A 115,343-nucleotide genomic window follows, 5' to 3' on the forward strand; every position below is an offset into this window, starting at 1 on the left:
CCTCAAACACCCGAGTTCGCCACCGGGGAACGTGAAACCCATCCAGAGTGAAGGATTGGGCACAATTCGCCGAATGTTCGTTCCCCACCGGCGAACAAAATGGAGTGTGACGCCGATCTCGTGCGGTCAATCTCGGGGATATAGTCGCTCAACTGCCGGAAGTGAGGGTGTATCGCGATTGTTGTGGGTCGGTAGTCCGGTGAGACACGAACGGATCAGTGAGACGTGGAAATGTCTCAACAGCGGAGTGAGGGAACCGCGAGGCGGCGAAGAATGGGTGGGACGCTTCCGACGGATGTCGTCGAGCGGCGTCAGACAGGTGTGGTGAGCGTGGTCAGTCGGTGTCGGTGCGGTCGGAGCCGTCGGTTCGTGCTCCGGTCGCAGTCGTCGGTTCAGTCGATGACGCGGGCGATGCCGTCGTCGAGTTCCTCGTACAGTTCCTCGGCGCGGCGCTCGTCGCCGGCCGACAGCGGGCGGATCGGCTCGCGGACGTTCCCCCCGTGCAGGCCGGCCAGTTCGAGCCCCTTCTTCACCACCGGGACGCTTATCGCGCCGGGGAGGTCGTTGTCCTGGCCCGTCTCGCCGCGGAGGTCTTGGAACGGAAGCGTCAGGTCGCGAATCTCGCGGGCGAGCGCCCAGTTCTCCTCGGAGAGCGCCTCGAACAGCGCGAGACCGATTTCCGGGCGGAAGTTACTGACGCCCGCGGAGAATCCCTCGATACCCTCGTTCCAGAACGAGACGGCGAAGGGCTCCGCGAGGCCGTCCACCCAGACCACGTCGTCGTCCGCGGCGGCGACGGCGGAGCCGAGTTTGACCGGGTCCTCGATGGCGTACTTGACGCCGACGACGCCCTCGATGCGCGAGAGGTCGCGGAGGAAAGAGACCGAGGGGTCGAAGCCGCGGACGTAGGGAACGAGCGGCGTGTCGGTCGCGGCGTCGAGTTTCTCGTAGTAGCGGAGTAGTCCGCGCTCGTGGACGTAGGTGTGGTCCGGCGGCATGACCATCATCGCGTCCACGCCGATGCGGTCGTAAGCTTCCATCAGGTCGGTCGCAGCCTTCGTCGACCCGCCGACGCCGGCGAGGACGCAGGCGCTGTCGGGGAGTGCTTCGACGCTCGTCTCCGTCACGTCGACGCGCTCCTGTTGGGACAGCGAGTGATATTCGCTGATGTTCGCGGCCGCGAGGAACGACGAGATACCGTCGCCGGAAAGCGACTTCGCGTTGGCTTCGAGTTTGTCGTGTTCTATCTCCAGGTCGTCGTCGAACGGCGTAAGCAAGCCGACGGCGACGCCACGGAGACGACTACGTACACGGTCGTCTGCGAGTGGCATGGTAGAGTCAATCTTGGTCAACCCTGATAAAGCCATCGTCAGTCCCGAATCCGGTGTTCGCGGGCGAGATCGCCCGTGAGTTACGTCATTGGGACACAGTAGTCAGGCTTCGCGACCGGACGACGGGGACGACACGGAGGGGGTTCACCGCGGGCGGGGACTCGGCGCGAAGTCGGATTTCGCGGTCACCCATCAATTTATTACGATTTGGTCAGAGTGGATTCGTATGGACGTCTTGATGACCGGCGTCTATGGCCGGTGCGGCACCGCAGTCATAGACCACCTGCACGACGACGACGCCTACGACTTCACGTACTTCAACCGCTCCGACCGCCCCGACGACCACCCCTACGGCGGCTACGACACCGTCGTCGGTGACGTGTCCGACTACGACGCACTCAACGACGCCGCGGAGGGACAGGACGCCATGATTCACATGGCGGCGTACCCCTACACCGACGGCACGTGGGAGGACATCTTCGAGCCCAACATCATCGGGATGTACAACGCCCTCGAAGTCGCCCGCGAGAACGAGATCGAATCGTTCGTCTTCCTCTCGACCAACCACGTCATGGGCGGCTACGAGGACGAGTTCTCCCCCGAGATTTACGAACCGGGACACGGACTCGTCATCGGCCACGACGACCCCGTCCGCCCCGACTCGTTCTACGGCGCGTCGAAGGCCTACGGCGAGGACATGGGCCGGTACTACGTCGAGAACTACGAATACCCCAAGCAGTTCTACGCCCTCCGGGTGTGCAGCGTCCGGATGCCGGAGTACGACCACCCCTACGGCGACGCCGAGCAGGCCGTCGAGAACGGCGAGTTCGAGCGCGGGAGCGCCGAGTATGAAGAGACCGTCGGGCGCATGAAGGCGATGTGGCAGTCCCGCCGCGACTTTGCCCACGAAATCGACTGCTGTCTGCAGGACGACGACGTCGAGTTCGGCATCTTCAGCGGCGTGAGCGACAACCAGCGCCGGTGGTACGACCTCGAACACGCCCGCTCGCAGATCGGCTACCACCCGCAGGACGACGGCGAGGAGTGGGACAGCCCGCCGAAGTAGTCCCGAAGTCCGAGCCACGTCCCGCTGTCTGTCCCGTCTGTTCCGTTTTCGATTCTTCCGTCGACGCGTCGTCGCTGACGCAAGCGAATCTGATTCTGCAATTAAATTTATGTACGTTTGTTAAAAACGGATTCGTGGGTATGAAAGACACACCCACAGCTAGCGATTCGAACGGAGCCTCGCTCACCAGACGAACTGCGCTCGCGCTCCTCGGCGGCACCGGCGTCGCGGCGCTGTCCGGCACCGCGGCCGCCCAGTCCGATGAGGAACGCGACGGCGACGGCGAAGAGAACCGCGGGGACGGTCCCGGAAACGACGGAAAGCCGTGGAATCGCGACGTCGACGCGAACGGCAACAGTCTGTATAACCTCGCGTCGCTCGACGTGGACCACATCTACACCTCGGCGCGCGACGCCAACGTTATCGTCTGGAAGGACGACGACGGAACGTTCCACGCGGACGGCGCGGACGGCGAAGTCGCGTCGGGCGACAGCGTCGTTCCAGTCGCGCAGGCGGCCGTCGACAGCCTCACCGAGGGGCGGACGTGGAACGAGAAAGTTCTCATCGCCTCGCCCGGCGAGATTACGGGCGGGGACGGCAGCCTTGAACTCCCGAGTTACACGACCCTCGACGCGCCAACCACGCTCTCGATTCCCGACGGGGAGTCGGTGCCACCGGTCGTTCGGGCCGTCGGCGCGGAACACATCGAAGTGGAATCGCTCGTCGTCGAGGGACCGGCGGCGATGGGTATCCGACTTACCAGCTGTTCGAACGTCCGTCTCGGCGACATCCGCATCACGGGCGTGACGAGCGACGGCATCCGCATCGACGGCCGGGGCGACGCGCCCCGGTCGACCGACATCCAGATGGGGCAGATATACGTCGAGGGGAACGGCCACCACGGCGTCGAGACCTACGGGGTCGATCGCATCCAAATCGAGCAGGTCGTCGGCAACGACCCCGCAAGCTGCGTCGTCCTCCTCAACGACACCGTCGACGCGACGGTGAACAGCGTCGTCGGCCTCGAACCGGGCGGTCCCGCGGGCTACGCGACGTTCCGCGTCGCCAACGGTGCACACGACGTGACGGTCGGCGAGGTCGTCAGCCGCGGTGGCAACCGGGGCGTCTTCGGCGTCTCCGAGTGTTACGACATCACCATCGGCCACGTCAACATCGAGGGCGCGGAGGACCAGGGCATTCTCATCCAGAACTGCCGGGACTTCACCGTGCAGGGCGGCGTCGTCAAGAACACGAACGGCGACGGCGTCCGCATCGACTCGCGGAACGACGGCGAACAGCTTCCCGCGGAAGGTATCTCGGTTAGCAACCTCCGCGTCTACGACGACCGCGACGAGCCAAAACAGACGTGGGGAATCCTCGAAACCGGGCCGGCGTGCAACCATAACCGCATCGTCAACAACGACGTGCGAGGCGGCGGGACAACCCGGAACATCGGGATTTTCTCGAACACGACGGTCGTGCGGGACAACGTCGGCGGCGGCTTCGCCGACGGCGAGGTGACGCTGTCGGCCGGCGAATCGCCCGCGGCCCGCGTCGAGGGCGTCAGCGAGTTCCCCGACGTGACCATCCCGGGGAGCGTCGACGAACCGGAGGACTTCGAGGCGTCGGCACTGTCGGTCCGCGCGAAGCCCGCGACGACGGGGTCGTCGGAGACGTACGCGTGGGAGAGCTACGTGGAGTGGAACGGCTCCGCCGGGAGTTGGGACCTCGTCTTCGAGTGGCGCACTGACCCCAACGTCGATGTGACGCTCGACTACGTCGTGGACAAGACGCGCTGAAGCGGCCGTCGCACTCGGCGGCTGCGGGCCGACGGCCGATGTGGGCGACTGCCGACGGCTGATGACGAACGACTGCGCGGGTCGATAAGTCCGAAAAAACGAGGTGACGGTTCAGGCCGTCTCGACGACACTCACTCGGTGTGAAGCGTCACGTAGCCGTCGAAGTTGAGAATCACGAACTGCGCGAGGTCGCCGAACAGCGCCTTCCCGGTCGGCGAGCGGTTCCGGCCGAGGATGAACACGTGGTCCGCGCCCTCCTCTTCTGCGACTTCGATGACCGTCTCGGCGCGCTCTTTCTCACTCGCGATTCGCGGGACGATTTCGTAGGACACCTCGTCGTCGGTCCCGAAGACCGCTCGGGCGACTTCCTCGGCGTCGTTCATCGCACCCTTGAACGCGTCCTGTTCCGTGTACGACGTGTGCTCGACGTCGCCGATGGTGTCGAGGACTTCCTGGGTCTCCTCGAACTCGTCTTCGGTGAGCGTGACGAGGAGGACGAGGTCGGCGTCCGCGCCGAGCGCGTGTTCTCTGGCCTCCCGGAGGAGGTCCGCGTGCGAGTCAGTGTTCTCGATGAGTACTAATCCTCTGTCCATGCACCTGCATTTCGTCTCGTCTTATCTAAGTCTACCGCAGGAACAGACGGCGCGGGCGGGGTTGGCGGGAGTACGAGCCACCGGCCCGTGCACCTTCTCCCCCGCGTGCGACGCTCGACTCGTCGCCTGGTGGAGCAGTTGCCCGGCGGGGCAGTATACTGAAATACACCGCGGTACTCTACGTAGGCATGCCCGAAACGAGTCTCGCCGACGTGCTCCGCGACTACGAGACCCGGATGAAGTTCGTCCTCGTCATCTCGCTGGCCTCTATCGTCCTGTTACTCATCTCGCTTCCGTCTATCGAACCGGGGACGACGACCCACGCGCTCGTCTACCTCCAACTGACGACGTTCGGCGGGTTGGCGGTCGCGATGCTCGGCCTGCTCTTGTGGACGGCCAGAAGCGCGTGAGAGATGTTCATCAAACCCTGACAGTCAGGAATTACAACGAGGATAGTGATTTTCTCTGGCACGGCCAGTATGGACAAATCCAGTATCTATATTAACCGGGAGTATCATGATAGATGATACCGCATGGCTGGAAAACGTTCAACCAACTGGAAGAGACGAGACCTTATCAAATACGGGGCGGTCGCTGGCACAGCGGGACTGGCTGGCTGTTTCGATAGCTCGGGGCAGACGACCGAAGACGGCAGCACCGAAGACGGCACGGACAGCGGTACGAGCACTGAGGGCGGCGCGACCATCGCCGACGACACTCTCGACTACCCCGCGGGCCGACCCGCGACGGACGTGCAGTTCAACCGCTACAGCCTCGGCAACTACGCGCACACCCTGCAGGACCAACTGTTCGAGGAAGTCGCGCGCGGCTACGCCGACGGGACGGTCCGACCCGACCTGCTCGAAGACATGAGCGTCGACGGGCGGACGCTCACGCTGACGTTCCCCGAGGGGTTCAAGTGGTGGAACGGCGACGACCTGACGGCCGAAGACTACTACATCGGCCTCGAAATCGACCGCCTGCAGTCGCCTGAACAGTCGCCCATCGAGAGCAACACGCTCGTGGACGACTACACCATCGAGCGGACGTTCAAGACGGCCGTCTCGCCCAACCTCATGAAGGCGAACGTCGCCGAGACGTTCGTCAACACCCCGCGGTCGGTCTACCGCGAATACCTCACGCGCTACGAGGAAGCATCGAGTGACAGCGAGCGCGAGAGCGTGACGAGCGACCTCCTCGACATGAGCATCACCACCCAACAGCTCATCGACGAGGGGCTCGGCAACGCGCTGTACCGCGTCACCGGCTTCAACTCCTCGGAGACCATCCTCGAGAAGTTCGAAGACCACCCGTACGCGAGCCGCACGGACATTCCGAACGTCCGCATCATCCCCGAAACGACCTCCGACGTGGAGTCGCTGTCGGTGAACGACCAACTCGACATGAACCCCGACGTGCTCATGTCGGAGTCCCAGCAGTCCCGGTACCCGGACAACATCGAGAACGTCTACCGGCTCAACTGGTTCCGTACCCAGAAGTTCACGTTCAACTTCAAGAACGAGCACATCGCGAGGCTCCCCGTCCGACGCGCCATCGTCAACGCGGTGGACTTCGAGTCGATGGTCGCTGCGATGCGACAGGCCGGAACCGTCGGCGCGCCCGCCGAGAACCAGACGGCCCTGCGCTCGACGATTCACGAGGAGTACCTCGGCTCCGACTTCGTCGACCAGCTCATCGACTACCCGGTCGGCAAGGACCTCGAAACCGCGACGCAACTGCTCGAAGACGCCGGCTACACCAAGGAGAACGGCACGTGGGTCGACCCCGACGGCGAGTCCTTCACGTTCACCGTCCTCACGCAGAACAACAACACCCAGGTGCAGGCCACGAAGGTCTTCAACGACCAGCTCAACGCGTTCGGCATCCAGACGAAGATTAGCACGGTCAGCTCGACCGACTACTACCAGCGCCTCCAAACGTACGAGGCGGACATCTTCTGGATATGGCACGTCGCGAAGGCGCTGTGGCACCCGACGGCGTACTTCTCGAACAACTTCTACGGCATCGAGGTCGGCGACCCCTCCAGCGGGAACGAGACCGGCCCGACGGGCAAGCCCTTTACGACGACCATCCCGAGCGAGGTCGGCGCGACCGAGATTTCGGGCAGCGGCAAGGAGATTCAGCCCGCACAGCTGATGAACGACCTGCCGAACTCCGAGTCCGCAGAGCAGGTCAAAGAGCGGACCCGCGACCTCGTCCAGTGGTTCAACTACGCGCTTCCCGACTTCGTCTTCGTCGAGGAAGACTCCGGCTACTGGGGCGACACGCAGGACTTCTCCATGCCGACGGGCGACGACTACGAACTCAACACGAACCGACCGGGCGAGTTCTCGTTCAAGAACGGATGGATTAGCTCGAACTCGGAGTAACGTGAGACGGCACCCCCAACGGGCTTAACCACCACAATTAAGCCCTCTCACGCTAGAAGCCAAACTATTAATAATGACACCAAAGTATTTGTTGAAACGTCTCGGGCAAGCGATACTGACGTTTCTCGTCACGATGACGGTCTCGTTTCTGCTGTACCAAGCCATGCCGGGTGGTCCGACGGAGGCGATGCGGAGCGTGATTCTCTCGCAGAGCGGCGGGAGCGTCGACATCGATCGACTGAACAGGATGATACAGCTCTACACGAACGTGAATCCGGACCAGCCGATGCACGTACAGTATTTCAACTACGCGTCTGACGTGATTCTCCGGCAGGACCTGGGCACTTCGTTCTTCAAAAACGAGAAGGTCACGACGCTCATCATGCAGCGCATCCCGTGGTCGATGTTCATCAGCGTCTACGCACTCGCGCTGGGCTACTCGCTGAGTATCTTCCTCGGCGTGATGACGGCCTACCGCGAGAAGTCGCGGTTCGACTCCACGGTGTCATCTCTCATCATCGGACTCAACTCGATTCCGTACTACATCGTCGGCGTCGTGCTCATCTACTTCCTCGCCATCCAGAACAACTACTTCCCGACGGGCGGCCGCATCGGCTCGGGAATCGCGGCGGGGTACAACCCCGAGTTCATGCTCAGCCTCGTGAAGCACGCGGCGCTCCCGGCGATTTCGATGGGCGCGCTCGCGACCTCCGGGGCGCTCGCCATGCGCGGCAACGCGATTCGCGTCCTCGGTGAGGACTACATCCGCGTGGCACAGCTCCGCGGGCTCCGCGAGACCCGCATCGCCACGCAGTACCTCGGGCACAACTCCATCCTCCCGATGTACACGCAGTTCATGATCGGCATCGCCGGCGTCTTCAGCAGCGCCGTCATCGTCGAAGAGGTCTTCGCGTACCCGGGCATGGGCCTCCTGATGTTCGAGGCGGTCAAGACGCAAGACTACCCGCTGTTGATGGGCACGCTCATCGTGTTCACGGCGATTTCGCTGACCGCCATCTTCATCGCCGACCTCACGTACACGCTCATCGACCCGCGCATCTCGGTGGGTGAGGAGTAACTATGAGCGAAGCACATTCCGACTCGTTCGACCTGAAGGATCTCTACGACGAAGACATCGACCCGGACCCGGAATCGCGGGCCGACCGCGCAAAGCGATTCCTCGAGATGAACGTCGTCGCTCCCGCGCGCATCGCGGTCGACGACTGGCGCGCGCTCGTCGGCGGCGCGATTCTCGCGTTCTTCCTCCTCATGGGAACCGTCGGCGTCTGGCTCGTCGAGCGGCCGACGAGCGGTGACGCTCCCGTTCTCGCCGCGCCGTTCGAATCGCTCGCGTACCCGCTCGGCACCGACGTGTTCGGCCAGCCGATTCACGCCCAGCTCATCCACGCGACGCCGGGCATGTTCAAGATGATCTTCGCGGGCGCGGTCGTGAGCGTCGGTTTCGCCGCCCTCGTGGGCGTCGTCGCCGGCTTCGAACACGGCACGCGCATCGACTCGTTCCTGATGACCATCACCGACGTTGTCATCACGATTCCGGGCCTGCCGCTCATCATCGTCATCACGGCCATCTTCCAGCCCGAGAACCCCTACATCGTCGGTGTGTTCCTCGGTATCGACAACTGGCCGGGACTGGCGCGGACCGTCCGCTCGCAGGTGCTGAGCATCCGCGAGGAGTCCTACGTCGAGGCGTCCGAAATCATGGGCATCCCGCTGTCGTCGATTCTCCGGCGGGACATCCTCTCGCAGCTCATGCCGTACGTGATGATTAACGGGGCGCTCACCTCCCGGCGCATCATCTTCGAATCAGTGGGGCTGTACTTCCTCGGCATCCTGCCGTTCACCACGTTCAACTGGGGCGTGATGATGAACCTCGCGTACGAGGGCAACGCGCTCACCCGACCGGACATGCTCCCGTGGATGGTCGCGCCCATGGTCTGTATCTTCCTGCTGTCGTTCGGGCTCGTCCTCCTGTCGCAGGGGCTCGACAGCCTGTTCAACGTCCGCCTCCGGGCACGCCACGCGAAAACCTCGAAGAAGAAAGGCACCTCGAAGAACAACCAATCGCAGGCGACCGGCGGGGACTGACCCCGTGCCAACACCTATTACCAGACGATGACTACCAACCAAACAATGCGAACGTCGAATCAGAACGACTCGGACCCGGATCAAGACGTCGTGTTCGAAGTCCGCGACCTGGAGGTTACCTTCGGGACCAACCGAGGCGAATCGAGAGTCGTCCGCAACGTCGACTTCGACATCTACCGCAACGAGACGCTCGGTATGGTCGGCGAAAGCGGCAGCGGGAAGTCGATGACGTCCTCTGCGTTGATGAACGCGGTCGTCAGCCCGGGCGAGACCTCCGGCGAGGTCACGTACTACCCGCCCGGTGGCGGCGAGCCGATTTCCGTGCTCGACCTCGACGAAGAGGAGCTTCGGAAGTTCCGCTGGGGCGAAGTCGCCATGGTGTTCCAGGGCGCGATGAGCTCGTTCAACCCCGTCAAGAAGGTCCGCGGCCACTTCAAGGAGACCCTCGAAGACCACAACCGCGACGTGGAAGCGGGGCTCGAGCGCGCCCACCAGATTCTGGGTGACCTCTACTTAGACCCCGACCGCGTCCTCGACTCGTACCCCTACGAGCTCTCGGGCGGGATGAAACAGCGCGCGCTCGTCGCGCTCGCGCTCATCCTCGAACCGGAGGTGCTCGTGATGGACGAGCCGACCGCCGCGCTCGACCTCCTGATGCAGCGCTCTATCGTGTCGCTGCTCAAGGACCTCAAAGAGGAGTACGACCTGACGATTATCTTCATCACGCACGACCTGCCGCTTCTCACCAAGCTCGCCGACCGGCTCGTCGTGATGTACGCGTTCGACATCGTCGAGGTCGGCTCGACCGAGGAGCTTCTCTACGACGCGGCGCACCCGTACACGCGGTCGCTCCTCAACGCGACGCCGGACCTGAACGCGCCCATCGAGGAGATGCAGTCGATTTCGGGCTCGAAGCCCGACCCGGTGACCAACATCCCCGGCTGTTCGTACCGGCCGCGGTGCCCGATGGCCGACGAGTCCTGCGCGGAGGCGGAACCGCCGATGGCGGACCGCGGCAACGGCCACCGAACCGCGTGTTTCTACCACGACGACGTGGCCGACGAGATTCCGATTCCCGCGATGGAAGCGGCCGAAGAGGGCGGTGAAGGCGAATGAGCGTCGATAACTCCATCCTCTCGGTGGACGACGTGTCGGTGCACTTCACCGACAGCAGCGGCTTCCTCGGCCTGTTCGGCGAGCGGCAGACGGTCCGCGCCGTCGACGGCATCTCGCTCGACATCGGCGAGAACGACGTGGTCACGCTCATCGGCGAGTCCGGCTGCGGCAAGTCGACGCTCGGAAAGACCATCATCGGCGCACAAGAGCCGACCCACGGCTCGGTCACCTTCCGCGGACAGGACATCTGGGAGGCGAAAAACAACCGCAATCCGGACATTCCGTTCTCGGAGATTCGGCGGTCGCTCCAGATAATCCACCAGGACCCCGGCAGCGCGCTGAACCCGAACCAGCGCATCCTCACCTCGCTGATGCTCCCGCTGAAGAAGTGGAACCCGAGCCTCGGCGAGGAAGAGCGCCGAAAGCGCATCTACGCGCTCCTCGAACGTGTCGGGCTCACGCCCGCCGAGGACTTCGTCGAGCGGTTCCCCCACCAACTTTCGGGCGGCGAGAAACAGCGCGTCGTACTCGTTCGGTCGCTGTTGTTGAACCCGGACGTCATCCTCGCCGACGAGGCCATCAGCGCCCTCGACGTGAGCCTCCGGGTGGAGATGATGGACCTGATGCTCGAACTGCAGGACCTGTTCAACACCTCCTACGTCTTCATCAGCCACGACCTCTCGAACGCCCGGTACATCGCCGAGAAGTCCGGCGGCCGCATCGCCGTCATGTACCTCGGCCGCATCGTCGAAGTCGGACCGATAGAGCAGGTCATCGGCGACCCACAGCACCCCTACACGCAGGCGCTAAAGTGGGCGACGCCGAACCTCTACGAGGGCGACGAGGACGACGACCTCCCGATTCGGAAAATCGACATCCCCGACCCGACGAACAGGCCCAGCGGCTGTCACTTCCACCCGCGCTGTCCGAAGGCGCGCGAGGTCTGTGAGACGAACGACCCGGGCGCGTTCGAAGACGAGAACGGCCACGCCGCGCGGTGCTTCCGCGCCGACGACACCCACGAGTACTGGGACAGTCCGAGCATCGTCGACGACTGACTCACCGTTCGCGGACGCCGCGACCCGGTTTTCAACGCTCCGTTTTCGCCCCGCAGAGCCGTTCGAGCCGGTCGAACGACGCCCACACGAACAGTATCTATTTGTGTGCGGAGAGCTACCGTGTGAGTACGTATGTCAGTCAACGCATCGCGCGTGCCTTCGCTCCGGAAGGTCGCGTCGTCGAACCGGAACTTCATCATAACCGTGCTCTCCGGCGTCTTCATGGTTCTCCTCGCGCGGTTCGTCCTCGACGGGACGCTCGCGGGGATGTTCGGCGTCTGGGGCATCTCGCTCGTCGGCGTCGGCATCGGCGGCTTCCTGTTGCTCCGACTCTGGGGCTCGTACAATTGACCGCGGAGGTCCGTCACCAGCACCGAACGTCGAACTGAATCACCGACCCGAAAAACAGCGTGCAGCGTTCCGCGAGCGACTGCCGTCGATTCTGTTTCGTAGCGGCCCTCGTCGGTTGTTCCGTACTCGTTTCGCCGCGCGTTCTCGCGCGGTTACTCGACGCGGTTGGCGTCGATGTAGTCCCAGTCGAACGCGTAGCCGAGGCCGGGCGTCTGCGGCAGTTTGACCACGCCGTTCTCGTCGATTTCGTCCGGCGGATGTTCGAGGCCGGGGAAGTACGTCTCGTAGTCGTGTTTCGGGTGCAGGAGGCCGCGCTCGTAGTACCGGCCGGGGAACGCCATCGTCCCGAGCAGTTGGAGATTGGGCGCGTCGCGGCCGTGAATCTCGCACTCGATGTTGAACGACTCACAGAGGCCGACCGCCTTCAGCGCGGGCGTGATGCCGCCCACGTCGTAGACGCCGACGCGGATGATGTCGGCGATGTCCCGCTTTATCCACTCGGCGCGGGTGTGCATCCGACCCTCGGCGGTCTCGGGGCCGACGACGGCGATATCGAGTTCGTTCGAGAGCCACTCGTAGGAGGACATCGAGTGTTCGTCCATCGGCTCCTCGATCCAGCGGAAATCGAGGTCTTCGAGCGCCTTCCCGATTTTCTTGGCCTCGCTTCGGCTGTAGAAGTGGTGGGCGTCGAGCATGAGGTCGATGTCGTCGCCGACGCGCTCGCGGACCGCCCGGCAGGCGGCGATGTCCTGTTCGGGGTCGTCGCCGAACGGCGGCATCCACGTGTGGAGCTTGACGGCCTGATACCCCTCCTCGACGAGTTCCTCGGCGAAGTCGGCGTACGCCTCCGGGGAGCCGAGTCCGTCGGGGTCGTCGTCGCCGACCATCGTACTGCCGTAGGCCGGGACCGAGTCCCGCGCCGCGCCGATGAGTTGGTAGACCGGGAGGCCGGCGTCTTTGCCGGCGATGTCCCAGAGCGCGCAGTCGATGGGCGCGACGCGCTTGTCGGTGAGCGTCCCCTTGTTCAGTCGCTCGGCCCGGCAGAGCAGTTGCCAGAGCTTCTCGCGGTACATCGGATTCTCGCCGACGAGGTGCTTCTTGGCGAACTCGTTGGCCGCCTCGTGGCCGCCGCGGCAGTAGCCGTCGGGGCCGCCGTCGACGACGACGTGTGTGATGGTCCGCGTCGACTCCCTCGGCTCGCCGGGATGGCCGTGGCCCTTCTCGTCGGGGTCGATGTGGGATTCACAGCTGAACCGGATGGTACGGATGTCGCTGATCTCCATTCGTGGTAGTCGGTTACGCGGAACGCTCATAAAAGTACGGCGGGACCGGCGATTTCGGGGGCCGGGCGACGGGGAGAGCGTGGGAGAGAACCCGGCGACGCCGGTCCGTCAGTCCAGCACGTCGGCCGGCTCCTCGGGGTACGGCTCGCGGACGAGCCGACCCATGTCGATTTCCTGGTACGGGGCACGCCGGAGCGTCCCGTTCTCGACGAACTCGTCCGCCCCCGCGTCGGTCAGCTTTGCCGCCAGCGCGTCGCGGAGTTCGGCGACGACCTCGGGGTTATCGGCGGCGCACTCGTCGAGTTCGTTCGGGTCGGCCGCGAGGTCGAACAGCTGTTCGCAGCCGCCGTTGCGCATGAACACGTACTTCCAGCGGCCCTCGCGGACCATCCCGGTGAAGTTCGGCGGGAGCCTCGGCGTCCGGTGGTAGCCGAACAGTCGCTCCCTCGGCTCCGCGTCGCCCCGAATCGTCCCGAGCACGTCGACGCCGTCGCGGAGTTCCTGGTCGCCCGCGGCGGTCGTCGCGATGCCGAACAGGTCGGTCAGCGCCACGAGGTCGTCGCGGCGCTCGCCGGCCGGTAGTTCCGCGGGCCAACTCACGAGGAACGGGACGCGACACGACGACTCGAAGAACGACGACTTCTCCCAGCCGCGGTGGTCGCCGAGGAGTTCGCCGTGGTCCGAGAAGAAACAGATGAGCGTGTTGTCCGCGTCGTCGCGGGCTTCGACCGCGTCGAGCAGGCGACCGATTCGGCGGTCGACCTCCGAAATCATGCCGTAGTAGTACGCCTTGATGACCCGGACGGTGGTGTCGTCGATGCCGCCCTCGCGGGTCGTCCAGAAGTGGTGGTTCTGGGCGGGTATCTTCTCGTCCATGTGGTCAGTGTCGATGTCGCCTTTCACCGGGTTGCCGAGCCGTTCGGGGTCGTACATCCGGTCGAAGGGGGGCGACGGCGCGAACGGCGGGTGCGGCGGTTCGTACGAGACGAGGCCGAAAAACGGCTCGTCGGTGTCGCGACCGATGAGATCGACCGCGCGGTCGGTCATCCACGCCTCGTAGTTGTCGTCCGGTGGGAGCCGGTTCTGTTGGGGGAGGTGGACCATCGCCCCCTGTCGAGCGGTCGTCTTGACCTCGTGGCCGGTCTCCTCGCGGAACGCCTCGAAACTCAGGTGGTGGTCGTAGCCGAGGTCGATGTCGCGCGGGTGGGCGTGGTACTTCCCGACGAGGAAGGTTCGGTAGCCCCGCTCGCGCATGCTTCGGGCGAGGAAGGGGCCGCACCGCTCTTCGAGGTGACGTGCGTCGCGCTTTTCGTTCCCGAGATATCCCGTCGTGATGGCCTCACAGCCGGTCCGAATCGTGTGTCGCGCCGGGATGCAGATCGGGTCCGGCGAGTAGGCGTTGGTGAAGGAGACGCCGCGGTCGACGAGTCGGTCGATGTTCGGGGTGTGGATTCGACTGTTTCCGAGCGCCTGAATCGTGTCCGACCGTTGCTGGTCAGTCATCACGAACAGGACGTTTGGGCGAGCATCATTCACGGCCGAACTCCGACCACCAGTAGTATAAAGATAGGCCACCGCGAGGGTACGCGTACATGCCACCCGCAGCGAGTGCCTTCGACGTGACAGCCTACGCCGACGAGACCGACGACCTCCAGACCGAGGCGTTCCAGACGGCCATCGACGACTGCTCGGAGTCCGGCGGCGGAACCGTCACCGTCCCCAGCGGGACGTACACCGTCGGAACCGTCCATCTCCGAAGTAACGTGACGCTCTATCTGGAAGCTGGCGCGGTCGTCAGCCCCGCGAAAGACGAGTCCGAGTACACGGACAAGTTCATCGGCCCCGACAACGAGCGCATCTTCTTCCTCGCCGAGGACGTGGAGAACGTCACCATCGCCGGCGAGGGCGAGTTCGACGGCCTCGGGACCGAGTTCATGCGGATGGACACGCCCATTCAGGGCCACTCCAACGAGAGCGCGTCGCACCCGCTCATCTCGAACGGCCCCCACGAGGCGCGGCAGGGCGACGCCTACCTCTCGCGGACGAAGGGAACAGACGGCTGGCCGGTCGCGAAACCCGACTTCCGCCCCGGCCCGATGTTCCGGTTCAACAACTGTACGAACGTCCGCATCCGCGACGTGACCATCCGCGACATGCCCGCGTGGACGCTGTCGTTCCACGGGACCGAAGAGGTCGACATCCGCGGCGTCGACATCCTCAACCACCTGCTCATCCCGAACTGCGACGGCATCGCGCTCGGCGACACGAAGAACGTCCACATCTCCGACTGCACCATCCAGTCGTGTGACGACAGCATCACCTTCGGCGCGCGACCCGACGAGCCGGTGACCTGCGAGGGCATCGTCGTGACGAACTGCACGCTCCGGTCGAGCGCCTGCGCCATCAAGTTCGGCTCGGGCACCGACGACACGATTCGCGACTGCCTGTTCCAGAACATCGTCGTGCAGGAGTCGAACCGCGGCCTCGGCATCCAGCACCGCGATTCGGGCGTCGTCGAGAACGTGCTCTTCACCGACATCGTCGTCAATTCCAACATGCTCCCCGGCCCGTGGTGGGGCAAAGGCGAGCCCATCTACGTCACGTCGGTCCCGCGGGACGACGACACCGACCTCGGCGGGATTCGGAACGTGCGCTTCTCGAACATCGTCGCACGCAGCGAGAACGGCGCGCTCGTCTACGGCTCCGAGGACTCCGACATCGAGACAATCGAGTTCGACAACGTCCGAATCGAACTCACCGGAAGCGAACACGCCGACGAGGTGGGCGGTAACTTCGACCTCCAGCCGAGTTCGGTCGTCACGCCCATCTTCGCCAACGACATCGCCGGCGTCCACGTCGAGAACGCCCGCGACGTGACGATGCGCGACGTGACCGTCGAGTGGGACGAAGACGGCGACCTCCCCGACTACTACCGGAGCGGACTGGCCTGCGAGGACGTGGACGGCCTGCTCGTCGACGGGTTCGTCGGTCGACAGGCCCACCGCGACGACGACGCGGCGGCGATTTCGCTCGCCGACACGACGGACATCACGGTTCGGAACTCGCGGGCGACCGAGGGGACGGGGACGTTCCTCTCGCTGTCGAACACGGACAGCGAGCGACTGTTCGTGAACAACGACCTCATCGACGCCGCCGACGCCGGCGACGTGGAGTCGTTCGAGCGGTCGGGGAACGCCCTCCCGCGATAACCCGTACGTTCAAGCCGACGCGACCACGACGGACGAACGCGAAAACACGCAGTCGAGCCCGCGACGTTCGATTCGGTTCGGATAGCCGTATCGCCGTCTGTGGCCGTTCCAGCGGCGTTTCTCCCCGTGAACGGTGGGTTTTTGCTCCGAGCCGCCGACGGTCGAATCGATGGTACAAGAGCTGACGCTAGCCGAAGCCAAGACGATTCTCGACGCGATGGAGGAGAAAGCCGAGGAACTCGGCGTGCCGCTGAACCTCGCGGTGACGAACAGCGAGGGCAACCTTCTCGGCTTCCGCCGGATGGACGGCGCGAAGCTCGTTGCGAGCAACATCGCACAGAACAAGGCCTACACCGCCGCCGCGGTGAAGAAACCCACCCACGAACTGAAGGAAGGAGCCGAACCCGGCGGCGACGTGTATGGTCTCCACACGACCGACAACGGTCGTGTCGTCGTCTTCGGCGGCGGGTTCCCGGTCGAACACGACGGCGTCGTCGTCGGCGCGGTCGGCGCGAGCGGCGGTGCGGTGTCCGAAGACATGGAAGCGTCCCAAGCGGGACTCGAAGCGTTCGAACCGCTCCGCTGAGACGCCCGCGTCGGAGTCGCCGAGTCCGGTTTCAGTTTCGGTTCCGGCGACACCCAATCCAGCGTATCTGTCCTCGCGGTCCCTTTTCGGTCAGAATCGAACGTACGCCGAGCGGTCGGTCTCGGCCGCGTAGAGGCACCCCGTCATGTCCGCGACGTAGAGCGTCGAGCCGTCCGGCCCGCCGAGCGTGCAGTTCGTCGGGCGGTTCTCGGGGAACGGGTGACGTTCGAGCACCTCGCCCGACGGGGAGAAGACGTAAATCGACGGCCCCGGACCGCTTTTTTCCCAGCCGGCGCAGGCGACGATCTCGCCCGACTGCGTGAGCGTCATGCCGTCGATGCCGCGGTGGTCGCCGAAGTCGTGCAGTATCTCGCGGGGGCCGAGCGACCCGTCGTCCCGAATCGGGTAGGCTCGCAGGTCGGTCTCTTGGTCCGGGCCGTAGGTACATTCTGCGACGTACAGTCGCGTCTCGTCCGGCGAGAGGAGGATGCCGTTCGGGCGGTCCATCTCGTCGGTGAGGTGGACGAGTCGCCAGTCGTCGCCCGCGTCCGCATCCACCCGCTCGGCGCGGAAGACGGAGGTGTGGCCGAGCAACCCCCGGTCCTTGTCGTCGGGGTCGGTGAACCAGACGTCGCCGTCGCGGTCGATTTCGAGGTCGTTCGGCCCGTTGAGCGGCGTGCCCTCGAACTCGTCGACGACGACCGCCGCGGGTTCGCCCGGGGCCAGCGCGGCGATGCGGTGGCCCTCGGCCTCGCAGGCGTACAACTCCCCGCCGAGGCCCTCGTGGAGGCCGACCGCGCCGGCGGTCGAGTCTATGTAGACGCCTGTCTCCCCCGTCTCGAGGTCGTATTCGAGGACTTGATGCTCCTTTATTTCCGTGAATCGAACCGCGTCGCCGGTCCAAATTGGCCCTTCGGTCGCCCGGAACGGACCCGCGACTCGTTCGAACTCCCATGCCATCGAGTGGTCGTTCTTTCCACGGGGACTTAAACGTCGTCCGACGGGCTCGAAGTCGGTCGCTCGGTCATGGGTTCCGTTTTGTCAATTCCAATTCCAATATTAGAAACAAGTAGAGGGCAGACTGTCGTCCAACGGAAGCGACGCAGCACTGTCCGGATGCCGAACCCTGCACAGAACAGAACCTTCGATTTAGCATAAGAATCTTTATGTTTTATATGTAATATTCGAAATTAGATATGTTGTTCTTCTTATTTGAATATATGTTAGAAAATTTTGTCCGGATATATACCACAATTGAAGAATATTACACATACTAGAGGCAGATATGGGTTCAAAATACTAGTTTCTCAAAAATCTGTTCTGGTTTAGACACATTTCGTTCAAAAATGTCAATTGGGATTTTAACATAGTATTTTGATAAATATCCGTGAGGTACCAACCGATAACGGTATCCTCGGGAATCGCCACTCTTCGCGGAGACGAGAGACGAACGCGGACTCGCGCGAGAGAGAAAGCAGTCGACGCCCGAGAAACTGAACCGTCGCCCGTAGAGTCGACGTCTTCCTGTAGGGATGGGTGGTGTCGGTCGATTACCACCGCAAATCGAGTGGTGTGATAGAAGACACAGCCACGTTGTTCCATATTGTTCATAGAGCATTCCATATTGAACCGAGAATATTGTTTTAGGTTACTATACGGTACCTTTATGTTCCATTGCACCTCTGTGAGAATGAGTAACGTATGTCGAGAAAGGACATCACACAGACGCGGTCGCAGGTGGGGTCGAAATCGGAGTCAATCCGCGCTCGGTTCGGAGACGCGGCGAGTCGTCGAAACTTCCTCAAGGCCCTCGGGACGGCCGGCATCGCAGGTCTCGCCGGCTGTTCCGGCGGCGGTGAGAGCTACAACGGCGAAGAACAGACCACGGCCACGGGCGGCGACGGCGAGAGCACGGAGACGGAGACGTCGTCCGGCGGCGACTCGGGCAGTTCGACGCTCCGCATGAGTGCGACCCAGCGCTTCGGGACCGTCGACCCCGCGAAGGGGACGGACTACACGCAGGTGCTCGCGTTGGTCAACCTCTACGACCCGCTCGTGTTCCCCGACACGGAGGGGAACCTACAGGGGCACCTCGCCGAGGACTGGACCGTCTCGGACGACAACCGGACCTACACGTTCACGCTCCGCGAGGGCGCGACGTTCCACAGCGGCAACCCCGTCACGGCGGAGGACGTGCAGTTTTCGGCCGAGCGGTTCCTCGATATCAACCAGGGGTACTCGTCGCTGCTCGGGAACGTGCTCTCGAAGGAAAACGTGACCGTCGAGGACGAGCGGACCGTGTCGTTCACACTCGACCGCGTCCACTCGCCGTTCCTCGCGACGCTCGTGTTACTGTTCGTCGTCGACAAGCAGTTGGTCCTCGACAACGCCGAGGACGGCGACTTCGGCGACCGCGGCGACTACGGCCAGTCGTTCCTCAACGACAACGACGCCGGCTCCGGCCCGTACGAACTCGCCGGCTTCGAGCGGCAGGCCCAGATTTCGTTCAGCCGCTACGCGGACTACTGGGGCTCGTTCAAAGACGGCGCGTACGACAACGTCGTCGTCCAGATAATCACCAACGACCCGACGGTTCGCTCGCTGATGAAGACGGGCGAACTCGACATGTCGAGCCAGTACCAGAGCGAGGAGACCTACGAGGCCCTCGCGGCCGAAGACGACATTCGCGTCGAGTCGGTCCCGACGGTGACGACGTTCTACTTCAAAATCAACACCCAGAAGTCCCCGACAGACGACCCCGCCGTCCGCGAGGCGATGGCCTACGGCTTCGACTACGAGACGGCGCGCAACGAAATCGCGCCGGGGTCGCTCCCCGCGCAGGGACCGCTCCCCACCTCGTTCGGCGTCCACAACGACGACATCGTCCAGCCGACCTACGACCCAGAGAAGGCGCGGCAGATTCTCGCCGACGCCGGCTACGAGGAGGGCGACATCACCGTCCAGAACACCTACGTGAAGGACTACGGCCTCGAAGAGAAGATGGGCCTACTGTTCCAGCAGAACATGGACGAAATCGGCATCAACGTCGAGTTGAACCCCCAGACGTGGGGGACGATGACCGAACTCGCGACGAGCGTCGAGGGGACGCCGCACATCAATCAGGTGTTCTACGGGCCGGTGTATCCCTCGCCCGACACGGTGTTCTACAACCAGTACCACTCTGAAGCCGCGTCGACGTGGATGAGCATGGAACACCTCGAAGACGAGAACGTCGACGACCTCATCGACGAGGCGCGCTCGACGGTCGACGCCGACACCCGCGCCGAACTGTACGCCGAGGTCCAAGAGCGCATCGCGAACCAGTACCCCGACCTGTTCATCTTCGTCCAGTCGAAGAAACACGCCTTCGCCGAGGACGTGAAGGGCTACACCTTCCGGCCGTCGATGAGTTTCGACTACTGGTTCCCCGACTTCTATCAAGAATGAAGTACTGGCAGTACCTCGTGCGCCGGCTCGCGGGCATCCTCGTGAGTCTCATCGGCCTGTCGATAATCATCTTCACCACGTCACGAGTGCTTCCCGGGAACCCCGCGCGGATGGCCCTCGGCGCGCTCGCGTCGGAAGAACAGGTGCAGGCGCTCGCCGCCGAGATGGGGCTGAACAAGCCGATTCCACTGCAGTACCTCGACTACATGCGGGGACTGCTCGTCGGCGACCTCGGGACGAGCCTCGAGACGAAGCGCGCGGTCAGCACCGACATCGTCTACTACCTGCCGGCGACGCTCGAACTCATCACGGTGTCGATGTTCCTCACCGTCGTCATCGGGATTCCGCTCGGCGTCGTCGCCGCACAGAACAAAGACGGGCTCACCGACAACGCGACGCGGCTCGTCGCGTTCTTCAGCGTGAGCGTGCCCGGGTTCTTCATCGCAATCATGTTCCAACTGCTGTTCGGCTACCTGCTCGAATGGCTCCCCATCACGGGGCGGCTCGGCTCGGAGTTTGGCTCGGGCGTCTCGCGGTTCACGGGCTTCCTGCTCGTGGACACCCTACTGTCGGGGAACCTCGCGGCTCACGTCGACGCGTGGGCGCACATCATCCTCCCGGCGCTCGCGCTCTCGCTCGCCGGCATCGGACAGGTGATGCGCATCACTCGGTCGAGCATGATTGACGTGAAAGACCAGGACTACGTCGAGGCCGAACGCGGCTTCGGCCTCCCCTCGTGGCTCGTCACGTACAAGTACACGCTCAAGAACGCGTTCATCCCGACGCTCACGATTCTGGGGCTGCTGTACGCCTCGCTGCTTGGGAACGCGTTCCTCATCGAACTCGTCTACTCGTGGCCCGGCCTCGCGTCCTACGGCGTCACCGCGGTGCTGAACAACGACTTCAACGCCGTCGTCGGCGTCACGATGACCATCGGCGTCGCGTTCGTGAGCATCAACTTCCTCGTCGACGTGCTGCTGGGTCGCGTTGACCCCCGCATCAGACTGGCGATGGAGGAGGCGACATGAGCGCCGAGTCAGCGGGCGTCCTCGACCGGTTCGTCTCGGCCGAGCGCCGCGAACTCTGGCAGCGGTCGTGGAAGCGCTTTACGAGCAGGCCGATGAGCGTCATCGGTCTCGGAATCATCATCGCCATTATCTTGCTCGCCGTCTTCGCACCCGTCGTCGCGCCGTACCCCGAACACGCCGGGAAATTCACCGACTTCTCGAACACGCTCCAGCCGCCGAGCCTCGACCACCCGCTGGGGACCGACCACGTCGGCCGCGACGTGCTCTCGCGCATCCTCTTCGGCTACCGGCTGTCGCTCATGCTCGTGGGTGTCGTCCTCGGCTTCGGCGTCCCCGTGGGCGTGCTGCTCGGCCTCGTCGCCGGCTACTACGGCGGCTGGGTCGAGACGATTATCATGCGGGCGACCGACACGGCGCTCGCCTTACCGCCGCTCGTGATGGCGTTGGCAATCACCTCGGCCTTAGAGCCGACGCTGACGAACGCGATGATAGCCATCGCGGCGCTGTGGTGGACGTGGCACGCACGCCTCGTCCAGAGCATCGTCGCCAGCGAGCGCGGCGAGGAGTACGTGCAGGCCGCGAAGCTCGCCGGCGCGAGCACGCCGCACATCCTCTTCCGGGAGATTCTCCCGAACACGCTGTCGCCGATTCTGGTCAAGGTGACCCTCGACGCTGGCTTCGTCATCCTCATCGGCGCTGGCCTGTCGTTCATCGGCGTCGGCGTCCAGCCGCCCCAGCCCGGCCTCGGGACGATGGTCAGCCAAGGAACGTCTTACCTGCCCGACTCGTGGTGGGTGAGCGTCTTCGCCGGGCTCGCCATCTTCGTCCTCGTGATGGGGTTCAACATGCTCGGCGACGGGCTTCGTGACCTCTTCGACGTGGAGGTGAACCGATGAAACTCGACGAGCCGGTCGCCGAGAACCCGCTTTTGACCGTCGAAGACCTCGAAGTCGGCTTCGAGTCGTTCGACGGCTTCGCGGAGGTCATCGACGGCGTCAACCTCTCTATCGGCAAAGGCGAGGTTGTCACCATCGCCGGCGAGACCGGCTGCGGCAAGTCGGTGACGATGAAGTCCATCCTCCGCCTGCTCAACCAGCCGCCCGCCCGCGTGAACGGTGAAATTACGTTCGACGGAACGGAACTGCTCTCGCTCTCGGACCGCGAGTTCGAGCGCGTCAAGGGCCAGCGGATGAGCCTCGTCTTCCAGGACCCGATGTCGAGTCTGAACCCGACGTTCACCATCGGCGAACAGCTCACCGACACCGCACAGTTCGGCGGTGACAGCGACACGGGCGTCGTGGAGTTCTTCCGCCGCCGCTTCAGCGGCGAACGCGACGAGGCGCGCGAGCGCGTCTTGGAGATGCTCCGCGAGGTCCAGATGCCGGACCCCGAAAACATCATGGACTCGTACCCGTCGCAGCTGTCCGGCGGGATGCGCCAGCGCGCCCTCATCGCGCAGGCCCTGCTGAACGAGCCGGACCTGCTCATCGCCGACGAAATCGGCACCGCGCTGGACGTGACGATTCACGACCAGATTCTCGACCTGCTGAAGGACCTCATCGAGAACCACGACCTGAGCGTCCTGATGATTACCCACAACCTCGGCGTCGCTCGACAGGTGAGCGACCGCGTGTACGTCATGTACGGCGGCCGCATCGTCGAGACCGCGCCGACAGACGAGCTGTTCGAGAACCCGAAACACCCCTACACGCAGGGGCTCATCGCGTCGATCCCGCGCCTGACGGGCGACGAAATGGCGACCGGTATCGACGGCTCGATTCCCGAGTACCTCGACCCACCGCCGGGGTGTCGGTTCGCGCCGCGGTGTCCCTACGCCACCGCCGAGTGCGAGCAGGCCCGCCCGGAGATGTACGAACGCGGTCCGCAGACCGGCGTCGAGTGCGTCCTCTACGACGAGGCCGTGCCAGCGTCCGAGCGGCCGACCGTCGAGGAGACCCGGAGTCACATGACCCGGCGACCGGGCAAGCAGACGGGGGATGACTGACGTGTCCGAACCCCTGCTCGAAGTCGACGACCTCGAGAAGTACTTCCCCGTCAAGAGCGGCATCATCAAGCGCACGTCCGACTACGTGAAAGCGGTCGACGGCGTCTCGTTCGACATCGAGCGCGGGGAGACCCTCGCGCTCATCGGCGAATCCGGGTCCGGAAAGAGCACCGTCGCCCGGACGATTATCGGCCTGACCGGCGCGACCGGCGGGACCGTCAGGTTCGACGGCGAGGACATCACGAACGCGACCGACGAGCAACTGGCTCGCCTCCGGTCGCGCGTCCAGATGGTGTTTCAGGACCCCACGTCGAGTCTGAACCCCCGGCGGACCATCGGCAAGTCGCTCGCGGTCCCGCTGAAGGCCCGCGGCGTCCCGAAGTCCGACCTCCGGTCGCGCGTGGTCGACCTGCTCGAACGCGTCGAGTTGAACGACGAGTACTGGAACAAGTACCCCCACGAACTCTCCGGCGGGCAGAAACAGCGGGTGAACATCGCCCGCGCGCTCGCGGTCGAGCCGGAACTGCTCTTGCTCGACGAGCCGACGAGCGCCCTCGACGTGAGCGTGCAGGCGAAGATTATCGCGCTCCTCGAAGACTTACAGGAGGAGTTCGGACTCACCTACCTCTTTATCACCCACGACCTCTCTCTGGTCCGTAACTTCGCCGACGAGACGGCCGTGATGTACCTCGGCGAGATTCAGGAACGCGGCCCCACGGAGGAGGTCTTCCAGCGGCCGCGACACCCCTACTCCCGGGCGCTTCTCTCCGCGATTCCCGTCACGACCGACGAGGAAGAGGCGTACAAGCCGCGGCACGAACCGCTCCGGGGCGAGATTCCCAGCCCGCGGGACGTGCCCTCGGGCTGTCGGTTCCACACGCGGTGTCCCTACGCGACCGACGCGTGTTCGGCCGACGAACCGCAGTTCGTCGCGGTCGACGCCGGCCCCAGCGTCCGGTGTCACATCTACGACGAGGCGTACGCCGACGCGTTCGACGACGTGCCCGAGGTGGCCGTCGCGGCGGTCGCCGACGAGACAGTCGCATCGAACACAAACGAACCATGAAGATAACCACAGACAACATCGACGATTTCGCAACCGGCGCGACTGTCCTCGGGACGGGCGGCGGGGGCGACCCCTACATCGGGAAGCTGATGGCACAGCAGGCGATCGAAGAGCACGGACCCGTCGACCTCATCGACCCGCGAGACGTGCCCGACGACGCGCTCGTCATCCCGAGCGCGATGCTCGGCGCACCGACCGTGATGGTCGAGAAGATGCCGAAGGGGACTGAGGCGCTGTCCGCCTTCGAGGCGCTCGAAACGCACCTCGGACAGGAGGCCTACGCGACGATGAGTATCGAGGCGGGCGGGCTGAACAGCACCGTCCCCATCGCCGTCGCCGCTGCGCTCGGACTCCCCCTCGTCGACGCCGACGGCATGGGCCGGGCGTTCCCCGAGGTGCAGATGGTGACGCTCACGATGGGCGGCGTCAGCGCGACCCCGATGAGCATCGCCGACGAGAAGGGCAACTCGCTTCTCGTGAACACCGTCAGCAACGAGTACGCCGAGGCGTTCGCCCGCGTGACGAGCATCGAGATGGGCGGCGCGTGCATGATAGGCACCTACGCGCTGTCCGGCGCAGAAGTCCGCGAGCACGCGATTCTCGACTCGATGTCACTCGCCCACGATATCGGCGAGGCGATTCGCACCGCCAAGCACCGCTCGCGGGACCCCGTCGACGCGGTCCTCGAACTCACGGACGGCTACGAGCTGTTCGCGGGGAAGATAACCGACGTGGAGCGCCGGACCGAAGGCGGCTTCGCGGTCGGCGAGGCGACCCTCGACGGCATCGACGACTGCGAGGGCCGGACGTTCACCCTCGACTTCCAGAACGAGAACCTCGTCGCCCGCGACTCCGAGCGCGGCGTCGTGGCGAGCACCCCCGACCTGATTACGGTCCTCGACGCCGAGACGGGCGACCCCGTCACCACCGAGCGACTCGCCTACGGCCACCGGGTGCGGGTCATCGGAATGCCGTGTTCGCCGAAGTGGCGAACCGACGAGGGACTCGACCTCGTCGGGCCGGGGTACTTCGACTACAGCATCGACTACGAACCAATCGAAACTCTCCAGCAACCCAAACATGACTGACTACCGAATCGGAATCGACGTCGGCGGCACCAACACGGACGCCGTCGTCATGGACGGCGACGACAACCTCCTCGCGAAGACGAAGACCCCCACGACCGAAGACATCACGTCGGGCATCCTCAACGCCCTCGACGTGGTCCTCGACGACAGCGGCGTCTCCGAGGACGAACTCGACTACGTGATGCTCGGCACGACCCACGCGACGAACGCCATCACGGAGCGCCGCGGCCTCAACGAGGTCGGCGTCATCCGCATCGGCGCGCCCGCGACCCAGAGCATCCGCCCGCTCCTCGAGTGGCCCGACGACCTCGCCGAGGCAATCGGCAACAACGTCGCCATCCTCGACGGCGGTCACGAGTTCGACGGCCGCCTCCTCAACGACCTCGACGAGGAGCAGGTCAGAGCGCAGATTCGCGAGTTCGCCGACGTGGACGCCTTCGCCGTGACGAGCGTCTTCTCGCCCGTCCGCGACGACCACGAGACGCGGGTCGCGGAACTCATCCGCGATGAGGTGGGCGACGACGTGCCCATCTCGGTCTCGAACGAAATCGGGAGCGTCGGCCTGCTCGAACGCGAGAACGCGACGGCGCTCAACGCCGCGCTCACCAGCGTCGCCTCGGAGGCCGCGAACGCCTTCGTGGACGCGATGAACGAACGCGGCATCGACGCGAACCTCTACTTCGGTCAGAACGACGGGACGCTGATGAGCGTCGACTACGCCATCCGCTATCCCATCTTCACGGTCGCCAGCGGACCCTCGAACTCGGTTCGCGGCGCGGCGTACCTCTCTGCGGTCGAAAACGGCATCATCGTCGACGTCGGCGGCACGACGACCGACGTGGGCGCGGTCACCGAAGGTTTCCCCCGCGAGAGCAGCGTCGCCGTCGAAATCGGCGAGGTGAAGACCAACTTCCGCATGCCCGACATCATCGCCATCGGCATCGGCGGCGGCTCCATCGTCTCGACCGACGGCGGCGTCACCGTCGGCCCCCAGAGCGTCGGCTACAAGCTGACCGAGGAAGCGAAGTGTTTCGGCGGGGACACGCTGACCGCGACCGACCTCGAAGTCGCCGCGGGCACCATCGACATCGGCTCCGAGACGCCGGACGTGGACGCGGAAATCGTCGAGGCCGCCCGCGAGTACGTCAGAGAGCGCGTCGAGCGCGAGGTCGACCGCATGAAGACGAGCGCCGAGCCGGTCCCCGTGGTCATCGTCGGCGGCGGGAGCATCCTCGTCCCCGACGACATCGCGGGCGCGAGCGAGGTCCACAAGCCCGACCACTACGAGGTCGCGAACGCCGTCGGTGTCGCCATCGCGCAGGTCTCCGGCGAGGTCGACCGCATCTACAGCCTCGACGAGATGGACCGCGAGGAGGCCATCCAACACGCGAAAGACGAGGCCACCGACAACGCGCTCGCCGCCGGGGCGGACGCCGACAGCGTGGACATCGTCGACGTCGAGGAGGTTCCGCTTTCGTACCTGCCGGGGAACGCGGTGCGAATCAAGGTGAAGGCCGCCGGGGCGCTCGACCACTGATGACGGTCGAAATCGGCGTCGAGGAGATAGAGGACATCGCGCTCGGCGCGACCGTCCTCGGCACCGGCGGCGGGGGCGACCCCCATGTCGGCAAGCTCGTCGCGAAGCAGGCCATCGAGGAGTTCGGCCCCGTCGAACTCCTCCCCCCGAACGAACTAGACGCGGACGACTTCGTCATCCCGACCGCCCAGATGGGCGCGCCGACCGTCTCGGTCGAGAAGCTCCCCAGCGGGCGGGAGGCCGTCACCTCGATGGAGCGCATCGAGCGCGAACTTGGCAAGACCGCCGACGCGACGATGCCGATCGAGTGCGGCGGCATCAACTCGACGTTCCCCTTCGCCGTCGCGGCCCGCCGCGGGCTTCCCGTGGTCGATGCCGACGGCATGGGCCGAGCGTTCCCCGAACTCCAACACGAGACGTTCAACATCTACGGCGTCAGCGGGACGCCCGCGGCCGTCAGCGACGAGCAGGGGAGCACCTGCCTCATCGAGACGGAGGACAACGACCAGTTGGAGTGGCTGGCCCGCGGCGTCACCGTCAGAATGGGCGGCGTCGCCTACGTCTCGGACTACCCGATGACTGGGACGCAGGTCAAAGAGACGGCCATCCCCGGCACGATGTCGCTCGCCCGCGACCTCGGCCGCGCGCTCCGACTCGCCGAGGACGACGCGATGGACGCCATTCGCGAAGTGACCCGCGAGTCGATTTACGGCGAGGCGCGGTCGCTGTTCGAGGGGAAAATCGTGGACGTGCAGCGCCGCACCGAGCGCGGGTTCGTCTTCGGTCACGTCGATATCGACGGCCTCGACTCCGACGAGGGATCGGCGATGCGCATCGAGTTCCAAAACGAGAACCTCGGCGCGGCCGTGGACGGACGCTACGTGGCGACCGTCCCGGACCTCATCACCGTCCTCGACCGCGAGACAGGCGGCCCGATTCCGACCGAAAGCCTCCGGTACGGGGCGCGGGTCCGCGTGCTCGGCATCCGAACGCCCGAGATAATGCGGACGCCCGCCGCGCTCGACGTGTGGGGTCCGGGGTCGTTCGGCCTCGACGCGACCTACGAACCACTCGCGGACCACCCATGAGTTTCGACATCCCACACCTGACGGAGGTAACGCTCGACGACCTCGAAGCGCTCGGCATCGGCGCGGGCATCCTCGGAACCGGCGGCGGCGGCAACCCCCGCCTCGGCCGACTGCGCCTACAGACGCTCCTCGAAGACGACGCCTACCCCGACGCGGTCGAACTGGTCGACCCGCGGGACCTGCCGGCCGACGCCACCGTGGCGAGCGTCGGCGGGATGGGCGCGCCCACCATCAGCGTCGAGAAGTTCGCCGGTGGCGACGAGGAGGTGCAGTCGCTTCGGGCCATCGAAGACCTCTCCGGCGAGACGGTCGACGCGCTCATCCCCGGCGAAATCGGCGGCGCGAACAGCATGGCCCCGCTGTGCGTGGCGGCGATGACCGACCTCCCCGTGGTCGACGCCGACGGCATGGGCCGGGCGTTCCCCGAACTCCAGATGGACACGTTCTTCATCTACGGGACGCCCGTGAACTACGCGGCGACGACCGACGAGCGCGGCAACCAGGTCGTCTACCGGGACATCGACTCGGCCAAGCGCCTCGAGGACCTCGCGCGGGCCATCACCGTCCAGATGGGCGGCCGCTCGGGCTACGCCTTCCCGCTCATGACCGGGGAGTTCGTCTCGGAGTACGCGGTTCCCCACACCGTCTCGCTCGCCACCGAACTCGGTCGGGCGGTCGAACGCGCCCGCGACGCCGGCACCGACCCCGTCGACGCCGGCCGCGAACTCCTCGGCGGCGAGGAACTGTTCGCCGGGAAAATCGTGGACGTGCACCGCCGCAACCGCGACGGCTTCGCGCTCGGGAGCGTCACGCTCTCCGGGTTGGACGAGGACGCGACCCTCGAAATCGAGTTCCAAAACGAGTTTCTCGTCGCGCGGGACGACGACGGCGAGCTGCTCACGACCGTCCCCGACCTCATCTGCCTCGTCGACACCGACACCGGCGCGCCGGTCATGACCGACGCCCTGCGATACGGCCAGCGCGTCCGCGTCCTCGGCGTGCCCGCACCCGAACTGCTCACGACGCCCGAAGCGCTCGACGTCATCGGCCCCGAAGCGTTCGGCTACGACATCCCCTACGACCCGCTTCCGCGGGACGAGACGGGTTGGTGACGCCGCAGTCACCGCAGTCCCACCGCCGGCCTAACCGCAGAATCGCCCTCGAAGCCGCGTTTCGCGCGGCGTCCCGCGACCGAACCAACTCGTACCACCACCTAGTCCCCCGACGCGTGAACTAGCCAATTCGACACAACTTGCGTGTCGTTTTGATTCGTTTGCGCCACCAGCAGTTTCAAATCGAACCCCGCTGATACATCCGACCATGGAAAACCCCGACCTCACGTCCGCCGACGCCCCGTCCGATCCGAACACGCCGGAGGCGGTCCTCGAAAACTACCTCGACGAGCACGACTACGAGATATTCCGCGCGCTCAACGAGAATGGCCGCATCTCAGACACGGAACTCGCCGAGCGGGTCGGCCTCTCTCGGACCGCGGTCCGTCGCCGGCGCGAGAAACTTCAAGAGAGCGACGTGCTCGAAATTCTCGCGGTCATCGTCCTCCAGGAGGCCGACCTCGCCGACGCGCAGGTACTCGTCTCGTTCAACCAGCACGTCTCTTCGGACGTTCGGACCGAGTTCATCACGATGCTCATCGACGAGGGACTCGTCTACAACACGAGTTCCTGTCTCGGCGAGTACGACCTCGTCTTCAGCGCGTGGCACACCGACCTGAACGCGCTGAAAGAGTACGTCTGGGACCTCTTCGACGGCGAGGAAATCGTCGACGACTACACCATTATCCCGCTTCTGAAGACGTGGAAGGCGTGGGACAAAGAGCTGGACCGCCCCTGAATCGGTCGGTAGCGCGGTACGGAGGGCTCTTGTTCAGGCCAGGTCGTCCAACGCGGCGCGGAGCGCGTCGACGGCCTCGCCGAGTTGCGCCTGCGAAATCGTCAGCGGCGGCTGGAAGCGCATGACGTTCTTGTAGTAGCCGCCGACGCCCATGACGACGTTGGACTCCTCACGGAGGTGTTCGCCGACGGCGGCGGCGAGTTCCTTGTCCGGTGCGGGCGCGACGTGTTGTGGGCCCGACTTTTCCGGGTCAACGAGTTCGATGCCCTGCATCAGTCCGAGGCCGCGGGCCTCGCCGACCGCGTCGTAGTCGGATTCGAGCGTGGCGAGTTCGTCGGAGAGCCATTCGCCGTTCTCGTGGGCGTTGTCGATGATACCGTTCTGCAGTTCCTCGATGGTCGCCAGCGCGGCCGCGCAGGCGACGGGGTTGCCGCCGAACGTCGAGAGGTGGTCGCCGGAGCCGAACGCGTCCGCGATGTCCGCGGGGGCCGTGAACGCGCCGAGGGGCAGGCCGTTGGCGATGCCCTTCGCCTGCGTCAGGATGTCGGGTTCGACACCGAAGTGCTCGCTGGCGAACAGTTCGCCGGTGCGACCGTAGCCGGTCTGGACCTCGTCGGCGATGAGGAGCGCGCCGTGGTCGTGGGCGATGTCCCGAACGCGCTTGAGCCACGCCTCCGAGGGGACGACGATGCCGGCCTCGCCCATGACGGGTTCGACGACGACCGCCGCGAGGTCGCCGCTGGTGTGCGAGCCGATGACCCGTTCGAGCGCGTCGGCGCAGTCCGCGCCGCAGATGTCGCCGTCACAGCGGGGACAGCGGTAGGCGTACGGCGGCGCGGTGTGAGCCACGTCGTTAATCGTCGGGGCCATATCCTGCTTGTAGGCCCTGTTGCCGGTAAGCGCGAGGCTACCGAGGGTGCGGCCGTGGAAGCCCATCTCCAGCGAGATGACCTCCTTGGAGCCGGTGTACTTCCGGGCGAGCTTGATGGCACCCTCGACGGCTTCGGTGCCGGAGTTACAGAAGAACGTCTTCTGGAGGTCGCCGGGCGTCACCTCGGCGATGGTCTCCGCGAGGTCGGCCACCGGCCGGTTGGGGTGGACGTACGAACAGCCGTGGACGAACTCCTCTAACTGCTCGGTCGCGGCCTCGACGACGGCCTCGTTGTTGTGCCCGACGTTCGTCACCGAGATGCCGGAGAACACGTCGAGGTACTCGTTGCCGTCGAAATCCTCGAGGGTGCAGCCGGATGCCCGCTCGACCGGGACGTTCAGCGATTTCCAAATCGGCATGAGGTAGTCGTCGTACGCCGCCTCGACCGACGAATTCGTCGTCCGTTCTCTCATGAACACAACTTCTAAACTGAATCCTAATAAATTATACTGTGTGGGACAAAGTTCAAATCATCTCGTCGGTTTCGGTCACGAAACGGTCGCACCGAATTCGAGTGTGGCTGGAGACTCTGTTCTCGACACCGTTCGCCGCTATGGGAAGTGTTGAACACAGTCCGAATAATATACATTCACTGGAACATTTATCAACGTCTGTGGCGAAAATCGGGGCAAGCGGGAGCCGCGAGCGACCGCCGCGCTCCCGAGAGCCGACCATGAAATCCATCAACCCCGCAACCGAGGAAGTCATCGAGACGCACGAGGAACACGACGAGGCGACGGTCGACGCGCGCTTGGACGCCGCGTGGGACCGGTTCGAATCGTGGCGCGAGACGCCGATTTCGCGGCGTGAGAAACTGCTCGCGGCCGCGGCCGACGTGCTGCGCGAGAACAGCGAGGAGTACGCGAGCCTGATGACGGAGGAGATGGGCAAGCCCATAGAGCAGGCAGTCTCCGAGGTCGAAAAGTGCGCGTGGGTCTGCGACTACTACGCCGAGCACGCGTCGGAGTTCCTGCAGGACGAGCACATCGGCACCGTGCCGGGGTCGAAGACCTACGTCTCCTACGAACCCATCGGCCCGGTGCTCGCGGTGATGCCGTGGAACTTCCCGTTCTGGCAGGTGTTCCGGTTCGCGGCCCCGCACATCACCGCCGGCAACGTCGCGGTGCTCAAACACGCGCCGAACGTCTTCGGCTGCGCCGACGCCATCGCCTCCGTCTTCGAGCGGGCGGGCTATCCCGACGACGTGTTCACCTCGCTGCAGGTCCCCGCCGAGCGCGTCGCCGGCGTCATCGAAGACGACCGGATTCGCGGCGTCAGCCTGACGGGGAGCACCCGCGCGGGGCGGGCCGTCGCGGGGACGAGCGGCCGCGAACTCAAGCCGACGGTGCTCGAACTCGGCGGGAGCGACCCGTTCATCGTCCTCGACGACGCGCCGCTCGAAGCGACCGCGAAACAGGCCGCACGGGCGCGGACCCAGAACAACGGCCAATCCTGTATCGCCGCGAAGCGCTTCCTCGTCCACGAGAGTGTCTACGACGAGTTCGTCGAGCGCTTCACCGAGGAGATGCGGTCGCTGACCGTCGGCGACCCCACGGACCCCGAGACCGACGTGGGGCCGCAGGCGCGGGCGGACCTCATGGAGACGCTCCACGAGCAGGTCACGGCGTCCGTCGAGGCCGGCGCAACGCTCCGCCTCGGCGGCGAACCGCTCGACCAACCCGGCCACTACTACCCACCGACGGTGCTGACCGACGTGCCCGACGACGCGCCCGCGAGGACCGAGGAACTGTTCGGCCCCGTCGCCACCGTCATCAGGGTCGAAGACGAGACGGAGGCAGTCCGCGTGGCGAATGACACTCCTTACGGCCTCGGCGCGAGCGTCTGGACGGCCGACGCCGAACGCGGCGAGGCGCTCACGACGAAGCTCACCGCGGGTAACGTCGCCGTCAACCACATCGTCGCGTCGGACCCGCGGGTTCCGTTCAGCGGGACGAAGGACTCGGGCTACGGGACCGAACTCTCCCGGCACGGGATTCGGGAGTTCGTCAACACGAAGACGGTCTGGGTCGAGGACGCGCCAGACGAGTAATCGCTCCGACACCGGCGCGACGCCCGCGGCGACCGCCGGAGGACGTATCGGGCGTTCCCGTCTTTTCTTTCCGCTCGACGAGTTGACTACCATTCGAACCGCCGCCCGTTTGGCGATTTTCAGGTGAATCGTCGCCCGGTTTGTCGTCCCAGACGACGCGTTACTATTGAACTGTGTTCCTAATTCTATCTAAAAATTGAACACAGTAAGATATATAGTGGGTAAGTTAGAATGTGGTGATGTCACTCACAACCATGACAGGAGAACTCTCACGCGTCCTCTCGAAGCGCGACGTGTTCGTGCTCGCGCTTGGGGCAATGATCGGATGGGGTTGGATCGTGCAGACAGGGTACTTTATCGACCAGAGCGGCGTCACCGGCGCTATCTCGGCGTTCGTCCTCGGCGGGTTCATGGTGTTCGTCGTCTCGCTCATCTACGGCGAACTCGCCTCGGCGATGCCCTTCGTCGGCGGCGAACACGTCTACAGCATGCGGGCGTTGGGGCCGGCCGGCTCGTTCGTCTGTACGTGGGCGATAATCTTCGGCTACATCAGCGTCGTCGCGTTCGAGGCGGTGGCGCTCCCGAGCGCCCTCGCGTACATCGTCCCCGGCTTCAACGTGTTCGAACTCTGGACGGTCGCCGGCCAGCCGGTCTACGGCACGTGGGTGGCGACGGGCGTCATCGGCTCCGTGGTTATCACGTACCTCAATTACCGGGGGGTCCGCCCGGCCGCGCAGTTCCAGGCGATTCTCGCGCTCGTCATCACGCTGGCCGGCTTGACGCTCCTCCTCGGCGCGCTGTTCAACGGCACCTCGCCGTCCTCGCCGCCGCTCGCGGGAGCCGGCATCGGCGGCGTGTTTACGGTCGCCATCATGACGCCGTTCATGTTCGTCGGCTTCGACGTGATTCCGCAGGCCGCGGGTGAGGCCGACGTGTCGCCGAAGCTCCTCGGCGGGCTCATCGGCCTCTCGGTCGCCTGCGCCGCCGCGTTCTACATCGCCGTCATCTGGGCCGCCGGACAGGTCGCCACGGGCGCGACGCTCGTCGAGAGTTCGCTCCCCGCGGCGACGGCGATGGAAATCGCGTTCGACAGCGTGACCATCGGCCGCATCATGGCGCTGGCGGGCCTCGCGGGCATCCTCACGAGTTGGAACGGCTTCGTCCTCGGTGCCAGTCGCGCCATCTACGCGATGGCCGACTCGAACATGCTCCCCGAGCGGCTCGCGACGATTCACGACGACCACGACACGCCTTCGACCGCAATCGTGCTCGTCGGCGGCCTCGCGGCGCTCGCGCCCCTGTTCGGCGAGCAGATGCTCGTGTGGGTCGTCAACGCCGGCGGTCTCGGCATGGTGACGGCGTGGCTCCTCGTCGTCGTCTCGTTCCTCGTACTCCGGTACCGCAACCCCGACTTCGACCGGCCGTTCAAGCTCCCCGCGGGATACGCGGTCGGCGCGCTCGGCCTGCTGCTGACGGTGTTCTTCGTCGGCCTGTACCTTCCCGGCTCGCCCTCGGCGCTGGCGTGGCCCTACGAGTGGGCGATGGTCGGCGGCTGGTGTCTGCTCGGCGTCGTCCTACTCGCCGTTGCCGGCGGGCTCCCGACCCGGACGGAGGCCAAAGCGCACCTGAGCGCCCAACAACTCGAAGACTAATCCGCTTCCGGCGGTCGAAGCGCGGTTCGGTTTCGGTAGCGTTCGGGTGCGGCACGGGTGCGAGTCGTCGCGCTCGCGGAGTCGACACGGACCGCGTTACGCCACGTCCGGGAGGAGGGCGTCTTTCAGTTCTTCGAGTTCGTAGTCGTTCAGCGGGTTCGGCTCGTCTTTGATGGTCGTGATGACGAACGTCGAACTCGTCCGCGAAATCTCGTCTATCTCCTCGAACTCGGAGATGAGGTCCTCGACCATCGCGCGCGAGGCGAGGTGCGAAATCAGGACGAAGTCGGTGTCACCGAGCGTGAAGTACACCTGATTGACGCCGGGCACCTCGCCGAGTTTGTCGCCGACCTCTTTGTGGTACTCCGAACCGTACTCCGCCCAGACTTCGGTGATGAGCGTGAGGTTCAGCCCGGCCTTCTCGAAGTTGATATCGAAGATGTCGTTCTTGATGATGCCCTGTTCTTGGAGCCGTTCGAGGCGGTAGTGAACGGTCGACTTCGGGATGCCGGTCTCCTCGGTTATCCGGTCGGGGCTCCCCGATTCGAGCGTCCCGATGGCTTTGAGAATTCGAAGGTCCTTCTCGTCCATGAACCGTAATCAGGAGTGCACCGATATTATTGTTCTGCGTTCAACCCCAGTTTCGCCGAGGGATAACGGCGAGCCGAGAATGGGAAGGAGGGTGAAGCAGTCGCTGGAGGTCGTCGACCCCGCACTCCGCGATCAGCGAGTGGGCTGAACGCCGAGGTTCGACGCGTCTGGACCGAACTCCTCGGCCAACAACGACGGCACGTCGTCGGGGCGAACGTCCGAGTACCACCGGTTCCGCGGGTGGATGGCGACCGCGGCCCCATCGGCGCTACAGAGGCCGAGACAGCTCGTTTCGGCGACCTGAACCCGCGACCAGAAGACGCCACGGTCGCGCAACCACGAGGTCACCGCGTCGTACACCGCGGTGCCGTCGGCCTCGGCGCAGTCGGCGTACTCGGACTCTCGGCTGTTCGTACAGACCAACACGTGGTCCGTGAAGCCGTGCTCGCGGATTTCGTCGGTTCGGTCGCGCATCAGTCGGCCGCAGGAGCCGAGTCCCGGCCTGCGGTCGGAATCGCCGATTCGGACTCGGACTCACTCGACAGCCGGAACCACGCGTGCGCCGCCGCGAGGACGAGCCACAGGAGGACCTGCCCGAACGCGAACAGTCCGGTGAGTCCGGTTTCAAGCGTCGGCGACAGCGCCCCGTGAACCGCGTTTTCGGGGGCGACGACGGCGAGGGCCGCGAGCAGACTGAACGGAACGACCGCGCCGACGATGGCCGCAGGGAGGCCGCTCGACTCGCGCAAGCGGGTGTAGGCGTAACCCGCCGAGAGGCAAGCGAGCGCGCCGGCGAGCATCATCCCGGCGTAGAGCGGGAGCCGCGTCGCCACCGAAAGCGACTGCTCCGCGCCCGGCGCGGCCGGCGGGAGGACCAGCCACGGCGCGCCCGAGACGGTGATGAACCCCGCGAGGCCCATCAGGTAGCTCTTCGCGGCGTCGGGACCCGGAATCGCCGGTTCGAGGAAGAAGAACGCGACCCCGAAGAACGCGCCGCCGAGCACGACGCCCCACAGCCCGCCGGCCGCGACGCTCACGGCCTTCGTGACCGCCATCGACACCGCGGTGTCGTGATGGCCGCCGCCTTCGCCGGCGTGAGAGTCACCGGACCCGTGGCTGTGAGTTCCTTCGGACTCGTGGCTGTGAGTTCCTTCGGACTCGTGGCTGTGGGCGCTCTCCGCCTCGTGGCTGTGACCGCTCTCCTCAACCGTGGCGTGGTTCAGTTCGTCCGCGTAGGCGACGAGAGGGTTGGCGACGACGGCCATGAACAGGCCGAACACCAGTCCGGCGACCAACCCCGCCTTCACCCCCCGCGTCAGGTACTGGGCGAACATGGTTAGTGACAGGCGATACCGGCCGCGTGGCGGAAGTTGTGCAGCGAGTCGTGGACGAGCGGGTCCTGCACGAACAGGAGCGTAAAGCCCAGCGCGGCGATAAAGAGGGCTCCTGCAGCCATCTGCGTGGGGGATAGCTCGGTACGAGCGCGTTCGATTCGACCGTTGACGGTGTTCGCCGTAGCCATGGTAAACTCAGATTGATGAAAACCAAGTCTGCTTGTAAAACTTTCGAAGACAACCAAGATTGCAATTCAACAACTTAGATTTAATAACTCATCGGGGCAGTTTTATGAAAGTTCATTTGCTGTACTCCAAGCACAATTGTTTTCAAACCGCGCCCGGATTGTCGAGTCGAATGTCACAGGTAACGCTCCCGCACGACGCCAAGGCGGGACCCACGAAACCGGAGGTGAGAGCGGTCACGCTCGACAAACTCGGCTTGCGGCCGACGGACCACTTCGTCGACGTCGGCTCCTGTACCGGCTCGGTCACCATCGAGGCGGCCCGCCGGGTCGAGCGCGTGACCGCCGTCGAACGGAAACCGAAGCGACTGGACGTGACGCGAAAGAACCTCGCGGCGAACGAGTACGACGCCGACGTGACGCTCCGCGAGGCGGAGGCTCCCGACGGCCTCCCGGACGACGCCGACGCGATGTTCGTCGGCGGCAGTCGGAACTTCGAGGCCGTGTTGGACCACGCCGTCGAAACCGGCGTTGACCGAATTGTCATGAACGTCTCGCGGGTCGAACCCGCTGGCGACGCCATCGAGGCGTTCCGCGAGCGCGACCTGCTCTCGGAGGTCGTCCAGATGCAGGTGAGCCACGGCTACGAACTCGCCGGCGCGACGAGTTTCCGGTCGAACAACCCGGTGTACGTCGTCGTCGGTCGACGCGACGCGGAGGGACTATGACCGTCTACGGCATCGGCCTCGGCCCCGGCGACGCCGACCTCGTGACCGTCAAGGGGAAACGCCTGCTCGAATCGGCGGCGGTGGTCTACTCGCCCGGCCGACTCTCGCGGACGGTCGCGCTGAACCACGTCCCCGAGGAGCGCATCGGCGATCTCGATTTCCCGATGACGCGCGACCCCGACGAACTCCGCCGCGCGTGGAAGGAGGCCGCCGCCGAGGTGGCCACCCGCGCCGAGTCCGAGGACGTGGCGTTCGTGACGCTCGGCGACCCCAACGTCTACTCGACGTTCGGACACCTCCGCCGCACCCTCGCCGCGTTCCACCCCGAGGTCGACCTCGAAGTCGTCCCCGGCGTGAGCGCGATGACGGCCTTCACGACCGCGCTCGGCGTCGAAATCGAGTCCGGAACCGGACTCGCGCTCCGCGAGGCTGCCAACGGCTCCGCGCCGACCGGTCCCGACCGCATGGTACTGTTCAAGGTCACCGATGCGCCGGCGACCCACGAGAAGCTGACCGAGGCGGGCTACGACGTTCGGTTCGGCCGCCGGCTGTTCATGGAACAAGGCGAGACGGTCGTCACCGACGACCCCGACGAACTCGCGGAGCGCGACTACTACACGCTGGCCTACGCGGAGCGCGAGGGTGTCGAGCGCGACGTGGCGACTGCCGCGTTCGACGGTGTCGAGTCGGGGGGGTCGGCGTGAGCGTCGACGGCGAAGCAGACACCGGCTTCACCGACGACGAGGGAATCCCCTTCGTCGGCGCGGGACCGGGCGACCCGGACCTGCTCACCGTCGCCGGGAGAAAACTCGTCGAGGACGCCGACCTCGTGGTTCACGCGGGGTCGCTCGTCAACAGCGAACTCTTAGACGAGTTCTGCGCCGACGCGGAGCAGGTCAACAGCGTCGGCAAGGACCTCGAAGAGCTGATTCCGCTGATGGCGGACGCCTACGAGTCGGGGCGAACCGTCGTCCGACTCCACAGCGGCGACCCAGCGATTTACGGGGCCGCCTTAGAGCAGATGGACGCGCTGGCCGAGGCGGGCGTTCCGAGCTACCTCGTCCCCGGCGTCACCTCGGCGTTCGCCGCGAGCGCGACGCTCCGAACCCAGTTGACGCTGAACGAGGTCTCGAACCACGTCGTCTTCACCCGGCCGCAGGGCCGGACGCTCTCGGCCGAGGAAGACCACATCAGCGACTTCGTCGGCTTCGGCGACACCACGGTCTGCATCTACCTCGGCACCCACGCCGTCGCCGAGACGATGGACCGGCTGCTGGACGAGGGCCACGACCCCGACACGCCCGTCGCGGTCGTCTACCACGCCTCCTGGCCGGACGAAGACGTCATCGAGGGCACCATCGAGACCATCGGCGAGCGGGTCGAAGACGCGGGCTACCGCGCCTCGGCGCTCGTCATCATCGGCGAGGCGGTGAACGGCTCTGACTACGAGCGGTCGTTCCTCTACGGCGACTGGGCCCGCGGCGGCGACGCACCGAACGACGAACCCGATGGTGATTCCGAACCGCAGGAGCGTGATGCGCAATGAGCGACGCAGACTCTAACTCCGACACCGACTCCGGAAGCGGCCACTGTAGCACTCCCGACAGCGACGGCGAGGTAGCCGACGAAATCGCCATCGTCAGCTTCGAACGAAAACTCGACACGGCGGAGGAAATCAAACGCGACCTCGCGGACGACTACGACCAGATAGACATACTCACCTACCACGGCGACGTGTTCGCCGACCACTGGGGCGAGTACGATTGCTTTGTCGGCCTCATGGCCAGCGGCATCGCCATGCGGAAAACCGCCGACCTCCTCGACGACAAGTGGGAGGACCCGGCGGTCGTCGTCGTCGACGAGGAACTGACGTGGGCGATACCGCTCACCGGCGGCCACCACGGCGCGAATCAGGTCGCCCACGACCTCTCGAAACTCGGGGCCGTCCCGGCGATGACGACCGCCTCGGAGGCCGCGGGCAAGCAGGGCGTCGAGAGCAAGGCGAAGGCGCTCGACTCCCACGTCGTCAACGGCGATTCGACCGTGGCGACGAACCTCGCCGTCCTCAACGACGAACTCGGTCCCGTCGCCCGACTCGACGGTCCGAAGGCGGTCCTCGTCGGCGACGACGTGACCGTCCTGAAGCGCAACGGCGACGACGGCGTCGTCCTCGGGACGGGCAGCGTCTCCGGCGCGAAGAAAGCGCAGTTCCTGACGGCGTGGGAGCGCGCGCTCGACGACGCCGACTGCGACTGGGACGACGTGGAGTTCGTCGCCACCGGCACGCGAAAGGCGGACGAACCCGGCATGCTCGACGCCGCCGAGGAAATCGGCGCGGGCGTCGTCTACTTCGAAAAAGAGACCCTCACCGAGTTCGAGGGGCCGACGCCCTCGCGGTCGAAGGAACTCATCGGCTGGCCCGGCATCGCCGAGGCGAGCGCCATCGCCGGCGGCCGCGACCACGAACTGGTCGTCAAAAAGCGGCGCTACGACGACGCCGTGACCGTGGCGGTGGGACGATGAGTGACGGCGACGAGCCGACCGAACCGGCGTCCGACTCCAGCGACCGCAACCGCAGCCGTGACGAGGACCCAGACGACTACGGAACCCTCTATGTCGTCGGCATCGGTCCCGGCCTCCCCGACCACATGACGAAGCGAGCGAAGGAACTCGTCTCGACCTCGGACTGCGTGGTCGCTTCGAACCTCTATCAGGAGTTCCTCCGAGACGACGGAACCCTCCCACCCGAAGAAAGCGACGAGGGGCCGGAGGTCGTCCGCTCGTCGATGGGAAAGCAGGTCGAACTGACCCGCGAGGCGTTCGAGCGCGTCCGGAACGGCGAGGACGTAGTCCACGTCTCCGGCGGCGACCCGAACGTCTACGGGAAGTCCGACCTCGTGTTCACGATGGCGGAGACGGACGCGGCGACCGACGTGCCCATCGAAATCGTCCCCGGCGTCACCGCGGCGCTCGGCGGCGCGGCCATGATGGGCGCGCCGCTGTCGAACGACTTCTGTACGGTCTCGCTGTCCGACAAGTGGCGCGGCTGGGACGAAATCGAGGAGAAACTCCGCGCGGCCGCCATCAGCGGCTTCGTCATCGTCCTGTACAACTGCTGGCGGAACTACGAACGCGCCATCGACGTGGTCCGCGAGGAGCGGGCCGACGACGTGCCGGTCGGCATCTTCAACGACGCCGGTCGGGGCGATGCCGGGCGAAATCTGGACGACGAGACGTTCTCGATTACGACCCTCGGCGACGCGAAGGCCCACGACGACGACGTGGGCGGGATGGGGACCTCGATTCTCATCGGCACCCACGAGACCGAACCCTGGAGCAACGACTACGAAACGTACCTCGTCACGCCCCGCGGCGGGCGCGACGTCGACGACTTCTAATCCATGAGCGAATCAGACACGACAACCGAATCGAAGTGCGGCGGAGCGACTGCGGAATCGACCGACTCGGCCGACGCAGAATCGAAGTGTGGCGCGTCGTCCTCGAAGTCCGACGACGAGTCATCCTCGAAGTGCGGCGGCAGTTCGGGCGGGTCGAAGAAAGAACAGACCGCGGAGAAGGTCGAAGCGACCGTCGAGGACTTCGACGGCGAACCGGGGCAACTCGTCGCCGTCGGCCTCGGTCCCGGTCGCGCGAGCGAGATGACTACGCTGGCGAAAGACACGCTCCGCGAGGCCGATCACATCGTCGGCTACACGACCTACATCGAACTCCTCCCCGACGACATCGTCGAGGACGCCGAGGACATCTACTCGACGCCGATGTGCGGCGAGGTCTCCCGGACCGAGGAGGCGGTCGACCGAACGCTCGCTGGCAACGACGTGGCAATCGTCGGCAGCGGCGACCCCAACGTGTACGCGCTGGCCGGCCTCGCGCTCGAAATCCTCGAATCGAAGGGCGCGACCGCGAGCATGGTCGACTTCGACGTGGTCGCGGGCGTCCCGGCGGCGCAGTCCTGCGCGGCCCGACTTGGCGCGCCGCTCGTCAACGACACCGTGACCATCAGCCTCTCGGACCACCTGACCTCGATGCCGACCATCGAATCGCGCCTCCACGCGGCCGCCAAGGAGGGCTTCACTATCGCTATCTACAACCCGTGGAGCCGCAAGCGCCGGTCGAACTACGAGAAGTGCTGCGAGATTCTCCTCGAACACCGCGCGCCCGACACGCCGGTCGGTATCGTCCACGGCGCGGGCCGCGACGACGAGGAAGTCGAAATCGTCGAACTCGGCGAACTCCCTGACCTCGGCGAGACCGACCTCGTGGACATGACGACGACGCTGCTGGTCGGCAACGAGGAGACGTACGTCTGGGACGACCGGATGGTGACGCCGCGGGGCTACGAGCAGAAGTACGAGTACTGAGATGTTCGAAATCGAAATCGACCGAGACGCCTGCGACGGCATCTTCGCCTGTCTCGCCCGCGACGGCCGGTTCGTCGAGGACGACGACGGACTCGCCACAATCGACCCCGACGCGGCCGGCGTCGTGCGCGTCGAGCAGACGGACGAGCGCGTCGTCGCTCTCCTCGAAGGTGATGCCGAAGCCGACGACGACGACGCGACGCTCGCGGCGCGAGCCTGTCCGCCGGGTGCGATTTCGGTCCGGGAGGTGGACGCGTGAGCGACGCGAACGCCGACGGCTCGGCCGCGGACGCCGACTCGGACGCGAGCGTGGACTCCGGCGTCGCCCCCGCGGACGACCTCCTGAAAAGTGCGCCCGAGACGGCCTATCTCTGGGGCCACGTCGCCGGCGGCGGAACGGTCGAGCCGGGACAGTTCACGGCGCTGACGAACGACGAGACCTGCGCGAACCGCCTCGCAGTCATCGCCGGCGGCGGCGAAATCGACCGCCGGGAGACGGAGCGAGAGTACGCCCACAACACCGCCGTCACCCGCGTCAAAGACGAGTACCACGTCATGGTCGAAGGCGACGTGGTCAGAAGCGCGAGCGCCGCGTTCGGCCTCCCCGTCGGCGACGACGACGGCGGCTACCGCTTCGACGTGTTCGAAGCCCGGCGAAAACAACTCCTTCGGGGACTCCTCGAATCCTGCGGGACGGTCTGTTTCAAATCCTCGTCGGGGACGGTCGGCATCTCGTTTGTCCACGACGACCGGGCGCTCCTCGACACCGTGGACCGACTGCTCGACGCCTGCCCCGTTGACGCGCCGACCGGCGAGATTCAAGAGACCTCGTCGGGCGGCTACTGGTTCGGCATCGACGACGACGCGGCCGCCGGCTTCGGCGAGTGGGTTTACGAGGGGAGCGACGAGACGAGCCTGTTCGCACCGACGCGGCGTCGAAAGCTCGTCCGCAGCCTCGAAGAGGCCGAGAACGCATGAGCCTCGAACGACCGGACCCGGCGCTCGACGACGATGCGGTGCTCCTCGTCGGCCACGGCTCGCGCCGCGAGGAGTCCAACGAGCAGGTTCGGACGCTCGCCGCGAAGTTGGAGTCCCGGCTGTCGATCCCGGTTGACGCGGCGTACATCGAACTCGCCGAACCCTCGATAGACGACGCAATCGGGTCGATGGCACCGACCTGCCGGACGATGACCGTCGTCCCCCTCTCGCTGTTTGCTGCGAGCCACGTCAAAAACGACGTGCCGCTTGCGGTCCAGCGGGCCCGCGCGACCCACGACGACACCGAGTTCCGGTTCGGCTCGCACCTCGGCATCCACCCCTCGCTCGTGGACCTGTTAGACGAGCGAGTGCAGGCGGTCGAGTCCGACCTCGGCGTCGACCGCGAGGACGACGACGTGGCGGTCGTGCTCTGCGCCCGCGGGTCGAGCGACCCAGACTCGAACGGTGACGTGCACAAACTGGCGCGCCTGCTGTACGAGGGTCGGGGGTTCACCCGCGTCGAATCGGCGTTCATCGGCGTCACCACGCCCCGGTTGGAGGAGACGCTTCACACCGTCGCCAAGGACCGCCCGGACGCGGTCGTCGTCCTCCCGTACATGCTCGGCGACGGCGTGCTGACGGGGCGAATCGTGGACAAAGCCGAGACGTTCGACAAGGAGTACCCCTACGTCGACGCCGGCGCGTCGGGGCCGCTCGGCACAGACGACCGGGTGGTCGAGACGCTCGCCGACCGCTACCGAGAAGCGCGCTCGGGGAGCGTCGAGATGTCCTGCGACACCTGCAAGTACAAGGTCGAACTCGCCGGCTACGAGGACGACGAGGGCGGCGCTCGCGCGATGCTCCGCTCGCTCGTCCATCAGGCCGAACACGCCGACCGAAGCGACGTGGACGACGACCCGCACGCCCACGACGCCCCCGAGAAACACGTCGCGGTGTGCACGAACCAGACCTGCGCCGCGAGCGGCGCGGCGACCGTCCTCGAACAACTTAGACAGGGCGTTCGCGACGCCGACGACTGCGATGTCCACGTCTCGCGGAGTTCGTGTCTCGGCCAGTGCGGCGACGGTCCAATCGTCGCCGTCTACCCCGACAGCGTCTGGTACGGCGGCGTGACGCCCGACGACACCGACCGCATCGTCTCGTCCCATCTCGAACGGGACCGCATCGTCTCGAACCTCGTCCACCAATCACTCTAATCATGGCCTGTGCAGAACTCGAAGCGCTCCGACTGGCGCTCCTGAACATCACCGGAACGACCGACGAACACGCGAAGCGACACGCCGAAGCCGAACTCGAAGACTACCTCGGCGACGCCGACCCCGGCCCGATTCAGGCGCTCGCGAACGCGACCACGCTCGACGAGGCCCAGCGACATCTCGACGCCGCGCTCGTCGACCTCGAAGCGGAGGCGACGCGAATCGACGACGACGACCCACAATCGGGCTACCTTCGGGGACGACTCGTCGCCGTCCGCGACGCCGAGCGGTCGCTGCGCCGCATCCGCGAGGGAGCCGATGCGTTCCTCGACGACCTCGGGGAGGCGCACCACACGCTCCACGACGCCTTCCCCGTCGAGGACTGACTCCCGATGGCACCGTCCCCACTCACGGCCCGCCGCGATCTCGGGGAAGTCGAGCCCGCGAGCAGCCGCCACAACTGGGCTCGCTCCGCGGTCGAAGCGACCGACGACGCCGTCTTCGTCGGGACCGCGGACAGTCGCGTCATCGCGCTGGAGGCTGCTGCCGATTCCGCACCCCACGCCGGCGAACGTTGGCAGGCGCGCGGCGAGCACTCCGTGGTGTCGATGACCGCCACCGACGACTTCCTCGTCGTCGGCGAGCGCGGCGGCGACGGGCTGGTTCGCGTCCTCGACGCCGAGACAGGCGTCGCCCGCTGGACGTACGCGACGGCCGACGACGTGGGCACGGCAACGAAGGACTCGCTGTTCTTCCGGCCGTACGTCGTCGACCTCGCGGTGACGGGCGACAGAGTGGTCGTCGCCGCCCGGCGCTACGAGCGGGACGGCGAGGAGCGATGCTGGCGGAGCGTCGTCCTCGGGTTCGACCGGGATGGCCGACTCGCGTGGCGCAGACGCGTCCACGCGTCGCCCATCGCGGTCGCCGCCGAAGGGGACCGCGTCGCCGTCGCGTACAACCGCTGTCCGAATCCCGAACAGGACGGCCTCGTTCTCCTCGACGCTCACTCCGGAGCGCGGGTCGCGTCGTGGGACCCCGACACCGACGGGGACCGACGCGTCGGCGACGTGGCCTTCGCGGGCGACGCGCTGGCCGTCGCCAGCCACGGCGACAAACGCGGCTATCTCCTCGATTTCGACGGGGAGACGCGGTGGCAACTCGACCTCGCGACCGAGCGCCGCGTCGGCGACGAGACCGTCTACGCCTATCCGAACCACGTCTGCGTCGCCGACGGGACCGCCGTCTTCGTCACGGGGAACACGTTCGCCGAGTCGACCCGCGACCCGAACGCGCGACACCCCGACGAACACACCGCGGTCGGCGTCTCGGTCGACGGGGGTGACCGCCTGTGGACCCGCGATACCGGCGGATTCGCACGGGCGGCTGTCACTACCGACTCGCGGGTGTTCGTGCCGTCCGCCCAGCACTTCCGGGACCGAGAGGCCGAGCGCCACGGCGTCCACGTTTTCGCCCCCGACGCGGGGCACGTCGAAACGATGGGACTCCCCGGCATCCCGACCGCCATCGCCGCGGGTGGAGGCATCCTCACGGTGGTCGAAGAACCAGTCGAGTACCACGACGAGGGCGTCACTCGCGGGGCGTACCGACTCCACACGCGACCGATTCGATAGGAGCACACCATGCGAAAAGAGACGACCGACCCCCGACTACTGCCCGTCCACGGAGCGCGCGGCTTCGGCGACACGCTCGGCCGACAGGTCGGACAGCGGGATGCGCCGCGCGCCCGTCTCGGAGACGAGGATGTCGGTCACGCCGATACCGTCGTCGCCGGCGTCGACGACGACGACCGAGGTGTCTGTGGTGGCGAGATTCCGCGCCGCCGACCGAGTCTGTCCGGTCGGGCTGCCGTCCGCGACGTTGGCCCGGCCGTCGGTCACGACGACGACGAGCGTGGCGTCGGCATCCGAGCGGTCGATGACCCGACTGGCGGCGTCAAGTCCCGAGGGAAGCGGCGTCCTGTCGCCCGTCGGGAGTTCCTTCAGGTGCCGCGCCGCCAGCGTCACGCTGTCGGTCGGCGGGAGCAACACCTCGGCGTCGTCGCCCGCGACCGCGACGAAGGCGACCTCGTCGCGCTGTTCGTAGGCGTCTTCGAGGAGCGACAGCACGGTTCCCTTTGCCCGCCGCATGGCGGCGCGCATCGACGCGCTCGCGTCCACGACGAACACGACGAGCGTCTCGGCCGATCCGCGGGCGACTGCGGTTCTAAGGTCCGACCGGGTGACGTGGGAGCGCCCGGCCGAGGCCGCGGCCCGGACCGAGGCGGGAACGTCGATGTCGTCGGTCTCGGTCGCCGGTTCGGTCCGCACCCGCGAGCCTCGTCCCTGCCGCGACTCCCGAACTGCGGCACGGCTCCCGTCACCGGGCGTCTCCGCGTCGAGGGACGAGTCCTCGACCGGCGGTCGCTCGGCGTCGCCGATGGCGGCCCGATTCTGTCCGGGCAGGAGCGGCGTTGCTTCGTCGGGGTCGTCGCCTCCGGAGTCGTCGGGGGCATCCGAATCGTCGGTATCGCCATCTTCGGGAGTGCTGTCTTCCGAATCACCGTCTTCGGTTCCGCTCCCGTCGGCTCCGCCGACTTCTCCACCTCGGTCGTCGCCGTCGGTATCGTCATCCCCGGTATCGGCGTCGGGGGCCTCTCCCGCGGCGTCGTCGTCCTCGTCGGCGTCGGAACCGGCTTCCTCGCCGCGTTCTTCGCCGTCTTCACCGTTTCCGCCATCTCCACCTTGACCGTCGCCGTCGTCGTCCCGGTCCGCCTCCTCGTCGAAGTGGTCGTCGAGCACGTCGTCGACGTCCGGGTCGTCGTCGAACGGGCGACTCTGCAGTCGGTGGGGGAGCGCGAGCGCGGCCGCCTCGCGCACGTCGCCTTCGAGGACTTTCGTCCGGCCGTCGAGCGCCGCGAGGGTGCGGGCCGCGCGGGCGATGGCGATGTCGGCACGGTGGCCCTCGACGCCGGCGTCGACGCAGAGTTCGGCGATGTCGCGCTTGAACTCGACCGGGAGCGCGACCGAGTCGAGGCGGTCAGTCGCCTCGCGAAGCACGGTTTCGAGTGCCGCGGTCTCCTCGCGGTGGGCGTCGTCGACCGTCTCCGGGTCGTCGCTACCCGCCAGCGCCCGGTCGATAATCTCCACGCGGTCGTCGATGTCGCGGCTCCCGACGACGGTCGCCTGGAGGGCGAAGCGGTCGCGGAGTTGGGGGCGGAGGTCGCCCTCCTCGGGATTCATCGTCCCGACGAGGGTGAACTCGGCGGGGTGTTCGACGCTCACCCCGTCGCGCTCGACGCGGTTGACGCCGCTCGCGGCCGCGTCCAAAAGCAGGTCGACGAGGTGGTCGTCGAGGAGGTTCACCTCGTCCACGTAGAGGATGCCGCGGTTCGCGCGGGCCAAGAGCCCGGGGTCGAACGACGCCTCACCGTCGAGCGCGTCGGCGACCGAGAGCGTGCCCGCGACCCGGTCGCGAGTCGCGCCGAGCGGGAGCGTCACGAGCGGGACCGACCGGCGCTCGACCGCGGGGTCCTCGCGGGTGCGACACGAGTCGCACTGGCGGGCCGGGTCGTCCGGGTCCGGCGGACAGCCGTACGGACAGCCAGCGACGACTTCCTGTTCGGGCAGGAGATTGGCGAGGGCGCGGACCGCGGTCGACTTCGCGGTTCCCTTCTCGCCGCGAACGAGGAGTCCGTCGAGGTCGTCGTTGGCTCCGACGGCCAACAACGCCCGTTTCAGTTCGTCTTGCCCGACGATAGCCGAGAACGGAAGCGTCTGAGTCGTCATCGAATACGAAATCGTAGTTGCAGTAAGACAATAACACTTTATCAATGACACCGACAATCGGACTGTACACAGCGACCGAAAACGAGTTGGGCGCGGTCCAGCGGGCCGCGCGCCGACTCGACGGAATCGACCTCGTCGTTCGCTCCGCGAGCGACTTGGACGACGTGACCGACGCGGACGCCTTCGTCGACGAGTTGGAGTCGGCGACGGCGGCCGTTTTCTGGCTCCACGGGGCCGAAGACAGCATGCCCGGCTACGACCACGCGGTCGAGCGACTCGAAGCGGCCGGCGTGCCGCTCGTCGTCAAAGCCACCGGCGACGCCTTCGCGCGGCGGGACACGACCGTCGCCGACGCGGACCGCGGGCGCGTCTGCGAGTACCTCGACCGCGGCGGCGCGGTGAACGTCGAGAACCTCTGTCGGTTCCTCGCCGCCGAGTACGCCGGCGTCGAGACCGAGGTCGACGACCCGGTCGAACTCCCGACCGAGGGCGTCTACCACCCCGACTACCCCGGCGTCGAGTACGACGAACTGCTCGATACGCACGACCCCGACAAGCCGACCATCGGCGTCTGGTTCTACGAGTCCCACTGGACACACGCGAACACCCGGTACGTGGACGCGCTCGTGGAGCGACTGGAATCGGTCGGCGCGAACGTCCTGCCGGCGTTCTGCAACCCCGCGACCGACGAGGAGGGACAGGAGAACGCCGAATGGGTCGCGCGGAACTGGTTCTCCGACGACGACGGTCCCGTCGTAGACGCCGTCGTCAGCTCCTTCATGTTCTCGCTGTCGATGAGCGAGCGCGGCCGCGACGCCGACGACGAGGGCGCGGACGCAGAAGACGTGTTCCTCAGCGAACTCGGCGTTCCCGTGTTGCAGGCAATCACGACCATGCGCTCTCGAAGCCGATACGAATCGAGCGACACGGGCGTGATGGGCTTCGAACTCGCGCTGTCGGTCGCACTCCCGGAGTTCGACGGCAACGTCATCACCCATCCCATAAGCGGGAAAGAGCGGATGGAAGACGAAGCCGGCGTCGGGAGCGCCCCGAAGCAGCACTTCCCCATCGATGACCGCGTCGACCACGTCGCCCGGCTCGCGGTCAACTGGGCGCGGCTTCGCCACCTGCCGAACGACGAGAAGAACGTCGCAGTCGTCCTCCATAACTACCCGCCGAGCGACGACGGCATCGGGACGGCCTTCGGGATGGACAGCCCAGAGAGCACGGTTAACCTCCTCTCCGAACTCCGGAGTCGGGGCTACGCCGTCGGCGACCTCCCCGCGGACGGACAGGCGCTCATCGACGACCTCACCTCGCAGTTGACCCTCGACGACCGCTGGGTCGCCCCCGAGGACGTGCGGGACCTGAGCGTCGACGTGGTGTCTCCCGACCAGTACGCCGACTGGTTCGCCGACGCCGACGACCGCTTCCGCGACAACATCGTCGAGGAGTGGGGCGACCCGCCCGAGCGACCCTTTGCGATTCCGGGCGTCGAGTTCGAGAACGTCCTCGTGACCGTCCAGCCCCCGCGCGGGTTCGGGATGGACCCCTCGAAGGTGTACCACGATTCGGACCTCCAACCGCCGCACGACTACGTGGCGTTCTACGCGTGGCTCCGCGAGGCGTTCGAAGCCGACGCCGTGGTCCACCTCGGCACCCACGGCAGCCTCGAATGGCTCCCTGGCAAGACCGTCGGCCTGAACGGCGAGAGCGCGCCGGACCAACTAGTCTCTGACCTCCCGAACGTCTACCCGTACATCATCAACAACCCCGGCGAGGGGACGCAGGCCAAGCGCCGGTCGTACGCGGCCATCGTGGACTACCTCACGCCGGTCATGCGCACCGCGGGGACGTACGACGACCTCGCGGACCTCGAAGAACTCGCCCGCGAATACCGCGAGGCGGGCATGGACGAGGCCCGTCCCGAACGCGGCGACCAGCTCCGCGAACTCCTCGTTGACGCAATCGACGACCTCGACCTCGCGGTCGAACTCGGATTCGAAGACACCGACGCAATCGGCGACGCAACCGGTGACGCGGATGCCGATGGCGGCACCGAAGCCGTCGAGTTCGACGAACTCGTCGAGCGCGTCCACGAGTACCTGACCGACGTGAAGACGACGCAGATTCGGATGGGCCTCCACACGATGGGCGAACCGCCCGAAAGCGACCGGCTCGTGGAGTACCTCGTCGCGCTCACCCGCCTCCCGAACGCCGACACGCCGAGCCTCCGCGAGAGCGTCGCGGGCGTCATGGGCGTCGACTACGACCGGATGCGAGACGAGCCGGGGACGTACGACGACGACCTCGGGATGTACCTCTCGGAGGCCGCAGACCGTGTCTACGACCAGTGCGTCGAACTTGTGTCGGCACTCGCCGAACACGATTTCGACGTGCCCGAGTCAGAGGTCGACGCCGGCCCCGACGACGAGGTGAACATGAACCTGCTCGTCGTCGATATCGACCAACTCGGCGACGCGCGAGCCAAACGCGGCGCGCACGACGACCTCCGTGAAGTGCTCGCGTTCATCTGCGACGAGGCGGCCCCGCGAATTGCGGCCGCCGAAGACGAGATTCCGCAGACCGCCGACGCCCTCGACGGCGAGTACGTCCGCCCCGGCGGCTCCGGCGCACCGACCCGCGGCGGGGTGGACCTGCTTCCGACCGGACGGAACTTCTACACGCTCGACCCGCGGAAAGTCCCGGCCAAGCCGGCGTGGAGCGTCGGCGAGCGTGTCGCTGAAGGCGTCCTTGACCGCCACTACGACGACCACGGCGAGTACCCCGAGGAGTTCGGGGTCGTCGCGTGGGGGACGCCGACGGTCCGGACCCGCGGCGAGACCATCGCGCAGGTGCTCGCGTTCATGGGCGTCGAACCGGTGTGGACCGACGCGGGCCGCGCCGACGACGTGGAGCCGATTCCACTAGAGGAACTCGATCGTCCCCGAATCGACGTGACAACCCGCGTCTCGGGGCTGTTCCGCGACGCGTTCCCGCAGGCCGCGAGCGTCGTCAACGACGCCGTCGACGCGGTCGTCGAACTCGACGAACCCCACGAGCTGAACTACGTGAAAAAGCACGTCGAGGAGGACGCCGCCGAGTTCGAATCGGAGGGCGTCGATGCCGACGAGGCGGAGAAACTGGCCAAACACCGCGTGTTCACGACGACGCCCGGCGGCTACGGCGCGGGGACGAACAAGGCCGTCGACGAGGGCGAGTGGGACGACCGAAGCGACCTCGCGGACGTGTTCGTCCAGTGGGGCGGCTACGCCCTCGGGAGTCGCGGCAAGGTGACCGAAGCTCACGACGCCTTCGAGCGCCGCTTGAGCGGGGTCGAAGCCACGGTGAAAATCGAGGACACCGCCGAACAGGACGAGTTCGACTCCTCCGACTGGTACGCCTTCCACGGCGGGTTCGTCTCCGCCGTCGGCGAGATTTCGGGGAGCGACCCGGCCTCGTACGTCGGCGACTCCAGCGACCCAGACAACGTCAACGTCTACACGAACGAGGAGAAGGTCCGCAAGGCGATGCGAGCACGCGTCCTCAACCCCGACTGGCTCGACAGCATGGAGGAACACGGCTACAAGGGCGCGGGCGACCTCTCGACCACGGTCGATGTCGCGCTCGGCTGGGACGCGACGACGGGCGTCGTCAGCGACACCCTCTGGGAGAGTCTTGCCGACGCCTACGCCTTCGACGAGGACCGACAGGAATGGATGCGCGACGTGAACCCGTGGGCGCTCGAAAGTATCACCGCGACGTTCCTCGAAGCCATCGACCGCGACCTGTGGGACGCCGACGGCGACGTGCGAGAGCGACTGCAGGACATCAACCTCTCCGTCGAAGGCGACCTCGAAGCGAACACGACGAACGCGATGACGCAGACCCAATCCGATGACTGAACGAGACGCCTACGCCGACCTCGGCGCGACGACCCGGGACGCGATGGACATCGCGGAGACGAGCATGGACATCGTCCGGACGTTCGTCCCCGACGAGACGCTGAACGACCGACTCCGACAGAAGGCGGTCCACTCGACCGGCGATATCGAGTTCCAGCACCTCCTTCGCTGTCAGAACGACCCGGTCGTCGCGGGCGCGAGGGCCGTCCTCGACGAGCGGCCCATCGTGACCGACATCACGATGGCGAAAGCCGGCATCACCGGCCGCGGCCACGACTGCCCGGTGCGGAAGGCAATCGGCAACGGAGCCGAACTCGCCGCCGAGACGGGCATGACCCGGACCGCGGCCGCGGTACTCGAACTCGACAAGGAGAGCGTCTACGACGGCGCAATCGCGGTCGTCGGCAACGCGCCGACCGCCGCGTTGGCGCTCTGCGACTGCATCGAAAACGGGACCCGACCGGCCGCCGTCGTCGCGACGCCCGTCGGCTTCGTCAAGGCAGAAGAGAGCCGAAAACGCGTCCGTGAAATCGCCGACGAGTACGACGTGCCCGCGGTGACGAACGTCGGAAAGCGGGGTGGGAGCGGTCTCGCGGCCGCGCTCACGAACGAGTTGATTCACGTCGCGAGCGACGTTCGCAACGGCGACGAGGACCTCGCGGACCATGAGTGAGGACGACCCGTACGACCTCGATTCGGGGCCGGACCCGGCGACGTTCGCCGCGGCCGCGCCCGAACCGAGCATCGACGGAATCGACGGGGGCACTGGGGCCGCCGACGGTACCGAGGCCACCGACGCACCGGTCTACGCAGTTGGTGTCGGCCCCGGCAACCCGGAGTACCTGACACCTCGCGGACGGCGGGCGATTCGGGAGGCCGACGTAGTCGTCGGCTTCGAGACGGTCGTCGACTTCGTGGCCGACGAGACCGACGCCGACCTGTTCACCTGCGGCTACGCCGACGAGGCTGACGCGCTGGCCGAGTTCGGGCGGCGCGTCGCGGCCGGCGAGCGTGGGACGGCGGTCCTCATGGGCGACCCGAACCACTCGGGCTACCAGTTCCTCGGGAAGGTCCAGCGGGCCGTCGAGCGACCGGTACGAGTGATTCCGGGCATCTCGTCGCTCCAGATAGCCGCGAGTCGCGCCCGGACGCCAATGGAGGACACGCGGTTCGTCACGCTCCACAAAAGCGGGTCGCTCGACGCCGACCTCGACCGACTGGCCGAGGCGGTCGGCGAGCGCCACCTGCTCGTCCTACCGCGACCGTTCGACTGGATGCCGGGCGACATCGCCGAGTTCCTCCTCGACTCGGGTGCGGACGAGTCGCTGGACGCCCTCGTGCTCGAACGCCTGACCCACGACGACGAGCGAATCACCCGAACGACGCTCGGTGACCTGCGCGACTCGGCCGGCGGGAGCGGCCCCGATTCGACGCCGTACTCGGACCTCTCGGTCCTCGCCGTCAGAGCGCCCGTCGAGGTGACCGACTGAGCCACCTCGCACGGCGGTAGTTAGGCTCGCCTAAATTTCGAAGGCGTTTTAACTGTTTAGGTAAGCCTAAAAGACATGGCAAACGACGGACACAGCGGTCGAGAATCGACGCGGCGTGAGTACCTGCAGTACGGCGGCGCGGTCGTCGCGGGCGGGCTGCTCGCGGGTTGTACCGGCAGCGGCGGGTCGGAGACGACGACAGAGTCCGAGGCCGAGACGACCACGGCGACGGCGACCGAGACGGCGGCAGAGACGGAAACCGAGACGACGACCGAGGCGTCGGAGTCCTACTCGGTGTCGATAGAGCCGGTCGGCGAGGTCACGTTCGACTCGGTCCCGGAGACGTGGATCGCGAACAACGGCAGTTGGGCCGACATGGGCATCGCGCTCGGCCTCGACGCGCCGATAGGCGTCTGGCTCCCCGGCCGGTACCACACGCAGTACTACGACGAGATTCCTGACGTGAGCGTCGACAAGTCGTCCATCCGTCAGCTGTGGGGCGACAGCGGCGTCGGCAAAGAGCAGTTCTACGACATGAACGTGGACGTGCACGTCGCCGACCCGAACTTCCTCCTGAACCGCGGCCAGTGGAGCGAGGGCGATATCGAAGAGATCAGTACGCAAATCGGCCCGTTCTTCGGTAACAGCAGCTTCTCGCGCGGCTACGAGTGGCACGAGGACTACCGCTACTACACCCTCTACGAGGCGTTCGAGAAGCTCGCACAGGTGTTCCAGCGCGAGGACCGCTTCGAGGCGTTCGAACAGGTCCACGAGGAGTTCCAGGCGAACCTCGCGCCGGTCGTCCCCGCGCAGGGCGAACGGCCCTCGGCCGCCGTCGTCTGGGGCGGCGGCGACGAGCCCGAGGAGTTCTACCCCTACATCATCGACGAGGGGACGAGCTTCAAGCACCTCAACGACCTGAAGGTCAACGACGCGCTCGCGACAACCGACGTGAAGGACTTCTACAGCAACCGCGGCGCGGTCGACTTCGAGACGCTCCTCGAGGTCGATCCCGAAGTGCTCCTCCTGCGCGGACAGGAAGCCAAAAACCGCGAGGAGTTCCAGAACACGGTCATCTCGTTCATGGAGAACCACGAAGTGGCGAGCGAACTCACCGCCGTCCAGAACGACGACGTCTACCGCGCCGGCGCGCTCTACCAGGGCCCCATCACGAACCTTGTCGTGACGGACCGCCTCGCACAGACCCTGTACGACGCCGACGAGCGCCTGTTCGACGCCCAGCGCGTCAGCGACATCGTCAACGGCAACCTGTAGTTCGGTCCCGCTTCGCGGCCCCGCTTTTCCCGTTTCGCCCCACCGTCGAGCGGCACGTTCCGCCAGAATTCTTATATATTTTTAGGCTAGCCTAAAACCATGGCAACCAGCCGAGATACCGGACGGACACCGGCGGCCGACGCGGCCCCGGATGACCGCGCCGCGTCAGCGACGTTGCACAGTTTCCTCAACTGCTACCTCCACGAAATCGGCGGTCACGAGGTCGTCGACGCGGCCGAGACACCGCTTGAAACGGACTGTGGGAAGGGATTTCGACTCTCCCTTCCGGAGCAGAGTATCGAGGTGTTCGTGCCGCTTTCGTACTATTCCGCCGGGGACCGACACCTGTTCGGCGGGCCCGGCGTCTCCGTCCTCCCGGACGGTCGGGTCCTCGGCCTCGACTACCTCCGGCTTGCGCGATTGCTCCTCGAAGAGCTATCGCTCGCTCGCGACGCACCGGGCGCGGTGGACGAACTGCTCCTCCGGGTCGTCGAGAGTTGTCGGAACACCGCCCGCGCGGTCGAGGCCCGCCGCGGCGACGAAGCGCGGCTGTACGGCTTCGAGACGACGTTCCGCGACGCCGAGCAGTCGCTCGTCTTCGGCCACCACAGACACCCGACACCCAAGAGCAGGCAGGGCATCGCGCCGCACGACGAACCGCGGTTCGCCCCGGAGCTACGCGGGTCGTTCCAGCTCCACTACTTCCGGGTCGAACCCGGCCTCCTCGACCACGACTCGACGCTCGACCGGAGCGCCCCGGCGTGGATAGCCGACGCGCTCAGGGCGGACGAGTCGGTCCCCGAGTCGTTCGTCGCCGAACACCTCGATGACAATACCGACGACGGACTCGTCCCGGTCCACCCGTGGCAGGCTGACTACCTCCTCGAACAGCCGGCGGTTCGAGCGCGCCTCGGCGACGGCATCGAATCCCTCGGCGAGGTCGGCCGGGAGTTCTACCCGACCTCCTCGGTGCGGACGCTGTACTCACCGGACGCGCCGTTCATGGTCAAGGGCTCCCTGAACGTCAAAATCACCAATTCGGCGCGGGTCAACAAGCGCCACGAACTGGTCCGCGGCGTCGCCGTCAGCGAACTGCTCGACGCCGGCCTTCGCGACGTTATCGACGCCGAGTTCCCCGAGTTCGGTCTCGTGGACGACCCGGCCTACGTCACCGTCGATCTCGGCGACGGCGAGTCCGGCTTCGAGACCGTCCTCCGCGAGAACCCCTTCCGCGGCGACGCGGCGACGAACGCGACGCCCGTGGTCGCACTCTGTCAGAACCCCATCGGCGAGGGTCGCTCCCGACTCGGGACTATCGTCGAGACGCTCGCGGAGCGCGAGGGGCGGTCGCCGGGCGCGGTCGCCGAGTCGTGGTTTCGGCGGTACCTCTCGGTCGGGCTCCGACCGGTGCTGTGGCTCTACCTCCGGTACGGCTTCGGCGTCGAGGCCCACCAGCAGAACAGCGTCGTCCTGCTGGAAGATGGCTACCCAGCAGGGTTCCGCTACCGCGACAATCAGGGCTACTACTTCCCCGAATCGCGGTACGCCCGACTCGACGAGTTCCTCCCCGGCGTCGGCGAGCGGACGGACACCGTCTGCGGCGACGACATCGGGGACCAGCGCATGATATACTGGACGATTCTCAACAACGCGCTCGGCGTCGTCAGCGCACTCGGCCGGAGCGGACTGGTCGATGAACGGCGACTGCTCGCGGCGCTCCGCGAGGAACTCGAATCGCTCCGCGAGATCGACGCGCCGGGGTCGTCGCTCCTCGACCGGCTGCTCTTCGAGCCGACGCTGACGCGCCAGTCGAACCTCCTGACGCGGTTCCACGACATCGACGAACTGGACGACTCCCTCGACGACGCGCCGCTCTTCGTCGAGGTCGACAATCCGCTGGTGACGGAGTTCGACGGGGAGCGGTGAGCTGACGCGGCGGCGACGCGAGCGGCCGACGCGAAGCCCAAAACTCGACTCGACCCAACGCGGCCGGCGCGTGGGTGGGCGTTCGGGCGGAGAAAACCGCCGAAAGCGGCGGAAGGCGGGTCGTCGCGGACGCTCCGCGGCGACCGAGTAGCGGCCGCGCTGCCGATTTATTATTCACACAAGGTGTGCCTGCAGTAAACTTTTTGTATTTTTAGGCTAGCCTAAAACTGTATGCTCGACAGCGACAGACCGACGACGAATCGGCGGAGGACAGCGCGATGACCGACCCGACGACCGGCAACGAGGCGTTGCTCGAACAGCAGGCCGCCCGCGAGTCGAGCGCGCGGACCTACCCCCGACACCTCCCGCACGCGATACGGGAGGCCTCGGGTGTCACCGTCACCGACATGGACGGCGAGGAGTACTACGACTGCCTCGCGGGGGCCGGCACGCTCGCACTCGGACACAACCACCCGAAGGTGGTCGAGGCGATGGAGCGCGTCCTCGCCGAGGACCGCCCGCTCCACACCCTCGACATCACGACGCCCGTCAAAGAGCGGTTCGTCGACACGCTGTTCGACAGCCTCCCCGACGAGCTCGCCGACAACGCGCGGGTGCAGTTCTGTAGCCCCGCCGGGACCGACGCCGTCGAGGCCGCGCTCAAGCTCGTCAAGACGGCGACAGGCAACCGGAGCGTCCTCGGGTTTCAGGGCGGCTACCACGGCATGACCAACGGCGCGCTGAGCCTGATGGGCGACACCGACCCGAAGGAGGACGTGCCGGGACTGATGCCCGACGTACACCACCTCCCGTATCCGTACGAGTATCGGTGTCCGTTCGGCGTCGGCGGCGAGGAGTGCCACGAACTCGCCGCCCGGTACGTCGAGCGCACCCTCGACGACCCCGAAAGCGGCATCACGGACCCCGCCGGGATGGTGGTCGAACTCGTCCAAGGCGAGGGCGGCGCGATTCCCGCGCCCGACGACTGGACCCGCGAGATTCGGCGGGTGACCCGCGAGCGCGACATCCCGCTCGTCGTAGACGAGATTCAGACCGGACTCGGCCGGACCGGCGAGCTGTACGCCTTCGAACACGCCGACATCGTCCCCGACGCAGTCACGCTCTCGAAGGCAATCGGTGGGTCGCTCCCGCTTTCGGTCGTCGTCTACGACGAGTCGCTCGACGTCTGGGAGCCGGGCGCACACGCCGGGACCTTCCGCGGGAACCAACTCGCGATGGCCGCCGGCATCGCCACCATCGAACACGTGCTCGAACACGACCTCGACGGCCACGCCGCGCGCATGGGCGACCGACTCCGCGGCCACCTCGACGCGGCGAAGCGCGCTCACGACGCCGTCGGTGACGTGCGCGGTCGCGGGCTGATGCTCGGCGTCGAACTCGTCGACCCAGCGGGGGAGCCCGACGCCTGCGGGCGCTTCCCGGCGCATCCGGACCTCGCCGACGCCGTCCGCGCGGCGTGTTTCGACCGCGGGCTCATCGTCGAACTCGGCGGCCGCCACGGGAGCGTCGTCCGGTTCCTCCCGCCGCTCGTCGTCACTCCGAACGACGTGGACGCCATCGGGAGCATCTTCGCGGACGCCGTGGAGGCCGCAATCGAGGAGGTCGACGCTGACGGCCGCCGGGAGGTCGCCGCATGAACGGCGTCGGCGGCGTCGAGGCCGACGGCGAGCGCCACGACCCGCGACCGGACGCCGCGAAGTGGTTTCTGAGCGGCGACGACGACGACCGAGCGCGCTACCGGGACGCGATTCGGCGGGCGTGCGATCTCGTTCTCGACGAGTTCGCCGACGAGGCGACGCCGTACTCGGGGGCGAAACCCGAGGAACTCGACGACGCGCTCGCCCGGTTCGAGATGCTTCCCCACGAGGGCGACGGCCTGGTCGCGGCGCTCGGCCGTACCGAGCCGGTTCTGCGGAACTCGGTCGGCGTGTCGGACCCGACCTGCGTCGCACACCTCCAGTGTCCGCCGACGATTCCCGCGCTCGCGGCCGAGGTGCTCCTGACGGCGACGAACCAGTCGATGGACTCGTGGGACCAGAGCCCCGCCGCGACACAACTCGAACGGCAATTCGTCGACGAGTTGTGCGACCTGTTCGGCTACGAAAACGGCGACGGCGTGTTCACAAGCGGCGGCACGCAGTCGAACTTCGTCGGCCTGCTCCTCGCGCGCAACAGGGTCCTCCTGGAGGAGTACGGCGTCGACGTACAACAGGCCGGCCTCCCACCGGAGGCGAGAGACCTGCGCATCCTCTGTTCGGCTGACGCCCATTTCACCGCCAAACAGGCCGCGTCGCACCTCGGTCTCGGCGAGAACGCCGTCGTCACCGTCTCGACCGACGACGACCGCTGCCTGTCGATGGAAGCGTTCGACGAGGCGGTCTCGGACCTCCGGGAGCGCGGAAAACGCCCGTTCGCAATCGTCGCGACCGCCGGGACGACGGACTTCGGGAGCATCGACCCGCTCGGCCCGCTGGCCGACCGCGCGGCCGAACTCGACTGCTGGTACCACGTCGATGCCGCGTGGGGCGGCGCGCTCGCCCTGAGCGACGACCACGCCGACAAACTCGCCGGTATCGAGGCCGCGGACTCCGTCGCGGTCGACTTCCACAAACTGTTCTACCAGCCGATTAGCTGCGGCGCGGTGCTCGTCCGCGACGAGTCGGCGTACGACCTCATCGACCGCAACGCGGCCTACCTGAACCCGGAACGCGACGACGACGCGGGCGTTCCGAACCTCGTCTCGAAGTCCGTCCAGACGACCCGGCGGTTCGACGCGCTCAAACCCTTCGTCACGATGCAGGCGCTCGGCCGCGAGGGACTGGCGTCGATGGTCGAGTACACCATCGACCTCGCCGACGACGCCGCGAGGCTCGTCGAGGCCGACCCCGACCTCCGACTCGTCCACGACTCCGACCTGAACGTCGTCGTCTTTCGGTACGTCCCTGAGACCGGGCGGACCGGCGACACGGCAGGCGAACGGCGCGTCGCCGACCTGAACGAGGCCATCCGCGACTCCCTCCTCGACGACGGCGAGGCCGTGGTGGCCCGGACCACCGTCGACGGCGAGACGTGCCTGAAGCTAACGCTCCTGAACCCCCGAACGACGCGCGAGGACCTCCGAGAACTCCTGCGCGAGATTTCGACCCGCGGCACCGCACTCGAAACGACGACCGACGACCGATACGCATGAATCCGAACAACACAGCCGAGTCAGCGACGATACACAGCTTCCTGAACTGCTACCTCCGGGAGACCGGCGACTACACCGTCGTCCCCGCCGGGGACGCACCGGTCGAGACGGACGCCGGCGAAGTCGTCCACGCGCCGCTGTTCCATCAGGGCGTGGACCTCTACGTCCCGCTTTCGTACCGGTCGCCGACGGACCGACACCTGTTCGACCTGCCCGGCGTCTACCGACTTCCCCGGGGCGAGACGCTCCCGCTCGAGTACACGATGCTCGTGACGCTCGTCACGACCGAACTCAGACTCGACCGCGACGACACCGGCGCGGCCGACGAACTGCTCCTTCGCGTCGTCAAGAGCTGTCAGAATATCGAACGGTTCGTCGAGGGGCGCCGCGGCGACGAGGAGCGACTGTACGGCTTCGACACCACCTTCCGCGACGCGGAGCAGTCGCTCGTCTTCGGCCACCCGCTCCACCCGACGCCCAAAAGCAGGCAGGGCATCCCCGACCACGAGTCGCGGACCTACGCGCCCGAACTCCGCGGGTCGTTCCCGCTGGCGTACTTCAGCGCCGACCCCTCGCTCGTCTCGCAGGACTCCGCGCGCGACGACTCGGCGGCCGAGTGGGTCGCGTCGGCGCTCCGGGCGGACGAGTCGGTCCCCGAGTCGTTCGTCGCCGAACACGTCGATAGCGAGAGGGTGCTGATTCCCGTCCACCCGTGGCAAGCGGACTACCTCCGCGCGCAACCCGAAGTGCAGACGCACCTCGGCGACGGCCTCGAATACGTCGGCCAGGTCGGCCGAGAGTTCTACCCGACCTCCTCGGTGCGGACGCTGTACTCGCCGGACGCGCCGTTCATGGTCAAGGGGTCGCTGAACGTCAAAATCACCAACTCCGAGCGGACGAACAAACTCCCCGAACTGGAGCGCGGCGTCGCCATCACCGAACTGCTGAATACCGAACTCGGCGACGACCTCGAAGAGCGGTTCCCGGCGTTCGACATCGTCCGCGACCCGGCGTACCTGACGGTCGACCTCGACGACGGCGAATCCGGCTTCGAAACCGTCCTCCGCGAGAACCCCTTCCGCGGCAACGCGGCGACGAACGCGACGCCCGTGGTCGGTCTCTGTCAGGACCACCTCGGCGACGGGTCGTCGCGGCTGGCGACGCTCGTCGAGGGAATCGCCGACCACGAGGGGCGACCGACCGACGCGGTGGCGGAAGACTGGTTCCGTCAGTACCTCGAACTGTCGGTCCGGCCGGTGCTGTGGCTCTATCTCGAACGCGGGCTGGGCGTCGAAGCCCACCAGCAGAACAGCGTCCTGACGCTCGACGGCGGCTATCCCGAGACGTTCCACTACCGCGACAATCAGGGCTACTACCTCCCCGAGTCGATGTACGACGAGGTGGACGCGCTCCTGCCCGGCATCGGCGAGCGCGCCGACACCGTCTGTCCGGACGCCGTCGCCGACGAACGCATCCGGTACTACGTCATCATCAACAACGCCCTCGGCCTCGTCAACGCCTTCGGCACGGCCGGGCTGGTCGACGAGCGACGCCTCTTGGGCGTCCTCCGCGAGGAACTCGAATCGCTTCGCCGGTACGACCGACCGTCGTCGTCGCTCCTCGACGACCTCCTCACGAAAGAGACGATTCCCTGCAAGGCGAACCTGCTCACGCGGTTCCACGACATGGACGAACTGGAGGGCTCGCTGGCGAACCAGTCGGTGTACGCCGATATCGACAACCCGCTGGTCACGGAACTGGAGGTGCCGACGCCATGACCGGTTCGAACGCCGACCCGGCGACTACGACCGCGACCGCGACGACGCGAGCGGGCGCGGCCCGCGAGTACGCGTATCGGGTTCGAAACGAGCGCATCGACCGGACCGTGGCGTTCGCCGAGGTCGACCCGGCCCTCGATTTCGACCGGCTCTGCGCGTGGTTCGGCTCCGACCACGTCAAGCCGTACTGGCAACTCGACCTGCCGGAGGCGGCGTTTCGGGCGAAGCTCAACGAAAAACTCGACGACGACCATCTCACGCCCTACGTCGGCCTGCTGGACCACACGCCGATGAGCTACTGGGAGACGTACCGCGCGGCCGACGACGTGGTCGGCGAGCGCTACGGCGCGGAGCCGGAAGACCGCGGCGTCCACCTGCTCATCGGGCCGCCGGAGTACCTCGGGCACGGCTACGCCGCGCCGCTCCTGCGGGCGATTACCGCGTTTCAGTTCCGCGCAACTGACGCCGAGCGGGTCGTCAGCGAACCGGACGTTCGCAACGAAATCGCTATCCGCGTCTTCGAGCGGTGCGGTTACGAACCGCAGGAACGAATCGACCTCCCCGACAAGGAAGCGCTGTTGATGCACTGCGAGCGCGAGCGGTTTTTCGGCGGGGAGACGGAGGTGGGCCGATGAGCGAGACGCCCGTCCACGACGTGGTCGGCGTCGGCCTCGGGCCGTTCAACCTCGGACTGGCCGCCATGCTCGACGACGCGCCCGACGACGTGGACGCGGTGTTCCTCGAACAGGACGCCGAGTTCGCGTGGCACGAGGGGATGCTCATCGAGGGGACGACCCTCGAAGTGCCGTTCCTCGCGGACCTCGTGACGCTGGCCGACCCGACGAGTCCCCACAGCTACCTCAACTACCTGCGGGAGACCGGCCGCATCTACGAGTTTTACTTCTACGAGACGTTCCAGATTCCCCGGCGGGAGTACAACGACTACCTGCGCTGGGTCAGCCGGCGACTCGACGCCTGCCGGTTCGAACGCCGGGTGACGAACATCGAGTGGTCCGACGCCGACGCCGGCTACTTCGAGGTGACCGCCCGCCACCCCGAAAGCGGCGAGGAGCACCGTTACCGGGGCGAAGACGTGGTGTTCGGCGTCGGAAGCCGACCGCACGTCCCCGAAAATCTGGGCGGGCACCCCGAGCGGGACGTGTTCCACACCGCGGCGTATCGGAGCCGAAAAGAGCGGTGTCTCGACGCCGACTCGATAACCGTCGTCGGGTCGGGCCAGAGCGCCGCGGAGGTGTTCTTGGACCTCTTGGAGGCGCAGGCCGACGCGGATTACCGGCTCGACTGGCTCACGCGCTCGGAGGGCTTCTTCCCGATGGAGTACTCGAAGCTCGGACTCCAGCACTTCACGCCGGAGTACACGTCGTACTTCAACGACCTCCCGCAAGAGACCCGTGACGAGGTGTACCCCGAACAGGACCTGCTGTACAAGGGCATCGACGTGAACACCAGCGCCGAGATATACGATGCACTCTACCGTCGCTCCATCGGCGACCGCGACCCCGACGTGGGGCTGTTCGCCATGACCTCGGTGGAGGGCATCGAGCGGGTGTCCGGTCCCGGCGGGCCGCGCTACCGTCTCGACTGCGAGCAGTGGCAGTCCGAGACGCCGTTCGCCCACGAGAGCGAGGTCGTCGTCCTCGGGACGGGCTACCACCGTCCGACGCCGAGTTTCCTCTCGTCGCTCGAATCGCGCATCGAGTGGGACGACAGGGGTCGCTACCGCGTCACCGACGACTACCGACTGCGCCTCGACGACGACGTGACGGGGCGCATCTTCGTCCAGAACGCCGAGCGCCACACCCACGGGGTCGGCGCGCCCGACCTCGGCCTCGGCTGTTATCGCAACGCGCACATCGTGAACCGACTCTGCGACCGAACGGTCTACCCCGAAGACGAGGACACCGTGTTTCAGGACTTCGCCGTCGAGCGGTTCCTCGAAACGACCGGCGGCGCGACCGCGGCGGCATCGACGGCGGAGGAAGACGAATGAACGGACCAGAACTGCGGACGAACGGACGGACAGGACGGATAGACGGACTGGAGACGCTCCGGACCGCGCTCGACGCGGACCGGTGGACGAACGTGAGCCACGACCTGCTCACGAAGCTGTTCGAGGAGTTCCTGTACGAGGAACTGCTCGACCCCGAAGCGCGCGGTTCCGACGGCGAGTGGATCCGGTACCGCCTCGAGTACGACGGCGTTTCCTACCGGTTCGCGGCCCAATCGCAACCGTTCGACAGCTATCGTGTCGACCCCGACAGCATCGAGCGACGGGCAGACGGCGATAGTGGCGAGACAGAGAGCGGAGACGCCGGCGAGAAGTCGGAGAGAGGCGGAGACGCCGATGGCTGGCGGCCCGCGACCGACCCCGTCCAGTTCCTCCTCGACGCGCGGGAGTCGCTCGGCGTGGCCCCCGAGACGGCGAGTCACCTCGTTCGGGAGTACAACAACACGCTGGTCGCCGACGCCCACATCGACGCCCGAAAGGCGGATTCGGACGAGAGCCTGCTGGACATGCCGTACGCCGCGGTCGAAGGCGAGATGGAGGGCCACCCGTGGTTCACCATCAGCAAGGGCCGCATCGGCTTTGGCTACGACGACTACCGGGCGTACGCGCCCGAACGCAAGACGCCGCAGTCGCTCGTTTGGGTCGCCGCGCGCCGCGATCGCGCCGACTTCCGGAGCGTCGAGGGCCTGCGGTACGAGTCGCTGATGGCCCAGCAACTCGGCGGGGCCGCGGCGGAGTTCGACGCGACGCTCCGGGCCGGCGGCCACGACCCGGACGACTACTACTACCTCCCGGTCCACGAGTGGCAGTGGGAAAACACCGTCGCGCAACTGTTCGCCAAGGACATCGCCGCCGGCGACATCGTCCCGCTGGGGACCGGCCCCGACAGCTACCTCCCGCAGCAGTCGGTGCGGACGCTGACGAACCTCTCGGACCCCGAAAAGCCACACGTCAAGGTCCCGATTCGCGTGCTGAACACCATCGTCTATCGGGGACTGCCCGGCGAGCAGGCGCGCGCCGCGCCGCGGGTCACGGAGTACGTGCAGTCGATTCGCGACGACGACCCGTTCCTCCGCGACGACTGCGAGTTAGTGCTGCCGGGCGAGATTGCGAGCCTCAACTACGACCATCCCGAGTTCTCGCAACTGGACGACGCACCGTACCAGTATCACGAACTGCTCGGGGCGGTGTGGCGCGAGAGCGTCGAGGCCCTCGTCGACGACGACGAGCAGGTGCTCACGCTTTCGGCGCTCATGCACGAGGACGCCGACGGCACGCCCGTCGTCTCCAAGCTCGCCGAGCGGGCCGGCTGTTCTATCGACGAGTGGCTGGCCGACTGCTTCGACGTGCTGCTACCGCCGCTGTTGCACTACCTCTACCGCTACGGGATGGTGTTCATGCCCCACGGGACGAACACGATGCTCGTCCTGCGGGACAGTCGGCCGACCCGGCTGGCGGTAAAGGACTACGTGGACGAAATCGCGGTCAGCGAGACGCGCCTCCCGGAACTCGACAGGCTCCCCGACGACCTGTACGAACACGACGATATCATCCACCGGAAGTCGCCGGAGGGAATGTGTCAGCACATCGTCGGCACGCTGTTCGTCTGCGTCCTGCGCTACGTGGCCGACCTGCTGGAGCGCCGCGAGGGCTACGACGAGATTCGCCTGTGGCGGCAGGTCCGCGCGAGCATCGAGCGGTACCACGAGCGGTTCCCGGAACTGGAAGACCGCTTCGAGCTGTTCGACCTGTTCAAACCGGAGTACGACAAGCTCTGTCTGAACCGGAACCGACTGGTTGAGTACGGTTACGACGACGACCACGCGCCGCCGGCGGTGACGGCCCACGGGACCGTCTCGAACGCGCTTTTCGACCTCGAACCGGCGGTGCGAACAGGGGGTGACGGGAGCGACCAATCGTACGACGACAACTAACCGCTTCGTCGCAGTGTTCCTGTTCGACGTCGCGTCGCTGTGGTTCTACCGGACCGCCCGGCGGCGCTCACTCGCTCGAAGCGGTGTGAGGGGGCCGTGGCCGGCGACGACTGACGCCCGCGGGGCGGCCGAGGACTCATCGACGAAATCACAGATTAAGTATATTTTGGACCGAGATATTTGACACGTTTTCGCAGTAGGGATAGACGAGACTATTGGAAGGATCACTTGTGTCCCAGACATCCAGTAAGACCCGTTTTCAGCGACAAGAACCATTATTCAGAGATGAGTGAAACGGAATCGAGCTATCGAGATACGTAGGCTATTTTATAGCAACTATGAAAGCATACATACATGAGTTCGGTCGATAATCAGGGTGAACGTCGATGCGTGGTCGAGACGGCAAACCGGTCGCGCCGAGGAGACGACCGCCGGGCAAGCTCTACACCCATGCCAAGAACTATCATGCACCGGCACGAGGTTACGCGTGGTCGGCGCGAGCGGTCCGACCGTGTGACGTGTCAGTCATACCAGTACGCGCGAGTCGGCGGCGGGCGCCGTGACAAGTCCAACTCATGAACGCCCACCGCTGACTCTCGCGCTACGCTCAGCATCAACCATCGAAAGCGGTTTTCCGAGTCGAACGGGACGCCCTTCTGCGACTCGGCGTCACCGTTCTCCGGACCAGAACACTTATTCAGATACTTGACAACGAGTAGCTATGGACGCCAAACATCCGGTGCGAACCACCGAGAAGACACTGGCGCTCGTCGAGGAGTTGATGCAGAAAGGTCCCTGTGGGGTCACGGAGTTGGCGAGCGACCTCGACATGGGAAAGAGCGCGGTCCACAACCACCTGACGACCCTCCAGAAACACGGATACGTCCTGAAGGACGGCGACGACTACCGCGTCGGGCTGAAGTTCCTCGAAGTCGGCGGTCACAGTCGGAAGTCGATGGAGGTGTATCAGGTCGCCGAACCCGAGGTCAAATCGCTCGCCGCCGACACTGGTGAACTCGCCAACCTGCTCGTCGAAGAACAGGGGATGGGCGTCTACCTGATGCGGGCGAAAGGCGACGACGCCGTCGACCTCGACACCTACGCGGGCCTCCGAACGAACCTGCACACGACCGCCCTCGGGAAAGCGATTCTCGCGAACCTCCCGGAGTCCCGGGTGGACGAGATAATCGAACGCCACGGTCTCGAACAGAAGACGCCGAAGAGCATCGGCACGCGACAGGAGCTGTTTCAGGTGCTCGAAGCGGTCCGGGAGCGGGGCTACGCCATCGACGACGGCGAGCGTCTCGAAGGGCTGCGCTGTCTCGCGGCACCCATCAAATCGTCCTCCGGCGAGGTGCTCGGAGCCATCAGCGTCTCGGCACCCGCCAGCCGGGTCAGCGACGAAGACCTCCACGGGTCGCTCCCCGAACGCGTCCTGAGCGCGGCGAACGTCGTCGAACTCAACATCAACTACTGACGCCCCGTTTGCTATCTCGGAACAGGCCGCGAGCCCCTCGAATTCTCTATGTGGAACCGTGTTAACACAGCTCTCGGCGTGTGACTACGGCTTAAGATTACATAGCTATGCGTGTAACTCAGGCTGCGATAACCCGTTGAGTCTCGTTCTGTTATAGAGAATCATGTTGGGGCGGGCTGAGCCGACGGTATCGGCCGGGTGAGAGTGCAGGTGATGGGAGAGGAAAAGAGAGGAGATGAGAAGAGACGAGAAAAAAAGAACGAGGCGATGGCAGCCGGTCGCATCGACGACCGCAGGGAGCCGCTCAGTAGTTGTCGTAGACGGTCTTCTCGATGGTGTAGAAGTCGAGACCCGCGTCGCCCTGCTCGCGCCACGTCTCGGACGAGGAGCGCTTGAACCCGCCGAAGGGGACGTGGAGTTCGAGGCCGGTCGTCTTGTCGTTGACCTTCACGACGCCGGCTTCGGCCTCGTCGACGAAGCGGTTCGCCTCGGTGTGGTCGTCGGTGACGACGCTGGCCGACAGGCCGTAGTCGACGTCGTTCGCGACCGCAAGCCCCTCGTCGAAGTCACTCACTTTGATGACGGCGACGACCGGACCGAAGACCTCCTCCTGTGCGATACGCATGTCGGGGTCGACGTCGGTGAACACCGTCGGCTCGACGAAGTGACCCGTCTCCACTTCCTCGCCCTCGGGGACGCCGCCGCCGGCGACGAGGGTCGCGCCCTCGCCCTCGGCGATGTCGATGTATTCCAGCGTCGAGGAGAGTTCGGACTCGCTGACCTGCGGGCCCATCTCGTGGTCGGTTCCGGGGCCGACGTCGAGGGACTCCGCGCGGTCGACGAGTTCAGCGACGAAGTCGTCGTACACGTCCTCGTGGACGATAGCGCGGGAACAGGCCGTACAGGACTGGCCGGTGGTTCCGAACCCGCCGTTAGCCACGATGTCGGCGGCCTCGGCGGGGTCGGCCGAGTCGGCGACGAGCGTCGGGTTCTTCCCACCGAGTTCGGTCTGAACGCGCTTGCCGGCGTCTGTGGCCTGCTCGTAGACCATCTCGCCGACCTGACTGCTGCCGGTGAACGAGACGAGGTCCGTGCCCTCGTTGCCGATGAACTCGCTGCCGACCGAGCTACCGGGCCCGGTGACGACGTTGAGGACGCCGTCTGGAAGGCCGGCCTCGTCGAGTGCGCGGGCGATTTCGATGACGACGCCGGGCGCGATGGAGGCGGGCTTCAGGACGACGGTGTTGCCGGCGGCGAGCGCCGGGGCGAGCTTCCACGCCGGGATGGCGATGGGGTAGTTCCACGGCGTGATGAGCGCCGCGACGCCGACGGGCTCTTGGCGCGTGTAGAGGTTCGTGTTCGGTCCGCTCGCACCCTTCTTCGTGCCGCCGAGGTCGGCGGCCTTCGTCGAGAAGTAGTGGAAGATGTCGATAGCGCGCTGTACCTCGCCCGCCGCTTCGGGCCGCGCCTTCCCCTCCTCGGCGATGAGAATCTCCGTCAGTTCGTCCTTCCGCTGGGCGAGGAGCGTGCCCGCCTCGCGGAGGATGCGCCCGCGCTCGGGACCGGGCGTGTTTCGCCACTCGTCTTCGGCCGCTACGGCGGCGTCGACGGCCGCTGCAGCGTCGTTCTCGTTCGAGTGCTGGTACGTCGCGACTACCTCGCTCGGGTTCGCGGGGTTCGTCACCTCGGCCGTCTCGCCGGTCTCGGAGGCGACCCACTCACCGTTGACGTAGTTTCTACTGGGTTCCGTCATCGCTCGTGTGTTCTCTCTTCCGACATACAATTCTTGCGAAATTGTCACCATTTGTAAGCCGCGAGCGACGGTCGGTGCTCGGAGGACAGCGACGGTTAGTGCTCGGGGCGTACACGTGAACTGAGCGACGAACTACCAACCCACACACTTTTGTAGTGGCTTTCGAGATATACGTGCGCAATGGTTGAGCAAGCGAAGCTTAGCGACCCAAACGCGGAGTACACGATGCGCGACCTGTCCGCGGAGACGATGGATATCACGAATCCGCGAGGCGGCGTCCGCGACGCCGAAATCACGGACGTACAGACGACGATGGTCGACGGGAACTACCCGTGGATTCTCGTCCGCGTCTACACCGACGCGGGCGTCGTCGGCACCGGCGAGGCCTACTGGGGCGGCGGCGACACCGCCATCATCGAGCGGATGAAACCGTTCCTCGTCGGCGAGAACCCCCTCGACATCGACCGTCTCTACGAGCACCTCGTCCAGAAGATGTCCGGCGAGGGTTCGGTTTCGGGCAAGGTCATCTCCGCCATCTCGGGCATCGAAATCGCGCTTCACGACGTCGCCGGGAAGCTCCTCGACGTGCCCGCCTACCAGCTCGTCGGCGGGAAGTACCGCGACGAGGTGCGCGTCTACTGCGACCTCCACACCGAAGACGAGGCCAATCCGCAGGCCTGCGCCGAGGAGGGCGTCCGCGTGGTCGAGGAGCTCGGCTACGACGCCATCAAGTTCGACCTCGACGTGCCCTCGGGCCACGAGAAGGACCGCGCGAACCGCCACCTCCGCAACCCCGAAATCGACCACAAGGTCGAAATCGTCGAGGCCGTCACCGAGGCCGTCGGCGACCGCGCCGACGTCGCGTTCGACTGCCACTGGTCCTTCACCGGCGGGAGCGCCAAGCGCCTCGCGTCCGAGCTGGAAGACTACGACGTGTGGTGGCTCGAAGACCCTGTGCCGCCGGAGAACCACGACGTGCAGAAGCTCGTGACCCAGTCCACGACGACGCCCATCGCGGTCGGCGAGAACGTCTACCGGAAGTTCGGCCAGCGGACGCTGCTCGAACCGCAGGCGGTCGACATCATCGCACCCGACCTGCCTCGTGTCGGCGGCATGCGCGAGACGCGGAAGATTGCCGACCTCGCGGACATGTACTACATCCCCGTGGCGATGCACAACGTCTCGTCGCCCATCGGGACGATGGCCTCCGCGCAGGTCGCCGCGGCCATCCCCAACTCGCTTGCCCTCGAGTACCACTCCTACCAGCTCGGCTGGTGGGAGGACCTCGTCGAGGAGGACGACCTGATTCAGAACGGTCGCATGGAGATTCCCGAGAAGCCCGGCCTCGGGCTGACGCTCGACCTCGACGCCGTCGGAGAACACATGGTCGAAGGGGAGACGCTCTTCGACGAGGAATAGACGAGCGAGATTGTCCCACAGCGGCCGTATCAGCCTGACATAACACACCGACTGGACGCGTACGCGACACCACAGCCGAGAGATGTGAGCGTCTCACCGCTCGTGGCGTGTCCGCCGCGGCCGCCTTTTACTCGCAGTCGTTCGATACCGGAGCGACGCGGTTCGCGCAGCAGCGACCGTGCTGATAGGGGATGAGTACTGACTACGAGCAGCGCTTGCGAACAGAAGACGAGAGAAGTGTGGATGGTTAGTCCCAGAAGTGGTGTGGATGGTTAGTCCCAGAAGTGGTGTGGATGGTCAGTCCGAGGAAGTGGGGTGCCCAAGCGGTCCGCGGGGGTGAAGAACGGACGGCGGCAGGGAGTGTCGACCGGGTCGTCAGTCAGAGATGTACGCGCCGATGGCGCGGTTCGACGGGAGCTCTCGGTTCTTCAGCGCGTTGCCGGTCTCCCCGTCGAACAGGTGAATCGCGTCCTCGGGGAACGAGACGGTCGTCCGGTCGCCCGATTCGACCCTCGACCGTCCGGTGGTTGTCGCGGTGAACCGAGCCCCCTCTCCGCCCTCGGCGAACCGCAGGTGGACGGTGTTCTCGTTGCCCTGCGGCTCGACGACGACCACCTCGGCGTCGAAGGTTCGGTCACCGGAGCGCCGCTCGCCGACCTCGATATCCTCGGGTCGGATGCCGAGCGTGAGGTCGCTCGCGTCGCCGATCTGGTCTCTGGTCGCGTCCGAAAGCGGGTAGTCGAAGCCGTCGCCGCGGAAGATGTCGCCCGAAAGCGACCCGTCGAAGAAGTTCATCGACGGCTCGCCGATGAAGCCCGCGACGAACAGGTTGTTCGGCCGGTGGTAGCAGTCCAGCGGCGTCCCGACCTGCTGAAGTTCGCCGTCGTCGAGGACGGCGACGCGGTCGCCCATCGTCATCGCCTCGGTCTGGTCGTGGGTGACGTAGATGGTCGTGACGCCGAGTTCCTCCTGGAGGCGCTGGAGTTCGGTGCGCATCTCCGCCCGCAGCTTAGCGTCCAGGTTGGACAGCGGCTCGTCCATCAGGAACACCTCGGGGTCGCGCACGATGGCGCGGCCGAGGGCGACCCGCTGTTGCTGCCCGCCCGAGAGCTGTCCGGGATTGCGATCGAGCAGGTCGGAGATGCCGAGCATGTCGGTCGTCTCCTCGACCCGCTGGCGTATCTCGTCGTCCGGGAGGTCGGTCGACTCTTCGAGGCCGAACGACATGTTCCCGCGGACGCTCTTGTGCGGGTACAGTGCGTACGACTGGAAGACCATCGCGATGTCTCGGTTCTGGGCGGACACGTCGTTGAGGACGCGGTCTTCGAGTCGAAGTTCGCCCTCCGTGACAGTTTCAAGCCCCGCCATCATCCGGAGCGTCGTCGATTTCCCGCATCCCGAGGGACCGACGAGCACGAGGAACTCCCCGTCGTCGATGTCGAGCGATATCTCTTCGACGGCGACGATGTCGCCGCCGCCGTCGTCGGTGTAGACCTTCGTTACGTCGTCGAGTGTCAATCGTGCCATAGCTACTGTTCGAGTTCTGTGAGGTCGGCTTCCTGGTCGTGTCGGCGGTTGTGCACCGCGGTTCCGGTCTCGGCGTCGAACACGTGAATCGTGTCCGGGGGAATCCTCACCGTGACGCGGTCACCCCGCGTGACGAGGTGCATTCCCCCCGTGACCGCCTGCAGCGCGTCGTCGTCGGAGGGTTGGTCCGGGTGCGAGAGGTGGAGGACGTTCTGGTCGCCGTGAGGTTCCACGACGGTCACGTCCATCCGGAGTTCGTGGTCGCCGATGGCGGCGTCGTCGGGATCCGTGTCGGCGACTACGATGTCTTCGGGGCGCACCCCCAAGACGAGGTCGTCGCGGTCGCCGACGGACTCCATCACGTCCTCGTCGAGCGGGTACGAGAAGTGTTCGCCGACGAACGTCGTCTCCGAGCGCGTCCCGCGGACGAGGTTTATCATCGGCTCACCGATGAACTCCGCGACGAACAGGTTGTTCGGTTCGTGATAGCACTCGAAGGGCGAGGCAACCTGCTGGAGTTCGCCGTCGTCCATGACGGCGATGCGGTCGGCCATCGTCATCGCCTCCGTCTGGTTGTGAGTGACGTAGACGGTCGTGACGGCGAGTTGGTCCTGCAGATTCTGGAGTTCGGTGCGCATCTCCGCCCGCAGTTTGGCGTCCAGGTTGGACAGCGGCTCGTCCATCAGGAACACCTCGGGGTCGCGCACGATTGCGCGGCCGAGGGCGACCCGCTGTTGCTGGCCGCCGGAGAGTTCGTCGGGTTTGCGGTCGAGCAGGTCGCTAATACCGAGCGTCTCGGCGACCTCGACGGCGCGCTCGTCGCGCTCCGCAGACGTGTATCCCTCCTCTTCTTCCAGCCCGAACCGGATGTTCTGCCGGACGGTCATGTGGGGGTACAACGCGTAGTCCTGGAACACCATCGCGATGTCGCGGTTCTGCGGGACGCGGTAGTTCATGTGGTCCCCGCCGATGTAGATGTCCCCGCTGGTCGGGGTCTCCAGGCCGGCGAGCATCCGGAGCGTCGTCGACTTCCCACAACCCGACGGGCCGACGAGCACGAGGAACTCCTCGTCGGCGATGTCGAGCGAGAGGTCGTCGACGGCGACCGTGTCGCCGAAGCGCTTCATCAGGTCGGTGAGTTGAATCTGTCCCATAGCTTAGGCCTCCGTGCGAAGTCCCTTGGCGAACTGCTCGGCGAACGCGACGTACAGGATGAGCGTCGGAACCGCGGCGAGGAACGCCGCAGACATCCTGATGCCAAAGTCGATGCCGGAGGTCGACGCCCCGATTGCGGGAAGCACCAGCGTGACCGGTGCCGCGGGCGCGTCGGACCCGGTGACGAGCGTGAACGCGAAGAGGAACTCGTTGTAAATCTGCGTGAACTGGTAGATGAACACGACGCCGAACATCGGCTTCGAGATGGGCAGGATGATGCGCCGGTAAATCTTCGTGATACTCGCGCCGTCGATTTTACCGGCCTCCACGAGCGAGTTCGGGAGGCTCTGGTAGTACGACCGGAACAGTATCGTACAGATGGGAATCCCGTAGGCGATGTGGGTGATGACAAGCGGCACGAGGTCGGCGTGGTACCCCTGGAAGAAGGGGATCGACGCCACCATCGGCTCTATCATCCGCGCGAGCGGGAAGATGTTGTTCCAGAAGCGCGCGAGCGGGACCAACACGGCCTGGTAGGGGACGAAGACGCCGACGACGAAGAGCATCAGCACGCCCATCTGAGCCCGCCAGTTGACCATCGTGAGGCCGTAGGCGGCCATGCTCCCGAACAGGACGCTACCGATAGTCGCCGGAATCGACATGACGAGCGAGTTGAAGAACGACCCCGAGAGCTGTTCGAGGGCGAACTGGATGTTCCCGAGGGTGAAGCCCTCACTGGCCGGCGGCGCGAAGGGGAGCGAGCGGGCAACCGACTCGTTCGTCTTGATCGCGGTCATGATTCCCGTCTCTAACGGGACGAGGAAGAAGCCGAGGAAGAACACGACGAGCGCGTACTGGCCGACGCGCCGGAGGTTCACGTCCTCGACGAGCGATGCGACGTCGAAGCTGCCTGTAGGTGACGACTGTGACATGGTCAGAGACTCCCCTGTTTGTACTGGTAGTAGAGGTACGGTCCGATGACGCCGAGCGCCATGACGAGGAGCATGGTCGCGATGGCGGCCGAGTAGGCCCATTCACCGAACTTGAACGCGCGGCGCACCATGAGCGTCGCCAGGATGTCCGTCCCGTTCGGCGGGCGGTAGCGGCCGACGAGCGCGTACAGGAAGGTGAAGGCCTTCAGCGCGAACACCATCAGCACGACGGCCGCGCTGACGGACGCCTCCTTCAGTTGCGGGACGATGATGCGGAGGTAGGTCCGGGTGATGCTCGCACCGTCGACGCGGGCCGCCTCAAACTGGTCGTCGGGAATCGACTGGAGCCCCGCGAGGTAGACGACCATCGTGTACCCGCTGAACTGCCAGATGAGGGCGAATATCACCGCACCGAGCGCGATTGATGGATTCCCCAGCCAGTCCACCGGATTGAACCCGAGTGTCGTCACAACGAGGTTGAGGATGCCGCTTTCGACGTTGAACATCCAGAGCCACAGTTGTGCGGTGACGACGAACGACAGGCTCATCGGGAGGAGATAGACTGTCTGGAACTTCTCGGAAAATCGGATGCCGTGGTCCAACAGGATTGCGAGGAACAGACCGAGCACCAGACAGATTGTGGTAAAGCCTACGAGGAGGACCAAGTTGTTCTGCGCGGCGGCGATGAACGCGTCGCTCGACAGCGCCTGGGCGTACATCTCCAGGTCGAGAGCGGAGTAATCGGGGGTTCCGAGGCCCTCGTAATCCGTAAACGAGATGGCGAAGTTGTAGCCGATGCCACCGTAGACGGCGATGCTCATGAGGACGAACGGAATTCCCCAGTACGGCGCGGAGCGAACGAAGTCGCTGTTGAGGAAATACTGGAGCTTCGACTCCCACCCGACCGCCTCGTCGGGGGCGTCGGAGACGTGCTCCGTGTTATCGTGTGTGGCCATGGATATACCTATATTTTATTTGTGAGTGATAAAGGTGTAGTTTCGGCCGAAGGCTTACTCCGAGACCGCTTCGATGAGCGCGTCGGCGGTGGCTTCGACCTTGAACGGCCCCATGAAGTTGTCGCCGAAGGCGGTCTTACACGCGCCCATCGTCTTGGGCGTGACGGCCAGTCCGTGGGCGATGGTCGGCGGGTACGCCTCCGAGTCGGTGAGGTCCTCGTAGGTCATCGCGAGGAAGTCGGTCAGTTCGCTCGGGTCAATGTCGGTGCGGAGCGGAACCGACCCCTTGGGGTTGTTGAAGGCGATCTGGGCCTTCTTCGTCCCGACGAACTTCTGCCACGCGATGGTCTCCTCGCGGCTCGGGTTGTTGCTCGGCGCGACGATGGAGTCCAGGTGGTAGAAGTAGATACCTTCCGTGCCCGGGAACGGTATCCAGTCCCACTGCTCTTTGTAGTTGAAGCTGTCGTCGGCGCGGAACATACCGTACACCCAGTTCCCCTGGTGGATGGTAGCTGCTTTCCCCGAGATGACCTTCTGGCCCGCCGTCGTGAAGCTGATGGACGAGGCGTCAGCGGTGATGTAGTTCTCGTTGATGGTCTTCAGCGCCTCGAGCGCCTCGACGACGGCCGCCCTGTCGGGGTTGCCCTCGATGAAGTTCATGTACGCGTCGACGCCGCTTTGGCTCGTCAGAATCTGCGCCCAGAGCTGGAGGTTCGTCCACGGCGCGACCATCGCCTGCGCCATCGGCGTCACGTCCGTGTTCTGGTCGATGGTTTCGAGCGCGTCGAGGAGCGCGTCGACGCTGTCGAGGCTCGACGCGTCGATGCCGGCCTCCTCGAAGACGGCGGTGTTGTAAAACAGGTTGTTCATCCGGTGGGACCCGAGCGGGACCGCCGGCATCTTGTCGTTGAACTTACACAGTTCGACCGCGCGGGCCTGCATGGTGTCTTTGAACCCTTCGGCGTCCCACACGTCGGCTTCGAGGTCCATCAGCGCGCCCGAGTACCGTTCGAGGTTCTTCCCCGGCCAGTTGGCGAACGAACTCATCGGGTTGTTGTTCGCGAGCCGTCGGAGAATCGTCGCGTTGAGGTTCACGTTCGCGCTCGCCCCGACCGCCTGGAAGTTCGTATCCATCTCGGGGTGCTCCTCCTCGAAGGCCTCGATGAGCGCGGTGACCGCCGCCTCGCCGTCGCCGCCGGCCCAGCCGTGAAGGACTTCGAGCTGCGAGTCCCACGTGCTGCCTGAACTGTCCCCACCGGTCTCGGTGTCGCCGCCGGAACCGCCGGAGTCGCTCCCACCCTCGGTGGTCTCGGTGTCGGAGCCGCCACCTCCGGTACATCCAGCGAGGCCGGCAGCGGCACCCACGGACAGGGCCTTCAGGTACTTTCGACGGTTCACACTTTCATCGCTACAGCCATGCTCAGCCATGTTGTATCCATGTTATCTTCCCTCATATATAGGTTGTGGATGACTGATGATGATATAAAAACGGAAGGGTTGAATCAATGCGTTTCAAAAATATTTCATAGTATATGTTCTGAAAAATAATTCCAAACCGCGTTCGACGACCGAACCAACCGGCAAGCGGGGAGGGACGTCGTCAGCCGCGGCGTACCTCGCGACGGGTTGATTTCCCGCTCACGTCGCGCCTCGGTCGCCGCTCACTCCACGACAGTCGCCGAGTTGTCTCGCGGGCGGTAGCCGATGGCGCGCATCGTCTCCGTGAGCGAGAGATACCGGTCGTCGTTCGCGGAGACGAGGTTAACCGCGAGCGGCGAGTCGGGAAGCGGAGCCTCGACGGCCCGACGCATCCCCTGTGCGCAGTCGTCGGGGCTAAGCCACATCGCTCGGACGTAGCGCGCGACGTCTTCTTCCTCGTCCATCTTCTCGCGGACCTCTTCGGCCGTCAGGAGCCACCCGATGCGGAGGTTGAGTACTTCCAGTCCGTGTCGGTCCGCGTAGTAGTTGCCCAGCGCCTCGCCGAACACCTTGCTCACGCCGTAGTACGAGTCGGGACGCGCCGGGTCCGACACGCCGACCGCCTCGGCGTCGGCGGCCAGCGTCTCCGGACGGGCCGGGTCGGCAATGTTGTACATCTGGTGGACGTGGTTCGTGCTGGCGAAGACGAGTCGGTCGACGTCGGCCGCCAGCGCCGCCTCGTAGACGTTGTACGTGCCGCCGATGTTGACCTCGTAGACGCTGTCCCACGCCGCGTCGGGGTTCGGGTTGGCCGCGAGGTGAACGACGATATCGTGGCCCTCGAACGCCTCAGTCAGCGCGTCTTCGTCGCGCACGTCGAGAATGACGCTATCGAGTCCCTCGCGTTCTCGGTGCGTGATGGGCGTCACGTCGTGGTCCGAGCCCAGCGTCTCGACCGTGACTCTCCCGACGTTGCCAGCCGCTCCGGTGACCGCAATACGTGCCATACCATGACAATCGACGGAAGTCTATTAAACGTGTTCCAAGCGTCCGTCGCCGGATTGCCACGGGGAAAACACGTATGGGACAGGGTCACAATCACGGCGTATGGTCGACCGACCAACCGCTTTGGAAAACCCGCTCGACGGGCGGACGGCGCTCGTCACGGGAGCGAGTTCGGGAATCGGCGCGGCGACGGCGCGCGTGCTCGCCGAGGACGGCGCGGACGTGTGTCTCGCCGCCCGCAGAGTCGAGCGACTGGAATCGCTCGCGGACGAAATTCGCGCGGCGACGGACGCCGCCGTGAGCGTCGTGCCGACGGACGTGACCGACCCCGACGCGGTCCGGGCGCTCGTCGACGCAACCGTCGAGCGGTTCGGCTCGCTCGACATCGTCGTCTGCAACGCCGGCCTCGGCGTCGACAAACCGGTCGCGGAGCTCACCGACGAGGAGTACCGACTGATGACCGGCGTCAACGTCGACGGGATGTTCTACACGGCCAGAGAGGCGATTCCGCACCTCGTGGAGTCGGAGGGCAATATCGTCTTCCTCGGGAGCATGTCCGGGAACCACCCGCGACCCCACAACCCTGTGTACGCCGCGACGAAGTGGTGGGTCCGCGGGTTCGCGTCGAGCCTGCAGGGGTCCATCGGCGAGGAGAACGTCGGCGTGACCTGCGTCAACCCGACCGAGGTCAGGACCGAGTTCGGCTCCGAGAGCGGCGAGACGCAGGCGGAGTCGTTCGACGAGGGTGAGGTGACGGAGGCGATAGAGGTCGCCGACGCCATCGCCTACGCGGTCCGCCAGCGGTCGCCGAACACGGTGCTGTCGCTCGACCTCTACCGACGAGACAAGATATCGCACTTCTGAAGGCGGCGACGGGAGCGGCGGCGACCCCCGAAAACGGGGAAGCGTATTTTGCGGTCGGTTGCGAACGAACGGCCATGACTGTCACGCGAGTGGTCGACACGTCGTGCCGACTCGGCGAGGGGCCGGTCTGGCACCCCGACGAAAAGCGGCTGTACTGGGTAGACATCGAAAGCGGGCGGCTCCACCGCTACGACCCCGAGACAGGGGCGCACGACTGTCCCATCGAAACGTCGGTTCTCGCCGGCGTGACGATTCAACGCGACGGGTCGCTCTTGGCGTTCATGGACCGCGGCCGCGTGGGGCGCGTCGTCGACGGCGAACTCGGGGACATCACGCGAATCGTCGACTCGCCGACTCGGTTCAACGACGTTATCGCCGACCCCGCCGGACAGGTGTTCTGCGGGACGATGCCGGCGGAATCCGGGGACGGGCGGCTGTTCCGTCTCGACACCGACGGGACGGTGACGACGGTCGAGACCGGCGTCGGCATCCCGAACGGGATGGGTTTCACCCGCGACCGCGAGCGATTCTACTTCACGGAAACGGAGGCACACACCATCTATCGGTACGCCTACGACGAAGAGACGGGAGCCGTCTCGGACCGTGAACGGTTCGTCGAATCGCCGGCGACGCCCGGATTACCGGACGGTATGACGGTCGATTCGGCGGGCGACATCTGGTCCGCCCGCTGGGAGGGGGGCTGTGTGGTCAAGTACGACGCCGACGGGACCGAACTCGAACGATTCGACGTGCCGACGGAGAAAGTGACGAGCGTCGCGTTCGGCGGACCCGACCTCGATTCGCTCTATGTGACGACCGCCGGCGGCGACCCGGACGGCGGAGCAGACGAGGACGAGGACGCGGGTGCGCTGTTCCGCCTCGACGTGGCGGCGTCCGGTCGCCCCGAGTTTCGCTCTGACGTTCGGCTGGACTGAGCCGAAACGGACAGCGGCCGCGGGCCGTCAGTCCAACTCGACCGTGCGCCCGGTGTCGGCGCTCTCGTAAACCGCGTCGATGGTCCGCATGAGGTCGACGGACTCCTCGCGGTCGATTCGCGGCGTCTCGCCGGTCTCGACGGCGCGGGCGAACGCCTCGACCTCGCTGCGGTAGTTGTCTATCGGGTCGAACGTCTCCGTGACGACCCGGCCGTCCGTGGCGTAGGTGAGTTCGGCAGACGCCGTCGGTTCGATGTTGAACGCGGTCTTCGCCTCCAGCCAGCCGTCGGTGGTCTGGACGCGGTAGTACTGCGTCTCGGGCGTATCGAACGACGATTCGACGCTGGCGGTCGCGCCGGAGTCGTACTCCAAGACGCCCGACATCCGCGTGTCGACGCCGCAGTCGCGCGTGTCGGTCGTGGTCGCGTACACCCGGTCGGGCGTCCCGAGGAAGAGCCGCGCCGCGCTGATGGCGTAACAGCCGACGTCCATGACGCTCCCGCCCGCGAGTTCGGGTTCGATGCGGATGTTCTCCGCCCCGTCGGGCAGACGGAACGAGAAGTTCGAGGTGACCGAGACGACTTCGCCGAGTTCCGACGCGACGAGTTCGGCGGCCCGCTCGGTCCGCGGGTGGAAGCGATACATGAACCCCTCCATCAGCGTGACGCCCGCGTCCTCGCAGTAGTCGAAGACGGCGGCCGTCTCGTCGGCGCTGGCGGTCAGCGGCTTCTCGCAGAGCACGTGCAGACCGTGGTCGGCGGCCGCCCGGACCCAGTCGGCGTGGAGGCTATTGGGAAGCGGGATGTAGACCGCGTCGAGGGAGTCGTCAGCCAACAGCGCCTCGTAACTACCGTACGCGGTGGGAATGCCGACCTCGTCGGCGACTGCGCTCGCCCGCGTCTCGTCGCGGGACGCGATGGCCGCCGCCGTGTGGTCGCTCGCCTGAATGGCCGGAATCACCGATTCGATGCCGATACCTGCGGTGCCGAGGATACCAAACTGCATGCGGGGAGGTGCGGCGACCCCGATAATAAAACTCCGGGCGAAAACGCGTCGAATCGGGGCTTACGCCTCGTCGGAGGCGGAGGCGGAGTCGACCGGGACGTCGGTGCCGCGCTCCGCCGCGGCGTAAATCGCGTCCATCGCGCGCATATCCACGAGTGCGTGGTCGCCGTCGGGCGCGGGCTCGGTCTCCGTCAGAAGACGGGACGCGAAGTAGTCGAACTCCTCGGTCATCTGGTTCACCTGCTCGAAGTCGTACTCGACGGATTGAGTGCCCCACGACAGCCGGAAGCCGCGTTGCTGGCGGTTGTAGAACGCGGGCTCGATTTCGAGTTCCCCCTCCGTGCCGGTCACTCGGAGGTGGCTCGACTGGTAGGCCGACTGGCTGGCGGTGCAGACCGCGAGCGTGCCGTCGTCGAAGTCGACGCCGAAGCTGACGTGTTCGTCGCCGACGGCCTCGAACGACTCGTCGTCGACGCGGGCGCGCGCCCTGACGCGGACGGGGTCGGCGTCGAGGACGAACCGGGCGGTGTTCAGCGGGTAGAGCCCGATGTCCATGACGGTCGCGCCGCCGGAGAGTTCGGGGTCGAGCCGCCATTGGTCTGGGTCGGGGACGACCTCGTCAAGCAGGCGCTGGGACATGTGGCCGTGGACGAACACCGGGTCGCCGATGACGGCGGCCTCGACGAGTTCGCGGGCGCGCCGGACGGCCGGCTCGGTCTGCATCCGATAGGCGACCATCAGGGGCACGTCAGCTCGGTCGCAGGCGGCGACGAGCTTCTCGGCCCGCTCAACCGACGCTTCGAGCGGTTTCTCGCAGAGGACCGCCTTCCCCAACTCGGCGGCGGTCTCGACGTACGGGAGATGTAACCCGTTCGGCGTGACGACGTACACCGCGTCGTAGGCGTCGGCGGCGACGCCCTCGTGGAACTCGTCGTAGGTGAGCCCGTGGGTTATCGACTCGGCCAACTCCCTCGCGCCCTCGGCTTTCTCCTTCGAGCTACTGACGACGACCGTCGTCTCGCAGAACTCGGACTCCTCGACCGCGGGAATCGCCTCGTCGCGGGTCCACCAGCCGAGGCCGATCATGGCGAGCCTGACGGTGCCCGTCACGTCGTCGCCCTGCCAGTCGCGGCGCGTGAACTCGTCTGTGATGTCGGTGGGTGTGGAGGTCATACGGTGGTGACGCCGTTCGAGAGAGTGCCGATGCCCTCGACGGTGATGTCGACGCGGTCGCCTTCTTGGAGGTCGAACGGCTGTTCGGGGACGAGCGAGGTGCCCGTGAGGATGACCGCAAGTTCGGGCACCGTGTTGTGGCGTGTGAAGTACGAGACGAGTTCCTCACAGCTACGGACCATCTCGCTGGTGTTGGTGGCGTCGTCGTAGACGACCTCGCCGTCGCGTTCGATGGTCATGCTCATCTCCAACTCGTGGGGGTCGCCGATGTCCTCCGGCGTGACCACGCACGGGCCGAGCGAACAACAGCGGTCGTAAACCTTCGCCTGCGGCAGGTACAGCGGGTTTTCGCCCTCTATCGACCGACTACTCACGTCGTTGCCGACCGTGTAGCCGACGATTTCGCCGCGCCGCAGGACGATACCGAGTTCCGGTTCGGGGACGTCCCACTCGGAATCGTCTCTGACGCCGATGGCATCGCCCGGTTCGACGGTCCGAGAAGGCGTGGCTTTGAAGAATATTTCCGGCCGGTCGGCGTCGTAGACGTCGTAGTACATGTCCGGCATGGAACTCTCTTCCTCGCGCGCCTGCTCGCTGATCTGGTAGGTGACGCCGGCGGCCCAGACTTCCTCGGCGTCGACCGGAACGGTCGCGTGCTGGTCGACGAACGCCTCGTCGATCACGTCGGCGGCTTCTGTGAGTTCGGCGGCGAGTCGGTCGATTGGAATGCGGGCGATACTCGCAACGCGAGCCAAGTCGCCGAACGTCCGAAGGTCGGCGTCAGCGGTCGTGAGGTCGTAGGTCGTGGAGTCGCGACTCACCGTGAGACGGCGCTCTCCCGACACCTCTAACTGGTGGTACTGCATTCAGTATCCCAATTACCATCGATTGTTATAAAAGTACGTCCCGACGTGGACGCCAACTGGCGGGAACGGCGCGGAATCGCGGGACGTGAGCGAGTTCGAGAGGAGATAGTATCCGAGCGATAGGGAGCCACCTGCCGACCGGCGGCCGCGACGTGACCACCGAGGGCTCGGAACCGTCGTGCTGGCATCCGACAGAGGCATTCTCATTGTCAGAACGCGAGCGCAGAGAGACGGAACGTTCGACGTTCACGATTTCAGCCGTTTCGGACGTGTCACCACCGGGTCTGTTGGCCTCCCCGAAGAGACACGTCTGCCAGAGACAGGAGGGATAATTCCTCTTTGCGTGCGTATCGTGGACATTCGACTTATCGTCGGCCTGGGCTCGACCGAATCCAAAATTTCTCTATTACAGAACAGTGGGGCATCGATATCGAACGGGAACGTGCACAACTCAAGCGCTTGACGCTGGACGGTCGCGGTCGAGATTACACAGGTACGCTTGTAATCTAGAAAGGCGGACGCCGGCGAAAGCGACCGGACTAGAGAGCGTCGAGGGGAGTCGTGACGCGAGACCGAGTGTGATTCCGCGACTCAGCCTCTGTTCTCCATTACAGAACAACTATCGGGTCACCCTTCGGAGCCGGCGGTGACCGCGCGTCGAAGACAGCACGGGTGTTCCAGAGAACCCTCTCGGCCGGCGATGGGATGACGACGCGCGAGGAAGATACGGAGGGGGCCGTCAGAAGGCGCTGTCCGCGAACCCGCCGTCGACGGTGATGACTTCACCGGTCACGAACGAAGACGCGTCGCTCGCGAGGAAGACCGCCGCGCCGACGATCTCCTCTCGCTCCGCGACCCGACCGAGCGGCGTTCGTTCGTCGATTCGCTCGCGCTTTTCGGTCCCCTCGGCGTAGGTGTCGGCGTTCTGTGGCGTGATGACGAATCCCGGCGCGATGGCGTTGACGCGTATCTCGGGCGCGAGTTCCTTCGCGGACGCGCGGGTGAACGCCTCGACGCCGCCCTTCGCCGCCGAGTAGGCGGGGAGGTTCGCCATCGAGAGCCGCGCGGCCAACGAGGAGATGTTGATAATCGACCCGCCGTCGGCGACGGCCGGGGCAAGTTCCTGCGTCACCCGGCGGACGCCCCCGAGCGCGATGTCGGTGACGTGGTTCCACGCGTCGTCGTCGATGCCACGGACCGAGTCGCGGGAGATTGCGCCCTGCGAGGCGACGACCACGTCGACGCCGCCGAACTCCTCGACGGCACGCTCGCGAACGCGTTCGAGCGAGGCCGGGTCGGTCACGTCGCACGTCTCCCGGGCCGCGTTCGCTCCCAGTTCCTCGATTGCGTCGGCCGTCTCGTCGACTGCCGACTGGCGTCGGCTGGTTGCGAGTACGTCCGCGCCCTCGCTCGCGAATCCGAGAGCGATTGCCTGTCCGATGCCGCTTGTCCCGCCGACGACGACTACGCGCTTGTCGCTGACGGAGACTGGCGTGTGCTCATATGCGACCATGATTCCAGTCCGCACGGTGCCGACATGATAGTTGCGGAACGAGCGATGGGAGTGCCGCATGCAATACGTTTTTACCAGCCCGTGCCACATGTGCTCTCATGCGAGGACTTGCCAAAGTGGAGCGTAGCTCCGGCGCTATGGAGTTCGTCGAGCGACAGAAACCGGAGCCGGGCACGGGAGAAGTGCTCGTAGAGGTCGACTACGCCGGCCTCTGCGGGAGTGACGCGGGTATCTACGAGTTCGAATCCGCCTTCGAGCGGATGGAGCTCCCGACCGTCATCGGCCACGAGTACGCCGGGCGCGTGGTCGAAGTCGGCGACGGCGTGACGGAGTTCGGCGTCGGCGACCGCGTGGTCGAACGCCCGATTCGGGGCTGCGGCGAGTGTTATCAGTGTCGCATCGGCGAGGAGAACGTCTGCCAAGATGCGGTCATCACCGGCGTCGACCACGACGGCGCTTACGAGCGGTTCATCGCCGTCCCGGAGCGCGCCCTGCACCCGATTCCGGACGACGTGGAACAGCGACACGCCGCGGTCGCGGAACCGACGAGCATCGCCGCACGCGCCGTCATCGAGAACTCTCGCGTCGGCGCGGGCGACCGCGTGCTGGTCGAGGGGCCCGGTCCAATCGGTCTGCTCACGGCCCAGGTCGCGGCCGCACAGGGCGGCACCGTCGTCGTCTCCGGCGTGGGACAGGACGCCGACTATCGGCTCCCGCTCGCGGAGGAACTCGGCTTTGAGACCGTCAACGTCGCCGACGACGACACCGAGGCGCGCCGCGAGCGCCACACCGGCGGCGTCGGCTACGACGTGGTGTTCGACACGACCGGCCACCCCTCGGGGCTCACGACGGCTGTCGACGAGGTCCGCAAGGGCGGCCAAATCGTCCTCGTCGGGCAGACCGGTGAGACCTCGATGCCCTACTCCCCGCTCGTCCGGGCCGAAATCGACCTGCAGTGTTCGTACGCCTCGATGTACGAGGACTTCGAGCGCTCCTTCCGCCTGATTCGCGACGGCGACGTGGACTGCGAGACGTTCGTCGACACCCGGTTCTCACTGCTCGAAGCCGACGAGGCTTTCGAGACGTTCATCGAAGGAGGGACGTGCAAGCCGGTGTTCGATATCTCGGAGTTGGCGTAAGGGAAGTTTCGGTCGATAGCAGTTCAAACCAGAGATAGAAATCCAAATATACGACAATATTATCTTCGGTCGAAGACGGCTATTTAACCACTAAAGTACGCATATAGTACATAGTTCGGGCTTTCAACCGTTCTGAATGGACAAGAAACACATATTTTCTAATTTTTGTGGTCAAATATCCCCTATTTGGAGTTTGTGATTCCAGTACAGACCATTTTTCGGGGGTACACACCCAATGATTTGAAAACTGTTTGGATATTTCCTTCGGCAGAATTTTTTATTTTATACAATTTTGATGCGCCGGGGCGAACCTCGGACCTGAATCGGGACGCGGCGCTACCGGGAGGTCGTCAAAGAGACGAAGCGAGGAGAGTCGAAGGGCGGCGTCAGTCGCTCGCCGAATCACCACTAGCCGGCGACGAGAACTCAGGGTCCCCGTATGTGCCGGAGCGGTCGTCGGCGAGGTCGTCTGCGGCGGGGGTCTCCCCGTCCGGGAAGTAGCACGCGGCGCGGTGCTCGCCGCTTCGGACGGTATCGAGTCCGGGTTCGCTCTCCCGGCACTCGTCTTCGGCCTTCGGGCACCGCGGGGCGAAGACGCACCCCGACGGGAGGTCGACCGGGTCCGGTGGCTCGCCGTCGAGCAGAACGCGGTCGCGGTCGACCGTCGGGTCCTTCTCGGGGGCGGCCGCGAGGAGCGAGGTGGTGTACGGGTGTTTCGGCTCGGCCGCGATGGACTCGACATCGCCCTCCTCGATGACCCGCCCGAGATACATAATCGCGAGTCGGTCCGACACCTGCACCAGACTGGCGAGGTCGTGAGAGATGTAGACGATGCCGATGTCCTCTGTGTCGGCGAGTTCCCGAAGGAGATTCAGCAGGTTCACCTTCAGCGACACGTCGAGCATCGACGCCGGCTCGTCGCAGATGAGGAAGTCGGGGTCGAGAACGAGCGCCTTGGCCACCGCGACGCGCTGGCGTTGGCCCCCCGATAGCTGGTGTGGGTACTGGTCAAGGAACTTCCGCGCTGGCGTGAGCCCGACTTTCTCCAGCGTCTCGATGATTGCCCGTTCGCGCTCCTCGGTCCGGTAGTCGTGGATAGTGAGCGGTTCGCCGACCAACTGCCGAACCGTCTGTCTCGGATTGAGCGAGTCGAAGGGGTCCTGGAAGATTATCTGGACCTTCCGGCGGAACTCGCGCATGTTCCCGTCCGCGTAGTGCTCGTAGGGCTCGCCGTCGAAGACGAACTCGCCGCCGGTCGGCTGTTTCAGGAGCGCGATGGTCTCGCCGAGCGTCGACTTCCCACAGCCGGACTCGCCGGCGATGCCGAGGATTTCGGACCGCCGGACGCGCAGGGAAACGCCGTCGACGGCCCGAACATAGTTCGGGTCGTTCCCCCTGAGTTGCTCCAAGAGCGGCTGGCTCTGCTCGTAGTACTTTTCGAGGCCGTCGGTTTCGAGAAGCACCTCGCCGCGGTCCGATTCGTCGTGACTATCGGGGATGCCCCACGTCTCCGGGTCAGTGGCGTCACGCCGCATCTGGGCGGCTTTGGTGACGTGGTGGCACGCCGAGCGGTGGTTGCGGTTCGGCAGGTCGACGAGGTCCGGATGAGACGCCTCGCACTCTTCGGTGGCGAACGGACACCGGTCCTTGAAGACACAGGCACTGGGTGACTCGCTCAGGTTCGGCGGCGACCCCGGAATCGAGACGGGGTCCTGGTCGCCCTCCTCAATCTCCGGGAAGGAGTTCTTCAGCCCCATCGTGTACGGATTCGTGGGGTTCACGAGGACGTTGTCGACGCTCCCCTGCTCCATGGCTTTCCCGCCGTAGAGAATCGAAAGCTCGTCGCACGTCTCGGCGATGACGCCGATTTCGTGGGTGATGAGCAGCAGCGAGCTGTCCATCCGGTCCTGTATCTCCAGAATCTTGTCGATAATCTTGTCCTGGACGATGACGTCGAGACCCGTGGTCGGCTCGTCGGCGATGATGAGGTCCGGTTCGAGCGCGAGCGCCATCGCGATGGTCACGCGCTGGCGCATCCCTCCGGAGAACTCGTGGGGGTAGTCGTCGATGCGGTCGGGGTCGAGCCCGACGATTTCGAACAGTTCTCGGACTCGCGCGCGAGCCTTGTCGTCGGTGACGTTCCGATGGGTCTGAATCGCCTGCCGAATCTGCGCGCCGGTGGACATCACCGGGTCGAGCGAGTCCATCGCGCTCTGGGGGATATAGGCGATATCCTCCCAGAGCACGTCGCGACGCTCGCGTTCGCTGAGACCGGTCAGGTCGCGGCCCTGGAATTCGATACTGCCGGATTCGACGGAGCCGTTGCTCGGGAGGAGACCGAGAACCGCCTCGGCGAGCGTCGATTTCCCCGAGCCGGATTCGCCGGCGAGGCCGTAGTTGACGCCCTCGTCGATGCTGAACGACACGTCGTTGACGGCGTGGACGGTTCCGCTGTCGGTCGAGTACGTGACCGTGAGGTCTGTGATGTCGAGGAGGCTCATTGTTCGGTCTGGATCTCCGGGTTGATGACTTCTTCGTAGGCGCGGCCGATGAGGAACACCGAGGTGGTGATGGCCGCGATGCCGAGTGCGGGTGGGAGCACCCACCACCAAGCGACACGCATGTTGCCCGATTCGAACACCTGTCGGAGCATCCGGCCCCAACTCGTGACGGTCGGGTCGCCGAACCCGAGGAACGCCAGGCTGGCCTGCGCGGCGATGGCCCACGCGATGCCGTAGGCCGTGTAGAGAAAGCCGATGGGGAGCACGTTCGGCGCGACATGGTAGAGCATCGTCCGCAGGTCGCTCGCGCCGCTAGCGCGCGCCGACTTCACGAAGGTGCGCTCTCTGACCGAGAGAACCTCGGAGCGGACGACGCGCGCGGGCATCTTCCAGAGGAACGCGACGATGATGCCCGTCATGAGCCAGACGCTCGGCGTCACGAACGTCAGGAGCAACAGCGCCATCGGCGTGAACGGCAGGGAGAACGTAAGGTCCGTGAGACGCATGAGGACCTCGTCGACCCAGCCGCCGTAGTACCCGCTGACGAGCCCCACGAGAAAGCCGAGCGCGCCGGTCCCGATGCCGCCGAACAGTCCGACGATGAACGTCGGTTGCGCGCCGGCGAGGAACTGGCTCAGGACGTCCTTGCCGTAGGCGGTCGTCCCGAACGGGGCCGCACCGGTCGGTTCGGACAGCCGCAGCATCGAACCCGTGTCGTCGCGGACGGTGTGCTCGATGGGGTCGTGCGGGGCGAGCGCGGGCCCGAGGAGACCGAGGAAGACGAACGCGGCGACGATGACGACGCCGGCGAACGCGAGACGGTCGCGCCGCAGGAACGTGAACTGGTTGCGGAGCGTCTCCGCGACCCCCTCGACGCGCTTTTTGAGTTCGGCTTCGGGCTTCGTCTCGGTGCTCACGCGGCACCACCTCCGCTGGTCGAGACGGTCGGGTCGAAGTAGGCGTACAGCACGTCGGCGACGAGGTTCGCCACGATGACCGCGAGCGCCATGATGAACACGGCCGCCTGCACCAGCGGGTAGTCCTGCTGTTGGATGGCGAGCACGAGTTCGCGGCCGATGCCGGGCCAGCCGAAGACGACTTCGAGCAGGATGAGCCCCTGGAAGATCATCCCGAGACGCAGCGCGAAGTAGGTCAAAATCGGCAGCATGGAGTTCCGACCCGCCCGCGCGAGCTGCTGCATCTCCGAGAGCCCCTTTGCGCGGTGAAGCTTGAGGAACTCAGAGCCCCGCTTTTCGACGACGCCGTTGCGCGCCAACAGCAGGAAATCGCCGCTGTAGTACAGCACCGACACCGTAAACGGAAGGATGTAGTGGTGCAGGAAGTCGAGCGAGGCGAACGTCTCGACGTAGCCCTCCGGCGAGGCGCTGATAGAGCGCATCCCGAAGGCGGGCACCAGTTCGAGGTTGTACGCGAAGATGATGACGAACAGGATGCCCGTGATGAACACCGGCGTCGACCGGAGGAACGTCGTGGCGATGATGCTGAGCTTCTCCAGTTTACTCCCCCGGTTCCAGCCGACGTACATCCCGAGGAGGGAACTCAGGACCGCCGTCGTCACTAACGCGGGGACGAGCAGGATGAGCGTGTTGACGAGCCGCGGAGCCAACACTCCCCAGACGGGCTGACTCCGCAGGATGGAGTAGCCGAACTGGAACAGCAGGATGCTCTGGAGGTAGCTGAGGTACTGCCGCCACATCGGCTGGTCGAGGCCGTACATCGCCCGAATCTCGGTGATTTGCTGCTGGCTCAGATTGCCCGCGGTGACGAGCGACTCGAACGGACTTCCCGGAAGCAGCCGCAGGACGACGAAGATGACCGAGACGGCCACGAGGGTGAGCAGGATGGAGATGGCGAGTCGCTTCGCGAGGAAGCGCTGGAACTCACTCATGGTCGGGCACCCCGACGGCGCGAATGGGTAGTGTTCGACATGCTGTTACCTCACGAGAAGTCCGCCTGTCCGAGTTCGTCGCGGCGTTGGTGCATGTTTCCGGGCTGGATGCGCTCGACGAAGGCGGCCCACGCGTCCCCGTTGGGGAACCGGAGGTTTCCGTCGTCGTCCCACGTGTAGCCGGCCTGTTCGAGGTTCGATTTCGCTCCGTCGATATCGAACTCGTAGTGGGTGGTATCCGACGTGTGCCACGGCGTGAGGTCCGAAATCGGGTTCTCCCCGCTCGGGACGGTCGCGCGGTCCTGTAACACGTCGGTGGCGAAGCCCTCGGTGTCGACCGACTTGGCGAGAGCGACGCGGAACTCCTTGTCGCGAACGAGCGGACAGGAGAACATCAGCTTCGTGTCGAGCGGCGCGAAGTTGCCCGAGGTCATCTTCTCGACGCCGGCGGTGCTCGCGGCGCGGTCGGCCTGCGAGTTCGAGAGCGTCGTGCCGATGGCGTCGATTTCGCCGCCCTGCAGCGAGCCGATCATGGAGTCGATGTTGCCGACGTTTATCCAGATGACGCGGTCGACGCCCTCACCGGTCGTGGCCTGGTCGCCGAGCGCGTCGGCCCGCCAGTCGTCGTCGAACATCCAGTGGCCCTCGTTTTTCGACACCTCGAAGCGAGTGCCCTGCTCCCAGTTCTCGTACGTGAACGGCCCCGTGCCGACGGGCGACTCGGGGTTGTGTTGGGACGGGTTCTCCACGTCCTCCCACTTGTGCTTGGGAATGATGACGCTGCGAACGACGCGCTGGGTCATGAACGCCGCGTCGGGGCCCTTCAGATTGAACCGAACCTCGTGGTCGCCGAGCACCTCGACTGACTCGACCGGCTCGTAGAACGGCGTCTGACTGGTCGAGGAGTGTTCCTTGTACAGTTCGACGGTGAACTTCACGTCCTCCGCGGTGAACGGCTCGCCGTCGTGCCACTCGACGCCCTCGCGGAGGGTGAGTTCGACAGTGGTGTCGTCGACGAACCCGCCGCCGGTCGCCAGCGCGGGAACGACTTCGAGGTCCGGCGTGGCGTCGAAGAGGCCGTCGTAGATGAACGTCAGTCGCTTCGCCTCCGCGCCGCCGGCGGCCCACGGGAGGTTCAGCGAGTTCATCGAGGTGGTCACGCCCTTGATGTAGGTCCGGTCGTCGGTCTGGGGTTGGAGGTTCACCTCCGACCAGACGAACGAGTCCTTCGTCGGGCCGTTGCCCGGCGTCTGGACGTAGCCGCTCCAGCGCTCCGTGTTGACCGCGGTGATGATATCGGGGAACAGCGTGATGAGCGCGCCCACGTCCTCGCTGAAGATGCGCTGGGCCTCGGCGACGAGCTCCTCGCGCTCGGCGCGGTTGGTCGCCCGACTCTGTTCCGTCAGCACCTCCTGCAGGTCAGGGTGGTAGTAGTTGTCGTAGTTCGAGAGACTCGTCTCGGTCCGCCGCATCAAAAGCGGGTTCGGGTCTAGCCCGCGTTGCGGGTCCGGACCGTGGGTACTCATCGAGATGATCGCTTCGAGTCCCTTCGTGTCCCAGCTCTGGGCGTACAGTTGGTTCAGCGGTCGGTCGTTGAGTTGCGTCCCGACGCCGAGGGCGTCAAGCCCGCGCTGGACCATGAGCGCGTGTTCCCGCATCCACGGGTCGTCCTCGCTCGAAAATTCGAGCGGGACGGGGTCCAACACCGCGCCGGCGGTCGCGCTGTAGTCGAGCGGCGGTTCGTCGGCGTCGATGGTCTCCCACTCGCGCCAGTACTTCGTCTCGACCGTCTCCGGGGTTCCGGACGGAACCTCGGGGGTGAGACTCGACCCGCCGTCGCTCCCGCCGCTCCCGTTGCCGCCGCCACCGGTACACCCCGCGAGTCCGGTCACGCCGAGGGCGGTCGCAGTCGCCGCCACGTAGTCGCGTCGCGTAAGGCCAGTTCCACGTTCGACACCCGAACTATCACGATTTTTCTCCGACATTGCGACCGCTTGTTATGGAGTATCTTCCATGGTGCTGTTCCCGATACGCCCCGATATCTATCGCACTTTATATACTGGTCCGGTGAAAATCGGCAACATTCTCCAGCAAGGTGTGAGCTACTCCTGTCGCGGGCCGTAGATGAGTTCGAGCAGATTTCGCTCCGCGGTCCGGAGTCGTTCGCTCAGCGTGGACTGAGCGATACCCAGTTCCTCCGCGAGTTCGGTCTCAGAGGTCTCCCGCGGAATGTGGAAGTAGCCGTGGTTGAACGCCGTCTCGAGAACCGCGAGTTGGTCGTCGGTCAGCTTGGAGATTAACACCTCCTTTAATCGGCCGCTGTCGAGCGGTTCACCGGGGGCCTCGTCCTGCGTCACGGAGCGGAGTTCGAACTCCCCGAGCGTCTCCTGAATCTCGTCGGCGAGTTCCCTGAAGTGGTCCCAATCCTGTGCGGTGGCGACGACCTCGAAGACGCCGTCTTGGAGGACGATGCGGTTCGGAATCGTCTCCTGTCTGAGCACCAGTCCGAGGATGAACGGGTACGACTCGTTGGCGAGAATCGTCACTCGGCGTATCTGCACGTCGGTCGAGGCGGTCGGGATCTCCTCGTCGTAGAAGACGGTCACACCCGAGATATCGGCGAGGAGGGACTCCACGTCGAAGGGGCCGTTCGAGGCGATGGTGAGCGACTCGATCCACGTCCCGTCCTCGACGTAAAACGCGTTGTCCAACTCGATGCTCCGGGCGTCTCGCAGGCGGCGATCTATCTTCGACATGACGCCGGTCGGAGCCGTCGTAAACTCAACACGTAAGATACGAACTCACCCGTACCGGCCAGATACCGTTCACCTATAAATAGCCAGGTGGTTGCCGCAACGGGCGGCGATACCGGGCCGAGTTCACGCGGACGGGGCACTGGGCCGGCCGCCGAGTCAGGCGACGAGCGGCCAGTAGAAGAGCCACGAGAGAGTCACGACGACGAGCGACAGGCCCATCGTCACGAACCCGAACAGCGTCACGTCCCGATTCGTCAGCGGTCCGCGGTCGAGCGAGACGAGCACGGCGGTCGTGTTGAACGGGAGAATCGTGGTCGACCCCACCACCAGGAGGACGGCGAGTCCGAGATAGAGCCGCGTCACGCCGAACGTCTCCGCGAACCGCAGCACGATGGGGAGAATCACCACGATGGCGGCCGACCCGGTCGAAAAGAGCACGCGAACGGCGACCGCGAACCCGAGGAGCAATCCGACGAGTTGCCAGTGACTGAACGCCCCGAACGGGACGAACTGCGCGAGGAGGTCGACGACGAGCGCGATGGTTTGGGTCGCTTCCAAGGCGTCCAGAATCGATAGCGTCGCGCCGATGAGAAAGAGGACGCCCCAGCTGAGTCCCTTGACGTCGTCGGTGTCGATAACGTCGACTCCCGGGAGCGCGAGGACGGTGACCGCGACGACTGCCGGGAAAATCTCGGGAAGACCGACGAACGAGCCGACGACCCACGCGAGGACGGTCCCGGCCATCACCACCGCGACGAATCTCTGCTCGCGAGTCAACTCGCCGTCGGAGGGCGCGTCCGCAATCCCCGGCTTCCCGGGGTCAACAGTCGAGTCGGCATCGACGGCGTTGAAGAGACCAGCGGCCGCGGCGGCGAGCGCGTAGAGAACCACTGTCGGCGGAATCATCAAGACGGCCCACTCGACCCACGAGAGCGGTCGGACGCTCGTCGCGAGGATGCCCGACGTGACGAGCGCCATCCCGCCGCCGGTCATGAGCGCCATCGACGCGATGGGGTTGATGTGACCCAAGAGGAGGAACGACGCGCGCTCGAACCCGCTTCCCGACGGGAGGTCGAACTCCTCGGTCACCTCCTCGACGATGGGGATGAACGCGACCGCACGGGCCATCGCGGACGGCATGAACAGCGCCAGTACGAGCACGTTCCGGGCGATGGAGCGAAACGCTCCACGAGGGGTGCTGTCCGGGGACAGCAGTCGGTTCGCTAACCGGGTATCCAACCCCACCGACCGGACCGCGTTGCCGAGAAGTAACAACACGAGGAGGAAGTAGACGAGCGAGGAGGTGAAGCCGCTGACCGCGGCCTCGAAGGAGTCCACGACGCCGAGAGCGTACAACAGGGAGACACAGGCCAGACTCGAAATCGCGTACGGGACCGGTTTGGTCAACCAAAGTAGGAGCGCGACGACGAAAACCGAAAGCGCGTACTGCGACCGGACCGGAAGGACGGAGACGGGGTGGAGCCCGACGACTGCGAGGAGCAGGGCGGCGGCGACGACGAGCGTCACCGTCTGCGAGGAGAGCTCCGGGGCGCGCAGCCCTCGGTCGGGCAACCAATCTATCACGAACGTACCTGCACACAACGGGTCCAAATAGCTACTGCCGGCGACAATTCGGGCCGCCAATCGAGGGAAGAGCGCGAATCGAGGAGAGACAACCCCAATTTGAATTATTTGAATTATTTGGATTGTTTGAGCAGTCCAAAGGGCCAGAGTAACCATAATTATTTCAACTGTGCCGAGAATCTCGCTATCACGGATATCCCCATCATGTCACGTGCAGTCAGCGTCTGTCTCCTCAAAGGCGGTATCGGCAAGTCGACGACCTCCATCAACCTCGCCCGCGAGCTCGCACACCGGGGAAGCGACGTACTGCTCGTGGACCTCGACCCGAACGGACACACCACGACGGGTCTCGGGTTCGGCGAGGAGTTCTACTCGGAAGCGCATCTCGGCGACGTGCTCCTCGACGACGCCGAGTTGGAGCCGCGGGAGCTCATCTTGGAGACCGAGTTCGAAATCGACCTCCTCCCGTCGAACGACCGCATCGAGCAGGTCGAGTCGGACCTCGGCGGCGTGATGATGGGGTCGGCGCGGCTCAAACAGCGCGTCATCGACCCGCTTCTCGGCGACGACTACGACTACGTCGTCGTGGACTGCCCCGCGGCGCGCGGGAAGCTCAACGACAACGCGCTGTACGCCACGCAGAACCTCGTCTTGCCGATGCGACCCGAGTCAGGGGCGCTCTCGGGACTCGAAAAGACCGTCAAGCGACTCATCACGCCCGCGCGCGAACACTTCGACCTCGAAATCCTCGCGGTCGTGCCGACCGACCTCCGGGACCGAATCGACCACGACCGCCCGACGAGACGGCTCGTGGAGGCGCTCGTTTCGAAGCCGAACATCGCGTCGAAGCTCCCGAACTTCGCGTACACCGACCCGGAGGTGTTCGAGGCCATCGACAACGGCGAGTGGGACGACGACCTGCCGAAGCCGGGAATTCGACACCGCTCGGCCATCGACGCGTCGATTCGCGAGCACATGCCGCTTCGGGACTACGACAGCACCTGCGACCAGTTGGCGTGCTACGATGAACTCGCGCAAATCGTCGAAGAGGGCGAGGTGGCCCGATGAGCGAAGACCCCTTCGGCGACCTCGACGCCGCGATGGGGAGTGGGGAGTCCGCGGCGGACCCCGAACCGGAACCCGAACCAGCGTCCGAAGACGCCGGCACCGACGACGCGGTCGAATCGGAAGGAGGGACAGAACCGGAGCCTGTCGAGGAGGTCAACCCCCGAGAGCGCCCCGCGTTCGAGTTCGATGAGACCGTCCACAAGGCGCTCTACGTGCTCGAAGCGGTCGCCGACGAGTTCGACGACATCATCACCTACGACGTGGAGCGGGACCTGACCCGCGACCACGGGCTCAAGGGCGTCACGAAGAGCGAACTCCACAACGCCGCGCTCGACGTGGCCACCGAACACCCCGAAGAAATCGTCGAACGCGTCCTCGAACAGCGCGGCGTCGACGAGGAACGCTCCGAATAATTCGAATAATCCGTCTCCGTCAAACCTCTTAGCACCGGACAGAACACGAGCGACACGACAGCGGGAGCGCACCGACCGAGACGGTCCGCTCCGCGTGGGTAGTGATCGAGATGTGGGGAAATTACTTCAGTATACCCACCGTAGTGAGCGTATGTCCGAAGCGACGCTGGACGGTCGCGGACGCCTCACGCTCCCCAAAGAGATCAGAGAGCGGTACGGCGAACACTACCACATCGTCCAACTGCACGACGGTATCAAGCTGATTCCAATCGAGGATGACCCGCTCGATGCGCTCCGCACCGAGTTCGCGGACGTCGAGAAGACGGCCGAAGAACTCCGCCACGGAGCGCGGAACGCGGCGATAGACGAGGCCGGCCGCTGAATGTACGCGGAGACGGATTTCCTGCTGGCACTCATCAAGGACGAAGACTGGCTCGGCGATGCCGCAGAGACGTTCTACCGAGACCATCGGGACGAACTGTGGACGTCGCAGTTCACGCTCATCGAACTCCTCATGGTCGCGTACCGAGAAGAGCGGGACACGGAACGGGTCATCACGAACGTGGCCGCACTGTTAGAAGTTCGGGGCGACGTTGATACGGTCCTCACGGCCGCAACCTACGTCGAAGACCACGGGTTCACGCCCTTCGACGCGCTCCATCTCGTCGAATCAGATGGCGACACGATCGTTTCGAGCGACGAGACGTACGAGTCGTTTGCTCCGCGGCTCGACCTGAAGGCCGTCGAAGACGAGTGACAGCGGTAGGGTAGTTATTCATCAGACAGTCCTGACTCCCAATACGTTCGTCCAGAGTTCAGCACGGCCTCGTCAGACTATCAGCGACTGCGGTTCGACACCGCCGATAAACTGAGGCAGAGGCGGTGACGCGCCGCGAATCGGCGCTCACCGAATCATCTTGTCGCGGTCAGGGTCGAAAAGCGGCCCCGACCGGACCGTCGCGGGGTAGGCGTCGCCCTCGTACCGAATTTCGACGTCCTGCCCCGAACTGGCGTACTGCTCGGGGAGGTACGCGTACGCGATGCCGGCGTCGATAGTGTAGCCGTAGTCCGCCCGACAGCAGTAGCCGACGACCTCGCCGTCGGCGAACACCGGGTGGCCCGCGTCGACGACGGCTTCCTCCTCGTCGAGCGTTATCGGGACGATTCGGTCGCTCGGGCTGTCGTCGTTTTTGTCCTCCACGAGCGCCGCCTTCCCGACGAAGTCGGTGTCGAGGTCGACCGCGAAGCCGATTCCGGCCTCGTACGGGTTGTGTTCGGGCGTGAGGTCCGTTCCCCAGAGACGGAATCCCTTCTCCATGCTCGTCGAGTCGAGCGCGGCCCAACCGACGGGCGCGATGTCGTACTCCTCGCCGGCCTCCCGGATGGCGTCCCAGAGCTGGCTCCCGTACTCGGTCGGGGCGTAGATTTCCCAGCCGAGTTCGCCGGCGTACGAGAGTCGGAGCATGGTCACGGGGATGCTGCCGAGGTAGGTCTCCTGTGCGGAGTAGAACGGGAACTCGTCGTTCGAGAGGTCGGCCTCGACGAGGTTCTCAAGCACCTTCCGGGAGTCGGGTCCGAAGACGCCGATTCCGGTCCGACTGGAGACGTGTGCGGTCACGTCGACGGAGCCGTCGTCGGGCGCGTGCTCCTCAACCCAGCGCGAGTGGAGCGTCGCCGAGCTTCCGCCCCCGGTGAACAGCACGAACCGGTCGTCGCCGAGGCGGGCGACCGTCAGGTCGGCGAGCACGCCGCCGTCTTCGTTGAGCATCGCCGAGTAGCGCATCCGGCCCGGCGTGACGTCCATATCGTTCGTCAGGAGCCCCTGCAGGAACTCCAGCGCGCCCGGCCCCGTCACTTCGATGGGCGTGAAGGTCGTCATATCGACCATGCCGACCTTCTCGCGGAGGTGCTGGTGTTCCGCGCCCTGGACCTTCGACCAGTTCTGCGAGAGCCAGTCGGGGCGGTCCGGAACGTCGTACGTTTCGAGGAGCGTCTCGTTGGACTCGTACCACTGCGGGACCTCCCAGCCGTCGCTGTCGTAGAACTCCGCGCCGAGTTCGGCCTGCCGGTCGTAAAACGGACTCCGGCGGAGGGCGCGCTGTCCGTCCGGCTGTTCGCGCGGGTGGATGAGTTGGTACACCTCGCGGTACTGCTGTGCGCCGCGCCCGTAGGTGTACTCACGGCTCCCCGTGTGCGACTGGAACCGAGAGACGTGCGCGCCGGAAGCGTTGACTCGGGATCCGTCGAGCCGCGGCGTTCCGTCTTCCATCCAGCTGGCAACGATGTCGCCCGCGCCGCCGGACTGCGTGACCCAGACGGCGAGCGCCCACCAGAGACCGTCCGTGTCCTCGTCCGGTCCGAGGATGGGCATGCCGTCGGGCGTGAACGAGAACATGCCGTTGATGGCGGAAGTCCACTCGCAGTCCTCGAAGCCAGGGACGAGTTCGCTTGCGGCGTCGAACGCCGACCGGTCGTGGTCCGGGTGGGTGTTCTCGTAGAAGTGCTCCTCGGTGAACTCCCGAAGCGACGGGTATTCGAGTCCGAGGTCGTCGAGCTTGTCGGGACCGTAGATATCCGCCGGGTCGACGAGGAGCGACTCGTGGTTGTACGAGCCGATACCGTAGCGCTCGCCGTGCTGTCGGTAGTACAGCGAGTGGTCCTGGTGCCGAAGCAGCGGCTGTTCGATTTCGCGCTCTGCGCCTTCGAGTTCGTCCAGTTCGTCGGAGACGAGATACTGGTGCGCGCAGGGCACAAGCGGGATGTCCGTGCCGACCATCTCGCCGAACAGCGGCCCCCAGATGTTCGTGGCGACGAGCACCTCGTCGGCCTCGATTCGACCGTGTTCGGTGTCGACCGCGTCGATACTGCCGTCGGAGACGTCGATATCCGTGACCTCGGTGTGGCCGTAGAACTCGACGCCTGCCTCGCGGGCTTGCTCCGCCATCGATTCGGCGGCGCTGACGGCGTCAGCCTTCCCGTCCGACGGGACGTAGTACCCGCCGTAGATGACGTCGGCGTTTATCTGCGGGACGCGCGCTTCGACCTCTTCGGGCGTGAGAAGTTCACCCTCGTCGATACCGTACGACTGTCCCCACTCGCGCTTGCGTTTGAGGAAGTCCCAGCGCGCTTCGGAGTAGGCGACTTCGATGCCACCGCACGTCCGGAAGTCGCCGAACCCGTCGTAGAGGTCGCGCGTGTACGACGCCATCTCCGTCATCAGCTTGTTCCCGGCCGTCTGGAACACGAGTCCGGGGGCGTGAGAGGTCGAACCTCCCGTCTCGAACAGCGGCCCCCGGTCGAGGACGACGACGTCTTCGCGACCCGACTCGGCGAGGTGATACGCCGCGCTACAACCGACACAGCCGGCCCCGACAACGACCGTTCCGGCGCGTTCGGGAAACGTAGACCATGTGTTCATATACCAAACAGTAGTGACCGCGGCCCCCGGATATCTCTCCGGGTCCACTATCTGAGGTGTATACGTACCGGGGGGTGGTGAGAGCCGGGTCTCGCCACGGGACGAACGTCGTTTGCACGAGGAGAGAGCGCCGACGAGCAGCGTTTGCCAACGGGACGGGGAGCGTCGCCGACGAACGTCACTCGCCGGCGAGGTACTTCTCTCTGAGGTAGATGACGAGGCTGGCGCTCAGGAACGCGAGACCCGCGCCCTGTAGCTCACCGACCGTCATCGCGAACAGCGCAACGAGGAAAAGGAAAACCGCGAACGCCGCCGAAACGACAGCGAGCGCGTTCATCGAGAGCATCGAGTCATCGTTCGGTGACCCCGTCGTTAGTCGTCCGTCGTGCTGGGGTTCTCTTGGACGTTGGTCACGACCGACGTCCGAGAGCGACCGACGTCGATGTCGATGTCCTCGTCCGCCAAGTTCTCGATTCGCTCGGCGAACTCCTCGGACTGCAGGAGTTCGTACTCCTTGTCGAGACCGAGATAGACCGTGTAGCACATGACGACGAGGACGACGGCGAACGGGAATCCCGTCGCGATGGCCGCGGTCTGGAGCGCGCCGAGGCCGCCGCCGTAGAGGAGAAGTGCCGCGACGAGACCCTCGACGACCGCCCAGAAGATGCGTTGGGTCCGCGGTACGTTGTGCTTGCCACCCGACGTGAGGTGGTCGACGACGAGCGACCCCGAGTCGGAGGAGGTCACGAAGAACGTCACCACGAGCGTCACGGCGAGCAGTCCCGTGATAGCGCTGAACGGGAACTGTTCGAGGAGCGCGAACATCGCGACCGTCTGTCCGGCCTCGCCGTAGGTCGCGAGGACCGCGCCGTTACCCTGAAGCGAGTTGAACAGCGCGCTCCCGCCGAACGCCGAGAGCCAGACCGTCGAGAACAGCGACGGCAGGACGAACACGCCGAAGACGAACTCGCGGACCGTCCGCCCCTTCGAGATGCGCGCGACGAACATGCCGACGAACGGTGACCAAGCAATCCACCACGCCCAGTAGAACACCGTCCAGCCGTTGACGGTTGACGCGCCGTCGCCGAGCGTCCCGGTGAAGAACGCCAGCGAGAGGAAGTCGCTGAAGTAGTTCCCGAGACCCTGCACCCACGCGCCGAAGATGCTCATCGTCGCGCCGGCGACGAGCACGAACGCCAACAGGACGAACATCAAAAAGACGTTCAGCGTGCTCAGACGCCGGATGCCGTCTTCGAGGCCGGCCGCGACGGAGGCGGTGGCGATGAGAGTAATCACGGCGATGAGCCCAATCTGCATCCCCGTGTTGTTCGGAACGCTCAGGACGCCGAGCATGCTCTCGCCGAGGATATACGACAGGCCCGTGTTTATCTGCGCGACGCCGAGGCCGAGCGACGTGGCGAGGCCGAACAGCGTCGCGAACACCGACACGAGGTCGATGAGATGGCCCGGCCAGCCGTAGATTCGCTCGCCGAGGAGCGGCCAGAAAATCGACCGGAAGGTGAGCGGGAGCCCCCTGTTGAACGAGAAGAACGCGAGCCCCAGTCCCACGAGACCGTAGATGGCCCACGGGTGGAATCCCCAATGGAAGAACGTCTGCGTCATCGCGGCGATGCCCGCAGCGCCGGACCCGGCCTCGGCGTCGAAGAAGCCGGGAACGTTGGTGAAGTAGTACAGCGGCTCCGAGACGCTGTAGAACATGAGCCCGATACCCATGCCCGCGCTGAACAGCATCGCCATCCACGAGAAGTCGCTGAACTCCTTTTCGGCCTCGACACCGCCGAGCGTTATCTTTCCGTACTTACTCAGCGCGAAGTACGCCAAGACCACGATAAAGAGGTTCACCGACAGGAGGAAGAACCATCCGAAGTTGCCCTCAAAAAAGCCCCTGACGGCCGAGTAGACGCTCGCCGCCTGCTCGCCGAGAATGAGCGTCGCCGCGACGAAGACGCCGATTACCAAGAGCGCAGCCGGGAAGACGACGGGATGGATGTCGAGCCCCCACCGCTGGATGTTTCCGTCGCCGGGTTCGCGCTCCGTCTCGGGGTAGAACACGTCCGCCTGTAAGTCGCTCGTCGACCGGTCGGTCGAATCGTTGCTATTCGTCATTCGATACAGCCTCCGTTGATAACCGCCGCCTGAATTCGTGTTCGTTCATATCGCTATCCCCGCTTTGGGGCCACCCAGTGTCACCGTCGAGAGACGGCCCGCGTCGGCTTCGACGCGTCCGCCCTGGCCGTGATACAGGTCCACACCCCTCACGATTCAACCAACCCAATGGTGTTACACATAATAACAAGTCGGCTTCGATAATAGTGGCATTTATACGCAAAAGAGGAACAGTTCCGAAAATTATATCGTCAAATCAGTTGACGAGCGGCAATCGCGACCGCCCGTCGTCACTCGAACCGGTCGAGCGAGAACATGTCGAGCGGCAGGTCGCTCTCGCCGTCGACGACGAGGTCGGCGAGGATTTCGCCGATGACGCTGGCGAACTTGAAGCCGTGTCCCGAAAAGCCGGCTCCGACGGCGACCTGCGGGTGGTCTGGCAACGTGTCGAGGATGAAGTGTTCGTCCGGCGAGTTCGTGAACATGCACGTCGCGAGCGACATCGTCGGCCCCGCGGCCTCCGGGAAGTACTTCTCCGTGACGTCCCGGAGTATCGCCTCGTCAGCGCGGTTCGGCTCGCGGTCGAAGTCGTCGGGGTCGACCTCCTCGTCGCGGTGATGGTATTTGCCGAGTTTGAATCCCGGCACGTCGTGGACCGGGAACCCGTAGAACCGACCCTCGGGGACGCTGAGGTTCCAGACGGGGAATTCCTCGGGCGCGAACGTCGCCGGTGACTCCGGTTGGAACCACGCGAGCGCCTGTCGCTCGGGGACTGCGAGGCCGTCAAGCGCCGAGGCAAGCTTGTAGTTCCACGCGCCCGCGGCGAGCACGAGCGCGTCCGCGACGTACACACCTCGGTCGGTGCGGACGCGCACCCCGCCGTCGTTCGTCTCCGCCCAGTCTTCGACCCGTTCGCGGGCGCGAATCTCGGCACCCCGGGCCTGCGCCGCTTCGGTGTGCGCGATAATCGCCTGCTCGGGGACGATGAACCCACCGTCTTCCTGATAGACCGCGCGGTACTCCTCGGGGAGTTCGTAGCCGGGGAACCGCTCGTTGACCTCCGCGCCGGTCAGCACCTCGTGCGGGATGTCGTGTTCCTCACAGGAGCGTTTCGAACCCGCGAACACGTCGTTGTCCTCTGGTCCGGCGTCAATGGAGCCGGTTCGGTGGATGACCTCGCGGCCGGTCTCCTCGGCGAGGTCGTCCCAGAGGTCGTACGCGCGTTCGATGAGCGGGACGTACGAGGGGTGTTCGTAGTACGCACGGCGGATGATGCGGGTGATGCCGTGAGACGACCCCTGCGAGTGGGGGATGTCGTAGCGTTCGAGACCGACGACGTCGAGGCCGCGGTCGGCGAGGTGGTACGCGGTCGCGCTTCCCATCCCGCCGACCCCGACGACGGCGACATCGTATCGGTCGTCGCGGACACTCATTGTGTCCGGCGGTTCGGAACGTCCCCCCTTCACTCTTGACCTGTATCACGGAGCCCCTTTTTCAGAGGAACGACGCCCGGCCCGCCGAGAGCAGCGCTGGCGGTCGAACGCCGACGGCTCACGGATATCCACCACCACTTATACGGCTCAACTATTCCCGACGAACCCTTTTCCACAAATGTGTGTTTCTTCTTCCCATGACACGGTGGAACAACAATCGTGACGAAGTCGGTGCAGTAAGTGCTGATATCACCGCTGAAACGAACGCGCTACCGGCGAGGTACTTCACCGACCCGGAAGTCCACGAGATGGAAAAGGAGAAAGTGTTCGGTCAGTACTGGGTCTACGCGGGCCACGAGACCCACATCCCGGACGCGGGCGACTACTTCACGCGAACCATCGGTGACAAGCAGATTATCGTCACCCGCGACGGCGAGGGCGACGTGCGGGCGTTCTACAACGTCTGTGCCCACCGCGGGTCGAAGATGCTCGACGATACGCCGATGACCGACACCGGAACCCTCAATCGAATCACCTGCCCGTACCACCTCTGGGCGTACGAACTCGACGGGACGCTCCAGAGCACCCCCAAGAGCTTCGAGGAGGCGAGCCTGAACCCGGACCTCGACGACGACGCCGTCAGCGAACTCGACCCCGAAGAGAACGGACTCATGGAGGTCAACACGGACGCCATCGGGCCGCTCGTGTTCGTCAACTTCGAGGACGAACCGAGCCTCTCGCTGGCCGAACAGGCCGGGTCGATGAAGACGGAACTCGAGGACCTGCCGCTCGGCGAGTACGAGCACGCCCGGCGCTACGTCTCCGAAGTCGAGTGCAACTGGAAGACGTTCAGCGGGAACTACTCGGAGTGCGACCACTGTCAGGCGAACCATCAAGACTGGGTGCAGGGGCTCGAACTCATGGACTCCGAACTCGAAGTCAACGACTACCACTGGGTGCTTCACTACAAGCACAAAGAGGACGTCGACGACGAGATGCGCATCCACCCCGAACACGAGGCCAAGTTCTACTACTTCTGGCCGAACTTCACGGTCAACATGTACGGCACCGCCGACGGCTACGGCACGTACATCATCGACCCCATCGACGAGGGGCGCTTCCAACTCATCGCGGACTACTACTTCCGCGACTCCGACCTGTCGGAAGAAGAAGAGAAGTTCGTTCAGACGAGCCGACAGCTCCAGGAGGAGGACTTCGAGCTCGTCGAACGGCAGTACGAGGGACTCACGTCCGGCGCGCTCGGGCAGGCACAGCTCGGTCCGAACGAACACACCGTCCACAAACTGCACCGCCTCGCACAGGACGCTTACAATGCCTGACAACGAGGATGCCAAACTAGCCGAAAAACCACGCGCCGGCGTCGTCACCTGCCCGGCGTGCGACCTCCACGTCTCCGTCACGGAGCCGAACGACGCCGTCGAACTGTATCGGCGACACGCGAACGTCACCGGCCACGACGTCGAGTGGGAGCGCGTCGCGTTCGACGCCGACGTCGGGAGCGGCGACGTGAAAACGGCGCTCACCGAACTCGGCGATAACCACCCGGATGGCGTCGAACTCGGACGACTCGCCGCGGCGCTCGCAGACAACGGCGTCGCCATCGGGGAAACGCTCGATGCCGTCCGCGACCTGCGGATGAGCGGCGAAATCTACGAACCGCGGGACGACTACGTCCTCGTGGTCTAACTCCCGACTTTTTTCGGGGTGTCACCCGGTCACTCGTCGAGGAGAATCGACTCGACCAGCTCCGCGGTCCCCCGCCTGATGCGTCCGCTGACGGCCGTCGGCGAGATGTCGAGAACCTCCGAAAGGTCGTCTAGCGCCGCCTCTCGGGGCTCCTCGAAGTAGCCGTGTTCGTAGGCGGCGACGAGCGCATCGCGCTGGGCGTCGGTCAGCTTGCTCGGCTCGCCGTTCATCCAGCCGTCCTGTCGGAACATCCGGTTCAGCTCGAAGGAGATATCGTTCGACTCGCAGTACTCCCACAGTTCCGAGAGCGCCTCGCGGTCCGAGAGTTGGATCCGGACCCGCCAGCCCGCCGTGTCGTTGCTACACGCGTCGAGCATGAGCCCGCCGAGTTCCGTGATGATAGGCGAGAGGAGGATCGTATCCGGCGTGTGTCCGATGCGATACACCGCGGACTCCTCCCGCTCGGAGACGAGCTGCCAGTCGCTGACCGTGTGGTCGACCTCCAGCGCCGCTTCGAACGCCGAAACGTCTGCGCACTCCACGACGAAGAAGAACAGGCCGGTCTCGGGGTCGGTCGCGGATTGAGAGATAACGTCTATCTCGCTCGCGGCCTCCGACTGAATCGTCGGCGTCAGCGCGAGGTCATCGTGCGCGATGTCGGCAACGGTTATTAGACTCATCGTGTCTTCACCTCGTGGATACAGAGATTCGACACCGGGCAAACCAGACTGCCGGTTCGGTTGAAGGTCGCGAAGTCGTTTCGACGTTCGCGACAGAAGCGTTTCTCGTGAGCACGATATAGTAGTTTGAACATCAGATCCTTGTTTATAATTTTCGCCGCATATTCTGAGGGGCTATATAAACTGACTCAGTATTCCACACCGCTTTTCAGGGAGTCCCGGCGCGTCCGTCGGAACGGACAATGAGCGTGGGCACATCACTTCGGCGACTGGGCGAATTCCTCGAAGAGTGCGAGCGGATGGACGCCGCGAGCGTCCGCGAGTCGTCCGTGGCGGTCACGGAGTCGGGCGCGTCCGCGGACGTCAAGTTCACGCTCTCGTCGGACGCCGACGGCGACGCTCCCGTTCGAATCCAAGGGGCTTCGTTCGAATCCAACGGGTCGATTGGGCTCACGCTCGGTGTCGACGACGTCCTACCGAGCGACCGCGAGCACGTCGCCGTCGACGCCGCGGACATCACGCTCGACGGCGACCCGGCGGTCGTCGTCACGGTCGCGACCGAGGCGCCAACGACGAGTTCAACCGAGACAGCCGACGACGATGCCGATGCTGATACCGAACTACCCGAAGCCGTTCGGAATCCGAACGTGCCGGCGTTCGAAGACACGACGTACCTCGAAGCCGTGTACGCGCGGTACGACACGTTCGAGCGGATGGCCGACGCCTTCGAGATGGACGTGACCGACGAGACGGTCCGCAGGTACATGATCGACCAAGGCGTCCACGAGCCCTCGTCGTACGAAACGTCGCTTGCCGGCGAACCGACGGGCGTCGAGCGACCACCGACGCCCGCGACGGATGGCGACGGCTCGCCCGAGGCGCTCGCCGACGGTATCGGCCTCCCCGAGTCCGTCACAATCGGCCAACTCGCCGATGCCGCCAACGACGCCAAGACCGTCTACGAGTTCGGCAAGGCGCTCGACCTCGAACGCATGGACGCGCTCGACCTGCTCCAAGACCTCGACCTGCTCGAATTCGTGATGGGCCGACTCACGACCGACGACGACCCGGACGTGAGTCGGGAGGACGTCGTGGCGCGCATCAGGCAGTCGGCCGGAGAGACGTAGCGGACGCTTCGTCTGTGTCGATAATTCGGTTCGCTGGGAGCGCGTCGGTACGCCCGTCGTTCAAGCTGTGTTCCGTCTGGACTCGCACAACGTGACAAAAATATTATTTTTGTAGGCAAGCGGCGGGAAGAGACCGAGTGCGACGGACGACGCGGGGCTATCGTCAGGCCGAAACGTCGTCAACCGCATAGCCCGCGTCCTCTATCGTGTCCACGACGGCCGCCGCGTGTTCGGCCCCTTTCGTCTCGATTCGGAACAAGAGATGGGCCTCGCCGACATCGAGGGCGTCGACGGCGCGGACGTGGCGAACGTCGTGAATGTTCGCGTCGCGGTCTGCGATGAGTCGCGAAAGTCGCGCCATCTCGCCGGGTTCGTCTCGGATGCGGACCCGGAGACGGAGCGTCTGGCGACGGTTGGTCAGCGCGTGAACGAGCACCGTCTGGAGCATCGTCATGTCCAGATTTCCCCCGCAGAGAAGCGGCATGACGGTCTCGCCCTCGACGTCGAGGTCGTCGCTCAGTATGGCGGCGACGGAGGCGGCACCGGCCCCCTCTACGACCTGCTTGGCGCGTTCGAGCAAGAGGAGGATGGCCTCCGCGATTTCCCCGTCCGAGACCGTGACGACCTCGTCGACGTGTTCCTCGATGGTTCGGAGCGTCAACTCGGAGATGCCGCCGGTGGCGATGCCGTCGGCGATGGTGTTCGTGTCGTCGAGCGTTACGGGCACGCCCTTGTCGAGACTCTCGTGGACCGTCTCCGCGCCCTCGGCCTGCACGCCGACGACGCGAATGTCGGGGTCGTGGTGCTTGATGGCGGTGGCGATACCCGAGATGAGGCCGCCACCACCGATGGGGACGACCACGGTGTCCACCTCGGGGAGGTCGCGGTACATCTCGACGCCGAGCGTTCCCTGCCCGGCGACGATGTCGCAGTCGTCGTACGCGTGGACGAACTCGGCGTCCGACCCTTCGGCGAGCGACTGGGCGTACGCCATCGTCTCCTGGAAGTCCTCGCCGACGAGCTCGACCGACGCGCCGTAGTCGCGCGTCGCGTCGATTTTCGTCTGCGGGGCGTTCTCCGGCATCACGACCGTGGAGTCGGCCCCGCACTCGGTCGCAGCGAGCGCGACGCCCTGCGCGTGGTTGCCGGCGCTCGCGGCCACGAACTCGTCGATTCCGCGGTCGGTATCCTGTCGAATCTTGTTGTACGCACCCCGCGTCTTGAACGATCCCGTCCACTGGAGGTGTTCCATCTTCAGGTACACGTCCGCGCCGACGAGGTCGCCGAGCGAGGTGCTCCGCTCTATCGGCGTCCGCTTGACGACGCGCTCGTTTTCGAGTCGCTCGCGCGCGCGCTCGATGTCACTGTACTGCACCGGGAGGGACTCGGCCTCACTCATCGGCGAGACACCTCGTCGGTCGGCCCCACGGTGCGCAGTGACGGCACGCGCGTGTCCCCTCGGTTCCGGGACTTTCCGTAGTCTGTGATAGTTCTTAGCACGGTATGTGAGAAACGTGACGAAGTTCGAATATAGAGCTATCGCCGGTCGGCGCTCATCTTGGCGGAAGCTGAACAGATAATATGCCGATTTTGGCCGTTAGCGAACCCAGTTCGGATTATCTTTCGGAGATATCCAAGAGACACTCACCACGCATATCGACCCGAACACAGAACATACGTGTCCTGTCACGTTGTGGTTCTGGTGCGTCGTTCCGCCCTCGTCTCGGGGGGTCGGCGAAGCGTTATACCGCAGAGTCGAGATGCACTCACGATGCCTTACGACACCGTTCGAGAGACCGACCCGGCCGTCGCCGACGCGTTGACGGGCGAACGCCGGCGGCAGAACGACACGCTCGCCATGATCGCGAGCGAGAACCACGTCAGCGAGGCGGTCATGGAGGCCCAAAGCTCGGAGCTGACGAACAACTACGCCGAGGGCTACCCGGGAAGCCGGTACTACGGCGGCTGTGAGCACGCCGACGAGGTCGAACAACTCGCCATCGACCGCGCCAAGGAACTCTGGGGCGCCGACCACGTCAACGTCCAACCGCATTCGGGGTCGCAGGCGAACATGGGTGTGTTCCTCACCGTGCTCGAACCCGGCGACAAGATTCTCTCGCTCGATTTGACCCACGGCGGCCACCTGAGCCACGGACATCCGGTGAACGTCGCGGGGAAGACGTACGAGGTCGAACAGTACGAGGTCGACGCCGAGACCGGCTACGTCGACTACGAGCAACTCGCCGAGAAGGCCGAGGAGTTCGACCCGGACATCGTCATCTCGGGGTACTCCGCGTATCCCCGGGAGGTCGACTGGGAGCGCGTACAGGCCGCGGCCGAGGCGGTCGATGCGTACCACCTCGCCGACATCGCCCACATCACGGGCCTCGTCGCCGCGGGCGAACACTCGTCTCCCGTCGGCACCGCGGACTTCGTCACCGGTTCGACCCACAAGACGATTCGGTCGGGTCGCGGCGGCATCATCATGTGCGACGAAGAACACGCCGACGACGTCGATTCCGCGGTCTTCCCCGGCCTCCAAGGCGGGCCGATACTGCACAACGTCGCCGGCAAGGCCGTCGGCTTCGGCGAGGCGCTGACTCCCGAGTTCGAGGAGTACGCGTCGCAGGTCGTCGATAACGCCGCCGCCCTCGGCGAGCGGCTACAGGAGCGCGGCCTCGAACTCGTCTCCGGAGGCACGGACACCCACTTGGTGCTCGTGGACCTCCGGCCGTCGCACCCGGACACGACCGGCAAGGACGTGGAAGCGGCCCTCGAAGAGGTCGGTATCGTCCTCAACGCCAACACGGTCCCCGGCGAGAGTCGCTCGGCGTTCAACCCGAGCGGGATTCGCGCCGGCACGCCCGCGTTGACAACCCGCGGTTTCGACGAGGAGGCCTGCCGGACCGTCGCCGACCTCATCTATGAAGTCGTCGACGCGCCGCACGACGAGTCGGTCAAGGGGTTCGTCGACCAGAAGGTCGACGAACTGACCGACGAGTACCCGCTGTACGACTGACTGCGCAGGGGCTGTTCGCCCCGAGCCGAACGCCCTCCCGATACGGCCCCGCCGAAGGCCGACACAATTTGTAAATATTCGTACGTTTGTTGTTCTCTCGACTGAGCCGTTCGAGGGTCATTCAGACGCCCGAAATCGAGGGAAAGAAGCGAAATCGTCCGGTCGGTCGGGGCCCGCGGCGCACGTATAAGTAGGGTCGTCGATACCGGTTGCGACGAAGCGATATGTCCGATGCAATCAATCTCGAGACGGCGAAAGTACTCATCGAAGCGGCGGAAGCGGAAGCTGAATCGATGGGACTGCGAATGGTGATTACGGTCGCGAACCCGGAGGGTAACCTCATCGCACAGCACCGAATGGACGACGCGTGGCTCGCGAGCGTCGACATCTCCCGGAACAAGGCGTACACGGCGGCCGCGCTCCAGACGCCCACGCACGAACTCGCCGAACCGACCACCCCCGGCGAATCGCTCTGGGGTCTCCAGACGACCGACGAGAACCGACTCGTCGTCTTCGGCGGCGGCTATCCGCTCGAAGTCGACGGCGAAATCGTCGGAACTGTCGGCGTCAGCGGCGGCGAGGTGTCCGAAGACATGGCGGTCGCGAGCGCCGCAGTCGAGCGATTCGAAGAACTCGTCGAATAACCGGAGTCACCGTCTGCCGCTTTTTTCGGGCCGTTCGCCCGACGGTCGAGTGCTCAGTTCCCGCCGTCTTCGAACAGCCCGCGGAGCGCCGTACGGAGGATGTCGTACCCCGCTTCGACCTCCGACAGTTCGATGTACTCGTCGTAGGCGTGGGCCTGCGCCATCGACCCCGGACCCCACGTGATTGCGTCCATCCCGGCGTCGTTGACGAGGTTCCGAACGTCGGTCGCCGCCCGGATTCCCCACGGCTCGGGGTCGATATCCGCGTGCTCGGCGGCCGCGTCCCGAAAGCGCGTCGCGATGTCGCTGTCGGTCGGAACCGCCGCGGACTCGTAGACCCGCGTTCGCGTCCACTCGACGCGCAGGTCGTGTTCGGCCGCGACGTCGGAGAGTAGCGCGTCGATTTCGGCGTCGACTTCCTCGACGGACTCCGCGGGAACGAACCGCCGGTCGACCGTTATCGTCGCGCTCTCCGGGACGACGTTCTCCTTCGTCCCCGCCTCGAACCGCGTGACCGTCGCGGTCGGGTGACCGACGAGCGAGTCGGAGCGCGCTCGAATCTCCTCGTCGTACGCTTCGAGTGCGTCGAGAACGGGACGGGCGTTCCCAATCGCGTTGTCCCCCTCGTCGGGCCGGCTCGCGTGCGACGGGTCGCCGCCGACGGAAATCTCGTACCATCCGAGCCCCTTCGCGCTCGTCGCGGTCCGCAGCGCCGTCGGTTCGAGCACGACGCCGTACTCACCGTCGTAACCGCGTTCGAGGAGCGTCTTCGTTCCCGGTTCGGCCGTCTCTTCGCCGACCGCGGCGTGGAACACGAGCGAGCCGTCGAGGGCCCCAGCATCGAGCGCGTCGGCGAACTCGACCGTCGCGAGCATCGCGAGGGCGACGCCGCACTTCATGTCCGCACTCCCGCGGCCGTACAGTCTGCCGTCTCTGACGGTCGGTTCGTACGGCGGGTGCGTCCACTTGTCACGGTCGCCCGCCGGGACCACGTCGAGATGGCCGTTGAGGACGACCGAGGGCTCGCCGTCGCCGACGCGCGCCGCGACCTGCGGTCGGTCGGGATACGGTTCCTCGACGAGCGTCGCTGAGACGCCTCGGGATTCGAGCCAGTCGTACACGAACTTCGCCGCCGCCGCCTCGTCTCCCGGCGGGTTCTCAGTCTCGACTTCGACGAGACGCGTGAGCAACGAGCGTAATTCCTCGTCCATGGTTTCGGTCGTCTATCGACAGCGACGGACGCGGGATAATGGTTCGTGCGGTAGCTTTTTTCCGACGCGGGCGCAGGCGTCGAAGGATTCGTGCGAACGTCGTGTGTCGTGTGTTACGTGTCGCGCGTCGCGTGTCGCGCGTCGCGTGTCGCTATTCGAGCGTGGAGATACGGCTGTCCCGGAGAAGCACCCGCTTGACGATGTCCGGGTCTTCGAGCAGGCGGTGAGTCCCGTGGACGCCCTGCCCGCGGCCGCGGCCCCGGACTTCCGACTGGATGACGTTGAGGAAGTCGAGTTCCTGCAGGAGTTCCTGCACGCGGCGCTCGGAGAGTTGGTCCATGTCGAGGTCGTCGGCGACGGTGAGATACTGTCGGTAGATCTTGTTCGTCGTAATCTCGGCGGTCTTTCGGCCGCCGGTCTGGAGGACGAGCGAGTAGAGGACGGCCTTCGACTGCGTGGCGGTCCCTTCGAGGAGTTCGCTGAAGCGGTCGGCCTCGCTCTTTTCTTTCGCCGCCCGCACGTGGTCGTCGGTGACGGTCTCGGCGCTCTCGTTGCGCGCGATGCGACCGGCGTTCCGAAGGATGTCGATGGCCTTCCGGGCGTCGCCGTGTTCCTGGGCGGCGAGCGCGCTGGCGAGGGGAATCACGTCGTCGGTGAGGACGCCGGGTTTGAACGCGTCCTTCCGGTTTTCGAGGATTTCGCGGAGCTGATTCGCGTCGTACGACGGGAAGACGAGTTCGTCGTGGGCGAAGCTCGATTTGACGCGCTCCGTGAGTTCCTCGGGGTAGTCGATTTTGTTCGAGATGCCAATGATGCCGATACGCGAGTCCACGATCTTTTGATTCTCGCCCGCGCGCGAGAGCTTTCGAAGCACCTCGTCGTCGCGGAGCATGTCTATCTCGTCGAGGATGACGATGGTCACGTCGGAACAGGTGTCGAGCACCTGCCACAGGCGGTTGTAGTAGTCGCCGGTCGACAGGCCGCGCTCGGGAATCGTCATTCCGCTTTTCGACGGGTCGTTGACCTGCGAGGCGAGCGTTTTGATGACCGACGCCTCGGTGTGCTGTTCGCCGCAGTCAATGACGGCGATTCGAACGTCGACGTCTTCGCGGACCGCCTCGTGCTGGAGTCGTTCGCTCACGAGTCGGGCGGTGAGCGTCTTACCCGACCCCGTCTTACCGAAGATGAACAGGTGGGTCGGTTCGCGTCCGAAGATGGCGGGGTTGAGCGCCTGTGCGACTTTCGACATGTGCTCGTCGCGACCGACGATCTTGTCGGGACCCGGGAGATGAGAGATTTTGAGGATATCCTCGTTCGCGAAGATAGGCTGGTCGTAGCGAAACAGCGGGTCGCGAGTCCCACCCTCGCTCTCGTCCGATGTCATGTGAGTTCGCTATTCATACTCACCCGTAATAAAGGTGAAGGGGTGGACTCGCGTTTGTAACAGCGACAAATACGGCCGTTTGAGCGGGATTTCAGTCCCGGTTTTGGATTCGACGATCAACGAGTAGTATCGCGCAAGTAAGGCTGTCAGACACCACCCTCGCGTTTGTAACGTGCGAGACGGCCACGAGGAAGACGTGGCCGGTGGGGGTACACTCGCGTTTGTAACTCGACCTCCGAGAGACCACCCTCGCGTTTGTAATCGAGCGGGGGAGTACCGTCGCGTTTGTAACGTCGAGTGACGCGAGCGGCGGTGCAGACACACCACCCTCGCGAATGTAACGCGAATCGGTGTGGGGGTGGGTCGGCGAGCGGGGTGTTGCCGGTTGATTTTGCCCCTAGATTTACAAACGCGAGGGGGGTGTGTCGAATCCGCCTAGGGTCTGGCGTAGCCGTTACAAACGCGAGGGGGGTGTGTGTGTGCTCCCGAACGCAGACGGGCGAATCATGAACAACACCTATTTCGAAGAACAGCCACGACACCTCGACACGCATCCAACGACGCGATGGCGTTTTCTTCACTGACGTATCGAACTGACACTAGTAGCTAGACTACTAGTTCTACTACTCAACACAACAACACAACAACACAACAACACAACAACAAGCAACGAATCAGACACTAAAGGAGACGGGACAGACGAGAAGCGGGAGCCGACAGACAACAACCCGAAAACAATCACTGTCAGCACCGGTACCGTCGACCGACCTCCAGTTCACCGCCTTCCCAGCTTTGCCAACACGTCAGTACGCCACCCGGTGTCTCAACGGCCACCGAGTACCCGTCGAATACCCACCGAGTGCTCACCCGAGCAGTCCGAGCTCGCGAACGTCCTCGTCGACCGTCTCAAGCGCCGCTTCGGCGTCGGTAGTCCGCTTCGCCCCCGTAATCACGATTTTCCCGCTTCCGAACATGAGGACGACGACGCTCGGTTCGTCGAGGCGGTAGACGAGTCCGGGGAACTGCTCGGGTTCGTACTCGACGGCTTCGAGACCGAGCCCGATGGCCAGCGCGTTCAGGTTGAGCGCCCCGCCGAGGTCGGCGCTCGAAACGATGTTCTGCACGGTGATATCCGCGTCCTCGGGAACGGGTACGCCGAGGTCGGTGAACTCGTCGAACAGTGTTTCGATGGCCGTGCTCACGTCGTCGACGCTGTCCGCGCCGGTACAGACGATTTTTCCAGACCGGAAGACGAGACACGCCGACTTCGGGTCTCGGGTTCGATAGACGAGTCCGGGGAAGTTCTCGGGGTCGTAGTCCGTCCCGTCCATATCGAGCGAGAGTCGTTCGAGGTCGAGTTCGACCGGAACCTCCGTCGAAGCGACGACGTTCTGAATCTCGATGGACCCGATGGCGTTCACGTGCGACATCTTGTGGATTCGTTGACACTCGCTCGACTTAAACTACCGGGGTCGTTCACACGCGTTAATCACCGGACAACTGGACAACTGGACGGCTAACCCACCACTGATCGGGCGGCCGGCTTACTGGACAACTTGAGACCGGCGGTCGGACAACAGTCGGGACGTGCTCCACATGAGATAACCAATGAATATTACCTCATCATAATTCTTTTCAGCGTCTTCTTCAATTACTCTCCATGGCGTTCACAGACACGATTCACGACGAGGCCGACGAGTTCTGGTCGGCCATCCTCGACCATCCGATGGTCGTCCGACTCGGGGAGGGGAGCCTCGACGAGGAGCCGTTCCGCTACTGGGTACGGCAGGACTACGTCTACCTCGTCGAGTACAGTCGCCTCTTCGCGCTCGGTGCCGCGAAGGCCCCGACGCTCGATTCCATGGGGACGTTCGCGAGCCTCCTCGAATCGACCGTCAACGAGGAGATGGATCTCCACCGGAGCTACGCCGCCGAGTTCGGCATCGACCCCGACGAACTCGAAGCCACGACGCCGTCGCCGACGACCCGCGCCTATACTGATTTCCTCGTTCGCACCGCGACGCTCGGCTCGTTCGGCGACATCGTCGCCGCCCTGCTTCCCTGTATGTGGGGGTTCAACGAGACGGGACGCCGACTCGCCGACGCGGGGACTCCGGACCACGAACAGTACGCCGCGTGGGTCGAGATGTACGCCGGCGACGAGTTCACCGAACTCACCGACTGGTGTAAGGCGCTCATGGACGACGTGGCCGCGAGCGCGACCGAGTCGGACCGCGAACGCTACCGCGACCTGTTCCGCACGTCGGCGCAGTACGAGTACCTGTTTTGGGACGCCGCCTGGCGGCGAGAGGAGTGGCCCCTATGACCGACGCCGACTCATCCAACTCGACTGGTTCGCCCGGTTCGTCAGACTCATCCGGTTCGTTAGACTCGCCCGACACGGGCCCATCGACCTCCGAGACGTACGACGAGTTCGCCGCGTCGCGGTCTGACCCGCGATTCACCGACTGGCTCCGTGAGCGCGCGGGCGATTCGTGGGACGACGCGACCGCTCATCGACTGACGCGAGAACTCGCCGCAGACGAACTCGCAGACGACGTGTTCAGGCAGTACCTCGTACAGGATTACGCCTTCGTGGAGACGCTCGTCGGCGTCTTCGGCCACGCTGTCGGCACCGCGCCGACCATGGAGTCGAAGTCGGAACTCGTCTCGTTCCTCGGCGTTCTCACCGACGACGAGGACGACTACTTCCTGCGGGCGTTCGACGCGCTCGACGTGCCCGAGTCGGTCTACTCGGAGCCGAAGACCACGCCAGCGACGCGCGCCTTTATCGACCTCCTCGAACGCGCCGCGGGGCAGGGCGGGTACGCCGAGACGCTGGCGGTCCTCGTTCCCGCCGAGTGGGTCTACCTGTCGTGGGCGACCGATGCGGCCGACGGCCATACCAACCCCGACGAATCGCCTTCGCGGTTCTACCTCTCTGAGTGGGTTGACCTCCACGCAGTCGACGACTTCGAGGCGTTCGTCGAGTGGCTGCGGGCCGAACTCGACCGCGAGGGCGCGGCCGCTTCGCCGCGCCGACAACGGCGGCTCGAACAGCTGTTCCGCCGCACGGTCGAACTGGAGGTTGCGTTCTTCGACGAGGCGTACGAACTGGCTCCGTCCGGCGATTCGACCGCGACTGCGACCTCGCCCGCGTCCTCACAGTCGGGCGACGGCGGCGCTTCCCAACCAGGTGACGGCCGATGGTGAGTTCGACCGTCGCGCTCGGGCTGACCGTCGCGACGCTCGTCGCGTTTACCGGCGTCGGCGTGTGGTTCTCCCGCGGTCGCGTCGGCTCCGTCGAGGACCTCATCAGCGCCCGCGGCTCCGCAGGGAGCCGGCGAACGACCGCGACGCTCGTCGCGTCCGTCATGGGCGTTTGGGTGCTCTTTTCGGCCCCCGAAGCGGGCGCGAGCTTCGGTATCGCGGCCGTCGTCGGCTACGCGGTCGGCGAGGCAGTCCCGATGCTCGTCTACGCCCGCCTCGGCCCGCGAATTCGGGAACTCATCCCCGAAGGCCACTCCCTGACCGAGTACGCTCACGCCCGCTACGGGACCGCGATGTACGCCTTCGTCCTCCTCGTGAGCGCACTCTACATGTTCATCTTCCTCGCCGCCGAACTGACCGGCATTGCCGGCGCGCTCGCGCTCGTCGCCGGCGTCCCGCAGTGGCAGACCGCGCTCCTCGTCGGTGGCTTCGTCCTCCTCTACACGAGCTACGGCGGCCTCCGTGCTAGCATCGCAACCGACGCGGTCCAAGCAGTCATCGTCATCCCGCTCTTGCTGCTCGCGTTCGTCGGCGCGCTCGTCGCGCTCGGTGGTCCCACCGCCGCCATCGACGGT

99 protein-coding genes (1 of these 99 cut by a window edge) are annotated in these 115,343 nt (G+C 65.4%); 62 read left to right on the top strand and 37 right to left on the bottom strand.

Annotation, left to right across the window (positions count from 1 at the left end; genetic code table 11):
* Positions 1 to 392 precede the first annotated feature (392 nt).
* Positions 393 to 1,331, bottom strand: coding sequence for a dihydrodipicolinate synthase family protein (locus AM590_RS17140; RefSeq protein ID WP_082677758.1), 939 nt, complete (start codon positions 1,329 to 1,331; stop codon positions 393 to 395).
* 226 nt (positions 1,332 to 1,557) lie between these two features.
* Here AM590_RS17140 and AM590_RS17145 point away from each other — a divergent pair, with 226 nt between their 5' ends.
* Together AM590_RS17145 and AM590_RS17150 are read left to right on the top strand one after the other, a co-directional pair.
* Positions 1,558 to 2,397: an NAD(P)-dependent oxidoreductase gene (locus AM590_RS17145; RefSeq protein WP_058828525.1), complete on the top strand. Its 840-nt coding sequence runs from the start codon at positions 1,558 to 1,560 to the stop codon at positions 2,395 to 2,397.
* A gap of 140 nt (positions 2,398 to 2,537) precedes the next feature.
* The gene (locus AM590_RS17150) at positions 2,538 to 4,196 is read left to right on the top strand and encodes a right-handed parallel beta-helix repeat-containing protein (RefSeq protein ID WP_058828526.1); all 1,659 of its coding nucleotides are present in this window, start codon (positions 2,538 to 2,540) and stop codon (positions 4,194 to 4,196) included.
* A 131-nt stretch (positions 4,197 to 4,327) separates the two neighbouring features.
* On the opposite strand, the gene AM590_RS17155 is transcribed toward AM590_RS17150, so the two are convergent.
* Positions 4,328 to 4,789: a universal stress protein gene (locus AM590_RS17155; protein ID WP_058828527.1), complete on the bottom strand. Its 462-nt coding sequence runs from the start codon at positions 4,787 to 4,789 to the stop codon at positions 4,328 to 4,330.
* Positions 4,790 to 4,977: 188 nt separating this feature from the next.
* Between AM590_RS17155 and AM590_RS17160 the strand changes: the two genes are divergently transcribed.
* From AM590_RS17160 to AM590_RS17190, 7 genes are all read left to right on the top strand, one after another.
* Entirely contained in the window at positions 4,978 to 5,199 is a 222-nt protein-coding gene (locus AM590_RS17160) for a hypothetical protein (protein WP_058828528.1), read from the top strand.
* Between the two features lie 123 nt (positions 5,200 to 5,322).
* Positions 5,323 to 7,179: an ABC transporter substrate-binding protein gene (locus AM590_RS17165; protein WP_058828529.1), complete on the top strand. Its 1,857-nt coding sequence runs from the start codon at positions 5,323 to 5,325 to the stop codon at positions 7,177 to 7,179.
* A 73-nt stretch (positions 7,180 to 7,252) separates the two neighbouring features.
* The gene (locus AM590_RS17170; protein WP_233194390.1) at positions 7,253 to 8,257 is read left to right on the top strand and encodes an ABC transporter permease; all 1,005 of its coding nucleotides are present in this window, start codon (positions 7,253 to 7,255) and stop codon (positions 8,255 to 8,257) included.
* Between the two features lie 2 nt (positions 8,258 to 8,259).
* A complete protein-coding gene (locus AM590_RS17175; RefSeq protein WP_058828530.1) occupies positions 8,260 to 9,285 on the top strand; it encodes an ABC transporter permease in 1,026 nt (341 codons plus the stop codon).
* Between the two features lie 45 nt (positions 9,286 to 9,330).
* Positions 9,331 to 10,401 (top strand): ABC transporter ATP-binding protein, encoded by a 1,071-nt coding sequence (locus tag AM590_RS17180; RefSeq protein ID WP_058828531.1) that lies wholly within the window; start codon positions 9,331 to 9,333, stop codon positions 10,399 to 10,401.
* The gene (locus AM590_RS17185; RefSeq protein WP_058828532.1) at positions 10,398 to 11,459 is read left to right on the top strand and encodes an ABC transporter ATP-binding protein; all 1,062 of its coding nucleotides are present in this window, start codon (positions 10,398 to 10,400) and stop codon (positions 11,457 to 11,459) included. The genes AM590_RS17180 and AM590_RS17185 overlap by 4 nt, the downstream gene beginning before the upstream one ends.
* A 132-nt stretch (positions 11,460 to 11,591) precedes the next feature.
* On the top strand, positions 11,592 to 11,810 hold the full coding sequence (locus AM590_RS17190) for a hypothetical protein (protein WP_058567742.1): 219 nt from the start codon (positions 11,592 to 11,594) through the stop codon (positions 11,808 to 11,810).
* 152 nt (positions 11,811 to 11,962) lie between these two features.
* On the opposite strand, the gene AM590_RS17195 is transcribed toward AM590_RS17190, so the two are convergent.
* Positions 11,963 to 13,093 carry an enolase C-terminal domain-like protein gene (locus AM590_RS17195; protein ID WP_058828533.1) on the bottom strand — a complete coding sequence of 377 codons (1,131 nt, stop codon included), beginning with the start codon at positions 13,091 to 13,093 and terminating at the stop codon, positions 11,963 to 11,965.
* Between the two features lie 108 nt (positions 13,094 to 13,201).
* Positions 13,202 to 14,629 carry a sulfatase gene (locus AM590_RS17200; RefSeq protein ID WP_082677759.1) on the bottom strand — a complete coding sequence of 476 codons (1,428 nt, stop codon included), beginning with the start codon at positions 14,627 to 14,629 and terminating at the stop codon, positions 13,202 to 13,204.
* A gap of 56 nt (positions 14,630 to 14,685) precedes the next feature.
* On the opposite strand from AM590_RS17200, the gene AM590_RS17205 reads away from it, so the two are divergent.
* Together AM590_RS17205 and AM590_RS17210 are read left to right on the top strand one after the other, a co-directional pair.
* The gene (locus AM590_RS17205; RefSeq protein ID WP_305728229.1) at positions 14,686 to 16,302 is read left to right on the top strand and encodes a glycosyl hydrolase family 28 protein; all 1,617 of its coding nucleotides are present in this window, start codon (positions 14,686 to 14,688) and stop codon (positions 16,300 to 16,302) included.
* A 169-nt stretch (positions 16,303 to 16,471) separates the two neighbouring features.
* Positions 16,472 to 16,888 (top strand): heme-binding protein, encoded by a 417-nt coding sequence (locus AM590_RS17210; protein ID WP_042664749.1) that lies wholly within the window; start codon positions 16,472 to 16,474, stop codon positions 16,886 to 16,888.
* A 90-nt stretch (positions 16,889 to 16,978) separates the two neighbouring features.
* Here AM590_RS17210 and AM590_RS17215 read toward each other — a convergent pair whose 3' ends face one another.
* Positions 16,979 to 17,848 (bottom strand): SMP-30/gluconolactonase/LRE family protein, encoded by an 870-nt coding sequence (locus AM590_RS17215; RefSeq protein ID WP_058828535.1) that lies wholly within the window; start codon positions 17,846 to 17,848, stop codon positions 16,979 to 16,981.
* Between the two features lie 741 nt (positions 17,849 to 18,589).
* Between AM590_RS17215 and AM590_RS17220 the strand changes: the two genes are divergently transcribed.
* The 10 genes from AM590_RS17220 (at position 18,590) to AM590_RS17265 (ending at position 29,998) form a co-directional block, all read left to right on the top strand.
* Positions 18,590 to 20,335 carry an ABC transporter substrate-binding protein gene (locus AM590_RS17220; protein ID WP_058828536.1) on the top strand — a complete coding sequence of 582 codons (1,746 nt, stop codon included), beginning with the start codon at positions 18,590 to 18,592 and terminating at the stop codon, positions 20,333 to 20,335.
* Complete coding sequence (locus AM590_RS17225; protein WP_004972089.1) at positions 20,332 to 21,363, top strand: ABC transporter permease; 1,032 nt, start codon at positions 20,332 to 20,334, stop codon at positions 21,361 to 21,363. Before AM590_RS17220 ends, AM590_RS17225 begins: the two co-directional genes overlap by 4 nt.
* Positions 21,360 to 22,259 carry an ABC transporter permease gene (locus tag AM590_RS17230; protein WP_008096975.1) on the top strand — a complete coding sequence of 300 codons (900 nt, stop codon included), beginning with the start codon at positions 21,360 to 21,362 and terminating at the stop codon, positions 22,257 to 22,259. Before AM590_RS17225 ends, AM590_RS17230 begins: the two co-directional genes overlap by 4 nt.
* On the top strand, positions 22,256 to 23,368 hold the full coding sequence (locus AM590_RS17235; RefSeq protein ID WP_058828537.1) for an ABC transporter ATP-binding protein: 1,113 nt from the start codon (positions 22,256 to 22,258) through the stop codon (positions 23,366 to 23,368). Before AM590_RS17230 ends, AM590_RS17235 begins: the two co-directional genes overlap by 4 nt.
* Positions 23,361 to 24,434 carry an ABC transporter ATP-binding protein gene (locus AM590_RS17240; protein ID WP_058828538.1) on the top strand — a complete coding sequence of 358 codons (1,074 nt, stop codon included), beginning with the start codon at positions 23,361 to 23,363 and terminating at the stop codon, positions 24,432 to 24,434. The genes AM590_RS17235 and AM590_RS17240 overlap by 8 nt, the downstream gene beginning before the upstream one ends.
* A complete protein-coding gene (locus tag AM590_RS17245; protein WP_058828539.1) occupies positions 24,431 to 25,522 on the top strand; it encodes a DUF917 domain-containing protein in 1,092 nt (363 codons plus the stop codon). Before AM590_RS17240 ends, AM590_RS17245 begins: the two co-directional genes overlap by 4 nt.
* On the top strand, positions 25,515 to 27,059 hold the full coding sequence (locus AM590_RS17250; RefSeq protein WP_058828540.1) for a hydantoinase/oxoprolinase N-terminal domain-containing protein: 1,545 nt from the start codon (positions 25,515 to 25,517) through the stop codon (positions 27,057 to 27,059). Before AM590_RS17245 ends, AM590_RS17250 begins: the two co-directional genes overlap by 8 nt.
* Positions 27,059 to 28,147 (top strand): DUF917 domain-containing protein, encoded by a 1,089-nt coding sequence (locus tag AM590_RS17255; protein WP_058828541.1) that lies wholly within the window; start codon positions 27,059 to 27,061, stop codon positions 28,145 to 28,147. The genes AM590_RS17250 and AM590_RS17255 overlap by 1 nt, the downstream gene beginning before the upstream one ends.
* Positions 28,144 to 29,259, top strand: coding sequence for a DUF917 domain-containing protein (locus AM590_RS17260; RefSeq protein WP_058828542.1), 1,116 nt, complete (start codon positions 28,144 to 28,146; stop codon positions 29,257 to 29,259). Before AM590_RS17255 ends, AM590_RS17260 begins: the two co-directional genes overlap by 4 nt.
* A gap of 208 nt (positions 29,260 to 29,467) precedes the next feature.
* Positions 29,468 to 29,998, top strand: coding sequence for an Lrp/AsnC family transcriptional regulator (locus tag AM590_RS17265; protein WP_007274222.1), 531 nt, complete (start codon positions 29,468 to 29,470; stop codon positions 29,996 to 29,998).
* A 33-nt stretch (positions 29,999 to 30,031) separates the two neighbouring features.
* Here AM590_RS17265 and AM590_RS17270 read toward each other — a convergent pair whose 3' ends face one another.
* Complete coding sequence (locus AM590_RS17270) at positions 30,032 to 31,342, bottom strand: aspartate aminotransferase family protein (RefSeq protein ID WP_058828543.1); 1,311 nt, start codon at positions 31,340 to 31,342, stop codon at positions 30,032 to 30,034.
* Positions 31,343 to 31,602: 260 nt separating this feature from the next.
* Between AM590_RS17270 and AM590_RS17275 the strand changes: the two genes are divergently transcribed.
* Positions 31,603 to 32,979, top strand: a complete 1,377-nt coding sequence (locus tag AM590_RS17275; RefSeq protein ID WP_058828670.1) for an NAD-dependent succinate-semialdehyde dehydrogenase — start codon at positions 31,603 to 31,605, stop codon at positions 32,977 to 32,979.
* A gap of 239 nt (positions 32,980 to 33,218) precedes the next feature.
* Positions 33,219 to 34,631: an APC family permease gene (locus AM590_RS17280; RefSeq protein WP_058828544.1), complete on the top strand. Its 1,413-nt coding sequence runs from the start codon at positions 33,219 to 33,221 to the stop codon at positions 34,629 to 34,631.
* A 96-nt stretch (positions 34,632 to 34,727) separates the two neighbouring features.
* Here the strand turns inward: AM590_RS17280 and AM590_RS17285 are convergent, their stop codons facing one another.
* The 4 genes from AM590_RS17285 to AM590_RS17300 form a co-directional block, all read right to left on the bottom strand.
* Complete coding sequence (locus tag AM590_RS17285) at positions 34,728 to 35,222, bottom strand: Lrp/AsnC family transcriptional regulator (RefSeq protein ID WP_058828545.1); 495 nt, start codon at positions 35,220 to 35,222, stop codon at positions 34,728 to 34,730.
* A gap of 132 nt (positions 35,223 to 35,354) precedes the next feature.
* Positions 35,355 to 35,696, bottom strand: a complete 342-nt coding sequence (locus AM590_RS17290; protein WP_058828546.1) for a ferredoxin — start codon at positions 35,694 to 35,696, stop codon at positions 35,355 to 35,357.
* Complete coding sequence (locus AM590_RS17295) at positions 35,696 to 36,556, bottom strand: CbtA family protein (RefSeq protein ID WP_058828547.1); 861 nt, start codon at positions 36,554 to 36,556, stop codon at positions 35,696 to 35,698. Before AM590_RS17295 ends, AM590_RS17290 begins: the two co-directional genes overlap by 1 nt.
* 2 nt (positions 36,557 to 36,558) lie before the next feature.
* The gene (locus tag AM590_RS17300; protein WP_042664716.1) at positions 36,559 to 36,744 is read right to left on the bottom strand and encodes a CbtB domain-containing protein; all 186 of its coding nucleotides are present in this window, start codon (positions 36,742 to 36,744) and stop codon (positions 36,559 to 36,561) included.
* Positions 36,745 to 36,914: 170 nt separating this feature from the next.
* Between AM590_RS17300 and cbiT the strand changes: the two genes are divergently transcribed.
* Genes cbiT through AM590_RS17355 form a run of 11 tightly spaced genes read left to right on the top strand, consistent with a single transcriptional unit; the run spans position 36,915 to position 45,677 of the window.
* Entirely contained in the window at positions 36,915 to 37,469 is a 555-nt protein-coding gene (gene cbiT / locus AM590_RS17305) for a precorrin-6Y C5,15-methyltransferase (decarboxylating) subunit CbiT (RefSeq protein ID WP_058828548.1), read from the top strand.
* A complete protein-coding gene (locus AM590_RS17310) occupies positions 37,466 to 38,173 on the top strand; it encodes a cobalt-factor II C(20)-methyltransferase (RefSeq protein WP_058828549.1) in 708 nt (235 codons plus the stop codon). Before cbiT ends, AM590_RS17310 begins: the two co-directional genes overlap by 4 nt.
* The gene (gene cobM, locus AM590_RS17315; RefSeq protein ID WP_058828550.1) at positions 38,170 to 39,015 is read left to right on the top strand and encodes a precorrin-4 C(11)-methyltransferase; all 846 of its coding nucleotides are present in this window, start codon (positions 38,170 to 38,172) and stop codon (positions 39,013 to 39,015) included. Before AM590_RS17310 ends, cobM begins: the two co-directional genes overlap by 4 nt.
* Complete coding sequence (gene cbiG, locus AM590_RS17320) at positions 39,012 to 39,992, top strand: cobalt-precorrin 5A hydrolase (protein ID WP_058828551.1); 981 nt, start codon at positions 39,012 to 39,014, stop codon at positions 39,990 to 39,992. Before cobM ends, cbiG begins: the two co-directional genes overlap by 4 nt.
* Positions 39,989 to 40,867 carry a precorrin-3B C(17)-methyltransferase gene (locus AM590_RS17325; protein ID WP_058828552.1) on the top strand — a complete coding sequence of 293 codons (879 nt, stop codon included), beginning with the start codon at positions 39,989 to 39,991 and terminating at the stop codon, positions 40,865 to 40,867. Before cbiG ends, AM590_RS17325 begins: the two co-directional genes overlap by 4 nt.
* Positions 40,868 to 40,870: 3 nt before the next feature.
* Entirely contained in the window at positions 40,871 to 41,851 is a 981-nt protein-coding gene (gene cobJ / locus AM590_RS17330) for a precorrin-3B C(17)-methyltransferase (protein WP_058828553.1), read from the top strand.
* 1 nt (position 41,852) lies between these two features.
* A complete protein-coding gene (locus AM590_RS17335) occupies positions 41,853 to 42,110 on the top strand; it encodes a ferredoxin (RefSeq protein WP_058828554.1) in 258 nt (85 codons plus the stop codon).
* Positions 42,107 to 42,829: a hypothetical protein gene (locus AM590_RS17340; RefSeq protein WP_058828555.1), complete on the top strand. Its 723-nt coding sequence runs from the start codon at positions 42,107 to 42,109 to the stop codon at positions 42,827 to 42,829. Before AM590_RS17335 ends, AM590_RS17340 begins: the two co-directional genes overlap by 4 nt.
* The gene (locus AM590_RS17345; protein ID WP_058828556.1) at positions 42,826 to 44,046 is read left to right on the top strand and encodes a CbiX/SirB N-terminal domain-containing protein; all 1,221 of its coding nucleotides are present in this window, start codon (positions 42,826 to 42,828) and stop codon (positions 44,044 to 44,046) included. Before AM590_RS17340 ends, AM590_RS17345 begins: the two co-directional genes overlap by 4 nt.
* A gap of 2 nt (positions 44,047 to 44,048) precedes the next feature.
* Positions 44,049 to 44,432: a DUF3209 family protein gene (locus AM590_RS17350; RefSeq protein ID WP_042664700.1), complete on the top strand. Its 384-nt coding sequence runs from the start codon at positions 44,049 to 44,051 to the stop codon at positions 44,430 to 44,432.
* A 6-nt stretch (positions 44,433 to 44,438) separates the two neighbouring features.
* Positions 44,439 to 45,677: a PQQ-binding-like beta-propeller repeat protein gene (locus AM590_RS17355; RefSeq protein WP_058828557.1), complete on the top strand. Its 1,239-nt coding sequence runs from the start codon at positions 44,439 to 44,441 to the stop codon at positions 45,675 to 45,677.
* A 36-nt stretch (positions 45,678 to 45,713) separates the two neighbouring features.
* Here AM590_RS17355 and AM590_RS17360 read toward each other — a convergent pair whose 3' ends face one another.
* Positions 45,714 to 47,831 (bottom strand): VWA domain-containing protein, encoded by a 2,118-nt coding sequence (locus AM590_RS17360; RefSeq protein ID WP_058828558.1) that lies wholly within the window; start codon positions 47,829 to 47,831, stop codon positions 45,714 to 45,716.
* Positions 47,832 to 47,875: 44 nt separating this feature from the next.
* Here AM590_RS17360 and cobN point away from each other — a divergent pair, with 44 nt between their 5' ends.
* The 12 genes from cobN (at position 47,876) to xacR (ending at position 66,856) form a co-directional block, all read left to right on the top strand.
* A complete protein-coding gene (gene cobN / locus AM590_RS17365; RefSeq protein ID WP_058828559.1) occupies positions 47,876 to 51,736 on the top strand; it encodes a cobaltochelatase subunit CobN in 3,861 nt (1,286 codons plus the stop codon).
* Entirely contained in the window at positions 51,729 to 52,409 is a 681-nt protein-coding gene (locus tag AM590_RS17370) for a precorrin-8X methylmutase (RefSeq protein ID WP_058828560.1), read from the top strand. Before cobN ends, AM590_RS17370 begins: the two co-directional genes overlap by 8 nt.
* A complete protein-coding gene (locus tag AM590_RS17375; protein WP_058828561.1) occupies positions 52,402 to 53,226 on the top strand; it encodes a cobalt-precorrin-7 (C(5))-methyltransferase in 825 nt (274 codons plus the stop codon). Before AM590_RS17370 ends, AM590_RS17375 begins: the two co-directional genes overlap by 8 nt.
* A 75-nt stretch (positions 53,227 to 53,301) precedes the next feature.
* Positions 53,302 to 54,501, top strand: coding sequence for an ABC transporter substrate-binding protein (locus tag AM590_RS17380; RefSeq protein WP_058828562.1), 1,200 nt, complete (start codon positions 53,302 to 53,304; stop codon positions 54,499 to 54,501).
* A gap of 99 nt (positions 54,502 to 54,600) precedes the next feature.
* A complete protein-coding gene (locus AM590_RS17385) occupies positions 54,601 to 56,427 on the top strand; it encodes an IucA/IucC family siderophore biosynthesis protein (protein ID WP_058828563.1) in 1,827 nt (608 codons plus the stop codon).
* 227 nt (positions 56,428 to 56,654) lie between these two features.
* On the top strand, positions 56,655 to 58,085 hold the full coding sequence (locus AM590_RS17390; protein WP_305728232.1) for a diaminobutyrate--2-oxoglutarate transaminase: 1,431 nt from the start codon (positions 56,655 to 56,657) through the stop codon (positions 58,083 to 58,085).
* A complete protein-coding gene (locus AM590_RS17395) occupies positions 58,082 to 59,638 on the top strand; it encodes an aspartate aminotransferase family protein (RefSeq protein WP_058828565.1) in 1,557 nt (518 codons plus the stop codon). Before AM590_RS17390 ends, AM590_RS17395 begins: the two co-directional genes overlap by 4 nt.
* On the top strand, positions 59,635 to 61,416 hold the full coding sequence (locus tag AM590_RS17400; RefSeq protein ID WP_058828566.1) for an IucA/IucC family siderophore biosynthesis protein: 1,782 nt from the start codon (positions 59,635 to 59,637) through the stop codon (positions 61,414 to 61,416). The genes AM590_RS17395 and AM590_RS17400 overlap by 4 nt, the downstream gene beginning before the upstream one ends.
* Positions 61,413 to 62,051 (top strand): GNAT family N-acetyltransferase, encoded by a 639-nt coding sequence (locus tag AM590_RS17405; RefSeq protein WP_058828567.1) that lies wholly within the window; start codon positions 61,413 to 61,415, stop codon positions 62,049 to 62,051. The genes AM590_RS17400 and AM590_RS17405 overlap by 4 nt, the downstream gene beginning before the upstream one ends.
* Positions 62,048 to 63,427 carry a lysine N(6)-hydroxylase/L-ornithine N(5)-oxygenase family protein gene (locus tag AM590_RS17410; protein WP_058828568.1) on the top strand — a complete coding sequence of 460 codons (1,380 nt, stop codon included), beginning with the start codon at positions 62,048 to 62,050 and terminating at the stop codon, positions 63,425 to 63,427. The genes AM590_RS17405 and AM590_RS17410 overlap by 4 nt, the downstream gene beginning before the upstream one ends.
* On the top strand, positions 63,424 to 65,379 hold the full coding sequence (locus AM590_RS17415) for an IucA/IucC family siderophore biosynthesis protein (protein ID WP_058828569.1): 1,956 nt from the start codon (positions 63,424 to 63,426) through the stop codon (positions 65,377 to 65,379). Before AM590_RS17410 ends, AM590_RS17415 begins: the two co-directional genes overlap by 4 nt.
* A gap of 721 nt (positions 65,380 to 66,100) precedes the next feature.
* Positions 66,101 to 66,856, top strand: a complete 756-nt coding sequence (gene xacR / locus AM590_RS17420; protein ID WP_042663580.1) for an HTH-type transcriptional regulator XacR — start codon at positions 66,101 to 66,103, stop codon at positions 66,854 to 66,856.
* 304 nt (positions 66,857 to 67,160) lie between these two features.
* On the opposite strand, the gene AM590_RS17425 is transcribed toward xacR, so the two are convergent.
* A complete protein-coding gene (locus tag AM590_RS17425) occupies positions 67,161 to 68,609 on the bottom strand; it encodes a 2,5-dioxovalerate dehydrogenase (protein ID WP_058828570.1) in 1,449 nt (482 codons plus the stop codon).
* A 180-nt stretch (positions 68,610 to 68,789) separates the two neighbouring features.
* Between AM590_RS17425 and AM590_RS17430 the strand changes: the two genes are divergently transcribed.
* Positions 68,790 to 70,028 (top strand): xylonate dehydratase, encoded by a 1,239-nt coding sequence (locus AM590_RS17430; protein WP_004972176.1) that lies wholly within the window; start codon positions 68,790 to 68,792, stop codon positions 70,026 to 70,028.
* A gap of 375 nt (positions 70,029 to 70,403) precedes the next feature.
* On the opposite strand, the gene xacK is transcribed toward AM590_RS17430, so the two are convergent.
* From xacK to AM590_RS17460, 6 genes are all read right to left on the bottom strand, one after another.
* Complete coding sequence (xacK, locus tag AM590_RS17435; RefSeq protein ID WP_058828571.1) at positions 70,404 to 71,555, bottom strand: xylose/arabinose ABC transporter ATP-binding protein XacK; 1,152 nt, start codon at positions 71,553 to 71,555, stop codon at positions 70,404 to 70,406.
* 2 nt (positions 71,556 to 71,557) lie between these two features.
* On the bottom strand, positions 71,558 to 72,709 hold the full coding sequence (xacJ, locus tag AM590_RS17440) for a xylose/arabinose ABC transporter ATP-binding protein XacJ (RefSeq protein ID WP_058828572.1): 1,152 nt from the start codon (positions 72,707 to 72,709) through the stop codon (positions 71,558 to 71,560).
* 3 nt (positions 72,710 to 72,712) lie between these two features.
* A complete protein-coding gene (gene xacI, locus AM590_RS17445; protein ID WP_058828573.1) occupies positions 72,713 to 73,642 on the bottom strand; it encodes a xylose/arabinose ABC transporter permease XacI in 930 nt (309 codons plus the stop codon).
* A 2-nt stretch (positions 73,643 to 73,644) separates the two neighbouring features.
* A complete protein-coding gene (xacH, locus tag AM590_RS17450; RefSeq protein ID WP_058828574.1) occupies positions 73,645 to 74,598 on the bottom strand; it encodes a xylose/arabinose ABC transporter permease XacH in 954 nt (317 codons plus the stop codon).
* 54 nt (positions 74,599 to 74,652) lie between these two features.
* A complete protein-coding gene (locus AM590_RS17455) occupies positions 74,653 to 75,963 on the bottom strand; it encodes an ABC transporter substrate-binding protein (RefSeq protein WP_172795834.1) in 1,311 nt (436 codons plus the stop codon).
* 296 nt (positions 75,964 to 76,259) lie between these two features.
* Entirely contained in the window at positions 76,260 to 77,024 is a 765-nt protein-coding gene (locus AM590_RS17460) for an L-arabinose 1-dehydrogenase (protein ID WP_058828576.1), read from the bottom strand.
* Between the two features lie 100 nt (positions 77,025 to 77,124).
* Between AM590_RS17460 and AM590_RS17465 the strand changes: the two genes are divergently transcribed.
* Both AM590_RS17465 and xacC read left to right on the top strand, forming a co-directional pair.
* A complete protein-coding gene (locus AM590_RS17465; RefSeq protein ID WP_172795832.1) occupies positions 77,125 to 77,886 on the top strand; it encodes an SDR family oxidoreductase in 762 nt (253 codons plus the stop codon).
* Positions 77,887 to 77,960: 74 nt separating this feature from the next.
* Positions 77,961 to 78,821: a pentonolactonase XacC gene (gene xacC, locus AM590_RS17470; protein WP_058828577.1), complete on the top strand. Its 861-nt coding sequence runs from the start codon at positions 77,961 to 77,963 to the stop codon at positions 78,819 to 78,821.
* Positions 78,822 to 78,848: 27 nt separating this feature from the next.
* Here xacC and AM590_RS17475 read toward each other — a convergent pair whose 3' ends face one another.
* From AM590_RS17475 to AM590_RS17490, 4 genes are all read right to left on the bottom strand, one after another.
* Complete coding sequence (locus tag AM590_RS17475; protein WP_058828578.1) at positions 78,849 to 79,826, bottom strand: D-xylose 1-dehydrogenase; 978 nt, start codon at positions 79,824 to 79,826, stop codon at positions 78,849 to 78,851.
* 60 nt (positions 79,827 to 79,886) lie between these two features.
* Positions 79,887 to 80,999, bottom strand: a complete 1,113-nt coding sequence (gene gfo6 / locus AM590_RS17480) for a D-xylose 1-dehydrogenase Gfo6 (protein ID WP_058828579.1) — start codon at positions 80,997 to 80,999, stop codon at positions 79,887 to 79,889.
* Positions 80,996 to 81,865, bottom strand: coding sequence for a fumarylacetoacetate hydrolase family protein (locus AM590_RS17485; RefSeq protein ID WP_058828580.1), 870 nt, complete (start codon positions 81,863 to 81,865; stop codon positions 80,996 to 80,998). The genes gfo6 and AM590_RS17485 overlap by 4 nt, the downstream gene beginning before the upstream one ends.
* 739 nt (positions 81,866 to 82,604) lie before the next feature.
* Positions 82,605 to 83,378, bottom strand: a complete 774-nt coding sequence (locus AM590_RS17490; RefSeq protein WP_058828581.1) for an SDR family NAD(P)-dependent oxidoreductase — start codon at positions 83,376 to 83,378, stop codon at positions 82,605 to 82,607.
* A gap of 98 nt (positions 83,379 to 83,476) precedes the next feature.
* Between AM590_RS17490 and AM590_RS17495 the strand changes: the two genes are divergently transcribed.
* On the top strand, positions 83,477 to 84,517 hold the full coding sequence (locus tag AM590_RS17495) for a zinc-binding dehydrogenase (protein WP_058828582.1): 1,041 nt from the start codon (positions 83,477 to 83,479) through the stop codon (positions 84,515 to 84,517).
* A 386-nt stretch (positions 84,518 to 84,903) separates the two neighbouring features.
* Here the strand turns inward: AM590_RS17495 and AM590_RS17500 are convergent, their stop codons facing one another.
* From AM590_RS17500 to AM590_RS17525, 6 genes are all read right to left on the bottom strand, one after another.
* Positions 84,904 to 87,018: an ABC transporter ATP-binding protein gene (locus AM590_RS17500; RefSeq protein WP_058828583.1), complete on the bottom strand. Its 2,115-nt coding sequence runs from the start codon at positions 87,016 to 87,018 to the stop codon at positions 84,904 to 84,906.
* The gene (locus AM590_RS17505) at positions 87,015 to 87,935 is read right to left on the bottom strand and encodes an ABC transporter permease (protein ID WP_058828584.1); all 921 of its coding nucleotides are present in this window, start codon (positions 87,933 to 87,935) and stop codon (positions 87,015 to 87,017) included. The genes AM590_RS17500 and AM590_RS17505 overlap by 4 nt, the downstream gene beginning before the upstream one ends.
* Complete coding sequence (locus tag AM590_RS17510; protein ID WP_058828585.1) at positions 87,932 to 88,927, bottom strand: ABC transporter permease; 996 nt, start codon at positions 88,925 to 88,927, stop codon at positions 87,932 to 87,934. Before AM590_RS17510 ends, AM590_RS17505 begins: the two co-directional genes overlap by 4 nt.
* A gap of 50 nt (positions 88,928 to 88,977) precedes the next feature.
* A complete protein-coding gene (locus AM590_RS17515) occupies positions 88,978 to 90,846 on the bottom strand; it encodes an ABC transporter substrate-binding protein (protein ID WP_082677760.1) in 1,869 nt (622 codons plus the stop codon).
* Between the two features lie 183 nt (positions 90,847 to 91,029).
* Complete coding sequence (locus tag AM590_RS17520; protein ID WP_004972231.1) at positions 91,030 to 91,683, bottom strand: helix-turn-helix domain-containing protein; 654 nt, start codon at positions 91,681 to 91,683, stop codon at positions 91,030 to 91,032.
* 156 nt (positions 91,684 to 91,839) lie between these two features.
* Positions 91,840 to 93,210 carry an SLC13 family permease gene (locus AM590_RS17525; protein WP_058828672.1) on the bottom strand — a complete coding sequence of 457 codons (1,371 nt, stop codon included), beginning with the start codon at positions 93,208 to 93,210 and terminating at the stop codon, positions 91,840 to 91,842.
* A 261-nt stretch (positions 93,211 to 93,471) separates the two neighbouring features.
* Here AM590_RS17525 and AM590_RS17530 point away from each other — a divergent pair, with 261 nt between their 5' ends.
* The 4 genes from AM590_RS17530 to AM590_RS17545 all read left to right on the top strand — a co-directional run bounded on the left by AM590_RS17530 (position 93,472) and on the right by AM590_RS17545 (position 95,505).
* The gene (locus AM590_RS17530) at positions 93,472 to 94,335 is read left to right on the top strand and encodes a ParA family protein (protein WP_058828587.1); all 864 of its coding nucleotides are present in this window, start codon (positions 93,472 to 93,474) and stop codon (positions 94,333 to 94,335) included.
* On the top strand, positions 94,332 to 94,748 hold the full coding sequence (locus tag AM590_RS17535) for a hypothetical protein (protein ID WP_058828588.1): 417 nt from the start codon (positions 94,332 to 94,334) through the stop codon (positions 94,746 to 94,748). Before AM590_RS17530 ends, AM590_RS17535 begins: the two co-directional genes overlap by 4 nt.
* A 151-nt stretch (positions 94,749 to 94,899) precedes the next feature.
* On the top strand, positions 94,900 to 95,130 hold the full coding sequence (locus AM590_RS17540; protein ID WP_042662220.1) for an AbrB/MazE/SpoVT family DNA-binding domain-containing protein: 231 nt from the start codon (positions 94,900 to 94,902) through the stop codon (positions 95,128 to 95,130).
* The gene (locus AM590_RS17545; RefSeq protein ID WP_058828589.1) at positions 95,131 to 95,505 is read left to right on the top strand and encodes a PIN domain-containing protein; all 375 of its coding nucleotides are present in this window, start codon (positions 95,131 to 95,133) and stop codon (positions 95,503 to 95,505) included.
* Positions 95,506 to 95,652: 147 nt separating this feature from the next.
* Here the strand turns inward: AM590_RS17545 and AM590_RS17550 are convergent, their stop codons facing one another.
* From AM590_RS17550 to solA, 4 genes are all read right to left on the bottom strand, one after another.
* Positions 95,653 to 98,166 carry an FAD-dependent oxidoreductase gene (locus AM590_RS17550; RefSeq protein ID WP_058828590.1) on the bottom strand — a complete coding sequence of 838 codons (2,514 nt, stop codon included), beginning with the start codon at positions 98,164 to 98,166 and terminating at the stop codon, positions 95,653 to 95,655.
* A 178-nt stretch (positions 98,167 to 98,344) separates the two neighbouring features.
* Complete coding sequence (locus tag AM590_RS20600) at positions 98,345 to 98,512, bottom strand: hypothetical protein (RefSeq protein ID WP_157575481.1); 168 nt, start codon at positions 98,510 to 98,512, stop codon at positions 98,345 to 98,347.
* 26 nt (positions 98,513 to 98,538) lie between these two features.
* Complete coding sequence (locus AM590_RS17555) at positions 98,539 to 100,293, bottom strand: BCCT family transporter (RefSeq protein ID WP_058828591.1); 1,755 nt, start codon at positions 100,291 to 100,293, stop codon at positions 98,539 to 98,541.
* Between the two features lie 290 nt (positions 100,294 to 100,583).
* Positions 100,584 to 101,726 (bottom strand): N-methyl-L-tryptophan oxidase, encoded by a 1,143-nt coding sequence (gene solA / locus AM590_RS17560; RefSeq protein WP_058828592.1) that lies wholly within the window; start codon positions 101,724 to 101,726, stop codon positions 100,584 to 100,586.
* Positions 101,727 to 101,923: 197 nt separating this feature from the next.
* On the opposite strand from solA, the gene AM590_RS17565 reads away from it, so the two are divergent.
* Together AM590_RS17565 and AM590_RS17570 are read left to right on the top strand one after the other, a co-directional pair.
* Positions 101,924 to 103,066 carry an aromatic ring-hydroxylating dioxygenase subunit alpha gene (locus tag AM590_RS17565; RefSeq protein ID WP_058828593.1) on the top strand — a complete coding sequence of 381 codons (1,143 nt, stop codon included), beginning with the start codon at positions 101,924 to 101,926 and terminating at the stop codon, positions 103,064 to 103,066.
* Positions 103,059 to 103,433 (top strand): hypothetical protein, encoded by a 375-nt coding sequence (locus AM590_RS17570; protein WP_042661696.1) that lies wholly within the window; start codon positions 103,059 to 103,061, stop codon positions 103,431 to 103,433. The genes AM590_RS17565 and AM590_RS17570 overlap by 8 nt, the downstream gene beginning before the upstream one ends.
* A gap of 29 nt (positions 103,434 to 103,462) precedes the next feature.
* On the opposite strand, the gene AM590_RS17575 is transcribed toward AM590_RS17570, so the two are convergent.
* Positions 103,463 to 104,113, bottom strand: coding sequence for a helix-turn-helix domain-containing protein (locus tag AM590_RS17575; RefSeq protein ID WP_058828594.1), 651 nt, complete (start codon positions 104,111 to 104,113; stop codon positions 103,463 to 103,465).
* Positions 104,114 to 104,355: 242 nt separating this feature from the next.
* On the opposite strand from AM590_RS17575, the gene AM590_RS17580 reads away from it, so the two are divergent.
* Positions 104,356 to 105,240 (top strand): hypothetical protein, encoded by an 885-nt coding sequence (locus AM590_RS17580; protein ID WP_058828595.1) that lies wholly within the window; start codon positions 104,356 to 104,358, stop codon positions 105,238 to 105,240.
* Positions 105,241 to 105,403: 163 nt separating this feature from the next.
* Here AM590_RS17580 and ilvA read toward each other — a convergent pair whose 3' ends face one another.
* Positions 105,404 to 106,639, bottom strand: coding sequence for a threonine ammonia-lyase (gene ilvA / locus AM590_RS17585; RefSeq protein WP_058828596.1), 1,236 nt, complete (start codon positions 106,637 to 106,639; stop codon positions 105,404 to 105,406).
* A gap of 372 nt (positions 106,640 to 107,011) precedes the next feature.
* Here ilvA and glyA point away from each other — a divergent pair, with 372 nt between their 5' ends.
* Positions 107,012 to 108,259 carry a serine hydroxymethyltransferase gene (gene glyA / locus AM590_RS17590; protein WP_058828597.1) on the top strand — a complete coding sequence of 416 codons (1,248 nt, stop codon included), beginning with the start codon at positions 107,012 to 107,014 and terminating at the stop codon, positions 108,257 to 108,259.
* Positions 108,260 to 108,483: 224 nt separating this feature from the next.
* Positions 108,484 to 108,903 (top strand): heme-binding protein, encoded by a 420-nt coding sequence (locus AM590_RS17595; protein ID WP_007274164.1) that lies wholly within the window; start codon positions 108,484 to 108,486, stop codon positions 108,901 to 108,903.
* Between the two features lie 53 nt (positions 108,904 to 108,956).
* Here AM590_RS17595 and AM590_RS17600 read toward each other — a convergent pair whose 3' ends face one another.
* The 3 genes from AM590_RS17600 to AM590_RS17610 form a co-directional block, all read right to left on the bottom strand.
* Positions 108,957 to 110,114: a M20 family metallopeptidase gene (locus AM590_RS17600; protein ID WP_058828598.1), complete on the bottom strand. Its 1,158-nt coding sequence runs from the start codon at positions 110,112 to 110,114 to the stop codon at positions 108,957 to 108,959.
* Between the two features lie 151 nt (positions 110,115 to 110,265).
* Positions 110,266 to 111,498 (bottom strand): Cdc6/Cdc18 family protein, encoded by a 1,233-nt coding sequence (locus AM590_RS17605; RefSeq protein WP_004041152.1) that lies wholly within the window; start codon positions 111,496 to 111,498, stop codon positions 110,266 to 110,268.
* Between the two features lie 863 nt (positions 111,499 to 112,361).
* The gene (locus tag AM590_RS17610) at positions 112,362 to 112,928 is read right to left on the bottom strand and encodes a TATA-box-binding protein (RefSeq protein WP_058828599.1); all 567 of its coding nucleotides are present in this window, start codon (positions 112,926 to 112,928) and stop codon (positions 112,362 to 112,364) included.
* A gap of 230 nt (positions 112,929 to 113,158) precedes the next feature.
* Here AM590_RS17610 and tenA point away from each other — a divergent pair, with 230 nt between their 5' ends.
* The 3 genes in view from tenA to AM590_RS17625 are tightly spaced (each overlapping or abutting the next) and all read left to right on the top strand, a layout consistent with a single transcriptional unit that may run on beyond the window.
* Positions 113,159 to 113,824 carry a thiaminase II gene (tenA, locus tag AM590_RS17615; RefSeq protein ID WP_058828600.1) on the top strand — a complete coding sequence of 222 codons (666 nt, stop codon included), beginning with the start codon at positions 113,159 to 113,161 and terminating at the stop codon, positions 113,822 to 113,824.
* Entirely contained in the window at positions 113,821 to 114,711 is an 891-nt protein-coding gene (locus tag AM590_RS17620) for a TenA family protein (RefSeq protein ID WP_058828601.1), read from the top strand. Before tenA ends, AM590_RS17620 begins: the two co-directional genes overlap by 4 nt.
* Positions 114,705 to 115,343 carry the beginning of a sodium:proline symporter gene (locus AM590_RS17625; RefSeq protein ID WP_058828602.1) on the top strand. The gene runs 891 nt beyond the window's last position, so only the first 639 of its 1,530 coding nucleotides appear in the window; the start codon lies at positions 114,705 to 114,707; the stop codon falls past the right edge of the window. Before AM590_RS17620 ends, AM590_RS17625 begins: the two co-directional genes overlap by 7 nt.

It is taken from the genome of Haloferax sp. Q22, from assembly GCF_001482285.1.
In the GTDB taxonomy this organism is placed as follows: domain Archaea; phylum Halobacteriota; class Halobacteria; order Halobacteriales; family Haloferacaceae; genus Haloferax.

Bases quoted from the DNA above. Each gene is read 5' to 3' on its own strand.
- AM590_RS17140 (WP_082677758.1), bottom strand. From the start codon at position 1,331: ATGCCACTCGCAGACGACCGTGTACGTAGTCGTCTCCGTGGCGTCGCC.
- AM590_RS17145 (WP_058828525.1), top strand. From the start codon at position 1,558: ATGGACGTCTTGATGACCGGCGTCTATGGCCGGTGCGGCACCGCAGTC.
- AM590_RS17150 (WP_058828526.1), top strand. From the start codon at position 2,538: ATGAAAGACACACCCACAGCTAGCGATTCGAACGGAGCCTCGCTCACC.
- AM590_RS17155 (WP_058828527.1), bottom strand. From the start codon at position 4,789: ATGGACAGAGGATTAGTACTCATCGAGAACACTGACTCGCACGCGGAC.
- AM590_RS17160 (WP_058828528.1), top strand. From the start codon at position 4,978: ATGCCCGAAACGAGTCTCGCCGACGTGCTCCGCGACTACGAGACCCGG.
- AM590_RS17165 (WP_058828529.1), top strand. From the start codon at position 5,323: ATGGCTGGAAAACGTTCAACCAACTGGAAGAGACGAGACCTTATCAAA.
- AM590_RS17170 (WP_233194390.1), top strand. From the start codon at position 7,253: ATGACACCAAAGTATTTGTTGAAACGTCTCGGGCAAGCGATACTGACG.
- AM590_RS17175 (WP_058828530.1), top strand. From the start codon at position 8,260: ATGAGCGAAGCACATTCCGACTCGTTCGACCTGAAGGATCTCTACGAC.
- AM590_RS17180 (WP_058828531.1), top strand. From the start codon at position 9,331: ATGCGAACGTCGAATCAGAACGACTCGGACCCGGATCAAGACGTCGTG.
- AM590_RS17185 (WP_058828532.1), top strand. From the start codon at position 10,398: ATGAGCGTCGATAACTCCATCCTCTCGGTGGACGACGTGTCGGTGCAC.
- AM590_RS17190 (WP_058567742.1), top strand. From the start codon at position 11,592: ATGTCAGTCAACGCATCGCGCGTGCCTTCGCTCCGGAAGGTCGCGTCG.
- AM590_RS17195 (WP_058828533.1), bottom strand. From the start codon at position 13,093: ATGGAGATCAGCGACATCCGTACCATCCGGTTCAGCTGTGAATCCCAC.
- AM590_RS17205 (WP_305728229.1), top strand. From the start codon at position 14,686: ATGCCACCCGCAGCGAGTGCCTTCGACGTGACAGCCTACGCCGACGAG.
- AM590_RS17210 (WP_042664749.1), top strand. From the start codon at position 16,472: ATGGTACAAGAGCTGACGCTAGCCGAAGCCAAGACGATTCTCGACGCG.
- AM590_RS17215 (WP_058828535.1), bottom strand. From the start codon at position 17,848: ATGGCATGGGAGTTCGAACGAGTCGCGGGTCCGTTCCGGGCGACCGAA.
- AM590_RS17220 (WP_058828536.1), top strand. From the start codon at position 18,590: ATGTCGAGAAAGGACATCACACAGACGCGGTCGCAGGTGGGGTCGAAA.
- AM590_RS17225 (WP_004972089.1), top strand. From the start codon at position 20,332: ATGAAGTACTGGCAGTACCTCGTGCGCCGGCTCGCGGGCATCCTCGTG.
- AM590_RS17230 (WP_008096975.1), top strand. From the start codon at position 21,360: ATGAGCGCCGAGTCAGCGGGCGTCCTCGACCGGTTCGTCTCGGCCGAG.
- AM590_RS17235 (WP_058828537.1), top strand. From the start codon at position 22,256: ATGAAACTCGACGAGCCGGTCGCCGAGAACCCGCTTTTGACCGTCGAA.
- AM590_RS17240 (WP_058828538.1), top strand. From the start codon at position 23,361: ATGACTGACGTGTCCGAACCCCTGCTCGAAGTCGACGACCTCGAGAAG.
- AM590_RS17245 (WP_058828539.1), top strand. From the start codon at position 24,431: ATGAAGATAACCACAGACAACATCGACGATTTCGCAACCGGCGCGACT.
- AM590_RS17250 (WP_058828540.1), top strand. From the start codon at position 25,515: ATGACTGACTACCGAATCGGAATCGACGTCGGCGGCACCAACACGGAC.
- AM590_RS17255 (WP_058828541.1), top strand. From the start codon at position 27,059: ATGACGGTCGAAATCGGCGTCGAGGAGATAGAGGACATCGCGCTCGGC.
- AM590_RS17260 (WP_058828542.1), top strand. From the start codon at position 28,144: ATGAGTTTCGACATCCCACACCTGACGGAGGTAACGCTCGACGACCTC.
- AM590_RS17265 (WP_007274222.1), top strand. From the start codon at position 29,468: ATGGAAAACCCCGACCTCACGTCCGCCGACGCCCCGTCCGATCCGAAC.
- AM590_RS17270 (WP_058828543.1), bottom strand. From the start codon at position 31,342: ATGAGAGAACGGACGACGAATTCGTCGGTCGAGGCGGCGTACGACGAC.
- AM590_RS17275 (WP_058828670.1), top strand. From the start codon at position 31,603: ATGAAATCCATCAACCCCGCAACCGAGGAAGTCATCGAGACGCACGAG.
- AM590_RS17280 (WP_058828544.1), top strand. From the start codon at position 33,219: ATGTCACTCACAACCATGACAGGAGAACTCTCACGCGTCCTCTCGAAG.
- AM590_RS17285 (WP_058828545.1), bottom strand. From the start codon at position 35,222: ATGGACGAGAAGGACCTTCGAATTCTCAAAGCCATCGGGACGCTCGAA.
- AM590_RS17290 (WP_058828546.1), bottom strand. From the start codon at position 35,696: ATGCGCGACCGAACCGACGAAATCCGCGAGCACGGCTTCACGGACCAC.
- AM590_RS17295 (WP_058828547.1), bottom strand. From the start codon at position 36,556: ATGTTCGCCCAGTACCTGACGCGGGGGGTGAAGGCGGGGTTGGTCGCC.
- AM590_RS17300 (WP_042664716.1), bottom strand. From the start codon at position 36,744: ATGGCTACGGCGAACACCGTCAACGGTCGAATCGAACGCGCTCGTACC.
- cbiT (WP_058828548.1), top strand. From the start codon at position 36,915: ATGTCACAGGTAACGCTCCCGCACGACGCCAAGGCGGGACCCACGAAA.
- AM590_RS17310 (WP_058828549.1), top strand. From the start codon at position 37,466: ATGACCGTCTACGGCATCGGCCTCGGCCCCGGCGACGCCGACCTCGTG.
- cbiG (WP_058828551.1), top strand. From the start codon at position 39,012: ATGAGCGACGCAGACTCTAACTCCGACACCGACTCCGGAAGCGGCCAC.
- AM590_RS17325 (WP_058828552.1), top strand. From the start codon at position 39,989: ATGAGTGACGGCGACGAGCCGACCGAACCGGCGTCCGACTCCAGCGAC.
- cobJ (WP_058828553.1), top strand. From the start codon at position 40,871: ATGAGCGAATCAGACACGACAACCGAATCGAAGTGCGGCGGAGCGACT.
- AM590_RS17335 (WP_058828554.1), top strand. From the start codon at position 41,853: ATGTTCGAAATCGAAATCGACCGAGACGCCTGCGACGGCATCTTCGCC.
- AM590_RS17345 (WP_058828556.1), top strand. From the start codon at position 42,826: ATGAGCCTCGAACGACCGGACCCGGCGCTCGACGACGATGCGGTGCTC.
- AM590_RS17350 (WP_042664700.1), top strand. From the start codon at position 44,049: ATGGCCTGTGCAGAACTCGAAGCGCTCCGACTGGCGCTCCTGAACATC.
- AM590_RS17355 (WP_058828557.1), top strand. From the start codon at position 44,439: ATGGCACCGTCCCCACTCACGGCCCGCCGCGATCTCGGGGAAGTCGAG.
- AM590_RS17360 (WP_058828558.1), bottom strand. From the start codon at position 47,831: ATGACGACTCAGACGCTTCCGTTCTCGGCTATCGTCGGGCAAGACGAA.
- cobN (WP_058828559.1), top strand. From the start codon at position 47,876: ATGACACCGACAATCGGACTGTACACAGCGACCGAAAACGAGTTGGGC.
- AM590_RS17370 (WP_058828560.1), top strand. From the start codon at position 51,729: ATGACTGAACGAGACGCCTACGCCGACCTCGGCGCGACGACCCGGGAC.
- AM590_RS17375 (WP_058828561.1), top strand. From the start codon at position 52,402: ATGAGTGAGGACGACCCGTACGACCTCGATTCGGGGCCGGACCCGGCG.
- AM590_RS17380 (WP_058828562.1), top strand. From the start codon at position 53,302: ATGGCAAACGACGGACACAGCGGTCGAGAATCGACGCGGCGTGAGTAC.
- AM590_RS17385 (WP_058828563.1), top strand. From the start codon at position 54,601: ATGGCAACCAGCCGAGATACCGGACGGACACCGGCGGCCGACGCGGCC.
- AM590_RS17395 (WP_058828565.1), top strand. From the start codon at position 58,082: ATGAACGGCGTCGGCGGCGTCGAGGCCGACGGCGAGCGCCACGACCCG.
- AM590_RS17400 (WP_058828566.1), top strand. From the start codon at position 59,635: ATGAATCCGAACAACACAGCCGAGTCAGCGACGATACACAGCTTCCTG.
- AM590_RS17405 (WP_058828567.1), top strand. From the start codon at position 61,413: ATGACCGGTTCGAACGCCGACCCGGCGACTACGACCGCGACCGCGACG.
- AM590_RS17410 (WP_058828568.1), top strand. From the start codon at position 62,048: ATGAGCGAGACGCCCGTCCACGACGTGGTCGGCGTCGGCCTCGGGCCG.
- AM590_RS17415 (WP_058828569.1), top strand. From the start codon at position 63,424: ATGAACGGACCAGAACTGCGGACGAACGGACGGACAGGACGGATAGAC.
- xacR (WP_042663580.1), top strand. From the start codon at position 66,101: ATGGACGCCAAACATCCGGTGCGAACCACCGAGAAGACACTGGCGCTC.
- AM590_RS17425 (WP_058828570.1), bottom strand. From the start codon at position 68,609: ATGACGGAACCCAGTAGAAACTACGTCAACGGTGAGTGGGTCGCCTCC.
- AM590_RS17430 (WP_004972176.1), top strand. From the start codon at position 68,790: ATGGTTGAGCAAGCGAAGCTTAGCGACCCAAACGCGGAGTACACGATG.
- xacK (WP_058828571.1), bottom strand. From the start codon at position 71,555: ATGGCACGATTGACACTCGACGACGTAACGAAGGTCTACACCGACGAC.
- xacJ (WP_058828572.1), bottom strand. From the start codon at position 72,709: ATGGGACAGATTCAACTCACCGACCTGATGAAGCGCTTCGGCGACACG.
- xacI (WP_058828573.1), bottom strand. From the start codon at position 73,642: ATGTCACAGTCGTCACCTACAGGCAGCTTCGACGTCGCATCGCTCGTC.
- xacH (WP_058828574.1), bottom strand. From the start codon at position 74,598: ATGGCCACACACGATAACACGGAGCACGTCTCCGACGCCCCCGACGAG.
- AM590_RS17460 (WP_058828576.1), bottom strand. From the start codon at position 77,024: ATGGCACGTATTGCGGTCACCGGAGCGGCTGGCAACGTCGGGAGAGTC.
- AM590_RS17465 (WP_172795832.1), top strand. From the start codon at position 77,125: ATGGTCGACCGACCAACCGCTTTGGAAAACCCGCTCGACGGGCGGACG.
- xacC (WP_058828577.1), top strand. From the start codon at position 77,961: ATGACTGTCACGCGAGTGGTCGACACGTCGTGCCGACTCGGCGAGGGG.
- AM590_RS17475 (WP_058828578.1), bottom strand. From the start codon at position 79,826: ATGCAGTTTGGTATCCTCGGCACCGCAGGTATCGGCATCGAATCGGTG.
- gfo6 (WP_058828579.1), bottom strand. From the start codon at position 80,999: ATGACCTCCACACCCACCGACATCACAGACGAGTTCACGCGCCGCGAC.
- AM590_RS17485 (WP_058828580.1), bottom strand. From the start codon at position 81,865: ATGCAGTACCACCAGTTAGAGGTGTCGGGAGAGCGCCGTCTCACGGTG.
- AM590_RS17490 (WP_058828581.1), bottom strand. From the start codon at position 83,378: ATGGTCGCATATGAGCACACGCCAGTCTCCGTCAGCGACAAGCGCGTA.
- AM590_RS17495 (WP_058828582.1), top strand. From the start codon at position 83,477: ATGCGAGGACTTGCCAAAGTGGAGCGTAGCTCCGGCGCTATGGAGTTC.
- AM590_RS17500 (WP_058828583.1), bottom strand. From the start codon at position 87,018: ATGAGCCTCCTCGACATCACAGACCTCACGGTCACGTACTCGACCGAC.
- AM590_RS17510 (WP_058828585.1), bottom strand. From the start codon at position 88,927: ATGAGTGAGTTCCAGCGCTTCCTCGCGAAGCGACTCGCCATCTCCATC.
- AM590_RS17520 (WP_004972231.1), bottom strand. From the start codon at position 91,683: ATGTCGAAGATAGATCGCCGCCTGCGAGACGCCCGGAGCATCGAGTTG.
- AM590_RS17530 (WP_058828587.1), top strand. From the start codon at position 93,472: ATGTCACGTGCAGTCAGCGTCTGTCTCCTCAAAGGCGGTATCGGCAAG.
- AM590_RS17535 (WP_058828588.1), top strand. From the start codon at position 94,332: ATGAGCGAAGACCCCTTCGGCGACCTCGACGCCGCGATGGGGAGTGGG.
- AM590_RS17540 (WP_042662220.1), top strand. From the start codon at position 94,900: ATGTCCGAAGCGACGCTGGACGGTCGCGGACGCCTCACGCTCCCCAAA.
- AM590_RS17545 (WP_058828589.1), top strand. From the start codon at position 95,131: ATGTACGCGGAGACGGATTTCCTGCTGGCACTCATCAAGGACGAAGAC.
- AM590_RS17550 (WP_058828590.1), bottom strand. From the start codon at position 98,166: ATGAACACATGGTCTACGTTTCCCGAACGCGCCGGAACGGTCGTTGTC.
- AM590_RS20600 (WP_157575481.1), bottom strand. From the start codon at position 98,512: ATGCTCTCGATGAACGCGCTCGCTGTCGTTTCGGCGGCGTTCGCGGTT.
- AM590_RS17555 (WP_058828591.1), bottom strand. From the start codon at position 100,293: ATGACGAATAGCAACGATTCGACCGACCGGTCGACGAGCGACTTACAG.
- solA (WP_058828592.1), bottom strand. From the start codon at position 101,726: ATGAGTGTCCGCGACGACCGATACGATGTCGCCGTCGTCGGGGTCGGC.
- AM590_RS17565 (WP_058828593.1), top strand. From the start codon at position 101,924: ATGACACGGTGGAACAACAATCGTGACGAAGTCGGTGCAGTAAGTGCT.
- AM590_RS17570 (WP_042661696.1), top strand. From the start codon at position 103,059: ATGCCTGACAACGAGGATGCCAAACTAGCCGAAAAACCACGCGCCGGC.
- AM590_RS17575 (WP_058828594.1), bottom strand. From the start codon at position 104,113: ATGAGTCTAATAACCGTTGCCGACATCGCGCACGATGACCTCGCGCTG.
- AM590_RS17580 (WP_058828595.1), top strand. From the start codon at position 104,356: ATGAGCGTGGGCACATCACTTCGGCGACTGGGCGAATTCCTCGAAGAG.
- ilvA (WP_058828596.1), bottom strand. From the start codon at position 106,639: ATGAGTGAGGCCGAGTCCCTCCCGGTGCAGTACAGTGACATCGAGCGC.
- glyA (WP_058828597.1), top strand. From the start codon at position 107,012: ATGCCTTACGACACCGTTCGAGAGACCGACCCGGCCGTCGCCGACGCG.
- AM590_RS17595 (WP_007274164.1), top strand. From the start codon at position 108,484: ATGTCCGATGCAATCAATCTCGAGACGGCGAAAGTACTCATCGAAGCG.
- AM590_RS17600 (WP_058828598.1), bottom strand. From the start codon at position 110,114: ATGGACGAGGAATTACGCTCGTTGCTCACGCGTCTCGTCGAAGTCGAG.
- AM590_RS17605 (WP_004041152.1), bottom strand. From the start codon at position 111,498: ATGACATCGGACGAGAGCGAGGGTGGGACTCGCGACCCGCTGTTTCGC.
- AM590_RS17610 (WP_058828599.1), bottom strand. From the start codon at position 112,928: ATGTCGCACGTGAACGCCATCGGGTCCATCGAGATTCAGAACGTCGTC.
- tenA (WP_058828600.1), top strand. From the start codon at position 113,159: ATGGCGTTCACAGACACGATTCACGACGAGGCCGACGAGTTCTGGTCG.
- AM590_RS17620 (WP_058828601.1), top strand. From the start codon at position 113,821: ATGACCGACGCCGACTCATCCAACTCGACTGGTTCGCCCGGTTCGTCA.